We start from the raw sequence: 81539 nt of genomic DNA on the forward strand, positions 1-81539 counted from the left end.
TATGGGGTGGATGCGCTGGAGGTGGCGGAGCGGCATGTGGCTTCGATACTGGCGCTGGGGGAAGGGGCTGGCGTTGGGTGACGTTGGCCGCGAGCGTGGCGTCCGATGGTGTGCGGGATGCTTGCCGATAGTGCGTTGCAGCTGGGCCCCGGCCTTCGCCGGGGAACTTTGGTGGGGATTCAGGTTGGGGCTTGCTCCCGATCCCCACCCATGCATTTAGCGCGGCCATGAATGCGCCGGTGGGGGATGTGGAAGTCGTGCAGGGCGGGCGCCGCAGTCCCGGGCTATTGAACCTGTTGGCGCCGGTGTTCGAGCGGCAGCTGGACACCATCGACCGAGGTATTGCCGAGGGCAGTCTGCAAGTCACGCTGCCGACCGGAGAGGCGCGGCTGCTCGGCGGGCGAGCCGAAGGACCTGCCGCCATTGTTGATCTGCGCAGCTGGCGGGCGCTGATCCGATTGGGGCTGAGCGGATCGGGCGGATGGTATGAAGCCTGGGCTGCGGGGGAATGGGCCAGCCCCGATCCGGTGCAGCTGTTCGCCTTGTTCACGCGCAATCGCACTTCGCTGGCGCGGCCGGCGCGGGCGACGGGGCCGTCGCTGCTGGTGCGGCGGTTTTTGCACTGGGTGCGGCGCAACCATCAGCGCGGATCGCGGCGGAACATTCAGTTCCACTACGATCTGGGCAACGACTTCTACTTGCCCTGGCTCGATGCGAGCATGACCTATTCGAGCGCGCTGTTCGAGGCGCCCGACCAGCCGCTGGAGGCGGCGCAGGCGGCCAAGCTGCGCGCGATCCTGGAGCGGACCGAGACGAAGCCTGGCGATCGCATCCTGGAGATCGGTTGCGGCTGGGGGTCCTTTGCCGAACTGGCGTTGCGCGAGGGCCGGCGCGTGCATGGCATCACGCTGTCCACCGAGCAGCGCGCGTTTGCAGAGGCGCGCAACGCCGCCTTGTCGGGGGGCGAGTTCACGCTGACCGACTATCGCGCAGTGACCGGGCAGTTCGATGCGGTGGCGAGCATCGAGATGGCCGAGGCCGTAGGGCGGGAATATTGGCCAGCCTATCTGTCGGCGATTGCGCGGGCGCTGAAGCCCGGCGGGCGCGCGGCGTTGCAGGTCATCACCTTCGACGACGCGTTCTTCGAAGATTATGCGAACAATGTCGACTTCATCCAGACCTATGTCTTCCCCGGGGGACTGCTGATTTCCGAGCGGGAGTTTGCGCGGGTGGCCGCTGAGCATGGGCTGCGGTGGAGCGGGCCGTTCCGGTTCGGGCTGGATTATGCCGAGACGCTGCGGCTGTGGCTGGAGCGGTTCGACCGCGCGGTGGCCGAAGGGCGGCTGCCGGGGCAATTTGACCGCAAGTTCATCGACTTGTGGCGCTATTATCTGATGTATTGTGAGGGTGGCTTCCGTGGGGGGAGCATCGATGTGGTGCAGGTTACGTTGGTGAAGGACGCGTGCGTTTAGATCCTCCCCTGCGAGGGGGAGGATTGATCTGGGAATTCCCCGGCGGAGGCCGGGGCCCAGCTGCCGAGGTTCATGGATGGCGCGGGACGTTAACGGCTACTGCATTGCAGCTAGGCCCCGGCCTTCGCCGGGGAACTGATGAGGAGCGGCGTCAGCCGACCCGTTCGAAGTGGCCGTGGTCGAAGCCCGAGGTGAGTAGCGCAGCGATGCGGTCGGCGACGGCTTCGGGGGCCTTTACCGTCTGGGGATCCTCACCGGGGAAGGCGCGCGCGCGCATCTTGGTGCGGGTGGCGCCGGGGTCGAGGATCGCAGCGCGGATCGCCGAGATGTGGCGCACTTCCTCGCCATAGCTGAGCAGCAGGTTCTCGAACGCGGCCTTTGAGGCCCCGTACATGCCCCAATAAGCGCGCGGAGTGCGGCCGACGCTGGAGGTGACGCCGATCACGCGGGCGTTCGGCGCTTTCTTGAGCAGCGGGTCGAACGCGGCCAGCATCGCGGCCTGGGCCGTGACGTTGAGCGTCAGGACCTTGGCGAATTCCTTGAAGTCGAAAGCGGGCACGGCGCTGAGCGTGCCGAGCGACGCGGCGTTGAGCACCAGCATGTCGAGTGCTGGCCAGCGCTCCGCAATCGCGACCGCCAGCCGCGAGACGCTTTCATTCTCGGCCAGGTCCATCGGCGCGATGGTGGCCGAGCCCCCGGCGGCGAAGATCGCCTCCTCGACTTCCTCAAGCCCCCCGGCTGTGCGGGCGGTGAGGACCACATGCGCGCCGGCCCGGCCGAGCGCGAGCGCGGTGGCGGCGCCGATACCGCGGCTGGCGCCAGTGACGAGCGCGGTCTGGCCGGCGAGGAGCGTGTCGTTCATGTACGTTCTTCCGTGTGCGAACAGGTCAGCCGACCCGTTCCTCCAGAAGCGCGAACTGGTCAACCGGGGCGAACTCGTCCTGGTCGGTCAGCGTGGTGGGATAATCGCCGGTGAAGCACGCATCGCAATATTTGGGATGGATGTCGGCACGGCGCGCTTCGCCCAGCGCCTTGTACAGCCCATCGATGGTGACAAAGGCCAGGCTGTCGGCATGGATGAAGTCGGTCATGCCCGCGACATCATGCTTGGCGGCGAGCAGGTTTGCGCGCTCGGGCGTGTCGACGCCGTAGAAGCAGCTGTGCCGCGTGGGCGGCGAGGCGATGCGCATATGGACCTCGGCAGCGCCGGCGTCGCGCATCATCTGGACGATCTTGAGGCTGGTGGTGCCGCGCACGATCGAATCGTCGATCAGCACCACGCGCTTGCCCTTGATCAGCTCGCGATTGGCGTTGTGCTTGAGCTTGACGCCCAGGTGGCGGACCTTGTCGCCGGGCTGGATGAAGGTGCGGCCGACATAGTGCGAGCGGATGATGCCGAGTTCGAACGGGATGCCGCTTTCCTGGGCATAGCCGATCGCTGCGGGGACGCCCGAATCCGGGACCGGGACGACGAGGTCTGCCTCTACCGGCGCCTCTATCGCCAGCTGCCCGCCGATCGCCTTGCGCACCGAATAGACCGAGCGGTCTTCGCTGATCGAATCGGGGCGCGAGAAATAGACATATTCGAAGATGCACGGGCGCGGCGCGAGCGGGGCGAAGGGCTTGTGCGAGGTGATCTCGCCGCCCTTGACGATGACCAGCTCGCCGGGTTCGACATCGCGGACATAGTCGGCGCCGACCACGTCGAGCGCGACGGTTTCGGACGCGAAGACGATCGTGTCGTCGAGCTTGCCCATCACCAGCGGACGGATGCCGAGCGGATCGCGGCAGGCGATCATGCCCTCCGGCGTCATGACGATCAGCGAATAGGCGCCCTCGACCTGCTTGAGCGCGTCGATGAAGCGGTCGATCAGCGTGCGGTATTGCGACGTGGCGACGAGGTGGATGATCACCTCAGTGTCCGAGGTCGACTGGAAGATCGCGCCGCGGCGGACCAGGTCGCGCCGCAGCCGCATCGCGTTGGATATGTTGCCGTTATGCGCGACTGCGAAGCCGCCGCTCGCCAGCTCGGCATAGAGCGGCTGGACGTTGCGGATCGCCGAGCCGCCGGTGGTGGCATAGCGGACATGGCCGCAGGCGACATTGCCAGCCAAGCTGCGGATCACTTCGTCGCGGTCGAAATTGCCCGCAACATGGCCCATCGCGCGATGGGTGTGGAACTGATGCCCGTCCCAGCTGGTTATGCCCGCCGCCTCCTGGCCGCGGTGCTGGAGGGCGTGGAGCCCCAGCGCGACGGCCGCCGCAGCGCCCTCCATGCCGGAAACGCCGAAGATGCCGCACTCTTCGCGCAGCTTGTCGTCATCATATGGGTGCGTGGTAAGCATCAGCCCTCAGTGGGGTTTGCGACTCTTGGAGGCCATATAGGGAGGCAAGTGCGGTTTGTCGCCACTTTGTCACGATTGTTTTCTTCCCCCCGCCGCAAGCCTGGGGATAAGGAGTGCGCCGTGAGCAACGAACGCGAAATCGGGCTGCGGCTCGACCCGAAATATGATGCTGCCGGGCTGGTGACGGCGGTGGCGACGGATGCGGCCAGCGGCGACGTGCTGATGGTGGCCCATATGAACGCCGATGCGCTGAAGCTGACCATGGAGACGGGGGAGGCGACCTTCTGGTCGCGTAGCCGCGGGCGGTTGTGGAAGAAGGGCGAGACTTCGGGGCATGTGCTGAAGGTTGTCGAGGCGCGGATCGACTGCGACCAGGACGCGGTGTGGCTGAAGGTCGAGCCGCAGGGGCCGGCCTGCCACACCGGCGCGCGGTCGTGTTTCTATCGGATCATCGAGGATGGCGGGCTCGTGTCCGAGGCATGAGGGCGCTGCTCGGCCTGTTGCTGGTGCTGGCCGGATGCTCCGATGGAGGGGGCGGCGGCAATGCAGTGCAGGCGAGCGCGGACCTGGAGCGCGCGGCGATATCGCGCGGGCTGGTGCGCGATCCGGACGAAATGCGGCTGGCTGGGCTGTATGCGCGGGACACCGACCGGGTGTGCGTGCGTCCGCGCAAGGGCGACACCGCGCAGATCGGGGTGTTTGTCGACTATGGCGACGGGATTACCTGTAGCGCAGCCGGAACGGTGCGGCAGGAAGGCGAGGCGCTGCACCTGAAGCTGGGCCGCTCGGAAAGCTGCGCGTTCGAGGCGCGGTTTGACGGGACGGCGATCCGCTTTCCCGGAACTGTCCCTGCCGAATGCGCGGCGTTGTGCGCGAAGCGCGCGTCGCTTTCGGGGGTGGAGGTGTCGCTGCTCAGCGAGTCGGACGCCGAAGCCGCGGCGCTGCGCGATGCGGCGGGACGGCGGCTTTGCGGGACGTGAGCTGCTTGACGTTCACGTAAGGGGAAACTAAATTGGGGGCATGTCCGCTGCCGCTCCCATCGAGGCCCTGGCGCCGATCGATAATCGTCCGGATCAGGACGCGTTCTCCATTTCTGACCTGTGCGCCGAGTTCGCGGTCACGCCGCGGGCGCTGCGCTTCTATGAGGATGAAGGGCTGATCTCGCCCGAGCGGCGGGGCACGGTGCGGATCTATTCGCATCGCGACCGCGCGCGGCTCGCGTGGATCCTGCGCGGCAAGCGGGTGGGCTTCAGCCTGGCCGAGATCCGCGAGATGATCGACCTGTACGATATCGGAGACGGGCGCCGGGTTCAGCGTCAGGTGACGCTGGAACGCTGCCAGGACCGCATCGCCCTGCTCGAGAACCAGAAGCGCGATATCGACGCCCATATCACCGAGCTCCAGCACTTCGTCGAACTGCTGCAAAGCAGCGACACCATCTGAGGAACCTGAAATGCCGCAATATACGCCGCCCGTGCGCGACACGCGCTTCATCCTGGACTCGGTGATCGGCCTGGACCGCCACGCCAATCTGCCCGGCTTCGAGAATGCCACGCCCGATACGGTGGAAGCCGTGCTGGAGCAGGGCGGCCAGTTCGTTGCCGAAGTGCTGTTCCCGCTCAATCAGGTCGGCGACCAGCATGGCTGCACCCGCCACGAGGATGGCAGCGTCACCACGCCACCGGGGTTCAAGGAAGGATATCAGCAGTTCGTCGAGAGCGGCTGGGGTACGCTGAGCGCGCCCGAGCAGTTTGGCGGGCAGGCGATGCCGCACGTCATCTCCACGGCATTCCAGGAATATATGATCTCGGCCAACATGGCGTTCGCCATGTATCCAGGCCTCACGCACGGCGCGATCGCCGCGCTGCTCGCCAAGGGTTCGGACGAGCAGAAGGCGATGTACGTCCCCAAGATGGTGTCGGGCGAATGGGGCGGCACCATGAACCTGACCGAGCCGCATTGCGGCACCGATCTTGGCCTGATCCGCACGCGCGCCGAGCCGAACGCCGATGGCAGCTGGTCGATCACCGGCACCAAGATCTTCATTTCGTCGGGCGAGCATGACCTGACCAGCAACATCATCCACCTGGTGCTCGCCAAGACGCCGGGCGCGCCGGAGAGCAGCAAGGGCATTTCTCTGTTCGTGGTGCCCAAGTTCATCGTCAATGAGGACGGGTCGCCGGGCGAACGCAACGCGGTGAGCTGCGGATCGATCGAGCACAAGATGGGCATCCACGGGAACTCGACCTGCGTCATGAACTATGACGGTGCCACCGGCTGGCTGGTCGGCGACGAGATGAAGGGCCTGGCCGCGATGTTCATCATGATGAACGCGGCTCGCCTGGGCGTTGGTCTGCAAGGGCTGGGTGTCGCCGAGACCGCCTACCAGAACGCGGTGCAATATGCCGAGGACCGTCGCCAGGGCCGTGCGCTGACCGGCGCCGCTGAACCGAACGAGAAGGCCGATACGCTGTTCGTCCATCCGGACGTGCGCCGCATGCTGATGGAGAGCAAGGCGCTGACCGAGGGGCTGCGGGCGCTGTGCCTGTGGGGTGCGCTCCAGGTCGACCTGGAGCATGCCGCCGAGAGCGAGGAAGCGCGCCAGCTGGCCGGCGACCTGGTCGGGCTGCTGACTCCGGTCATCAAGGGCGTGGGCACCGACATCGGCTACCGCGTCGCGACCGATGCGCAGCAGGTCTATGGCGGCCATGGCTACATCGCCGAATGGGGCATGGAGCAATATGTCCGCGATGCCCGCATCTCGATGATCTATGAAGGCACCAATGGCGTGCAGGCGATGGATCTGGTCGGCCGCAAGCTCGCCCAGAATGGCGGCCGCGCGGTGCAGGCGCTGTTCCGCGTCGTCACTGAGGAAGTGGCTGCTGCAAAGCAGGACGAGAAGCTGAAGAGCTTTGCCGAGGCGCTGGAAAAGGCGCTGGGGCACCTGCAGGGCGCGACCATGTGGCTGGCGGCGAATGGCTTCAAGAACCCCAACGATGTCGGCGCGGGTGCGTATCCGTACATGCAGCTGACCGGCACCGTGGCGCTCGGCCTGATGTGGCTGCGCATGGCCAAAGCGGCTGCCGACGGGCTTGCTTCGGGTGCGGACAATGCCAAGTTCCTGGAAGCCAAGCTGGTGACGGCGCGCTTCTTTGCCGAGCGGTTCCTGCCGGATGCCGGTGGTCTGCGCCGCAAGGTCGAGGCTGGGAGCGAGACGGTGATGGCGCTGGATCCGGAGATGTTCCGGGCGGCGTAAGCGGCTGGCGTCGAAGCAGTGACTGTTCCCCGGCGAGGGCCGGGGTCAGTTGCAATACCGTCGCGGCAGTGTTCCTGCTCCGCCGATAGTGCGTCGAAACTGGGCCCCGGCCTTCGCCTGGGGACTGATGGGTGGTATGTTTTTCGTCACCCCGGCTTTGAGCCGGGGTGACGCTGCCTTGGTCGGTAGAAGAAGAAGCGGGATCCCGGCTCGAGGCCGGGATGACGGTGATTTGAAGACCGGCTTGTGCGCTCACGCTTTGGAGGTACTTGGCGGTTAGCCCAGCGCTTGGATGTCGTGCTTCTTCAGTACGCGTGTGGCGAGCATCCCAACCGCTGTTGTGAGGCTGTTCCCCGGCGAAGGCTGGGGTTCAGTTGCAATGCTGTCGCGGCAGCGTTCCTGCGCCGCCGATAGTGCGCCGAAACTGGGCCCCGGCCTTCGCCGGGGAACTGGTGCGTGTGTTCTTCGTCGCTCCGGCCTTGAGCCGGGTCCCCGCTGTTTTGGGCCGGTGAAGAAGAAGCGGGATTCCGGCTCAGGGCCGGGATGACGGTGGTGGAGAAGGCTGGCTCGCGTTTTTGAGCCGCGGGGTTCAGCGCGGGGTGGGGCTCGGCTGAGGCTTGTCGGTTGTGGGACCAGCAGCGGCAGGGTCGGCTGCGGCGCTCTTTTTGCGGATGCCGGTGAGCAGAACCGGACCGGCTGGTTTTGCCTCACCGGCTGCCGCTGGCGTCGGCGCAGGGGCAGGGGCAGGGGCGGGAGCTGCCGCTGCCGGGACTTGTGCGCGCATGCATTGTACCGGGCTGGGGCGCTTGAACTGCTGGCAGTTCCATAGTGCCTTGGCGAAGCCGACATTCTGGTCGCGCAGGTAGCTGAACGACATGGCTGCGCTTTGTGCCGGGCTTGCCGGCAGTTGCTTGGGGGTTTGCTTGGCGTCGGTCCAGGCCATGAACTTGCAGAAGGCACGTTCGCCGCAGGTCTTGATCGCCAGCGCGGCGAACGATTCCGGGTTCATCGAACGGTCGAGCGTCACCGCGAAGCTGTTATTGTCCAGCCCGGCGGCGCCGAGCGGGGCGGGGACTGCGCTGTCGGGAATGGCTTCGGGATCGAGCGGCTTTTCGGCTTCGGCGAGTTCGAGCGCGAGGAGGTCGCCGGTGCCGCCCTGGTGGACAGGCGAGAGCCGCGCCATTTGCGGTACGTTGGGCTCGGCGCCGGCATAGCCGCGGTTGAAGGCGGGCGGGGTGCCCCACCAGCCGGCCCAGCGGAAGAACAGGTGGGTGTGCACCTCGGTGATCTTTTCCAGGCTGGCGCTCCAATAAGGCACGACCCAGTCGGTGTGGTAGTGGGTGGCGTGGCCCACCGCCTTGTAGACCGTGCCGTTCAGCGCGAGCTCGGCGACTTCGCGGGCGCGCTTCCATGCAGCAGCGGTCGGGGTGTAGCGCAGCATCGCGCCGTCGCAGGTGAAGGTGAACTGGCAGCCGGTGCCGCGCTCGGCGCCCTGGAACACGACGCCGCACACCGTCTTGGGGAAGGCCGGGTGGCGCAGGCGATTGATGATGACCTGTGCCACGGCCCGCTGGCCGACCGTGTCGTCGCCGGCTTCGTAATAGACGCCAGCCGCTAGGCAATCGATTCCGCGGGCGCGGCTGTCTTCGGCACCGGGGAGGCGGAAGGGGCGGGCTGCCGGGTTGGGCAGCGTGGAGAAGGGGACCGAGGCGTTGATCGCGCGAGCGTCATCCGGGTCGACGGCTTGGAGCTGCACGGGCTCGACCGGGGGAAGCTCGGCCTTGGGCACGACGCGGTGGGAGATGACCACCGGGGGCCGCTTGTGCACCACCACGCGCGGGCTGTTGGCGACGAGGAGGGCCGGGATCGCGATGGCGAGCAGCGCGACGAGCGCGAGGATCGCGATCAGCAGCGGGGATATGGTGGCAGCACTGGCGGAGCGCTGATCTTGGAGAGGGAGCATGGTCCGGCCGGTCAGTTCGGGCGCAGGGCTGATGAAACGGCGGTAGGGATCAAGTGGCAGGCTCCTTGCGCAGGCTTGCGCGGGATAACGCGGGTGTCGTCAACAAGGAACCGCGGATGAGGATCCGAATGGAAGCGAAGCGAGACAGCGTGGCCGGCGATCAGATCGCAGGCCACGCCGATCGTGCTTTGCGCGCTACCTCCCCCACCGAAAGCGTGGAGGTGGTGAGCCTCAGCTTTCCGGCAGGAAGTCCGGAACGCTGAGGTAGCGCTCGCCGGTGTCGTAGTTGAAGCCGAGCACGCGCACATTGTCGGGCAGGTCGGGGAGCTTCTGGAGGATGGCGGCAAGCGTCGCGCCCGAGCTGATGCCGACCAGCATGCCTTCTTCACAAGCCGAGCGCCGGGCCATGTCCTTGGCGACATTGGCGTCGACCTTGATCACGCCGTCGATCGCGTCGGTGTGGAGGTTGCGCGGTACGAAGCCGGCGCCGATGCCCTGGATCGGGTGCGGGCCCGGGGTGCCGCCCGAGATGACTGGCGACAGCTCGGGCTCGACCGCGAACACCTTGAGGTTCGGCCATTCCTTCTTGAGCGTCTCGGCAACGCCGGTGATGTGGCCGCCGGTGCCCACGCCGGTGATGATCACGTCTATGGGGGTGTCGCGGAAGTCGTTCAGGATCTCCTGCGCGGTGGTGCGGACATGAACCTCGACATTGGCCGGGTTCTCGAACTGCTGGGCGAGCCAGGCGCCCGGAGTTGCCTCGACGATCTCCATGGCGCGCTCGATCGCGCCCTTCATGCCCTTTTCACGCGGGGTCAGGTCGAAGCTGGCGCCATAGGCCAGCATCAGGCGGCGGCGCTCGATGCTCATGCTTTCGGGCATGACCAGGATCAGCTTGTAGCCCTTGACCGCGGCGACCATCGCGAGGCCAACGCCGGTGTTGCCGCTGGTCGGCTCGACGATGGTGCCGCCGGGCTTGAGGTCGCCCGAGGCTTCGGCCGCTTCGATCATGGCGAGCGCGATGCGGTCCTTGATTGAGCCGGCGGGGTTGGAGCGTTCCGATTTGATCCAGACCTCGGCGCCCGGAAACAGCTTGTTGATGCGCACGTGCGGCGTGTTGCCGATCGTGTCGAGGATGGTGTTCGCCTTCATGTCGTCATCTCCTTGGGAGGCACTTCGAGATCGGCCGGAGGATCAAAGGTGCGAGCCCGCCTTAGTTCCGGGAATAGCTTGGCCCATAGGATCGTGACAAGGATGGCGCCGATGCCGCCGCCGATCACTGCGGCGACCGGCCCGATCGCTGCGGCGAGGAAGCCGGATTCGGCCTCGCCCAGTTCGTTGGAGCCGGACACGAACAGCGTGGAAACCGCGCCGACGCGGCCGCGCATCTCGTCGGGCGTGTAGAGCTGGATGAGGGACTGGCGGACATAGACCGAGACCATGTCGGCGGCGCCGAGCACGAAGAGGGCAACCAGCGAGAGCAGCACGGCGGGGGCGAGGTCATGGCCGATCGCCGCGGGGCCAAGGGCTGGAAGCAGCAACGGGGCGGACGCGCCGAACACCACGGTGGCGAGACCGAATACGCCGACCGCGAGCAGCATCTTCTTGCCGACTTCGGTCTTCAGCGGGCGCCACGCGAACAGGGCGGCAGTCAGCACCGCACCGACGGCAGGCGCGGCGCGGAGATGGCCCAGCCCCTCGGCACCGACCTGAAGCACGTCGCGGGCATAGACCGGCAGCATCGCCGTCGCGCCGCCGAGTAGTACCGCGAACAGGTCGAGCGAGATCGCGCCGAGCACCAGGCGGTTGCGGCGGACATAGCGCAAACCGTCTACCATTTGAGCGAAGGGGCTGCCGGTGAACTTCTTGTTGCTGCGCGGGACCGGGCCGATTAGCATCAGCATGGTGAAGGACAGCAGGAACAGCCCGCCCGACACGGTGTAGGGCAGCCAGGCCGAGGCGGCGTAGAGGTAGCCGCCCATGGCCGGGCCGATCACGGTGCCGGCCTGCCACGCCAGCGAACTGAGCGCGATTGCCGTCGGCAGGATCGCCTTGGGCACCAGATTGGGGGCAAGCGCGCCGAGCGCCGGCCCGGCAAAGGCGCGGGCGACGCCGAGCAGCGCGGCGATGCCGAACAAGGCCGGCAGACTGATATTGCCGCTATAGGTCAGCCAGGCGAGCGACAGGGCGCAGCCGGCCTCCAGAGCGACGGCGGCGCGGGCGATCCAGCGGCGGTCGATCTGGTCGGCGAGCCAGCCGGCGAACAGCGACAGCAGCAACAAGGGCACGAATTGCGCGACGCCGATCAGGCCAAGCTGAAAGGCGGCTTCCTGGATGCTCATCGTCTCGCGGGCGATGTCATACACCTGCCAGCCGATGACGATGACCATCGCCATCTGCCCCAGCGTCGCACACAGGCGCGCCACCCAATAAGCGCGAAAATTGGGCACGGCGAAGGGATGGCTGGGCATGGCGGGCTCTTGGCGCTTCGCCGGCGGCTCTGCAATCGCGGATTGCGGCACGGGCTTAGCGGACCTGCGCGGGCTGGGCGTCGGCGGTTTCGTCCTGGCGCGGGTTGCGGAGCGCCGGGTTGAGGCGGGCTACGCTGCACAGCCCGGCGATCAGCGCGAGCGCGGCGGCGGTGAGCGGTGGGATGGTGCCGCCGCCCAGACCCATCGCCAGCAGCGCAGCGACCAAAGTCGCGCCGGTGGTCTGGCCTACCATGCGGGTAGTGGAGATAAGCCCGCCGGCTGCCGCGGCACGCTGTTCCGGGGCCGAGCCGATGATAAGGCGGGCATTGGGCGAAAGGAACAGGCCGAAGCCGGCGCCGCTCAGCGACATGCGCCATGCAATGTCGAACCAGCTGGGGTCCGCAGGCAGGAAGGCGAGCGATAGAAGCCCGGCGATCGCCACGGCCATGCCGATGCCGCCCAGCGCGCCAGCGGGGTAGCGATCGGACAGCACGCCGGCGAGCGGGGCGACGATCATGGTCGTGAGCGGCCAGGGTGCCAGAACGGCGCCGACCTCCGAGGGGCTGAAGCCATAGGCGTGCTGCAGGCGGAAGGGCAGCGACAGCAAGGTCGTCATCGTGGCGATGAACGCCGTGAACGCACCGATCGTGGACAGGGCGAGCACGGGTCGGCCGAGCAAGTCGATCGGGAGGATCGGCCGGGGCTCGTCACGCTCGCGGCGGACGAACAGGATGCCGATCACCACGCCAGCCAAAACCACCCCCGCGGACACCACGGGGCTATCTCCGTGCACTGCACTTTCCAGCCCGCCAATGATCAGCCCGAACATGGCGGCGCACAGCAGCGCGCCGAGCACATCGAACGGCTCGGTGCTGCGCTCGGACTCGGGCAGCGCGCGACCTAGAAGCAGGCTGAGAACCGCAAAGGGTACTGCCGATGCGAACACCCAGGGCCAGGGACCGACCGCCAGCACCAGCCCGCCGAGCGTCGGAGCAAGCGCCGCGGAACTGGAGACCACGACCGAGTTGATGCCCAGACCACGACCAAGCTGTTCGGGCGGATAGATGCGGCGGATCAGCGCCGAGGCGACGCTGAGGGTCGCCGCAGCGCCCATCGCCTGCGCGGCGCGCACGATCAGCAGGAAGGGCAGGCTCTTGGCGAAGAAGCACAGGATGGTGGCGGCGGTGAAAACCAGCTGGCCGATCTGGTAGAGCCGCTTCAGGCCGATGCGGTCGCCTAGCCCGGAAAAAGGCAGGAGCAGCATCACCAGCACGAGCTGGTACACGGTCACCACCGCTACTGCCGAGGACGGATCGACATGGAGGTCGCGGGCAATGGTGGGCAGCGCCACCGTCGCGATCGCGCCGTCGATCACCACCAGCGCAGTGCCGCAGGAGATCGCGGCGACTGCCTGAACGCGGCGGCGCAGCGCGGGAGCTTCGGTCATCGGCTGCTCAAGCCATGAGCGGGGCAGCGGTTCCGCTTCACGAACATGCAGGTCAGGAAGCGCCGGGCGGCGCTTCCTGAATCAAGGTTTAGCGGCAGCGGACCTGCTGCTGGTTGCGCTGCACCTGGTTGCCGAGCGCACCGCCGGCAATCGCGCCTAGCAGCGTACCGACCGTGCTGGAGCGGCGGCCGGCGATGACGTTGCCGAACAGGCCGCCAGCAGCCGCGCCGACGATCAGGCCGGTGGTGCCGTCGGGACGCTCGCAATAATAGCGGCCGTCATTGCCGCGATAGACGCGGTCGTCCGAGGCAAGCACGCGCTCCTGGTAATTTCCGGCGCGATAGTCACGGGCGGGATCATAGTTCGGATCGTCGTAGCGATCGTCATTGTAGCCCGGACGGGCGGGCGGGGGATTGTTGTTCCAGTTGGGCTGCGAGCCCTGAGACCCGCGGAAGCGACGATAGCGGTCGAGCGCCGCCTGAAACTGTTCATATTCATCGTCGAAGCGGCGCTGCGCGGCGTCGAAGCGGGCTTCCTCGTCCTGCGAGTAGCGCGCGCTGTTGTTGGTCTGCGCAGCGGCGGGGCTGGCCACCGCGATGGTCGCAGCGGCGATGGCGGCAAAGCCGAACACGTGTTTCATGATGCTCTTCTCCTTCCCTGAAGGGCCAGCATGGCCTTGGACGGGCAAATCGGCCAGCGCGGGTGAAGCACGGCTGAACGCGTGAACGTCGGAAGCACGCGGCGGCTCCAGGTTAGAGGTGGGAACCGAGGCACGCGCTGGCGCTTGAACCACTTGCTGACAATCTCGCCCGGTTTTCGTGGCGCTGGAAGTCGGATAAGGAAGTTAACCGGCGCGCTGCGGACTTGTTGCAGCGCAGCATCCGACGCATAGCACAGGCATGAAGTTGACGACCCAAGCCGATACCCCGACCCCGCCCGCCGCCGCCACGCCGCTTGTACTGGAGGCGATCGTCCGCCTGCGCTGCCTGTCGGCCGAGTATAACCGCACGCGCATGATCCTGGCGCCGCACATCCTCTACACCCGCGACGACAAGCTGTATGTCGATGGCGTGGTGATCGTGCGCGAAGGCATGATCCCGCGCGAGGAGAAGATGGGTACCTTCAAGCTCGACGGGCTGAAGGAACTGAACCTGCTGGAGCGCGACTTCGCGATCAGCGCGCTGTTCGACGCGGCCCTCGACAAATATCAGGGCGTGACGCTGATGGCGGTGGAGCCGCAGGCGGGCTGAGCGCGCGGAAGTTTAGGAAAGTTTAGACCAAAAGCGCGGCTTCGAGCCTGCTTCCAATAGTTCACAGAGCGGCCCGGCATGCGCCAAGTGCCGCCAGTGAAGCAAACGAAATCCTACAAGGTAAGCCCGTCAGGCGCGGGCCGCGGCGCGCTCCGCGATCGCGTTTTCAACTGCGCGCAGCCCCTCAGTGCTGGCGACGGCCAAGTCGAGCGGACGGCCGCCCAGCGTTTCATCGAAGCTGTTGAGGAATTCGCGCGCGGCATCGGTGCCGCCCAGCTTTTCCCAGGCCAGCATGGTGATGCGGCCCTGGCGCTCGGCGCTCTCAGGCGAGAGGCGGTTTTCGGTGAAGCGCTTGCGGAAGGGTTTGCGCGCCGGGCGCTGGTCCTCGGCGGACTCGTGCACCTCGGGCTCTTCGCCTGCGTCCATGATGGGCCGGTCCTCGGCCGTGTCCTTCAGCTCGATCGGCTGGGCGTCTTCGTCCTCGCGCTCCATCAACGACGGTTCCCGCGGCGCGCGCCGCCAAAGCCGGTGCCCTGCACGCGCTCACGATAGACCAGGCGACCCTTGTCGAGGTCATAGGGCGACATCTCGACCATCACGCGGTCGCCGACGATCGAGCGGATGCGGAACTTGCGCATCTTGCCCGCGGTGTAGACGACGATGCGGTGATCGTTTTCCAGCTTCACGCGGAAGCGGCCGTCCGGCAGGATTTCCTCGATCATGCCGTCGAGGGTCATGAGTTCTTCTTTGGCCATTAAGCAGTTGCCTCTGTTGTTGCGAATGCGCGCTGAAGTTCGGTGATGCGACGGCCATATGCATTGGCCAGGCCGAGATGGGCAACACGTGCTTCGCAGCACGCGGCGGCATCGGAGCGCATCAGCGAAACCTGCTGGCGGTATAGGAGCTGGTTGAGGTCCATGTTCGCGGACTCCCGGACTGTAGACGGGAGCGCGGATGGTCTCTCAGTCACAGGCGCCTACGTGCGGTGTTGCCGGTGATGATCGAGATATAGGGTGTTGGGGGCGGAATGTCGAGGTATGGTTCGTTGTTCGGCTCCCGCTTGGGTCTATATCGTGCAAGCGCAGGGCTTGCAGCTTACGCCGTGAAACCCCCTGCATCATGGTAATACGCCTCGGGCTTGTATCGTCTTAGTCCGCTCATAGTCCGCGACGATGTTGAATAATTCGCATCCGCAGATTCGAAAACGCGTAGAATCGTCCTCATTTAAGTAGGTCAGTGGGTGATATGGAGGCGTTAACGCTGAAGCGACTGAGAAGCTTGCTAATGAAGCTTTCCCTTGGTTTGAAGCGGACCACGCTACGTACCGTTCTTCCTGAGCTTGATATTTCTAGCCCATGTTCGCCATCTGCTACGTACCCGATGTCTTTCAACTGTTCTAACGTTTCAATGAGGCTTGTCTTGTCTGAGATCAGCTCTGCATCTCCGAACGGATGTCCGAGCAAGGGTGCCGTGTTCGACATAGACAAAACCTGGCTCTGATTAGATATGCCTTGATCTAGGAGTGCCAACGCCAGCTGATCTGCCGGTGGAAAAAAGTACTGATAGATATCGAGCCGTTTCAGAACCTCGCGTGCATCATCTACACGATTGGCTGCAGTGAAAACCGCAAGGTCATTGGTGTCAAAGCTGTAAAATGGTACCGGACATACACCTACTTGTAAGTCGCCGGATAGCGTATCTGCTGATAAAATTGATCTAAAGTCAACAACGCCTGAGCTAATAGATTCGTCGAATAGTTTCCAAATGTCGCTCCACGGCAGCAGTGAAGCTTGTGACGCAATGTCCATCAACGAGGGCATTGCCGGTAAATCAATGAAGCTAGAGGCGATAACCGCCTTCTCTATAAAGTCGGCGTCGTCCTCCAGGCGGAGGATGGAGGCGATTTTATCCTCAGGAGTTTTCTTAATATCTTCTATAAACTGCTTGCCCTTTGCAATATCTATCTGCGTTATTCCAAGCGGCTCAAGAAGGCGGCGCATAGTTCCGCTAACATCGACGGAGATGGGTCGCGCTACAAGAACTTTGGCTTTAGGCAAGGTAGCTTGAACATCTACCTGCATCATCGCAGCAACACGCGGGTTCGCCTCCGCCGAAACCACGATCACCCGGTTCGTTTTATCGTCAACCGCTACAGCTTGGACCTCATGGTCCAAGCCTGACGCCCCTTTTATTTGTGTAGCCTCTCGTAGCTCCGCGCCAATAGCTTCTGAAAAGGTTTTCCAAATCCGTCGCTGATCAATCTCCGCCTCAGGCATTTTGAAACTCCCATCACCCCAAGCTCACGAAACTATCCATCACGCGCTTCCTGCCGGCAGCCTCGAAGTCGATCTCCAGCTTGTTGCCTTCGATCTCGGCGATGACGCCGTAGCCGAACTTCTGGTGGAAGACGCGCTGGCCGAGCGACAGGTCGGCGCGGGGTTTGGCGCCGAAACTGACCGCGGACGCGCGGCTTTCCAGGACGCGGGGCGCTTCGCGGGTGAAGGTTCGGCTCTGGAAGGTGCCGCCTGGGTTCTTCGTGTCGACGCCCGCCGCGCGCTGCCAGCCTGGACCGCGGCCGGTGCCGCGCCCGACATCGGCGAAGGGGTCGGCGCGTTCGGACCAGTTGGCGCGCCACAGGCTCTCGCCGCCCGACATGCTGGTCTCGCTCTCGACATGCTCGGGCGGGAGTTCGGCGACGAAGCGGCTGGGCAGGCTGCTGGTCCACTGGCCATAGATGCGGCGGTTGGCGGCGTGGAGGATGATGGCCTTTCGCCGGGCGCGGGTGATCGCAACATAGGCCAGGCGGCGTTCCTCCTCAAGGCTGGCGAGCCCGCCTTCGTCGAGCGCGCGTTGCGAGGGGAAGATGCCTTCCTCCCAGCCCACCAGGAACGCGGTGTCGAACTCGAGCCCCTTGGCGGCGTGGATGGTCATGATGGTGACCTTGGGCTCCTCGGCATCGCCTTCATTGTCCATCACCAGGCTGACATGTTCGAGGAAGGCGCCGAGCGATTCATACTCCTCCATCGCGCGGACGAGCTCGTTCAAATTCTCCAGCCGACCGGCAGCCTCGGCAGTGCGGTCGGCCTGCCACATGGCAGTGTAGCCGCTTTCGTCGAGGATGATGCGGGCGAGTTCGGGATGGGTGAGCTGGTCGCCCATGGAGCGCCAGCGGGCGATGTCGCCGACCAGATTGCCCAGCGCACGGCGCGCCTGCGGCGTGAGTTCGTCGGTGTCGAGAATACGGGCCGACGCAGTGGTGAGGGCGAGCCCGGCCGAACGGGCGAACTGGTGGACCTTGGCCAGCGCCTTGTCGCCGAGACCCCGCTTGGGCGTGTTGACGATGCGTTCGAAGGCCAGGTCGTCAGCGGGCTGGGCGACCACGCGCAGATAGGCCAGTGCATCGCGAATTTCCTGGCGCTCATAGAAGCGGAAGCCGCCAATGATCTTGTACGGCATGCCGATCGCGATGAAGCGGTCTTCGAACTCACGGGTCTGGTGCTGGGCGCGCACGAGGATTGCGATTTCGTCGAGCGACTTGCCAGCGCGCTGACAGCTTTCGATCTCCTCGCCGACGCGGCGCGCTTCCTCCGGGCCGTCCCAGATGCCGAGCACCTTGACCTTCTCGCCCACATCGAACTCGGTCCACAGCGTCTTGCCCAAACGCCCGGAATTGTTGGCGATCACGCCCGAGGCCGCCCCAAGGATATGGGGGGTGGAGCGGTAATTCTGTTCGAGGCGGATGACCTTGGCGCCGGGAAAGTCGCGCTCGAACTTCAGGATGTTCTCCACCTGGGCGCCGCGCCAGGAATAGATCGACTGGTCGTCGTCGCCGACGCAGCAGATGTTCTTGCGCTCCTGCGCGAGCAGGCGCAGCCAGAGATACTGGACGCTATTGGTGTCCTGATACTCGTCCACCATGATGTAGCGGAAGCGCTGCTGATATTGCTGAAGCACCTCGCGGTGCGTCTTCAGGATGGTCAGCATGTGAAGCAGCAGATCGCCGAAGTCGCAGGCGTTGAGCGTCTTCAGCCGGTCCTGATAGGCGGCGTACATCGCCTGGCCGCGGCCGTTCGCGTAGAGCTCGCTCTCGCCGGCATCGAGATCGGCGGGGACCAGGCCCTTGTTCTTCCACCCGTCGATTAGACCGGCGAGGCTGCGCGCGGGCCAGCGCTTCTCGTCGAGATCGGCGGCGGTGATAAGCTGCTTGAGCAGCCGCAGCTGGTCGTCGGTGTCGAGGATGGTGAAGTTGCTCTGCAAGCCGACCAGCTCGGCATGGCGGCGCAGCATCTTCGCGCCAATCGCGTGAAAGGTGCCGAGCCAGGGCATGCCCTCGACTGCGTCGCCGACCAGCCGGCCGACGCGCTCGCGCATCTCGCGGGCGGCCTTGTTGGTGAAGGTGACCGACAGGATCTCCGAAGGGTATGCCTTGCGGGTGTAAAGCAGGTGGGCAAGCCGGGCGGTGAGCGCAGCGGTCTTGCCCGTGCCGGCGCCGGCCAGCACCAGCACCGGGCCCTCGGTCGTGAGCACCGCGTCGCGCTGCGGATCGTTCAGGCTCGCGATATAGGGAGCGTCGGCGGGGGAAGGCGCGGGAAGACTCATGGCGAACAGTTAGGGAACGGCGGGCGAGGGGGCAAGTTGCTTGGCGCGCGCGAGCGTGGTTATGGGGCGCAACGGAGGACGCGATGCGCAGGGTGAACAGGAAGACGCGGCTGGCGATCATATTGGCCATTGCCGTGGTAGCGGCGGTGGTCGCGTGGCGCACCAACGAGCGCGCCGGGCGTCCGGTCTGCACCGAAGATCGCGTGGTCGAAAAGGACGGCAGCGGCAAAGTGACGAAGATTACGCGGACCCACTGCCTGTCGGAATAATTGCGCGCTAAAAGGAAGGCATGCGCTTCATCCTCCTCGCGCCGCTGCTGCTCGCAGCGGTGCCCGCCGCCGCTCAAGTAGAGCTGCTCGACCAAATCGCTCCGGAGGCTGGCAAGGGCCAGATCCAGCTGACCACCGCGCCGGGTGGCGAGAGCATCCAGCTGATGAGCGGCGTGTCCGATCTGCTGGCACTGGGCGGGACACTCGCGTTCGAGGATGGCGTGCTGGAAGAAGCAAGCGCGTCGGCGATGTTCCGCTTCTCCAAGCCGGACCAGGGCCCGTTGGGAGTCGCCGTGGAGTTGACCGGCTCGCTGGCGCGCGGCGGATCACTGAGCGATTTGGAAGCACGCCTGATCCTGGAGCGCCAGAGCGACCGCTGGTGGGTGCAGGCGACCGGCATCGTCCGCCACAGCCGCGAAGAGGGCGAGCGCGGCACCGGCCTCGCCTATGTCGGGTCGCTCCAGCACAAGCTTGCCGGCGCGTGGCTGGGGGTCGAGACGTCCGGCCGCTTCGCGACGCTTTCCGGATCGGGTGAGGTGTTCGGCGTGGGGCAATATTATGCCGGGCCCAGCCTGACGCTGGAGCAGGAGCTGGGCGAGAAGGACCTGGAAGTCGGGCTGTCCTGGCAGCAGCGGGTGAAGGGCGATGGCGCGCGGTCGGGTCCCCGCGTTTATGCACAGTTTACCTTCTAATCGCGTCGGAACGGCACACGGCCCGGCGCAATTGTAACGTCGCTGTCATCACTTTGTCACGAACCGCGCTCAGGGGCGCTGCACTATGGCCACGCTCGCACTGGACCAGGCCCCCGCAGCAACGCTGCCGAGGGGTCCTCGACTCGATTATCAAACCCACCCCCTAGCCAAGCTGTTGTTCGCTGCGATCATCGTGGGCGGGCTGGTCTTTGCCGGGTTCAGCGTGTTCACCGACACGCGCGGGGTCGGCGAAGAGCTGGCGCTGGGGGCGTTCGCGTTCCTGGGGCTCGCGCTGCTGATCGCGCTCGGCTTCGAATTCGTGAACGGCTTCCACGACACCGCCAATGCGGTGGCAACGGTGATCTACACCAACTCCATGCCTGCGCATCTGGCAGTGGTATGGTCGGGCTTCTTCAACTTCCTGGGCGTCATGTTCTCGTCGGGCGCGGTCGCCTACACGATCATCACGCTGCTGCCCGTCGACCTGCTGCTCAATGTGGGCTCGTCGGCCGGGTTCGCGATGATCTTCGCGCTGCTGCTGGCAGCCGTGCTGTGGAACCTGGGCACCTGGTATGTCGGGCTTCCCAACTCGTCGTCGCACACGCTGATCGGCTCGGTGCTGGGTGTCGGCCTTGCCAACCAGCTGATCCAGGCTGGCTCGCGCGGCGGCACCGCCGGCGTCGACTGGGCGCAGGTGCAGAAGGTGCTGACCGGCCTATGGATGGCGCCGCTGATCGGCTTCGGCGCGGCACTGCTGCTGCTGCTCGTGATGCGCATGCTGGTCCGCAAGCCGGAGCTGTACAGCGCGCCCGAAGGGCACAGGCCGCCCCCCAAGGGCATTCGCGCGCTGCTGATCTTCACCTGCACCGCCGTCTCGTTCAGCCATGGCTCGAACGACGGGCAGAAGGGCATGGGGCTGATCATGCTGATCCTGATCGGCTGCGCGCCCACCGCCTATGCACTCAACCGCACGCTGCCGGAGAGCGCGACGCCGGCCTATGTCCAGACCGCGAACATTGCCGCCGCCACCTTCGACGCGCGCAGCGGCGGGATCGTCCTGCCGGCGGACCAGGCACGCGGCGTGCTGACCGCGGCGCTTCAGCAGCGCAAGGCCGAAGGGCAGCAGGTGTTCGCCGCGCTGGAAAGCCTGTCGCACGACCTGACCACCCGCGTCGCCGGCTATGGCTCGCTGAGCAAGGTGCCGGCCGAGGCGACGTCCAACGTGCGCAACGACATGTATCTGGTGCTCGACACCACCAAGCTGGCGACCAAGAAGCCCGAGGGCTTCAGCGAAGCCGAGCTCAAGGCGCTGAAGGACTATTCGGCGAGCCTGGAGGCCGGCACGCGCTTCATCCCGCTTTGGGTGAAGATCGTGGTCGCACTGGCGCTTGGCCTGGGCACCATGATTGGCTGGAAGCGGATCGTCGTCACGGTGGGCGAGAAGATCGGCAAGCAGCACATGACCTATGGCATGGGCGCATCGGCCGAGCTGGTTGCGGCCGGTACGATCCTGGCCGCCGACCGCTTCGGTCTGCCGGTATCGACCACGCACATCCTGTCCTCGGGCGTGGCTGGCGCTTCGGTCGCCAGTGGTTCGGGGCTCCAGGCGCGCACCGTGCGCAACCTGGCGCTGGCATGGCTGCTGACGCTGCCCGCGGCGATGCTGCTCTCGGGCGGGCTCTACTGGCTGTTGCTGAACGCCGTGCGGGTGTTCGGCCTCTGACGCTCCTACGGCGGGTTGGCTTGGGTGACCCGCCGTCGCGGCGCGCTTCAGAAGCGGATGTTCAACCAGCCGGCGAGGAAATCGGAGTCGCGATATCCCGCTCCGGTAAGTGCCGACCCGGCCTTCACATGCTCATAGCGGCCGGTGAGGCTGACGCGGGGTGAGATCGTCCACACGATCTGCGCGCGCGCCGTTTCCGCGATCTTGCGCCCATCGACATTCTGAGTTCCGGCAAAGGGAGTGCCGTTGGCGCGATACACCGCGTCATCCAGGCTGTCGCGCCAGGAGAACTGATATTCTAACGTCGCGCGGACCTTGGGCAAGGGCTGGAAGCTGACATTGGGTGCCAGCGCGACGAAGTTGGTCGTCGTCGCAATCAGTTGGTAACTGTAGTAGATGCTGTTGCCGAAGGGGGCGAGGGCGGAGCGAAGCTTGCCAGTGCTGCCATAGGCGCCGCCGCCCATGGCATAGTCGAAGTGGAAGCCGACCCGCGGTGCGCTTCGATCGTCGCCCAGGCGGTAGGTCTGGGCGAGCAGCACCAGCCACGCGTCGATGGCCCGGTCGTCGAAGCTGCCGCCCTGCTTGTTGAGCGTCCAGTCGATGGTGACCGGACCGGCGTCGCCCCAGAAGTGCACGCCATACAGCTTCCGCAGTTCGCGCGCGTTCACGCCGCCCCACGCCGCGTCGCTGTCGCGCAGCCGCCAGACGAACGGGTCCAGGTACAGCTTGGAGCCGCCGAGCATCGTCTCGGGCAGCGCAAAGCCCGTCGTTAGCCCGGAGAGCCGGCGTCCTTGCTCCGCGCGGTCGTCGCCAGGACCTCCGGTGCCATATTCGGTGGGCTTGAAGTCAAAGATGTCGGCGCGCACCCGCGTGCCCTTGGCCCAGGCGCGCACGCCGTTGAAGGTGACGTAGAGGGTGTTGTTGTCGCGCACGCCGACGAGCAGCACCGACCCGTCGGTGAAGGTCTGCCGCCCATAGCGGAGCCCCAGGTCGACCCCGGCGACATCGCCCGTGACGTCGACGAACGCCTGCTGCACCGCCAGGTCGTTCGAGAGGTTGGCTGCCTTGGTGCCCAGGTTCAGGCCCGAAAGCCCGCCATGCGCAAGCTCGCCATAGAAGCGGACATGCTCGCCCAGATGCAGGTCGCCGACCAGGAAGACACGGTTGATGTCCTGCCGCTGCGCCTCGCTTTGGCGCAGATTGGGGTTGGTGGTCTGATTGACGCGCAGCCGGAGCTCGCCTGACAGCGTCAGGTAGACGTCGCCATCGGCTGCCAGCGGAATGAACTTCAGCCGGTCGATGGGATCGTCGATCTTGGTCGGATCGCGGAAGCGGGTCCAATCCTCGGCCCAGCGCGACTGGTTGTACCCGCCGGTCGTGACGCCGTCCCCGGCGCCAGCGGCAGGGTAGGAGTCGGACGCTGGCGCGGCGGTCTTGCGCGCGCCGACGCGCTGCTTCAGCCCTCCGCCCCCATCCTTGCCGATGCCGAGGCTTGGCGCGCTTGCAGGAGACACTGTGGGCCGGGCTTCGGCCGTGCGGTCGACCAGCGCCTGGACCTGTTCTTCCGCGGCAGGAGCGGATGCCCGGGCAGGAAGTGTGGTGGCTGCAAGCGCGGCGCCGGTGCCGAGCAGCAGCCGGCGACGGGAGGTGTGCATGGAAGATTCTCAGGCGGTAAGGGTGAGTACGGGTTCGACGGTCAGGCTGCCACCGCTCGCCCCGGTGATGCGGACGCGGGCGCCTGCCGGCTGGTCGGGTCCGTGGGCGATCCATTCGCCATCGCCCACGCGCACGCGGCCCTGACCGTCTTCGATCGCCTGGACGACCGTTACGGTCTCGCCGATCAGGCGGGCGACGCGATCATTGAGCAGGGGATCGCTCGTGGCGACGGGGAAATCGCGATACCAGCGCTTGCCGATCAGGACGACGGCAAGCGACCAGGCGGCGAACCCCGCGAGTTGTCCGCCCAGTGATAGCTCGGGGAATAACAGCGCGATCGCACCTGTGATTGCGGCGGCAAGCGCGAAGAACACCAGATACACGCCCGGGATCAACAGTTCGGCCGTGGCGAGCAGCACCCCGGCGATGAGCCACAGCACGGCCGGGCTTTCGATCCAGTCCATCAGCCCTGCTGCTCGAACGGACCGATACGCGGGCGCGGCGGGGTCGCCGGCGTCTGAGGCGGCGTGGGCTCGTTCTTGCCGATCACTTCCTTGGCCAGTTCACCGATCCCGCCCAGCGTGCCGATTAGTTGCGTGGCCTCGACCGGGAACAGGATGGTCTTGGCGTTGGGCGACGTGGCGAACTTGCCGACCGCCTCGACATATTTTTGCGCGATGAAATAGTTCAGCGACTGCGACGAGCCCTTCTCGATCGCGTCGGACACCAGCCGCGTCGCCTCTGCCTCCGCCTGCGCCGCGCGTTCGCGGGCTTCGGAGTCGCGGAAGGCGGATTCCTTGCGTCCCTCAGCCTCTAGAATGCGGGCCTGCTTTTGCCCCTCGGCGCGCAGGATCTCGGAAGCACGGCTGCCCTCGGCCTCCAGGATGTTGGCGCGCTTTTCGCGTTCGGCCTTCATCTGGCGGCCCATGGCGTTGACGATGTCCGCGGGCGGGCGGATGTCCTTGATCTCGACACGGGTGATCTTGACGCCCCAGGGCGTGGTCGCGTGATCCACCACCGAGAGCAGGCGCGCATTGATTTCGTCGCGCTTGGACAGGGTTTCGTCGAGGTCCATCGAGCCCATCACGGTGCGCAGGTTCGTGGTGGTCAGCTGGAGCAGTGCGACATACAGGTCGGAGACTTCATAGGCCGCCTTCGCCGCGTCGAGCACCTGGAAGAACACCACGCCATCGGTGGAGATCATCGCATTGTCTTTGGTGATGATTTCCTGACCAGGGATATCGATCACCTGCTCCATCATGTTCACCTTGCGGCCGACGCGATAGAAGAACGCAGGGTAGAAATTGAAGCCCGGCGCCGCGACCGTGGTGAAACGCCCGAAATGCTCGATGGTGTATTGATAGCCCTGGGTGACGATCTTCACGCTGGACATCACATAGATGAATACCAGAACCGCCAGCGCGATCAGAAATGCGGAAATCACGTCCATCTCCCCCGAGTCCCCCTCGACTAACTCTGCCACTTGCTAGCATAGAGAGCGCGATGACCACAGCCCGCTTGGCGCCGCGCACGGCGCTGTTCCTGCCAGCATCCAATCCCCGCGCCATTGCCAAGGCACGCGGGCTTGCTGCCGACCTGGTGATCCTGGACCTTGAGGATGCCGTACGCGACGACGCCAAGGCGCAAGCGCGGGCCGCAGCAGTGGAGGCGGTGGCCGAGGGCTTCGGACCGCGGCTGTGCGCAATCCGCATCAATGGCAGCGACTCCGCCGAGCATGTCGACGATCTTGCCGCCGTTGCGCGTTCGGTGGCCGACTTCGTGGTGGTCCCCAAGGTTGAGACTGCTGAGGACGCGGCGGATGTACACGCGGCGTGTGGCAAGCCAGTGCTGGCGATGATCGAAACGCCGCTGGGGGTGCTCGCGGCAGCCGAGATCGGCGCGGTTCAGGGGGTGTCGGGCTTGATCGCCGGCACCAACGACCTGGCTGCGAGCCTGAAGCTACCGCCGCAAAGTGGGAGGGGTGCGCTGTCGGTCGCGCTGCAAACCATCATTCTGGCGGCGCGCGCCAATGCCATCTGGGCGATCGACGGCGTGTTCAACGGATTGGACGATCCAGAGGGGCTCGCGGTGGAGTGCCGCGAAGGGCGGATGCTGGGCTTCGACGGCAAGACGCTGATCCACCCCGCTCAGATCGATGTCGCGGCCCATGCTTTTTGTCCGTCGCCCGAAGAGATCGCGGATGCGCGGGCATTGGTCGCTGCGGCAGGCGGGGGTGCCGAGCGCTTTCGCGGGCGGATGATCGAGGCCATGCACGTCACACAGGCGCGTGCCCTGCTGGAGCGTTGCTGATCATGTCCGACTTGCGCCAACTGCATTGCGATTTGATCGAGGCGATCGACGCGCTTGCCGAACTCACGTCGCGAACCAACCCGGATGAAGCCGCACTGGCGACGGTGCGCTACCGGTTATCCCGGCTGAGTGGTGAGCGGCGTCGCCTGGTGGAGGCGCTGTGCGCCGAGCTTGCGCCGCAAATGAGCCCGGCCGATGCGGCGACGCTTCGCACCTTGCGCGAAGACACGGCAGCGAACCGCTTCGAATCTTCCGCTCATGTGAGCGGCTGGAGTTTGCGCGACGTGGTCAAGGACTGGCCCGGCTATTGCGCGGCGTCGGCAAAGGTGCGGCAATCGATGCTTCAGCAGATCGAGCGCGAAAAGCAGCTGCTGTATCCGCATCTCTGAGCCGGGAGCCAATCGCGCGGCAAACGGTTGAGGAGGCACCATGCTTCCGCAAATCCTGTTCGGCTACCATTCCACGCAGATGCCGGCGATTGCCCGCTTCATCGATCATCACCGCTTCCAGGCGAGCTTCGCGCCGTTCGATGCCGTCGACTCTGATCGCTTCGACCTGATCGTCCCGTTGCGGCTCGACCAGATGCCCTCCGCCCGGGCGGCCGTGGCGCGAAGCTCCGGCAAGCGGCGGGCGGTGCTGCCTTCGGCCGAGATGGTGGCGCTGATCGACGACAAGCTGCGGTTCAACCTGTGGCTGGCCGAGCAGGGCTTTGGCGAGTTCGTCCCCGAGCTGCTGCCGGACCCGCCGGCCACCTATCCCTATATCCGCAAGGCCCGCCACGGCACCTTCGGGCAGGGGATCAAGATCGTCCGCGGACCCGAGGAAGGCGACACGCCCGACCCCGAAACCTTTGTTCAGCGGATTGCGGAAGGGCGGTACGAATATGTGCTCCACCTGTTGCGGGTGGACGGGCAGGTCCGGTTCCAGCTCTGCTACCGTTACGACATGGTCGAGGGGATGAGCGTGCGTGGGCAGGGCCAGGAGGCCGCGGCGACCGAGCCGGCGGAACCCGGTCCTGCATTGGAGCCGTGCCTGGCCATCCTCAATGCGCTCGATTTCGAAGGCACCTGCTGCTTCAACTACAAGATCGTCGATGGCACGATGCAGCTGATCGAACTCAATCCGCGCTTTGGCGGATCGCTGGTGGGCGAGGTGACCAACTATGTCGCCGCGCATCTCGACGCGCTGTGATCGGGGCGGCGTGACCCCCTAGCGCATTTACCCCCTCGCGGTTACATGGGCCGCCAACTCCCGACTCAAGGACTTGGCGCTTTCCATGGATATCCCCCTCGGTCTCACATTCGACGACGTCCTTCTGTACCCGGGGGAGTCCGAGGTGCTGCCGAGCATGGCCGACACCCGCACTCAGGTGACCAAGGGTCTGGCGCTCAACATCCCCATCCTGTCCTCCGCAATGGACACGGTCACCGAAGCCGACATGGCGATCGTGATGGCGCAGCTGGGCGGCATTGGCGTGCTCCACCGCAATCTCGACGTCGATCAGCAGGTCGACGCGGTGCGTGCGGTGAAGCGCTTCGAGAGCGGCATGGTGGTCAATCCGATCACGATGAGCCCGTCCGGGACGCTGGGCGACGCACAGGCACTGATGGCGCGGCACAAGATCAGCGGCGTGCCGGTGGTCGAGGAAAGCGGCAAGCTGGTCGGCATCCTGACCAATCGCGACGTGCGCTTTGCGGGCAATCCCAACCAGCCGGTTTCCGAGCTGATGACGCACCAGAATCTGGTGACGGTGCAGGCCGGCGTCAGCTCCGAGGAAGCGCGCAGGCTGCTGCACCAGCGCCGGATCGAGAAGCTGCTGGTGGTGGACGACGCGTATCGCTGTGTCGGGCTGATCACCGTCAAGGACATCGAGAAGGCCGTCAATTATCCGAGCGCGACCAAGGACGCGACCGGGCGGCTATGCGTCGCCGCGGCGACGACGGTCGGCGACAAGGGGTTCGAGCGCACCGCGGCACTGGTCGATGCTGAAGTCGATCTGATCGTGATCGACACCGCGCATGGCCATAACAAGGAAGTGAGCCGCGCGGTCGAGCGGGTGAAAAAGCTTTCCAACCGCGTGCAGGTGATCGCCGGCAACATCGCCACAGCGGAGGCGGCACGGGCGCTGATCGGTGCGGGCGCGGACGGGATCAAGGTTGGCATCGGGCCGGGATCGATCTGCACCACGCGCGTGGTCGCCGGCGTTGGCGTGCCGCAGCTTACGGCTGTCATGGAAGCAGCGAACGAGGGCGCGAAGTCGGGCGTGCCGGTGGTCGCCGATGGCGGCATCCGTACCTCGGGCGATGTGGCCAAGGCGCTGGCTGCCGGTGCATCGACGGCGATGATCGGTTCGCTGCTGGCGGGCACCGAGGAAGCGCCGGGCGAGACCTTCCTGTACCAGGGCCGCGCGTACAAGTCGTATCGCGGCATGGGATCGGTCGGCGCAATGGCGCGCGGGTCGGCCGACCGCTATTTCCAGCAGGACGTGAAGGACCAGCTCAAGCTGGTGCCCGAGGGTATCGAAGGCCAGGTGCCGTACAAGGGCCCGGCGCGCGATGTCATCCACCAGCTGGTCGGCGGTGTGAAGGCAGCAATGGGCTATGTCGGCGCGCCGACTATTCCCGAGTTGCAGAAGAAGGCACGCTTCGTCCGCATCACCAATGCTGGACTGAAGGAAAGCCATGTCCACGACGTGACCATCACCCGGGAAGCTCCCAATTACCCGACGCGCTGAGCCATGACGCCTGCTGCGCGAAGCCAGGCCGCGATCGATCTGCTCGACCGGATCATCGTTGCCGCGCGCGAAGGCGGGGCCGCGGCCGATACGCTGATCGCGCGCTGGTTCGCCGAGCGGCGCTATGCCGGGTCGAAGGACCGGCGGGCGATCCGCGGGCTGGTATATGACGCGATCCGGCTGTGCGGCGAGCGCCCGGAGAGTGGGCGGGCGGCGCTGGTAGCACTGGCACGGGCCCGGCCTGAGCTTGGCGCGACCTTTGACGGATCTTCCTATGGTCCGGCGGTGCTTGGCGAGGAGGAGGTGGCGGCTGCGGCGGGGGTTTTGCCTGGCTGGCTGCGCAAGCGGTTCGCGGACTCGGGGCTGGGGGATAACGAGCAAGCGGCGCTGCTGGAGCGGGCGCCGCTCGACATTCGGTTGAACCGGTTGAAGCCCGCCTCCGCCGATCTCACGACCCAATTTGAAGGAGCAGTGCCGGTCGCCCATGCGCCCGACGCGCTGCGCCTGCCGAGCGACACGCCGCTCGAGCGGCTGCCGGCCTATGCCGAGGGGCTGTTCGAAATCCAGGACGCCGGAAGCCAGATGGTCACCACCGCTGCAGAGGCGCGCCCGGGCATGAAGGTGGTCGATCTGTGCGCCGGCGGCGGCGGCAAGACGCTGGCGCTGGCAGCGGCGATGGCGAACCAGGGCAGCATCCTGGCATGCGACGTCGACCGGCCGCGGCTCTCCCGGCTGGCACCGCGCGCAGAGAGGGCTGGGGTGACCATCGCCGAAACGCGGTTGCTCGATCCCGGCCGCGAGGCCGAGCGGCTGAGCGACTGGCAGGGCGCGGCCGACCTGGTGCTGATCGATGCGCCATGCTCAGGCACTGGCACCTGGCGGCGCAATCCCGAAGCACGCTGGCGGCTGACCGACGCGCGGCTCAAGCGGCTGGCCGATACCCAGGCGAGCCTGCTCGACGTGGCGGTCGACCTGGTCGCGCCAGGTGGCTCGGTGCTCTATATCGTCTGCTCGCTGCTGGACGCCGAAGGGGCAGACCAGATCGCGGGGTTCCTGCGGCGGCATCCCGGCTGGGCTGCGGAGCCGCCGGTTCTCGGGGTCGGGCGTCCGCGTGGCGATGGCGCACGCCTGACGCCGCTGCGTGATGGCACCGACGGCTTTTTTGTCGCGAAGCTGGTCCGCGCATGATAGCCCTAAGCCGTTCAGTTTCGGAGATTTGGATGCGGGTTTCTGTGATTTCGGCTGCGGTTGCGCTGATGGTCCTCTCGCTGTCCTCTTCGCTGATGGCGCAGCGTCCGGGTGACGAGATCAACCCGCGCTCGATGGCGCTGTTGCAGCAGGGCCGCGCCGCGCAGGCCGCCGGCAATATCGACGGTGCGCAGGACGCGCTGGAAAGCGCGCTTGCCGTCGATCCGCGCAACCGCGACGCGTTCATCATCCTGGCTGAGATCTCGCGCGGGCGCGGGCTGCCGGGGAAGGCGATCCGCCTGTATCGCGAGGCGCTGACGCTTCAGGCGAACGATCTTGCCGCGCTGCGTGGGCAGGGCGAGGCGATGGTCGCAAAAGGCGCGATCGAAAAGGCGAAGGAAAACCTCACCAAGATTCAGGCGATCTGCAAGGGGCAGTGCAACGACGCGAACATGCTCGCCGCCGCCATCGCCAAGGGCCCGCCGGCAACCACCACCGCGCAGGCCGGTGCCGCGGCACCGGCACCCGCCCAACCTTAACTGAGCGCCCGCGCTAGGCCGACAAACTCTTCGACGGACAAGGTCTCGGCACGGCGGCTGGAGTCGATGCCGAGCCGGTCCATCGCCTCGATCGCTCCGGCAACGGGCTTGAGGCTCTGGCGCAGCATCTTGCGGCGTTGGCCGAAGGCTGCGGCGGTGAGCCCTTCCAGAACCTTGAAGCGGACCCCCTCGGGCGCTTCCCCGGGCACGATGTGCACGACAGCCGACATCACCTTGGGCGGCGGGGTAAAGGCCGAACGGTGCACCGTCATTGCGATGCGCGCGTGTGATCGCCACTGGCTGAGCACCGCCAGCCGGCCATAGGCGTCGGTGCCCGGCGCCGCGACGATGCGCTCCGCCACTTCCTTCTGGAACATCAGCGTCAGGCTCGCCCACCAGGGCTCCCATTCCGCCGACAGCCAGCCGACGAGCAGCGCCGTGCCGACATTGTACGGCAGGTTGGCGACGACGTGCGGCTTCTGCTCGAACAGCGACGGCGCATCGACTTCGAGTGCGTCACCTTCGATCACGCGAAGCTTGCCGGGAAACGCCTCGCCAAGTTCCCCGAGTGCGGGAATGCAGCGGCGGTCACGCTCGACGGCGATCACGCTGGCACCCTCGCCCAGCAGCGCGCGCGTGAGCCCGCCAGGACCGGGGCCTACTTCGAACACGTCCGCGCCGGTCAGGTCGCCGGGCACGCGGGCGATCCGGCTGAGCAATTGCGAGTCGAACAGGAAGTTCTGACCCAGCGCCTTGCTGGCGCTCAGCCCGTGACGTTGGATGACTTCACGAAGCGGGGGGAGGGCCGCGGTCATGGCAGCCCCACCGCTGCGGTCGCCTCACGCCGTTCGGCCGCCATCTGCGCCATGCGAATGGCAGCGATCATCGCGCCTGGATCGGCCTGGTCGGTACCGGCGATGTTGAACGCAGTGCCGTGATCCGGCGAGGTGCGGACGATCGGCAAACCCAGGGTAATGTTCACCCCATCGTCGAAGTGCAGCGTCTTGATCGGGATCAGCGCCTGATCATGGTACAGGCACAGGGCCGCATCATAGCCGGCGCGGGCGCGGGCATGGAACATGGTGTCGGCGGAAAAGGGGCCGACCGCGTCGATGCCTTCCTCGCGCAGCTGAGCGATTGCTGGGGCGAGGATGTCGACCTCCTCCCGCCCGATCGCGCCGCTTTCGCCAGCATGCGGGTTGAGGCCGGCAAAGGCCAGCCGCGGCCGTTCAATGCCGAAGTTCCGCAACAACCCGCGGGCGGTCACCCGTGCCTTCGAAAGGATCAGGTCCTGCGAGACCAGAGCCGGCACCTGGGCAAGTGCCACATGCACGGTCATCGGCACGACGCGCAGGGTAGGCCCCGCCAGCATCATGACGGCGTGGTCCGCCGATATGCCGCAGCGTTCGGCAACGAATTCGGTTTGCCCCGGGTGGGTGAAGCCGACGTCATAGAGTTGCGCCTTGGACACCGGGCCCGTCACAAGCGCGCCTGCGGCCGACGAGCGCGCCAAGCCGACGCCGATCTCCAGGGCCTGAAGCGCCACGCGGGCGCTGTCACCGTTCGGCCGGCCGGGTACGACATCCCCGACTTCGCCGACAGGTAGAATGGGCAGCGCGGTTTCGAATGCCGCAGCGGCTTCGTCAGGCGACCCGATCTTGGCGAGCGGTCCGTCCCAGACGGCGGTGATCGCATGTGGATTGCCGATCACGAAAAAGGGCGCGAGCGAATGCAGCTCGCGCGCCTTCCACGATTTGGCAATGATCTCCGGTCCGATCCCGGCCGGGTCGCCCATGGAGATGGCGAGCGGCCGGATGGGCGTCCGCCCGCTCATGCGCTCAGCGATATTCTACCAGCGCGTCGCGGCGCAGGTCGCGCAGCATCCGCTGGGCACGAATGTTCACGCGCTGCTCGGCGATCTGGTCCTGCAACTGCTCGACCGACGGAGCGCCTGGGCTGGCAGGATCGTCACGGCCGCAGATCACCAGCACGCGCACGCCTTCTTCGACCGAACCGAACGGACGGCTGACCTGGCCGATTTGCAGCGGCAGGATCATGGTCTGAAGCGCGGCAGGCAGGTCGCGGATCACGACGCCGTCGCGGTCGACCATTTCCGCATTCTCGGCAGCAGCAACCTTGGCCGCGTCGCCGCAGCCCTGCATCTTCTGCGTGGCGCTTGCAAAGGCACTGGCCCGCGCGCTTGCCTGCGCCTGCGTGATGCCCTTGGGGAAGTTGATCGCCAGCTGGCGGAGGCTGAGCTTGGCGTCCCGCGGATCGGCCATGCCCACCTGGCGCTTTTCAGCCAGGTACAGGATGGAGAAGCCGGTCGGCAGCTCGATCGGCCCGGCGACCTGACCCGCCTGCATCTCCTGCGCCGCCTTGGCGAGCGGATCCGGCAGCATGGCGGGACGGACCCAGCCAAGATCGCCTCCCACCGACTTCGTCGACGCTTCCGAATAGGTGCGGGCGAGATAGTCGAACGGCGCGCCTTCGCGCATCTGCTGGATCATGCGCTGCATGCCGGCATGCACTTCCTGAGCGCGGTCCGGCGTGGCGTTCTGATAGATTTCGTAGACGTGGTACTCGTCGCTGCCCTTTTGCTTGGTCCAGCGGTCGATCCAGTCCTTCACCTCGGCTTCGCTGACGTTCACGTCGACGCGGCGGCGCAGCAGCCGGCTCCAGGCCACTTCGCCTTCGATCTGGCGTCGGATCGAGCGCTCGGACGACCCGTTTTCCTTCAGCCAGGCACGGAACTGCTCGGGCGTCTTATCCAGCCGCTTGGCGACGCTGTTGAAGCTGGAATTGATTTCCTTGGGATCGACGGTGATCTCGTTGGCCTTGGCCTCCTGGATCTGCAGCGTCTCGTCGATGATCTGGCGCAGCACGGTCAGGCGCAGCTGCTCAAGCTCCTGCGCCTTCAGCGTCAGCTTGTTGAGGCCCACGATCAGGGCGACGCGCTGATCCACATCGGTGCCGGTGATAACCACGTCGTTGACGATCGCAGTCGGCTTGCGGACGTTGGGATCCGCCTTTCCGAAGATCTGCAGATTTGCCGGCAGGTTCAGGCCGGTATCCGGTACGCCCTGCTGATCAGGGACCGTCTGTGCCAGCGCCACCGACGCAAGCCCTGCAACTCCGAGCGCCAAAACCGTCTTGCGACCCAAACGGATCGCTTTCGCAACACCAGTGTTCACGTGAGCCTGAACCCTCATCATACGGATAGGTGGCGCTTACTCGCCAATTGTGCCTGAACCAAGGCTTAGCGGATTGCGGCTAGGCCGCCGATCCGAGCCTTTAGCTTAGCGCCCGAGATTCTTGAATGCCAGCGCCAACAGGAAGGTATTGCCTCGCCGCGCGTCGCCGGTGGTCTGATAGTCGCGGCGCCAGGTGAGCCCCAGCCGCAGACAATCGTCCTCGTACGCGAAGCCAAGTCGATGGCGGACGGGATCATAACCGTCCGATTGCGACAGCACGTCTTCGTGACGATCGGTCAGGTCGATCAGGATCGATCCGGAAGCCGACCAGAAGCGGGCGAGCTGAACGCGCGCACCAAGCCGGGCTTCCTCACGGTCCTGAAGGTCCTCCAGCGTCGAGCCGATGTCGCGGTTCAGACGGAGATAGCCAACCTGTACATAGGTGCTGCGCGATCCGACCGTCGCATCGAGTTCGTTGCGGCGAACGGTCAAATTGTCCTTGTCCAGGCGGTACCGGTGCGTGAGGCTGACAAAGTCGCGGAAACGCACCACCGTGCGGCCGACGATGTCGGATGTCCGATCGCTCAGACCAGTGCCGTTGGGGAAGATGCTGTCTTGCGCGGTGAGGCGGTAGCTTTGTCCGATATTGGCGTCGATGCTGATGCCGGGCAGGTAGAGCGCGTAGTCCAGGCCTATCGTCACGCGGCTGGAGTCGTCGAAGCGATCATAGCCGGAGAAGCGGTTGAGCGCGAAAAGGTTGGAATCCTCTAGATCCACGGCGCGCGCGTCTTCGTTGGGCACGTCCATGTTGTTGGTCCGCGGCGACGCGACGATCTGGACCCGCGGGGTGATCCGCTGCGTCCCGCCGAACGCTTCTCCGATCAGCGGCCATTTCACGTCCAGCGCCAGGGCGCCGATGCCGCGAAACTGGAACCCCTCCAGCCCGCGATAGCTTTCCACCGTCTCCAGCGTGTCGTGCGTGTTGTAAGCGTCCGCACGGCCATAGGCGGTGAGGGTCACTTCCTGCCCCCAGGGCGTCAGCCGGCGAACGTCCCACTGCGCACTGGCAAAGGCGCGCTGCGAGTCCTGGCCGTCGGTGCGGGCGATGGCGAGGGTATTGACCTGGAATTGTAGCCGGCCGCCCAAGATGCCGTCGTCCAGGCGGCGGCGATAATCGAGTTCGGGAAGCGCGATCGGCTGTGCACCCTGCTGCTCGCCGACCCGTAGCGTCTGCACTGCCCAGGCATTGATCGAGAAGTAGGAGTCCTCATCGATGCGCTCCACTCGCACATTGTTGCGCAATCGATCGTCGCGCGAAATGTCGTAGCGGCGCAGGAAGGTGCGGTCGGTGGTGGCGCGGATGGAGGCGCTGGCGCTCCAGTTCGGGTTGAGCTGGAAGCGGCCGACGGCGTCGAGATAGCCGCGGAAATCGTTGCGGGACGTTTCCTCGGTGACCGGCACGGTAAGATCGTCCGCGCGGCGGCTATACGTCCCGTACCCGGTGATGCGGTACGAGCCGATGTCGTTCAATGCGCGATATTCGCCCTGGAGCATCGGCAGCGCGCCGGTGAAGACGCGCGGCGTGAGCGTCAGGTCGCGATTGGGCGCGAGGCTGAAATAATAAGGCAGGGCGACCTGGAAGCCGTTGGTCCGGCTGATGCGGATGTCGGGCGCCAGGAATCCGTCATCGCTGCTTCCGCCAACCGGGTGCGAGAAGGAGGGCAGCGGGAGCGATACCAGGCCGAAGATGGAGACGCGAGCGCCTGTGTAGCGGATGCGGCCGATCGCGGGATTATAGACGACGCGGGCCGCGGTTATCTTCCACGAAGGCTCCTTGGGGCAGCCTTCGCTGTTGGTGACTGCGCAGGGGGTGTACGCTGCGTTCTCCACCGTGATGATGCCATTGTCGCGGCGCCCGCGCTCCGCGGCGACACGGCCGCCGGCATCCAGCACCACCAGCATGTTTTCGACCACGCCGTCCTTCAGCGTGTCGGTAAGCTCGATACGGTCGCCATAGGCTGCGTCACCCTCGGGATTGAGGATGACGACATTGCCCTCTGCGGTGACCTGCCCGGTCTTGCGGTTCCACACCACCGTATCCGCGCGCAAACGGTCGCTGCGGCGGTACAGGCGTACCTCGCCGCTCGCGGTGACCACATCCTCTTCATAGGCATAGTCGATGCGGTCGGCGGTGAACTGTACTTCGTCGGGATCCTCGGATGCCATGGGCGAGGGGGGCAGCGACGTGCTGGCAGGTGTCTGGAACGATGGCGAGCCGCTATCTGTACCCGCTGTGCTCGACGAACTCGGCGCGTCGGGCGAGGGTTGCGGCAGGTCCGGCTGCTGTGCTGGCGACTCCTGCACGTCCACCGTCTCTTGCGCACGGGCTTCCGCCGCCAAGCACATCCCGAGGGCGCCCGACAGCAACAAGGCCTTGCGCGTCACGTTGATTCCCACCTTTTTCTTCACTCCCGGCACGCGGCGCCCTTTGCCCTATCGCAGCGTTTCCTACACCGCAACGCCGTGCGCGTTGGCCGTGGCGCCTGCGCGCGCTAAAGATGCGCGATGCAGGTCGACTTCTATCATCTGAGCAGCACGCCGCTGGAACGTGCATTGCCACGTATAGCAGAACGTATCCTTGCCGGAGGCGAGCGCCTGCTGGTCGTCGCGTCGGACGCCGACGCGCGTGCACGACTGGACCAGCTGCTATGGAGCTATGCGCCCGACAGCTTCCTGCCCCATGGGCTCGCGGGCAGCGAGGATGATGCACGCCAGCCCGTGCTGATCGGGGAAACCGCTGAAGCAGCCAATGGCGCGCGGCACATTGCGCTGGCTGATGGCGTGTGGCGGGATGAGGCGCTGGCTTTCACTCGCGTCTTCCACTTTTTCACCGAAGAGCGGATCCGGGAGGCGCGGCTTGCCTGGAAGAACCTGGCGGGGAAGGATGGCGTCGAGCGCCGTTATTGGAAACAGGACGAAGCGGGTCGTTGGGCGCAGGCTGCCTGATACTCAGTGCGGCCGATTGAGCGCCACGATCCGCTCAAGGACCAGCGGATGCAGCGGGGTCGCGAATCGCAGGCCAAGTCCACCATGGCGGCTCCACCGAACCTGTGCGCCGATGGGCGACAGGGTGGGAATGGTGAGCACGATATGCGTACCCACCGGTACGTCCAGCGAACATGCCACCCGGCAGCCCAGGTTCGAGATGTCCAGCAGCTCGACCTTGCGCTTGCCCAGCATGGAACTGCCAAGCACGCTTTCGATGCAGACATCCGCTCGCATCTCGCGGCGAAGGTCGGCATGACTCGGCGGGATTTCAGTGGCCGGGCTTTGATAGGTCATTTCCGTTTCCTTCCGTCTTGGAGCAAGTGCCCCAGCACGGTTTTTGGCAGATCAGAGCTGCCGCGATGGTCATGGATAAAGCAGACCTGATACCAATGCGTTAAGGCGATCCGCGCCCCTTAGGGCTCAGAGATCGTCGCTAGTGACCAAGTGCAGCGTTGACCGGCCAGCGCCGGGTTTTTAGGGCAGGGACATGCTTCAGACACCAACGACTGCGACGGCGCCAACGATCGTCCTGGTCGAGGACGATCCGCCACTTCGCACCCTGACCTCCCGCGCGCTGCAGGAACATGGCTACAAGGTTCGGCCCGCCGCGACCGGCGCAGAGATGTGGGTCGCGCTGGATGCGGGTCCCGCGGACCTCGTCATCCTGGACGTGATGCTGCCCGGCACCAGCGGCATCGACCTGTGCCGCATGCTGCGTGAGAAGAGCCAAGTCCCCGTCATCTTCATCTCCGCCAAGGGGAGCGAGACCGATCGGGTGGTCGGGCTTGAACTCGGCGCCGACGACTATCTCGCCAAGCCGTTCGGCACGCGGGAACTGATTGCCCGGGTCCGCGCGGTCCTCCGCCGGGGGAGCGGACGGCCGGACGGCGATGCGCAGGCAAGCCAGGGCATTTTGCGGTTCGATGGCTGGACGATCAATCTGCCGCGGCGCGAGTTGATCTCGCCCACCGGGGCCGTGGTCGACCTGACGGGTGCGGAGTTCGACCTGCTCGTCAGCCTGTGCGACCATGCCGGACGGGTCATCGCGCGCGAACGGCTGATCGAGCTGTCGCGCACCCGGTTGGGGGACAGTTCGGACCGAAGCGTCGATGTGCTGGTCAGCCGGCTGCGGCGCAAGCTGTCGACCACGGGGGCGAAGGCGCCGATCATCACCGTGCGCGGTGTAGGCTATATGCTGAACGCACCCGTGTCGCGCAATTGAAGCGGTTTCTTCGACCTCCGCTCGGCCTGATCGGGCAGATTTTTGCGATTCTGCTGCTGGCGATCCTGATTGAATCGGGTGCCAGTGCCTTTTTCTACGAAAGAGCCAGCCAGCTTTCCGTCCGTGACGATGAGGCGCGCCGGCTAGCCGAGCATCTGATCATCGCGCGCAAGCTGCTGGACGAGGCGCCGCAAGGTACGCGTGATGCCTTGGCGCAGGACCTGACGACGTCACGCTACAGCATCGACTGGCTGCCCAGGCTACCGGCTTCGTTAGCCGGCGCGCCGACGCTCGACCGGGTGTATCAACAGGTGGTGGTATGGGAGCCTGGGCTCGCGGCTTCCAACCTTCGGCTGCGGCTAGACGGACCTGCGCGCGAGGCGGTTATTGTTGGCGGGCTGACGCTGCAAGACGGTAGTTGGATGGCATTCGGCACGCGGGAGCCCGTGCGGCACCTGGGTTTCTCTCTGGAACGGATGCTGCTCGCTCTCGGCCCCGCAGTAGCCATCATCCTGGTGGGAGGCGTGTTGGTCCGCCAGACCTTGCTGCCGATGCGCCGCCTGGCGCACGCCGCCGAGCATGTTGGGAGCGACGGCGCTGAGGAAGTTCCTGAAGGGGGCGCGCGGGAGGTGCGGCGCGTTATCCGCGCGTTTAATCGCATGCAGGCGCGCATCCATCGTTTGATCGCGGACCGTACTCAAGCACTGGCGGCGGTCGGGCATGACCTGCGGACGCCGCTTGCCCGCCTGCGGCTGCGCGCCGACGCGATCAACGACCCACACCTGCTAGATGCGATCCAGAGCGATATCGGCGAGATGGAAGCGATGATCGGCTCGCTGCTGGCTTATCTGGGCGGCGAAGTGGACATCGAGCCGCGCGTCTCGACCGATCTCGCGGTGATGTGTGCCACAATCGCCGACGATGCCGCCGATCATGGTCATGCGGTCACCTATGAGGGGCCAGAGCATCTGGAACTGACGATCCGGCCAACGACGCTCAAGCGGGCGATGGTCAATCTGGTGGAAAACGGCGTGCATTACGCCGGCCGTGTGTGGCTGAAGCTGGAGGTGGCGGACGATCATGTCGTGATCTGCGTTGAGGATGATGGACCGGGCATCCCCCAGGAAGCGTTGAACAAGGTGCTGGAGCCCTTTGTCCGGCTGGACCGCGCCCGTGCGCGAGACACGTTGGGTCTTGGCCTCGGCCTGTCGATCGTGGCGAAGGCCGTCGAAGGAGAGGGCGGAGCACTTAAGCTCGAAAACCTTCGCGAAGGCGGGCTGCGCGCGCAAATTGTGTTGAGGCGCGTTTCTTCCGCGTAGCAACGTTTCGTTACAGGTGCGCTGCTACGCAGCAAAATAAGCTGACTATCTACTTCCTCAATATCGCGCGTCCCCCGCGCGGCTATGAAGGAGTGGAAAGCGTGAACGAAGTCATTGGACGCGTGGTTGGTTTCGAGAAGCAGGTGTTTCCGAACCAGAGTGCCCTGTACTCGACGCTGGCAACACATGGGCAGAGCCCCAAGGCGCTCATGATCTCCTGTGCGGATTCGCGCGTGGTCCCCGAACACATCATCCAGGCACAGCCAGGTGACCTGTTCGTGTGCCGAAACGCAGGCAACATCGTGCCGCCTTTCTCCACCCAGAATGGCGGTGTCTCCTCCACGGTGGAATACGCCGTTGCGGCATTGGGTGTGCGCGACATCATCGTGTGCGGTCACTCCGATTGCGGCGCGATGAAGGCGCTGATGAACCCAGAGATGCTGGAAGGCATGCCGAATGTCGCTGCCTGGCTGCGTCACAGCCACGCCGCAGAGTCGGTGGTGAAGGGCGGGTATCCGGAGATGGAGAATGGCGACGCAGTGCGCGCTGCCAGCCTGGAGAACGTCGTCGCCCAGCTCGCCCATCTGCGCACGCACCCGTCGGTCGCAGCGGCGATCTCGCGCGGTGACGTTGCGCTGCACGGCTGGTTCGTGGACATCAAGGCAGGTGTCGTGCTTGGCCTCGACGGCGTAAGCGGCCGCTTCGTGCCGATGCGCGATGATCGCCCGCTGCCGGTGGCGCTGCCTGCCGCCAAGCGGATCGCATCTGAAAACCATGCTTTGGAAGCTGCAGAATGAATCCTGCCGCTTCGGGGAAGTCCGGCACCAAGGTGCGGGACTTCACGGCGTCCATCGTCGTGTTCCTGGTGGCGATGCCGCTCTGCATGGGCATCGCGATCGCGTCAGGCGTTCCGCCTGAAAAAGGACTGATCACCGGCATCATCGGCGGTATCGTCGTGGGTGCGCTGGCCGGCTCTCCGCTTCAGGTCAGCGGCCCCGCCGCGGGTCTGGCGGTGATCGTGTTCGAACTGGTGCGTGACCAAGGTCTATCGGCGCTCGGTCCCATCCTGGTGCTGGCTGGTGCGATCCAGGTGGTAGCCGGCGTGCTCCGCCTCGGCGGCTGGTTCCGTGCCATTTCCCCGGCGGTTGTTCACGGCATGCTTGCAGGGATCGGTGTTCTGATCGTTGTTGGTCAGTATCATGTGCTGTTCGATGCCAAGCCGCTCTCCAACGGTCTTGAGAATCTGGCTGCCATGCCCGGCCGTTTGCTGGGCTTGTCGATGAACGACATCCAAGCGACTGAAATCGCCTTGCTGCTGGGGCTTCTGACCATCGGCATTATGCTCGCTTGGGAGAAGCTGCGCCCTGCTTCACTGAAACTGCTGCCAGCGGCACTGCTCGGCGTTGGTACCAGCACCCTCGTCGCCTGGAGTATGGGTCTCGATGTGACTCGCGTCGACGTTCCTGAGAACATCGTCGCGGCGATCGCGCTTCCAGATGCCGGCTTCTTTGGCCGGTGGGTGGATCCTGCCATTCTGACCGCCGCGATTGCGATTGCCTTCATCGCTAGTGCCGAAACGCTGCTGTCGGCGGCTGCCGTCGACCGCATGCATGATGGCGTCCGCACCAACTACAACAAGGAGTTGCGCGCCCAGGGCGTCGGCAATCTGCTTTGCGGCCTTGCGGGCGCACTGCCGATGACTGGTGTGATCGTCCGCAGCTCGGCCAACGTCCAGGCAGGCGCACAGACGCGGCTTTCCGCGATCCTGCATGGCGTCTGGATCCTCGGCTTCGTTGCGCTGCTTCCATGGCTGCTGCGTGAAATTCCGATGGCCGCGCTGGGTGCAGTTCTTGTGGTCACGGGCGCGCGGCTGGTGAACTTCAGCCATGCCAAGCATCTGTTCCGCGATTACGGGCTTCTGCCGGTTGCGATCTGGGCGGTAACTCTGATCCTAGTCGTGGCAGAGGATCTGCTGACCGGCGTGCTCGTTGGCATCGCGCTGTCGCTTCTCGAACTGGTGCCGAACTTGCGTCGTCTCCGGCTCAAGGTGGACCGGCAGCAGGACGAGGGAATGCAAACCGTAGCCCTTTCGGGCGCCGCGACTTTCGTTGCGCTGCCCAAGCTGTCTGACGCTCTCGAGTCTGTTCCTGGCGGGGCGCCCGTGCGGCTCGACCTGACGCAGTGCTCGGCGGTTGACCATACCTGTTCGGAGCTGTTGAAGGAGTGGCTGCAGCGTCGCCGCGCTGGTGGTGGGCTGGTCGAATTGTCGGGGGCGACCGGCAAGATGGCTGCCTTTGCCTGAGCGCAGGCAACACTTCGTAACGGACCGGCAATTCGTTTGACACGTTCGAAACGGTAAGCAACAAGAAGTCCGGACTGATCGCACCTCCCTGTTTTAAGCGCAGCGGGAGAAGGTGCGGCGGTCCGGGCGCAGGGGGAACTTCACGAAGTCTACCGAAAAAGGGGTTGGCTGATGAAGTTCCTTGTTACCTCCACCGCAGCCGCGGTGTGTTTTCTCTTGGCCGCGCCGGGGGCGTTGGCACAGGAAACTGACCCGCCGGGTCCTGTCACTGTTTCTGGAAGTGCGGCACTTGTGTCGGATTATCGGTTTCGCGGCGTATCGCAGACCGATGAAGAGATGGCGGTCCAGGCCGGCTTTACCGTCACACATGAAAGCGGCGCCTATGTGGGCACCTGGGCATCGAACCTTTCCGGTTGGGGCACCTTCGGCGGCGCGAACATGGAGCTCGACCTTTACGGTGGCTACAAGTTCGACCTGGGCACCGGCACGTTGGATGTGGGCCTGACCTGGTACATGTATCCAGGTGGCGCATCCGACACTGATTTCGCCGAGGGATACGCCAAGCTCGGCGGGACCTTGGGGCCGGTATCGCTGACTGCCGGCGCGGCTTATGCTCCGAAGCAGGAAGCGCTCGGCAACTACTCCGCAACGCCCTATAGTCGTGGTCAGAAGGAAGATAATCTCTACCTTTGGGGCGACGGTTCGACGGGGCTGCCCGGCACGCCGGTCACGCTAAAAGCCCATATCGGCTATTCGGACGGCAACCCCGGCCTGGGTCCGAACGGCACCAGTGTCGCGCCGACCGGGAAATATTGGGACTGGTCGCTCGGGGCCGATGTCGCGGTAGGCCCGCTCACGCTGGGCGTCGCCTATGTCGATACCGACATCAGCCGCAGCGAATCCGCCTATCTGCTACCGAACTTCTCTTCGACCAAGGATGGTGGTTCGATCGCGGACGGGCAGGCGGTCTTCTCGGTCTCGGCCGCCTTCTGACGTATTGCCGGTGGTGCGGAGCAGGCGGGATCGCCTGTTTCGCAACCTCCGTGCAGGCGCTAAGACACGCGCCATGAAGGACGCTGAACGCGCCAAAGCACTATCGCCGAGCGAGCGCCGTGCGGCTGCATTTCGCCGGACGCGTGAGGCGCACAAGAGCGAAGTCGCCGAGGACTATGTCGAACTGATCGGCGACTTGATCGCCGAGCAGGGGGAGGCGCGCCTAACCGACGTCGCCGAGAACATGGCGGTGACCCAAGCCACTGCGGCGAAGATCGTCGCGCGGCTGAAGCGGGAAGGGCTGGTCGAGAACAAGCCGTACCGATCGCTGTTCCTGACCGAGGCAGGGACGCAGATGGCCGACCGGTCTCGCTCGCGGCATCGGGTGGTCTATGACTTTCTGCGCGCGCTGGGGGTCGAGGATGCCGTGGCCGAGGCGGATTCGGAGGGCATCGAGCATCATGTCAGCGACGTCACGCTGGAGGCGATGGCCACGTTCATGTCGACGCGGAAAACGCACGGCGACTAATGAAATTAGCCTAGGCTAAACTTGAACGAAGGGGCTATCTGTTGGTTGTGCCGTCCACAGGCGGGCACTGGCGGGGAAGGCCGTGAGATGAGCAGCAGGGGCGACATCACCGACAAAGGTGCCAGTGGCTGGCGCTCCAGTGGCGGGCCTTCGCTTCCAGAGGTGTTCCGCTCCGTGCCGGTACCCGCGTCCAGCGTAGGGTTACGGCGCCTTGCGGCATTTGCAGGCCCCGGGTTCCTGGTAGCGGTCGGTTACATGGACCCGGGCAACTGGGCGACCGACCTCGCCGGCGGATCGGCGTTCGGCTATACGCTGCTTTCCGTCATCCTGCTGTCCAACCTGATGGCGATCCTTCTTCAGTCGCTTGCCGCCAGGCTGGGGATCGCCACGGGACGCGACCTCGCCTCCGCATGCCGCGACGCGTACAGCAAACCCGTAGCGATCCTGTTGTGGGTGCTGTGCGAGATCGCCATCGTCGCATGCGATCTTGCCGAAGTGATCGGCACCGCCATCGGCCTGAACCTGTTGTTCGGGCTGCCGCTGGTCTGGGGCGTAGTGCTCACCGCCCTCGACGTCTTCGTGATCCTGGCGCTCCAGAAGCGCGGCTTCCGCCGGCTGGAAGCGTTCGTAATCGGCCTGCTGGCGATCATTGCTGCATGCTTCGCCTATGAACTGTTCGTGTCGCGACCAGAGCTTGCCGGCATCGCCCGGGGACTGGTGCCCACGACCGAGATCTTGACCAATCCGGCGATGCTCTACCTCGCCATAGGGATCCTTGGCGCGACGGTGATGCCACACAACCTGTACCTTCATTCCGCGGTCGTCCAGACACGCGACTTCGTTCCCACGCCCGAAGGCAAGCGCGATGCGGCCAAATGGGCGACGATCGACACCGTCGTCGCGCTGATGCTGGCCTTGTTCGTCAACGCCGCGATCCTGATCCTGGCAGCCGCCGCGTTCCACACCGCCGGGAACACCGAGGTCGCCGAGATACAGGACGCCTATAACCTGCTCACCCCCACGCTGGGCGCGGCAATGGCCAGCACCCTGTTCGCGGTGGCGCTGCTCGCCTCGGGGCAGAACTCCACGGTTACCGCTACGCTGGCGGGCCAGGTGGTCATGGAGGGGTTTCTTCGCCTGCGCCTGGCGCCCTGGTTCCGCCGGCTGATCACCCGCGGGCTGGCGATCATCCCGGCAGGCATTGTCGCGGCGCTCTATGGCGAGTCCGGCACCGCCAAGCTGCTGGTGCTAAGCCAGGTGATCCTGTCGTTGCAATTGCCCTTTGCGGTCGTTCCGCTGGTTCAATTCACGTCCGACCGCACGAAGATGGGCAACCTGACGAGCCCGTATTGGTTGAAGTTGATTGCGTGGCTGGTGACGGCGCTGATCATAGGCTTGAACGTCAAGCTTCTGCTCGACACGGCAGGCATGACCGGTTCCTGACGAACGCAGGCTGGAGTATGGGTGATGCGGGACGACGCAGACGAGACGGTGCATTATGACAAGCCGTCAGGTGGGTGGGGCTCGGTTCGTGGCATCTCGCTGATCGCAGGCAAGGAGAAGGTATCTCCTGGCGCGCTCGACACGCTGCGCCGACAGAACAAGCCCGGCGGCTTCATGTGCGTGTCCTGCGCCTGGGCAAAGCCCGCCAGCCCGCATCCTTTCGAGTTTTGCGAGAACGGCGCCAAGGCAACGCTCTGGGAGCTTACCAGCCGCCGCTGCACGCCTGAGTTCTTCGCCGAACACAACGTGGCCGAGCTCAAGACCTGGCGCGACTATGATCTGGAGCAGCAAGGGCGCCTGACGCACCCGATGCGCTATGACCATGCCAGCGATAAATATGTGCCGGTAAGCTGGGAAGAGGCGTTCCGCGCGATCGGCGACGAGCTTCGCGCGCTCGAGCCAAAGTCGACGGTGTTCTACACGTCCGGGCGGGCGAGCCTTGAGACGTCCTATCTATGGGCATTGTTCGCTCGCTTGTATGGGCACAACAACCTGCCCGACAGTTCGAACATGTGCCACGAAACCACGTCGGTGGGCCTGAAGAAGGTGATCGGATCGCCGGTCGGCACCTGTGTGCTCGACGATTTCGAGAAATGCGACGCGATCTTCTTCTTTGGCCAGAACACCGGTTCGAACAGCCCGCGCTTCCTTCACCCGTTGCAGGAAGCGAAGCGCCGCGGCTGCCGGATCGTGACGTTCAATCCGGTGCAGGAGCGCGGGCTGATCGCCTTCACCAACCCGCAAAGCCCGGTGGAGATGGTGACGGGCAAGGAGACGGAGATCTCCGACCTGTATTTCCAGGTGCGGCCGAGCGGCGACATCGCGGCGATCCTGGGCATGTGCAAGCATGTGCTTGCGCGCGAGGAACGGCAGTGGGCCGAGCGGCAGCACCATCTGATCGACGTCGATTTCATCGCGCAGCACACTCACGACTTCGACGCGTTCGCCGCGATGGTGAAGGCCACGCCATGGGAGGAGATCGAGCGCGAGTCCGGCCTCGCGCGGGCCGACCTGGAAGCGGCGGCTGACATCTATTGCGAGGCGAAGAACGTCATCGGCATCTATGGCATGGGCGTCACGCAGCATGTTCATGGTTCGCAGACGATCGGGACCCTGATCAATCTGCTGCTGCTGCGCGGTAACATAGGCCGCGAGGGGGCCGGGATTTCGCCGGTGCGCGGCCATTCCAACGTGCAGGGCCAGCGCACGGTCGGCATTTCCGAGAAGCCCGAACTCGTGCCGCTGGACGCGCTCAAGAAGCTGTATGGCTTCGACCCGCCCACCGAAAAGGGCATGAACACGGTCGAGGCGTGCGAAGGCATATTGGCGGGCAGGGTGAAGGCGTTCCTCGGCCTGGGTGGCAACTTCGTTCGGGCAATTCCCGAGCGCGAGAAGATGGAGGCGGCCTGGACCGACATGCGCCTGACCGTGCAGATCGCGACCAAGCTGAACCGCAGTCACCTGATCAACGGGCAGGTCGCCTATCTGCTGCCATGCCTTGGCAGGTCCGAGGAGGACATGCAGGCGAGCGGCGCGCAGATCGTGACCATGGAGGACACCATGTCGTGTATCCACGGCTCGATCAGCCGGCGGACGCCCGCGAGCGAGCATCTGCTTTCCGAACTGGAGATCGTGGCGGGGATCGCGAAGCAGACGCTTCCTGCTAATCCCAAGGTGCAATGGGACGAGTGGGTCGGCGATTATGCCAAGGTCCGCGACCTGATCGAAGCGACCTATCCGGATGAATTCGCCGACTTCAATGCGCGGGTGTTCACGCCCGGCGGCTTCTACCGCGGCAATGCGGCGCGAGAGCGGGTGTGGAAGACCGAGAGTGGCAAGGCGGAATTTACCCTGCCCGAGACGCTGAACGCCTCCGGGTTCGATGATGCGCCGGGCCGCTATCGGCTGATCACGCTGCGATCGAACGATCAGTTCAACACCACGATCTATGGCTATTCCGACCGGCTGCGCGGGATTGAGGGCACGCGCGACGTGCTGCTGATGAACCGCGAGGAGATGGCGAAAGCCGGGGTGGCCGAGGGCCAGGTGGTCGCGCTGGTCAGCGATGCCGAGGATGGTGTGCACCGCGAAGTGGGCGGGCTGGTGGTGACGCCCTTCTCGCTGCCGAACGGCTGCGTCGCTGCTTATTATCCGGAAATGAACCCGCTGATGCCGCTGTCGCATCACGACCGCCTGTCGAAAACTCCGGCCGCCAAGTCAGTGCCGGTGCGGATCAAGGCGGACGCACGCTGAACATGGCGAACAGCATGGGCGGCGATCCGGCGGCACCATTTCCGCTGGTCGCCGAGTTTCAGACCAACATGGGCACTGCCGAGGCGGGTATGCGCACGGTCCCGCTCGAGACGCCGGTCGCCATCGAATATAACGGGATCGGTTATGGGGTGATGATGGCCACCCCGGCGGATCTGGAGGACTTTGCGCTGGGGTTCACGCTGACCGAGGGGTTGGCCACGCCCGACGAAGTGCTCGACATCGACGTGCATGCCGCCGGCGGCGGGGTGGTGGTGCGGGTGACGCTGGCGCAGTCGCGGCTGGAACCGGTGCTGGGACGCGCACGGCTGCGGGTGTCCGAAAGCTCCTGTGGGTTGTGCGGGATGGACAATATCGCCCAGGTGCTGCGACCGCTGCCCAGTGTCGTCGCGCGAATCGCGACGTCGCGGGCGGCAATCCACCGCTCGCTTGCGGCGCTTTCCGATCACCAGCCGCTCAGCGCCGCGACGGGTGCCGTGCACGCTGCGGCCTTCTGCCTGCCCGACGGGACGATATGCGAGGTTCGCGAGGATGTCGGCCGGCATACCGCGCTGGACAAGCTGATCGGGGCCGTTGCGCGGAGTGGCCGAGAGATTGCCAAGGGGTTCTTCCTGTTGACCTCGCGGTGCAGCTACGAACTGGTCGAGAAGACGGTTCAGGTCGGCTGCCCACTGCTGGTTACGATCTCGGCGCCTACCAGCCTGGCGGTGGAGCGCGCGAAGGCGGCGGGGCTTACGCTGGTGGCGCTGGCGCGGCGCGATTCGATGCTGGTGATGAACGACCCGCATCAGGCGGTGGCATGAGGACCCTCGGCGTGGTGCTTGCCGGGGGCAAGTCGTCGCGCTTCGGGTCGGACAAGGCGCTGGCGATGCTCGGCGGACGGCGGCTGATGGACCATGCGCTGGACAATCTGCGCCGTCATACAGACGAGGTGGCGGTTGCGGGGCGGACGCTGGATGGCGTGATCAGCATTCCGGACCAGCCCACAGCGGGACTGGGCCCGCTGGGCGGCCTTTGTGGCGCGCTGGACTATGCCGCTGCGCAGGGGTTCGACCGCGTGCTGACGTGCAGCGTCGATTGTCCGGATCTGCCGGCGGAGATCCTGAAGCACGCGCCAAGCTACCTGAAGGGGCAGCCGGTGATCGGCCTGTGGCCGGCGAGCGCGGCTTCTGCGCTGCGGGAGTTCATCACGACGGATGATCGCCGATCGGTGCGGGGCTTTGGCGCGCATATCGGCGCGCTTGCCGTGGATACGGATTATACGGCGCTGAACATCAACACGCCGGACGACCTCCGCGCCGCGGCAACGCGGCTGGAGCGGGAGACCGGTTCCGCATGAGGAGTTTGGGGGAGCAGCTGCGTTGGCGAAACCGGCGACACCCGCGATGCGGATGGTGAAACCGCTCTGACGTTCCGGTAGGCGGATGATGGTTGGCTCCTCGACGATGGCGGTGAGCAGCGGCCTGACGTTCAGCACGCGGATCGGCGCCGCGGCGTCCCTGGCAAATCCCAGGACCTCATCGATCATTGCCTGCATGCGCTCGACGTCGGCGATCATGCGGGCGCGCTGCGGCTCGGGTGCGGCCTCGATCTGTAGCGAAGGCCGGTCAGCGGCGTACGCAGGTCGTGAGCGATCGCGGTCAGCATCCGCGCGCGTTCGGCCGCCTCGATCGCGAGCCGATCGCGCAGAGCGGCGATCGCCGCAGCCGCTTCACGCAGTTCGCGCAGTCCCCTTGAGGGGAAGCGGGGCCGCGCTATCCTCGTCCAGCGCTCCAGCGAATGCACGAAACGCCGCGTCAGACGCCTCGCGAAGATCCACGCAAGAGGCGAGCAGCATCAGGCTGACGGCCGGCGCGCTGGCCGCCATGTATTAAAGCTAGGAGTCCAACAGACGCGGAGCGCCGCGCTTGACAGCGGGCATCCCCACTGTTCTATTCGCACTATAACAGTAGGGATGCCTTATGCCTCGTACTGCGCTCCTAGCGATCGTCATCGTTCCCGGTGATCGCCGCTCCATAGCCGGGCAGATCGTTGACGCGATCCGCCGCAAGATTTCCGCGACCGAGCTGGCGGTTGGCGATCAGTTGCCCAGCGTCCGGGGGCTTGCGCAGCAGCTTGCGGTTAACCCCAACACGGTCTCCAAGGCCTATGCCGAGCTCGTCTCCGGCAGCTGGCTGGTGTCGCGCGCCGGCATGGGGCTGTACGTCGCTGCGCAGCGCGATCCGCTGAGCGACGGCGAGCGTAACCGCCGGCTCGACGCAGCGGTCGATCGCTTCGTCAACGAGGTGGTTGCGATCCGCGCCAATCCGGATGAGGCGGTGGAGCGCGTCGGCGAGGCGCTGGGCGAACTCGGGCTCCGGCAGTCGGCGTGACCAGCAGCCTCGCGGTCGAGACGCGCGGCCTGACCCGCGTTCACGGGCGTAAGCGCGCGCTCGACAAACTCAACATGGCGCTGCCGTGTGGCGCGGTCCACGCGATCGTCGGCGCGAACGGCGCGGGCAAGTCGACGCTGTTCCGCCTGCTGCTCGGTTTTCAGGAACCGGACGCGGGCGATTGCTGGGTGCTGGGGGAGCGGAGCGGGGCGCTATCGCCCGCGACGCGCGGCCGGATCGGCTTCGTCAACGAAGAGCATACATTGCCGCCCTGGGCGCGCGTGGAGACGGTGTTAGCGGTGCAGCGTGCTCACTATGCGGACCGCTGGGACGATGACGCGTTCAACAATGTGCTCGCCAGCTTCGATCTGCTGCCGCGCCAGAAGGTCGGCCAGCTTTCCCGCGGGGAGCGCGCCGGGCTCAACCTCGCGCTCGCGCTCGGCCAGTCGCCCGAGCTGCTGATCCTCGATGAGCCGACCCTCGGCCTGGACGTAGTCGCGCGGCGGCGCCTGCTCGACGCGCTGGTTTCGACTGCCGGCGACGAGCGGCGCACCGTGATCTACTGCTCGCATCAGATGGACGAGGTGGAGCGGCTGGCGGACACGCTGCTGGTGCTTGAACGCGGGCGGCTGGCGAGCTTTTCTAGTCCCGAAGCGTTCTGCGACCGGATTACCCAATGGATCGCCGACGTGCCGTTTCAGGCGCCGCCCGCGGACGCGGTGCCTGGCCTACTCCAGCACCGGCGCATTGACGACGTTCACCACTTCACCGTGATCGACCAGGGCGAGGCGTTCGGGGGCTATCTGCGGAGCCTAGGCGCGCGCAGCGTGGAAGCGATGCCCGTGCCGCTTGATCGCGCGGTCGATGCTTTTCTCACCCGCAACCACGCCGGTCCGGCGCACTGAAAGCGGCGACATGAACGAACTCTACAAAGCGGAAGTCGGGCGCTTCGGCCGCTGGGCGGCGGGTGCCGCGCTGCTTCACATACTCGGGCTGCTGATGCTCGATGATTTCTTCCCCGATGTCGCCGATGAGGAGCTCTGCTTCCTGGCGGGCGCGGTCTACCTGATCGGCGGCCTGATCTTTGGCGTCTACCAGGCGGCGACCTATGCGCGCGCCAATCACTGGGTCGCGCTGCTCCACCGCCCGCTTGCGCCGGCGCGGATCATGGCGGCTGTCAGCGGAGCGGGTGCCACCGTGACTCTGGGCGTAGTGCTGCTGCCGCTCCTCGCCATGTTTGCGGTCCATTCGATCAGCGTCGACCGGCTGGTAGAAACGCGGCACTGGCTGCTGGCGATCGGGGGTGCGTTGTTCGCGCTGATCGGCTTCTTCGCGGGCAGCTTTCTCGCGCTCGCCCCGCGTCGCTATGGCTGGATCGGATTGGTTACCGCCGGAATCCTGCTGGTCGGCAATCTGGTGGGTGGGCCAGCGGCGTTGCTGCTGCCGTGCCTCTTGGTTGCGGTGCTCGCACTGCTGACGCTTGGCGCCTTTCACCACAACCGGACGTTGGCGCCCACCACCCCCGCGCTGCGAGCGCTGACCGCCGGTGTCGCATCTTTCGCGCTCTACTTCGCCGTGATGCTAGGGGTCGGGTTCACGTCGCACATGATGCTTGCCGCACTCGGCCGCAATCCGCTGATAAATCCGAAAGCGTCGGTGCCCCGCGGGCTCATCCAGTCGTCTCGAATGACGGGGGACGAGCTGCTTGGGACGACACTGGCCGAAGCGGGTGGAGCAGGGGCGGAAGCGGTACGCACGCAACTTCGCGGGGTGCCGGTCACGCGGCTACCGATCGCGCTCGAATGGGTGCCAGCAGGCCCCATGCTTACCACCAGCGAGAGGTCCGATCTGGTCGACCCAAGGCGCGGAACCGTCTGGACCTATAGCCAGGATGCGGGCGCCTACCGCGGCGTGCGTATGCGCGACCAGTATCCGGTCGGCTGGATGCGGCCGGCCGCAGGCTTCGCTGTGCCACCGGTCGGGGTGGGTGGCGGCAGGGTCGCATCCGGCGGCGCGATGTTCCGGCTTGACCCGGCGCGGGGCACGCTGGCCAGAGTGGTGCAGCTGGCACCCGGTGAGGTGATTGCTGCGTCTCCAACTCCGCTCGGGCGACAGGTCGCAGTGCTCGGGACCCGCGCGCTCCATCTGTTCGACCGTCGCGTGTTCGACGGCACTGCCGTGACACCGCCGCTGTCGGTGCCGCTGCCTGGACTGATCGGTGACCTTCGCCGCCTGGATGTGGCGCAGCTCCCCGACCAGACGATCGTTTCCTTCTTTCTTGGCCAAAACAGTATCGAGGGACCGTCACGCGCGTGGCAGCGCATCGTATCGGTAACGCCCGACGGAGCGGTGCGGACGATCGCAGAGCGCCAGTTCGCGCCGGAACTGAGCGATCTGATCCGCTTTCGGAATAGCTGGCTATCACCCGCCATGCTCGGACTTGCCAATGCAGTCGAGGAGATCGGTGGCGCTCAAGCCCCAACGCAGCTGCGGGCGGCTATCGTGCTGCCGCAACGAATTTGGCTGGTGGCCGGGGTGCTGGCCGTGCTGAGTGCCGCCGCGACTGTGCTGCTTGCGCGGCGGCGGCGACTGGGCGGCGTGCTGAGCGGCGCGTGGGCGATCGCGGCGCTAGTCCTTAGTTTGCCGGCCTTTCTCGCGTTCTGCTTGATCGAGCGCCAATCACCCGCTTGACCAACACGAGTATTGGTGTACTACTACACGCAGTACACACTTCAGGGGTGTGCGACGGAATAGCAGCCATACCCTGAGCGACGCCTCGAGCGTTCGCTCATCCAAGTGGTCATGCCGATCACCCCGTCCGCGCGCCGTCTGAAAGCGACGAGTTGCAAGGGGATAAGACATGGCTGCCACATCATTGCTCGCCGCCGCTTCGGTGCTGGCGCTTGCTGCTCAGGCAGCACCCACGACGACTCAGCAGCAGCCGGCGGCACCGCCCGCCGCACCACCGCGCGACGACGTGGTCGTAACCGGCGCACGATCGGACGTGGTCGGCTCGACCGATCGGCTGAGCTTTAACGTCGCGAACGATTTGAACGTGCAGAACGGCACGCTCGCCGACGCCCTGCGCGCAGTGCCGGGCGTCGATGTCGACCTGGACGGGCGGGTCAGCTTGCGTGGTGATCCGGGCGTGACGATCATGATCGATGGCCGCCCTTCCGCGCTGCTTCGCGGCGAAAGCCGTGGCGACGCGCTTCAGTCGATGCCGGCCGGACAGATCGAGCGCGTGGAAATCATCACCAATCCTTCCGCCGCGATGAGTCCCGAAGGGGCAGGGGGCGTCATCAACCTTGTCACCAAGCAGGTCCGCAAGGGCGCACGCTACGCGACCATTCGCGCAGCCGCCGGGCCGCTCGGTCGCGGCAATGTCAGTGCGAACGGCGCACTTTCGGGCAAGAAGCTGACGCTCACCGGGGACGTCGCTTATCGGCGGTTCCGCAGCGAGACCGAAGCTACCCTGGACCGCGAGCGCACCGATCCTGCGACCGGCATCACCGTGCGTACGCGCCAGGTGTCAGAGGTTGAGCCGGTCATGGCAATGCACAGCGCGCGGGTTGGTGCGGAGTACAACATGAGCGCCAATAGCAAGCTCACCGGCGATCTCAGCTACCGCGCCGGCACACAGGATATCAGCCGCATCGACCGATCGGTGAGCGACCTGCCGGCTGCGACCTTCGATCGCACGGCGGACATGGACATGCGCTTGCGCAGCCTGGGCGCGCGCACCTCCTGGCGGCGAACGCTGCCTGGGCGCGGGCACGAACTGGTAGTGGATTTGGAAGTCGAGCAGCTACAACAGCGCCGTCGCATCGACGGTGCGACCGACTTCGCCTCCGCTCCATGGAGCTTCGAGCAGATCGCGACTGACATCGACCGCACCGACATCGATAGCCGCATCGATTACAAACGGCCGATCGGCACCGGCTCGCTGAACCTTGGCTATGAGGGCGACTACAACATGGCGGCCTTCGACTTTCGAGGCGTTCGGGGAGGGAGCCTCGACGCACTCGCGCCGGTCCCGTCGCTCACCAATCGCTTCGACTTCGACCAGGCGGTGCACGCCTTCTATGGCACCTATCAAATAGACCTGGGAAAGTGGGAGATGCAGCTGGGGCTGCGTGGCGAGCAGGCGGTGCTCGACATCGACCAGCGCACGGATGCAGTGCGGATCCAGCGCGATTACTTCCGCCTCTATCCGACCGCGCACGTTGGCTATGAACTGAGCGCCACCGAGCAGCTTCGTGCGAGCTATAGCCGGCGGATCCAACGCCCGAGCGGGCAGGACTTGAGCCCCTACACCATCTACCTGGACCCCCTGAACCTGCGGCGCGGCAATCCATTTCTGCGGCCGGAACTCACCGATTCTTTTGAGGCGTCGTGGCAGCGCCGCAAGGGCGGCACCTTCTACTCGCTCACCGCCTTCTTCCGCACGTCGCGTGACGGAGTGACGGACGTGGTGGAGGACATCGGCAACAACGTGTTCCTGAACACTCGCGCGAACCTTGCGACCGGCGAGCGTATCGGGATGGAGGCGGTGCTGAGCGGGCGTTTGTCGAAGAAGCTGACCTACAATGCCTCAGGCGGTTTCTTGTGGAACGAGATCGACCCGCGGCAAGCTGGTGTGTCGCGCCGGCGATCGGGGACGACCGGCACCGCCCGCGCCAGCCTGACCTGGCAACCATCGGCGCGGGACTTCGTCCAGCTGAGCGGCAACTATTCCGGCCCGCAGCTGATCGCGCAGGGCTACCGCAAGCCGGGCGGGATCGTGAATGTCGGCTACCGCCGCAAGATCGACGACCGCTTCAGCCTGACCTTCACCGGGCAGAATATCCTGGATACCGCGCAGCAGGAAACGGTGATCGACACCCCGCAACTGCGCGACCGCATTCGCCAGAAGGGGCCCGGTCCGATCCTGCTGTTCGGGCTGACGTGGAACCTAGGTGCCCAGACCGCGCGCAAACGGCCGGAGCCGGGATTTGATTTCGACCAGAGCGCAACGGCACCAGTTGGCTGATCATGCCGGCGTTGCCATCGAGTGCTATGATTTGCCGCCGTTGAGAAGAGTTCCACCGCCTGCGGACAGGAATAGCGGAATACGAGCGTGATCGCGTTACAGCTTGCCGTCGGCGAGCAGTTCGCGTGTCCGCATGAGGGTCGAGAGCAGCGCGGCGTGGTAGCCGCTGTCGAACTGCGCCTGCTCTGCCTGTTCCTCCGGACCGCCCGGCGCCTTGTCCCGCAAACCCAGAAAGCAGTAGAAGCGCAGGTGCAACTCTCCCTCGGCATCCTCCAGCACTTCGTTGATGATCACCCCCTCGCGTGGGCCGGTGGCTTGGAAGAAGGTCACCTTGCGCTCGGGCTCGAGCGTGATGATCTCGCGGATGTCGTCGCCTGCGATGGTCGCTTCGCGGACGAAGTGCGTGTTGCTCTCCTCCAAGATCTCGCAACGGGTGCACACGCCCGGCGGCAGGAACAGCCGCGCGTCGCGTGCCTTCTGGATCAAGCCCGCCCATAGCTGGGCGCGGGTCAACCTCGTGTCGCCAGCAGGGTTCACCGGCACGGTGGCGGTCGAATAGATCATCGGAATCTCCGTGTTTCTCGAAAAGGCGGGCGTCATCCCGCCTGCGCGAGGCTCGCGGCAAAGTCGCGATAGCTGTGGAGCGGACGGCCGAGGATGGCGGTCAGCCGCGCAACATCGCCGGTTTGCGGTACCATGCCGTCGCTTACCCACCGTCGCGCCATCAGGCGCATCTCGTAGGCGGTCCACTTGGGCATGAAGCTCGCTGCGTTCTGTTCGAAGCCGCTGGGATCGTCTCCCCCGTAGACGACCGGGCGACCGAGCAGCCCGCTCCAGATCTCGGCGACGCCGCCGCCGGTGAGCGTGTCGGGACCAACAAGGTTGATGGTCTCGATGAGCAGCTTCTCGGGGCTCTGATCGCGACGGATCAACTCGATTGCGGCCACCTCTGCGATGTCGCGGGCGTCAACCATGGCAAGGCCTTTGCTGCCGATCGGCATCGGATACACGCCGTGACTGAGGATGACGTCCTTGATCATCAGGTCATTGTCGATAAAGTAGGCCGGACGCAGGATCGTGGCTCCGAAAGCCATGTGCTCCAGCATGCGCTCGGCACCGTATTTGACCGCGAAATGCGGGACGTTGACCGCCCGGTCGGCATCGAAGACGGACAGGTAGACGATCCGGTCGACACCGGCCTCTCGGGCGAGATTCAGGGTGATGATCGCCTGGGTGAATTCGTCGCCGGTAACTGCATTGAGGAGGAAAAGCGTGCGCACGCCAGCGAAGGCGCTGCGCGTAGCGTCGATGTCGAGCAGGTCGCCCTGAGCCACCTCCACGCCCGTCGGAAACTCTGTCTTGGCGGGATCACGGGTCAGCACGCGCACCTGCGCGCCGCGCGTGACGAGTTGGTCGACGAGATGGCGACCGATCCGGCCGGTTGCGCCTGTCACGAGAATGGTCATCGAGGAACTCCTTGTTTGGGACAGCCGTCCGACACCCCGCTACTTAGTGACCCGCAGTAATGCTGATAGATCGACAATCGGGACACACCGTCTCATTGGTGGAACGACATGGATCTGCTCGCGCTTGCCGACTTCAACTTGGTTGCCCGCCACGGCGGCTTCGGCCGTGCGTCGAGGGCAGCCGGACGGCCCAAGGCAACCCTGTCGCGTAGGGTCGCCGAACTGGAGAGCCATCTTGACCTGCGATTGTTCGAACGCGGGGGGCGGAAGCTGAAGCTGACGGAGGAAGGTCGGGCTTTGCACGAGCGAACCCGCGTCTTGCTGAGCGAGTTGGACGAAACGGCGGCCGCGATTGCGTCGGGTAGCCAGCGTCCGCGCGGGCGCTTGCGCATCAGCGCTCCACTGCTCTTTTCTCAGATCGGGATGGGCAAGCTGGCCGCGCGCTTTTCGCTGCGCCATCCTGACGTTCGCCTGGAGGTCACCACCGAGGACCGATCGGTGGACATGGTCGATGAAGGCTATGACCTCGTCATCCGCGTTAATCCGCCCACGGACGCTAATCTGGTGGGACGCGTTTTCCTGCGCGATCGCCTCGTCATGGTCGCCGCCGCAGCCCTGGAAATGCCAAGCGATGGTGCGCCACTTGCAGCTATCGTGCGCGGCGCGGCGGAGCCACCTTCACCGTGGACCGGGATCACTCCAGCGGGAAGGATCGAAATTCCGGTCGAGCCGGTCGTGAACCTTTCCTCGATGATCATGGTGCGCGATGCAGCCCTTGCCGGTGCAGGCGTGGCCCGTCTGCCGATTTCGCTTGTCAGCCGCGATCTTGCGGCAGGCCGCTTGCGGTCGTTGGGCGAGATCGAGGGCCCGGACATCACCTTGTGGGCGCTCTATCCAACGCGGCGACTGCTCAACGCCCGAGTTTCGGCTTTTTTGGATTTCCTCAAGGAAGCTTTTCCGACGGGCACGCCGGATGAACTGGCGGCCTTTCTAACCGACTGATGAAACTGCACCTTCAGCGATAGGAGCAAGCCTCAGGTCGGCAGCGCAGCTTCGGTGACGAGCCTGCTGAGGATCGCGGCCAGTTGCTCGGACGCCCAGACATGCGCAAGGTGCCCCTGATCCGGAACCATGATCTCCTCCACGCCCGGCCGAGGCGCGAGGAACCGGCATGCCGCCGTTCCGTAGGTTCGCGGCCTGCATTCCCGAACGGGGGTCTTCGCCGCTCCCTCAGTCCTCGGGCGCCTGAAGACCGCACGCCAGCAGCGCCGCAAAGGTGCTAACCGCCTCGGGCTGCGTACAGACGCCACGGATCAGAGCCGCCGACAGCGCCTCTCCCGCGCCGACAAACGCGACGCAGCGGCGCTCGAGCTCCCTAGTCGTCAGACTACTGTGCGGCGCCAGCACCGCCACAAACATGCTGACGCTATGGTCCAGCAGTTCCTGGAAGACTGCTGCTTTCTCTTCGCTGCCGGCGAGCGCTGCACCGACCGCCTGGAACTCGCCCGTCGTGTCCGCCGCGCAATCGATATAGGCGTCGGCCAGTGCCTGCGCGGTCTCTTCCAAGGTGCGATCGCCCTCCTGCATCGACTTGCGAAAGGCATCGACGCGTTCGGTGTCTATCCATCGATAGAGCTCGATCAGCAGGCCGGACCGCGTTTCGAAATGGTCGTAGGCAATCGGCTTCGACACGCCGGCGCGGGTGGCGAGATGGCCAAGGGTCAGGCGATCGGCGCCTTCTTCCCGCACGATCGCCAGCGCGGTTTCCAGCAGCTGTCGACGCCGCTCGTCCTTTGTCAGGCGTCGCCCCCGCGCTTCTTTTTCTTCGGTCAAGTCAGCCCGCCTCTTGATAAGCTACTACTGGTAGCTTAGCTCATACTAGCTACCGAAAGTAGGTAGTATGGCAAAAGAGGTATAGCAATGCCATCTGATCCCATTCTGCTCGTCGGCGGCGCGGGCACCGTTGGACGTCACGCGGCGCGGCAATTGCGGGCGGCGCATCCGGACCTGCCGCTTTTGCTCGGCAGCCGCGATTTGGCCAAGGCGGGCGAGTTCGCCGACGCGCTTGGACAGGCGGAGGCGGTGGCGCTTGACCTGAGGGGCGACGATCTCGGTATCGGCCGCCGCAGCGTTGGCGCCGTCGCCGTTCTGTTTACCGACCGGCGCCTCGCCACGCTCCGCTTCGCCCAGGCGCGCGGAGTTCCGCATCTCAGCATCTCGCCGCTGCTCCACGAGATCGGCCCCGAAGTCGGCAGCTACATGCATCGCCCCAATGCCGCGCCGGTCGTACTTGGCACCGAATGGCTGGTCGGCGCCACGACTGTTCCCGCGCTCGATTTTGCGCGTGAGTTCCGGCGCGTGGACGCCATCCGGATCGGCGCCCTGCTCGACGATCTGGATGTCGGGGGGCCAGCTCAGAGGGCGGACCTGGAACATGTCACCCGGACGACGCCTGCCGCTCTTGCGCGGCGCGATGGCGCCTATGTCTGGCGCACGGGCGAGGATGCGACAGCGAACTTCCGCGCCGTGGACGGCACAGACATGGCGGCGACCGCGCTGTCGCCGAACGATGTTCTTGGTCTCGCGCTCGCGACCGGTGCACCCGATGTCACCTTCGATCTGGCAACCGGCGTCAGCTCCAGCCGCCGCCGTGGCGAGCCGATGTCGACGGAGATCGTCATCGACCTGAGCGGGACGGACCACGCGGGGCAGCCGTTGCGCACACGACACGCGATCGTCCATCCGGCAGGCCAATTCCCCCTCACGGGCCTTGGCGTCGCCATGCTGCTCGAGCGGCTGGTCGGTCTGGACGGCGGAGATGCGCCGCCGGCGGGGTTGTACTTCCCGTATCAGCTGCTGGAGCCCGCCGCCTATCTCGCCCGCCTGCGACAAATCGGCGGACGCGTACTGGCGCTCGATCGAAGGACAAGATCCGGTGGCTCCTCGAAGATCTCGGAGTCGATGTAGTCATCAACTATCGCGAGACGCCCGATCTCGCCGCCGCGCTGGACGCAGCGAGCGATTTCGCGCGCTTCCCCCTGTGCGGCATGATCGCGCAATATAATGACGCGCCCACAGGCCCGCGCAACATCTACCGGGCCGTTGAGAAGCGCATCACCCTCCGCGGCCTGATCGTCACCGATCATGTGGACCTGTGGCCCGAGTTCCAGCGCGATGGCGGAAAGTGGATCTCTGAGGGCAGGCTGACGTGGCGAGACACCGTCGTCGACGGGCTGGAGAATACGCCGCGCGCGTTCATCGATCTCTTCTCCGGTGGCAACACCGGCAAGATGCTCGTCCGGCTGGAGGGGGAGGAGGGCCGCTGACGGCAGGCCCCGCCTGACTTTCCCGGTGCCAGCACATCTTGATCAGGGCGCTTTCACCGACCAGCAAACGCTGGTCGCCGGCCACACAGCGCTGATGGACGCCGTCATCTACAAGCACGCGGACGTTGTCCGGCTGCTCCTGCGCCGAGCCGCGCGGACCACGATCAGGAGCGACTGGCAGGAAACCGCACCCGACATCGCGCGGCGGGATGGCCACGCGGCAATTGCCGATGCGATCGCGGCGCAACCCCTCGTGCTCGCGATCAAGCCGAGGTGAAACGGATGAGAAACCTCCGGACAGCGCGCGCTGCTGGAGTCACAGGGATGTGATCAGGATCAGGGATTTCTGTTTGGCCAAACCCTGAATGCTTCCGAAGCGTTGAACATGCTTCACATAGGAGCATTGTCTAGATCTGAGACCGGGGATCGAGACGTAGCATAGCTCCACGCACTGAGCTGCCCCTCCCGCTTGGCTGACCATGCGCACGCCGATCGTATGGCGGGGACGTTGCCAAGCATCCAAGGCCCGAGGTGCGCATTTATCGCCGCGGCGTCGGTGCCCGGCCGCAGCTTTACGTATTTCTAACCGCTGTACCAGCCTCACTGCCTGATCTCGTCGGGTGCATCAGGCTTTCATCTAGTAGCTCCACCACGCCGAACCGTTGTGCGAGGTACGCGGTAGGTCCTTGTAGACCGCGGTGAGGCGCCTTTTCCCGATTGGCATTGTCGTTCACCACCGATCGACTTTGCGCGGCCCGCGCGTGCGCGCGAGAGAGTGCTGCACGGGTGGATTGAACCAACGCGTTCAAAAGCGGTTCATGCTGCGACTGGCATTGCGCGATGCAATCGCGTCGCTTGTACGGGCTCGAACGGTTAACTAGAGGATCGTCCGAACCCGTCCGCGTTCCCACGAGGAGAGTAGTACATGACGTTCGTTTCGAAGCTCGCGATGGCCGCTGCGCTGACGCTGGGCACTTCCGCATTGGGCGTGTCGCCGGCCCTTGCGCAGAAGAAGAACGAGAAGGCGCCCGAGGTCAAGGTGAGCGACGAGTTCCGTACGCCTGCCGCTGCCGCACAGGCCGCAGTGGAGGCCAAGAACTGGGCCGCTGCCGAGCCGAACATCGTTGCCGCCGAAGCCGTCGCCAAAAGCGACACCGAGAAGTATTTCGCCGCGGTGCTGCGCCTCCAGCTCGAGACGTCGCGCAACAACGTCAACGGTCAGGCCACGGCGCTCCAGATCCTGGCGAACAATCCCACCACCCCGCCGCAGAACGCCAAGGTGTATCAGCAGCGCTTCTATTATCTTCAGGGTGTCGCTGCGGCGAACGGCAAGAAGAATGCCGAGGCGATCCAGTTTCTGACCAAGGCGCGCGAGGCAGGTTCGACCGCCGACGATATCTCGATCCTGCTCGCCAATGCCTATGGCGCGACCGGCAAGAATGCCGAAGCCGTCGCGGAAGTCGAGAAGGCAATGGCGGCGAGCAAGGCCGCCGGCCGCAAGCCGCCGGTGGAATGGTACCGCTTTGCAATCCCCAAAGTCGCCGCGCTTGGCGATCGTACCGCGACCGCGCAGTGGATGACGCGCTACATCCAGGAATATCCCACCGTGCAGAACTGGCGCTGGGTGATCCAGGTGACGCGCCAGGGTGCGCCCACCGCTAACGACAAGGTCGAGAAGCTCGACCTGTATCGTCTGATGCGCTCCACCAATGCGCTGGCCGACCGCGGCGACTATGCCGACTACGCCTATCAGGCGCAGACCAGCGGCCTGCCGTGGGAAGCCGTGGCGGCTATCGAAGAGGGGCGCAAGAACGGCAAGATTCCGGCCGGTGACTCCGATACTGGCCGGATCTACACCGCGTCGCAGGCTGCCGCGAAGGCGGAGGGCTCGCTCGACCGTCAGATCGCGACGGCCAAGACCGGTACGCAGACTGCCAACCTGGCCGACGCGTTCCTGGCGTCGGGCAACAATGCCAAGGCGCTGGAACTGTACGACCAGGCGCTGCAGCGCGGTGGCGCCAAGGCCGATGAGGTGAACCTGCACCGCGGCATCGCGCTGCAGCGGCTGGGCCGCAAGGACGAGGCGCGCACTGCCTTCCAGGCGGTCCCGGCAACCGGGCCCTTCGGGAACCTGGCGCTGCTCTGGGCTACTTCGATCGACTTCCCGCCGCTCGGCGCGTGAGGCTGAAGGTCGAATGCAGAAAAGGGGGCGGCGTCGAAAGGCGCCGCCCCCTTTTCTTACATCTCAGGGACGGGGACGCCGGGCAGCGATTTCGCGGTGCGGATCGTCAGTGACGTCTTCACGTGCTCGACGTTGGGTGCGGTGGTCAGCTGAGTGGTGAGGATCTGCTGAAAGCTCTGGAGGTCGGGCGCAACGATCTTCAGGATGAAGTCGATCTCGCCATTAAGCATATGGCATTCACGCACTTCAGGGATCTCGCCCACGCGCTGCTCGAACGCGCGAAGATCGGCGTCGGCCTGGCTCTTCAGGCTCACCATCGCGAAAACCGTCAGGTTGTATCCCAGCGCCGCTGGGTCTAAGGCGGCATGATATCCGCTGATCGCGCCCTGCTGTTCCAGCGCGCGCACGCGCCGCAGGCAGGGGGGAGCCGTCAGGCCGACCCGCTCGGCCAGTTCGACGTTCGTCATCCGACCATTCTCTTGCAGAAGGGCCAGAATTCGCACATCGATGTCGTCAAACCGCATTATTCTGCAACTCCGGATCAAATATTTGCTTTCGCCACCCCTTAGCTATACGAATATTACAAATCAACGCAATTGTCCCACAATGCTACGTCTCATTTTAGGCTGTTTGTGACGGGAGCGGCGGGCGTTAAGGAATCGTTAGGACATTGTTTCCGACGTCAGCGAGGATCAAGCTAAGCGTGCGTTTCGACGATACTCTGGAAACGGTTCTCGCCTCCGATTTGCGGACGCCCGTTGGCGCGCAATCGGCATGGCGGCAACTTGTCGATCTGGTGGGGCGCCGCCGGATCGCTCCGGACACGCGCGTGATGTCGGCGCTGCGCAGCCTTCAGGCGGGCGTGCCGTCGGGTGTTCGGGCCGCCAGTGCCCGCGCACTGGAATTCGCCAATCCGCCGGCACCGCTGGTCCGTCTCTTTGCCTTGGATGACGCGCAGGTCGCGGCGCCGACGCTGCGTTCCGCGCGCCTCGCCGCAGCCGAGTGGATCCAGCTTCTGCCCGAGCTGACCCCCGCGGGCCGGTCGATCCTGCGCAACCGCCGCGATCTCAGTCCGGTGGTGCAGCGTGCACTTGAAAGTTTCGGACCGATCGATTTCGTCCTTCCGGACAATAGCTTGCCGGTGGAAGCTTCCACGGCTGCTGAACCATCGGCCGAGCCTTCGGTCGAGCCCGCTGTCGCAGAAGCGCCTTCTGATCCGGATGCCGGGACGTTCGAGATCGCGGAGGTGGTTGCGCGTATCGACGCCTTTTGGCGCAATCGGGAGGCGGAACCGCCAGCCCCCATGCCGCTGTACGTGGCCGAGGAGTTCCGGTTCGAAACCGATGCGAAGGGCGTCATCCGCTGGGTGGATGGCGTGAGCCGCGGCGCGGTGATCGGCATTGGCCTTGATTCCGGTGCGGGCAGCGCCGGCCTGCGCGTGGATGGTGTCGCCAGTGGCGCGTTTCGCCATCGCACGGTTTTCTCCCATGCACGGCTGAAGGTGGAGGGTGAGTCTGACGCTTCCGGCGACTGGCTGATTTCGGGCGTGCCGGTGTTCGATTCCGTCAGTGGGCGCTTTACCGGCTATCGCGGCACGGCCCGCCGCCCGCGTGCAGATGAGCGCGCCGAACTGCCCGCGTCCGGATCTTCGAACGCATCAGCGGATTCGCTGCGTCAGCTCGTCCATGAACTGCGCACACCCACCAACGCCATCGCCGGCTTTGCCGAGATGATTGAGTCGCAGATGCTGGGCCCGGTCGCCGCGGTCTATCGCGAGCGCGCGCACACCATCCGGGCCCAGGCGCGCGAGTTGCTTGGGGCGATCGATGATCTCGATTTGGCTGCGCGAATCGACAGCGCGGCGCTGGCGCTGGTTCCGGGGCGCGTCGGATTGCGGCCGTTGCTGGAATCCATCGCGGACGATCTTGGCCCTTTAGCTGAACTGCGGGGGGCGATGATCGCCCTGCCGATTGACGATGCATCGGTGGTGGGCGACCGGCGCGCGGTCGAGCGGCTGTTGTCGCGCCTGCTCGCGACGCTGGTGTCTGCCAGCGCCAAGGGCGAGCGGATCGGCGTTTACGTCGCGCGTGAGCGGGAGGACACCGTGTCGATCGCCATGGATCGTCCGCGCGCGCTTGCCGATTACTCCGGGGAGTCCGTGCTCGGCATCGACGACGAGCAGGACGACGCCACATTGCTCGGCACCGGCTTTGCGCTGCGGCTCGCCCGCAACCTTGCGCGCGAGCTTGGCGGATCGCTTGCGATCGGCAGCGAGCGCTTGACTTTGCGGCTCCCGGCCTCCGTAACCAGCCAAGTGGGCCAGGCGCATTTGAACTGAGCGTGAAGGGGCGGGGGCTCCCCTGTTACCGGGTGCCGGCGCCGGCAGCAGACGCGTTGCTGCAATGGCCGGAGGCGTTCGGCAAGCGCTTCGGGGTGTTTGTCGACACGGAGGAAGAGTTCGATTGGGGCAAACCCCTCAGCCGCGATGCGCGGGGGACCAGCCATGTTCGAGCAGTTCCCGGTACGCACGCCTGGTTTGCTGCACGCGGCGTGCCGCTGACTTATCTGATCGACCACCCTATTGCCACTTGTCCTTACGCAGCCGAAATCCTTCGAAGGCTTCTGGAGGACGGCCGTTCGGCGGTGGGTACGCAGCTTCATCCATGGGTGAACCCGCCCTTTGATGAGCCGGTCGGCAGCGTGAACAGTTTCGCCGGCAACCTTCCTCCGGCTCTGGAGGAGGCCAAGCTTACGACGCTTACCCATGCCATCACGTCAGCGGTGGGCGTCCGGCCGCGTATCTACCGCGCGGGACGTTATGGCATCGGCCCGAACACCGCAGGGGTGTTGTCCCGGCTCGGATATCGAATCGATAGCTCGATGCGCGCCGGTTATGATTACAGCGCGGAGGGTGGTCCTGACTTTAGTAGGATCGGCAACCAACCCTTTCGTTTCGCTAATGGGCTCGTCGAGCTGCCGCTCTCCACGATCTTTACCGGGCATGCCAGGCGGGCAGGTGGGCGGTTGCACGCCGCGCTTGGCAAGCTGCCGCGGGGGCGTGGCATCGCTTCGCGCCTGGGGCTGCTCTCGCGCGTCGCTTTGACGCCTGAAGACATGCCGCTGGTCGATGTTCTGGAGGCGATCCGGTTCGCGGCGGGGGAGGGGGTGCGCTTGCTCAACTTCAGCTTCCACTCGCCTTCGCTGGAGCCCGGGCATACGCCCTATGTGCGAACCGCAGCGGATCTGGCGAAGTTTTACGCGTGGTGGGAGGGAGTGTTGAGCGAACTAGATCGGCTCGGCTTCAGCGCGGCGCCGCTCGCTGAAATCATTGATGCACTCGACACGGCTTGCGATCCGCCCAGCACCTCCGCTATCGCCGGTGCCGCTGGGGGCCTGTAGCTCAATGGTTAGAGCTGGCCGCTCATAACGGCTAGGTTGCGGGTTCGAGTCCTGCCGGGCCCACCAGCAGCCTGTTTCGTGACTTGTGCACCGACGCAGGAGCGCCTAAGCGCGCATGGCGTCGGGGAGTGGCGCAGTCCGGTAGCGCGCCTGCTTTGGGAGCAGGATGTCGCAGGTTCGAATCCTGTCTCCCCGACCACCACCTCAAAAGCATCTATCAAGACCGCCGATTGGTCCCCTGGCGGGACGCTGCTCGCCAGCGTCGGTGGGCCCTCACGAGCACTTCGCGTGTGGCGCAACGAAAAAGGGCGCCCCATGAGGGACGCCCTTTCGCGATCATCATCCCGATCCGAAGACCGGAAGGAGATTACTGCGCGTTGGCTTCGAGCGCGTCAGCCGCGTTCTCTTCGACGTCGGCAGCGTTCTCGAGGACGTTCTCGACAGTCGCATTCGCGGTGTTGTCGGCGGCCTCTTCGTAGATCGCAGCGTTCGCCTCGTGGTTTTCGATGGCCGCTTCGGTCGCGGTGTTCTCGGTGCCGCCGTTGCAGGCAGCGAGCGACATCAGGCCGGCGGTGGCGGCGACGATCAGGATCTTCTTCATAGGGTGCGTCCCTTCAGCTAAGACGTTTCGCCTCCGGCTCAAACGCCGCTGCGAAGCACGTCAAATAGCGTGTGGTTCCTCTCCGTCAATCGCAAAGGAGACACACTCAGCCTCAACTCGCCGCATTTTCGCCGTGATTGCGGCGAAAACAAGGCTATCGATGATCGGTGGCAACAGGTCCGATGTCCTCGGGCGCGTTGGCTACGATCGCGAGCATGGCAGTCCATGCCGCCACGTTTTGCCGCAATTCGCCCGCATCCACCTTGTCGAGCGTATCGTCGGGCGTGTGGTGATAGTCGAAATAGCGCAGGCCGGATTGTTCCAGGTCAACTCCAGGCACGCCGAGCGCCAGCACAGGGCCTACATCAGTGCCGCCATGTGCCTTTTCGCTGCTCCGGGAAATGCCCAGCGGCGCAAGGGCTGTGGCGAGACGGGTGGCGATCGACTCTGCTCCAGAAGGAAGGTTGGTGGTGAACTTCCACACCCGGTCAGCGCCGAAGTCGGATTCGGTGGCCAGCACGTGGCGCTCGCGGCCGTGCGCCTTGGCGTATGCCTCGCCGCCAAAACCGCCGACTTCCTCCGCACCGAACCAGACGACGCGGATGGTCCGCCGGGGTTGGCCGGCATCCATGATACGCTTCGCCGCGGCGGTAGTGATGCCAAGGCCCGAGGCGTCGTCAATGGCACCGGTGCCGAGGTCCCAGCTGTCGAGATGGCCGCCGATCAGAACCACGCCTGCTGAGGGTTCGCTGCCGGGGACTTCGGCGATCACATTGCCGGACTCTGCCTCACCCTTGAACTGCGGGGTCACCAGCAGGCGCAGCTTCACCGGGCCGCGCTTCAGCAGCCGCTCGAGCTGCTCGGCATCGGGAACCGAGAGCGCCGCAGCGGCGATCGGCTTGGTGCCCGTGGGCCAGCTGGTCACGCCGGTATGCGGATTGCGGTGATGGTCGGTCCCGACCGAGCGGATCAACACTGCCACTGCGCCCTTGCTAGCCGCAAGCGCTGGGCCTTGGCGCCGAACCGCGCCGAAATAGCCATATTGCGAACCGTCCTGCGTAGCGGTCATGGAATGGCTGATAAAGGCGATCTTGCCCTTCAGGCTTCCCGCTGGGGCGGCCTGGAGATCGGCTAAGGTCGGGAAATAGGCAATTTCGGCTTCCACGCCGCGCGAACCGGTGGAGCCGGAATTGCCGAGCGCGGCAATCGTCAGCTTCTGCGCGGAGGCGCCGATCACGTCGGCGGTTTCTTCGCCGCGAACCCATACCGGCATGCGGTAGGTTTCGATGCGGACATTCTTGAAGCCCAGCGCCGTCAGCCGCTTGACCGACCAGTCGCGCGCCCGCGCCTCTGCCTCGGTGGCGGCGAGGCGCTGGCCCACTTCGGTCGTCAGCCCTTCGGTCAGGTCCCAGGCAAGGGTGTCGTTCTTTAGTGCATCGTCTCGCAACGCGGCGACCTGCTCCGCGGTCTGCGCAAGCGCGGGGAGGGGAAGGGCGAGGGCGGCTGCGGCCGCAAGCAGGATGCGCTTGGTCATGGCGGGATTGCTAACCAGCTCCGAAACAATTGCAATGCTCGGCGACGCCCCGGCGCCTCGCGTTGCCAAAAGCGGCCGGCATCGCTACATGCCTGTGCGAATTTCCCGCATCCAGAATATCGCAACGGAGACCGTCGAGTGGCCGCGCAATACGCCTTCGTCATGAAGGACATGACCAAGACTTTCCCTGGCGCCCCCAAGCCGGTGCTGAGCAACATCAACCTGCAATTCTATCAAGGCGCCAAGATCGGCATCGTTGGTCCGAACGGCGCGGGCAAGTCGACGCTGATGAAGATCATGGCAGGCGTCGACACCGATTTCACCGGTGAGGCATGGCCGGGCGAGAACATCACCGTCGGCTATCTTGAGCAGGAGCCCCAGCTCGATCCGAGCAAGACGGTGCTGGAAAACGTGAAGGACGGCGCTCGAGAGACCGCCGACCTGGTGGAGCGTTTCAATGCGATCTCGGCCGAAATGGGCGATCCCAAGGAGGACACCGACTTCGACGCGCTGATGGAGGAAATGGGCGAGCTTCAGGGCAAGATCGACGCGGTCGATGGCTGGACGCTCGACAATCAGCTGGAAGTGGCGATGGAAGCACTGCGCTGCCCGCCGAGCGACTGGCCCGTCGAGAACTTGTCCGGTGGTGAGAAGCGCCGCGTGGCGCTGACCCGGCTGCTGATCCAGAAGCCGTCGATCCTGCTGCTCGACGAGCCCACCAACCACTTGGACGCCGAGAGCGTCAAGTGGCTGGAAAACCATCTGAAGGAATATGCCGGCGCGGTGCTGATGATCACCCACGACCGCTACTTCCTCGACAATGTGGTTGGCTGGATCCTGGAAATCGATCGCGGCAAGTACTTCCCGTACGAGGGCAATTACTCGACCTATCTCGAGAAGAAGTCCAAGCGTCTCGAACAGGAGGAGCGCGAGGAATCCGGCCGTAAAGCCGCGATCCGCAATGAGCTGGAATGGATCCGGCAGGGCGCCAAGGCGCGCCAGACCAAGTCCAAGGCGCGTATCGCCAAGTTCGAGCAACTGGTGGAGGCGCAGAAGAACCGGACGCCGGGCAAGGCCCAGATCGTCATTCAGGTGCCGGAGCGCCTGGGCGGCAAGGTGATCGAAGTCGAGAATGTCAGCAAAGCCTATGGCGACAAGCTGTTGTTCGAGAACCTGTCCTTCACGCTGCCCGCCGGCGGCATCGTCGGCGTGATCGGTCCGAACGGCGCGGGCAAGTCGACGCTGTTCAAGCTGATCACCGGCCAGGAGACTCCGGACACCGGCACGATCGAAATGGGTTCGACGGTGCGACTGGGCTATGTGGATCAGAGCCGCGATCATCTGGACGACAAGAAGAACGTCTGGGAGGAAATCTCCGACGGGCTCGACTACATGAAGATCAACGGGCACGACCAGTCGACCCGTGCTTATGTCGGTGCGTTCAATTTCAAGGGCCAGGACCAGCAGAAGAACGTCGGCAAGCTGTCGGGTGGTGAGCGCAACCGCGTCAACATCGCCAAGATGCTGAAGCGCGGCGGCAACGTGCTGCTGCTCGACGAGCCGACCAACGATCTCGACGTGGAAACGCTAGGCGCGCTGGAGGAGGCGATCGAGAATTTTGCGGGCTGCGCCGTGGTCATCAGCCACGACCGCTTCTTCCTCGACCGTCTGGCGACTCACATCCTGGCGTTCGAAGGCAACAGCCATGTCGAATGGTTCGAGGGGAATTTCGACGCCTATGAAGAGGACAAGCGCCGCCGCCTGGGCGACGCTGCTGATCGTCCCACGGCTCTGGCGTACAAGAAGCTGACCCGGTGAGCTTTGACTGTTCGGGTGCGCTAACACACCCTTGACCTTGTCAGCATGTGCCGATTAGCTTCGGTGCATGCTGACCTTTCTTCTGCTCGCCGCCGTTCAGGCTGTTCCGCTTCCGGCCGTCGATGGCAACCGGCTGCGAGCCGGAACGCGGTGCTTCGCGCTGTCGCGTGAGGGGCAGGTGCTTGGTGCCGTGCGACAGACTGTCGCGGCTGCCACGGTGAATGGCACGCCAGTTTGGGACATCGTGATTCATCAGCGGCTGAACGACGGCAAGTTCGACATGCGCGATCATTTCGTGCTGCGTCGGGCCGACCTTTCTCCCGTTTCGATGGAAAATCAGCGATTCGGCGAAGAGCATGTTCGCGTCAGCTATGCTCCCGGCAAGATCACGACGATCCGTAAAGGCGCAGCCCCCGTTGAGACGGCGGTCAGCGGACCGATCTGGGACGGCAATCTCTGGGGCCTGACCTTTGCGGCGCTGCCGCTTGCCGGTGGCGGTCATTACGAGTTGCCCTTTTACCAGTACGACAAGGGCCTCGGCCGCTTTGTGGCCGACGTGGTCGGCAATGAGACCGTGCAGACGCCGGAAGGGCCGGTGGAAGCCTGGGTCGTGGAGTTGGACCTCGGCCGGCGTGGCAAGGTGCGGTACCAGATCGGCAAAGCCGACCACGCCGAACTCGGCAATGTCGCCGGGCCGTTCGCTCAGACGCTGGGCGGTGATTGCAGCGCCATCGGAGGCTCCGGCGAGCACTAGAGTGTGTGCTAGAGGCTCAGCTATCTGCGTTCCGTGCTCTATCGGGGCGGACTTCAGTTCCATGTTCGAGGGTGTGGCCCTTGCGAACTCGCGTGCTTGCGTCGGGCTCGGTCACTTCGGCCAACTCATCTTCGGTGGCGATGTCGCGTGCCAGGTTTCCGCCTGAAGTGCTGCCCTGGCTCACGCCGGTTTCGAGGTTCTCGATCATCGCACTGTCGTCGGTGTCACGCGCGGTTTCGGTACGGGGATTTTCCACTTTCCGTCTCCTTTCAAGCGGTTCAATCGCTAGAGGAGTGCGGCTGTTCCGCCTCAAGCGGTGAAGCGTTTGGTAAACCCCTTGTGCCCCCGCTCATCGTCGGCCGGGAAGCTCTCAACATGCTCCACGCGCGCCATCGGCGGTCCTCCGCGGCATGCCTCTACCAGCGTCTGGAGTGGTTCTTCCTCTCCGGAGGCGACGACTTCGACGCGACCGTCTTTCAAGTTGCGGACATAGCCGGTCAGGCCGTTCCGCTGCGCCGTGCGCACTACCCAGTCGCGATAACCGACGCCCTGGACGCGGCCCGACACGAAAATTCGTTGTGTCGCCATATTCCCCACGCTTAACCCGAGGCCCCACCCGGCCCCATGACCATCTCTAGCACCCGGCGAATAAACGCCAGCATCCAGAGGCGCGGTTTACCGCATCTGCGGCACGCATCAGGGGTAGGAGACCTCGATCACTTCATATTCGCGCTCGCCGCCCGGCAGCATCACCCGGCGCAGGTCGCCGACCGCAGCGCCGCGAAGCGCCCGCGCGATCGGCGCATTCCAGCCGACCAGCCCCTGGCTGGCATCCGCCTCGTCGTCGCCGACCAGCGTTACGGTGCGGTGATTGTCGTCCTCGTCCGCGATCCGCACCGTTGCCCCGAAGAAGATGCGTGCGCGATCCTCCTGCTGGGTAGGATCAACGACTTTCGCCGCCTTCATCCGCTTGGAAAGCCAGCCCAGCCGGCGGTCGATCTCGCGCAGCCGCTTTCGGCCGTACAGATAGTCGCCATTTTCCGAGCGGTCGCCATTGCCGGCAGCCCAGGAGACGACGTCGACGATCTTGGGCCTCTCGGTCCCGAACAGCGCGTCATATTCGGCCTTCAGCGCGGCATAGCCGGCCGGCGTGATGTAATTGGGTCGATCCATCGTGCCTGCGCCGGATCAGCCCGGCCGGTTCTTGCCAAGATACCAGCTGAGGTTCGCTGGTCCCAGGCTGCGTGCCCGCTGCGGGTTCAACAGGTCGTACACGACGGCATTCTCCAGCACCCGCTGCACATAGTTCTTGGTTTCGAAATAAGGGATGTTCTCCACCCACCGCACCATGTCGCCGCCCGGCGAGCGCGGATCGCCATTGGCCCGGATCCACTTGTTCACATTGCCCGGACCGGCATTGTAGGCGGCGACGGCAAGCGGATAGCTGCCATAGAGTGCGAACATGCGCTGGAAGTAGCTTGATCCCAGCTGGATATTGTAATTGGTGTCCGCGTTCAGCGCGTCGCGCCGATAGCCCAGACCCAGACGGTTCGCGACTTCGGCAGCCGTGCCGGGCATCAGCTGCATCAACCCCCGCGCGCCGGCATGGCTGACGGCGTTGCGGTCGAACTGGCTCTCCTGCCGCGCAATGGCGTGGATGATCGTCCAGTAATCATTCTGGCTCTCCGGCACCGGAACGGACGGGTATCCAGCCACGGTGTAATCGGACAAGCCGTTCTCCAGTGCGCTGCGCCCGACCATCACGCCCAGATCGGGCCGGCCGATCGTGCGCGATAGTTCGGCGGCCAAAACATGGTCGGTGTCGGTGGTCGCATCGCGCGCGATCTGTCGAATGAACAGCCCCTGATCCTCGCGGCGGCCAAGCTGCCCAAGCAGCTGCGCGGCCCGCACTGTCTCGCGTCGGAAAAACGCGTCGCGGGTCGGCGCATCGACGATACGGTTGCTGATGCTGGCGGGCGCGCGCAATGGGCGGCTCATCCGTTCCAGTGCAAGCTGCCCGTAGTACAGGTCGGGGAAGCCGCCGGCTCGGGCATAGAAACCCTGCGCCGCCGCGGTGTCGCCCGCCGCCTCTGCCGCGCGGCCTGCCCAATAGAGACCCTTCGACTGCGTCTGCGGCGTCTTCGACCCGCGCGAGTAGCGTTCGAACATGCCGGCCGCGTCGCCGGGACGTTGCAGGTTGTACAAAGCCACCGTGCCGGCGAGCCAGGTGAGGCTGGTATAGTCGTCGCGTTCGCCGAGCGGCATGTCGGCGACCAATGCGCCGGGCGGCACGGCATCGTCGACGCGGCTGGCAATCCGATATGCGAGGCTGAACTGCCCATCCGCGGCTGCGCCGCGCGCGGCGGTCAGGAGAACTTCATACCATTCCTCAAGATCGCCGGGAGCCGCCGCAAGAGCCGGGCGGTTCGCCAGCGACTCCCGTGAGGCCGGGCTCTGCCCCGTGTCGCGCAGCCAGGTGGCGCGGTCCGCCAGGAAGCCGGCATCGTTGCGGGCGACGTCCATCGCCGCCGCGCCGCGCGCATCGGCGTCCTGAGCGCGCGTGCGATAAGCCAGCCTCGCGTCGAAGAGGGCGCGCCGCCCGGGGGATACAAACGCGATCTGCCGCCGTGCCGCGTCGGTGGCGCCGCGCCACAACAGCATGTCCATGCGGGTGTCATGATCCGCAGGCGTAAGTGCGTTGAGAAAAGAGCCGGTCAGGCGGGCTTCATCATTGGGGCGCAACACGCCCATGCGCCAGGCCCTGCGTGCGTGGTCGTCCGCCTCGGCACGGCGACCCGACACGGCCAGGGCTTCGGCATAGCGCAGGTGACCCGCGGCAGTGCGCGGGGCGAAGCGTTCAAAGAAGCGCACCACCAGCCCGGGCATCGAGGCGCCATTATCCAGCACCGTCTCCGCCGCCGTCTGGCGGCTGGTCTCGCCGGGCCAGCCGGGATGCGCGAGCAGGAAGTTCGCGTAATCGGAAAACGGCCAGTTATCCGACTGTTGCAGCCGTTTCCATGCATCGATCGTGAGGTTTAGCGGGTCGTTGTACCCCGCGCCGGGCACTGGCTGCACGGTTTGGCCGGCGCCAGGACTGATCGCCTGACGCACCCATTGGATATGCGCCTGGGTAAGGTCGGAAGTTGCCGCCAGCCCGGATACGCCGGCCAGCAGAAATACGCTTTTGATCACACGCGCCACCATACTGGACATGATACGAGATCGCCGCCTATCTGCCAGACCCGAATTGCGGGTTTGAGGAAGTATTTTCCATGTTTGCAGGCTCCATCCCGGCGCTGGTCACGCCATTCCGCAACGGCGTCTTCGCTGAAGACGAATACCGCGCCTTTGTTGAATGGCAGATTGCCGAAGGGTCGACGGGGCTGGTTCCGTGCGGCACGACCGGTGAAGCCGCGACCATGCCCACTGAGGAGCATTTCCGCGTCGTTCGCGCCTGTGTCGAGCAGGCTGCGGGCAGGGTGCCGGTGCTTGCCGGCGCGGGCTCCAACGACACTCGCGTCGCGATCGCCAATGTTCATGCGGCCAAGCAGGCCGGTGCCGACGCCGTGTTGATGGTGCCGCCTTATTACAACCGGCCGAGCCAGGAAGGCATCTTCCGCCACTTCGAGGCGATTGCCCGCGATGCAGCGCTGCCGGTGGTTCTCTATAATGTGCCCGGCCGCACCGTGACTGACATCCAGCCGACGACCATGGCACGGATCGTCCAGGCGTTTCCCGACATCTATCTCGGTGTGAAGGATGCCACTGGCCAGCTTGGCCGCGTGTCCGAGCAGCGGGCCGGGTGCGGCGCCGTTTTCATCCAGTTGTCCGGCAATGACGAAACGGCGCTGGCGTTCAATGCGATGGGCGGGGTTGGGTGCATCTCGGTCACCGCCAACGTTGCGCCGCGCTTGTGCGCGGACTTCCAGGCTGCCTGGGGTGCCGGCGATACCGCGCGCGCCCTGGAACTGCACGACCGGCTATATCCGCTGCACATCGCGATGTTCACCGACGCTTCGCCAGGGCCGGTGAAGTACGCGCTGGGGAAGGTTCGCCCGAGCTTCCCGACCGAGCTGCGATTGCCGATGACGGAGGCGGGGGAAGCGAGCCGGCGCGCAGTCGACGCGGCAATGGTGCATGCCGGCCTGATCTGACCGACAATCGCTGGCTTTTAGCGCATCGCGCTCCTACATCCCGCCCTCCTATGGCCCGTCCGCGTCCCGCTACCTTCGAGAAAGTGAAAACCGTCGCCGAGAACCGGCGCGCGCGTTTCGAGTATTTCATCGAGACCGTGTACGAGGCGGGGCTTGCGCTCACCGGTACCGAGGTCAAGTCGCTGCGTTTTGGCGAAGGCTCGATCGCGGAGGCCTATGCCGAGGTGAAGGACGACGGCGTGTGGCTGGTCAACGCCAACATTCCCGAATTCAGCCACGGCAACCGCTTCAATCACGAGCCCAAGCGGCCGCGTAAATTGCTCCTTCATGAGCGCGAGATAAACAAGCTTCATGGCGCGGTGGCGCGCGAAGGCATGACGCTGGTGCCCTTGTCCGTTTATTTTAACGGCAGGGGACGCGCCAAGGTCGAGCTCGCGCTCGCAAAGGGCAAGAAGACGCATGACAAGCGGGACTCGATCAAGGAGCGCGACTGGAAGCGGGAGCAGGGCCGGTTGCTCCGCGACCGTGGCTGAGCGAGGCTTGATCACGCGATTTCGGGCTTGGGTGAACCGCAACCTGCCCACGCGCGAAAGCTTTGAGTCCAATCGCTGGCTGAAGCCGCTTGGCCATCGCATCTTGCATCCCGCGCTGTGGCGGATGACGCGCCGATCGATCCCTCGGGGCGTGGCGCTGGGCATGTTCACCGGCATCCTGATCCCGATGGGGCAGATCCCGGCTTCGGCCGTGCTGGCGCTTCCCCTGCGCGCAAATGTGCCGGCGGCGGCGCTCACCACGTTTTTCACGAATCCGATCACCACACCGTTCCTCTTCCTGCTCTATTACCAGGTCGGGGCGTGGAGCCTGGGGCTGGGCGGTCCCACCGCTGCCGTCGCCCAGACTGCGGCGCAGGACGGAGGGTGGCTGCACTGGCTTGCCGCCGACGTCGGACTGCCAACTGCGCTGGGTATGGTTATCTGCGCGGTGCTGGGGGCGGTGCTGGGCTATCTGGTCAGCGCGCTCGGCTGGCGGTGGTGGATCGTGCACAAGTGGAACAAGCGCGAGCGTGCGCATGAGGCACACGCGGCATCCGACGAAGCGAGCCGTCAGCACGTCGATTGACGCGCCATGGCAAGTAGTTAAGACGGCGGCTCCACCTTCTGGGGACCGTCTGAATGCGCATTTCGCTGCTCGCCACTTCCTTCCTTGCCGCGCCGGTGCTGCTCGCGGGCTGTACGCAGGGCGACACCCCGCCGCCGGCTTCGGTCGCTGAACAGACTGCGACGGTTTCCCAGGTTGCCGTCGGCCCTGTAGCGCCGGCAGATACGCCGCGGCCGCAGCTGGGCACCTATGGCTTCGATACGGCGGGCATGGACCGCTCCATCGCGCCGGGTGACGATTTCTACGGGCATGCCAATGGCGCTTGGGCGCGTTCGACCACGATCCCTGCGGACAAGTCGAACTATGGCGCGTTTAACGTGCTTGCCGACCTCTCGCAGGCGCGTACCCGCGAGATCCTGGAAGCTGCCAAGGCGGATCCCAGCTCGCAGATCGGCACCACTTATGCAACCTATCTAGACACCGCCGCGATCGACGCGAAGGGGCTGACGCCGATTCAGCCGTGGCTGAACCAGATCAAGGCCGTGAATACCAAGCAGGGGCTGACGGCGCTCTACGCACAGGCCGATCGCAACGGCGTGCGCGGGCTGTTCGGTTCCTATGTGGGACAGGACGACAAGAACCCCGAGGTCTACGCGCTGAGCGTGAGCCAGGGTGGCCTGGGCATGCCAGACCGCGATTATTACCTGTCCAAGGACGCCAAGCTGGTCGAAACCAAGGCGGCGTATGAAAAGCACCTGGCGAACGTACTGACGCTGGCTGGTGAGCTCAACGCCGCCGCGCGCGCCAAGGCGATCGTGGCGTTTGAGACTCGGATCGCCCAGGCGCACTGGACCCGCATCGACAGCCGCGACGCGAACAAGACCTACAACAAGATGACCGTCGCGCAGCTTGCCCGGACGGCGCCGGGCTTCGACTTCCGCGGCTATTTCAACGGTATCGGCGCGCCGGTGGACAGCGTGATCGTCGCGCAACCCACGGCGGTTAGCGGCATTGCCCGGCTGGTCCGCACCACGCCGATCGCGGTGCTGAAGGACCAGCTGCTGGTGCGCAGCCTCGACAATTTCGCCGATGTGCTGCCCAGCGCGTTCGATAAGGAACAGTTCGCTTTCTACGGCACCGTGCTGTCGGGCACGCCGGAGCAGGAAGCCCGCTGGAAGCGGGCGGTGGACTTCACCACCGGCGCGGTCTCGGACGAGGTCAGCAAGGCCTATGTCGCCAAATACTTCCCGCCGGAGACCAAGGCTGCGGCCGACGCGCTGGTGAAGAACGTTCTGGCCGCCATGGACCGCCGCATCGACCAGCTGGACTGGATGGCGCCAGAGACCAAGGTGAAGGCGCATGCTAAGCTGGCGGCGTTCACGCCCAAGATCGGTTATCCCGACCGCTGGCGCGACTATTCCAACCTTCAGATCGTCGCCGGCGATGCGTTCGGCAACAATGTGCGCGCCAACAACTGGTCGCATGACGAGAATGTCGGCCATCTCGGCAAGCCGCTCCAGCGCTGGGAATGGGGCATGACCCCAATGGAAGTGAACGCCTATGCCAATTTCGGCATGGTCGAGATCGTCTTCCCCGCCGCCATCCTGCAGCCGCCCTTCTTTGATCCGAATGCCGACCCCGCGGTCAACTATGGCGGTATCGGCGCGGTGATCGGGCATGAGCTCAGCCACCATTTCGATGACCAGGGCGCCAAGTACAATGCCGAGGGCCGCCTGACCGACTGGTGGACGCCGGGCGACGTTGCGGCGTTCAAGAAGCGCACCGACGCACTGATCGCGCAATATGATCAGTATGAGCCGCTGCCGGGTCTGAACGTGAAGGGTGCGCTGACGCTGGGCGAGAACGTAGCCGATCTGGCGGGGCTGACCGTTGCCTATGACGCGTACAAGACGTCGCTCAACGGCCAGGGCGCGCCGGTGCTGGAGGGGACCACCGGCGACCAGCGATTCTATCTGGGCTGGGCGCAGGTGTGGCGGCGCAATTACCGTGAGGCGAACCTGCGCCAGCGGCTGCTGACCGATCCGCACTCGCCCTCCGAGCAGCGGGCATGGGTCGTGCGCAACCTGGACCCGTGGTACGCGGCCTTTGCGCCGGCTCCGACCGCGCGCCTGTTCCTCACCCCCGAACAGCGCGTCCGCATCTGGTAAGCGCTTCCACGCATTCCCCCTCCGCTCGTGGAGGGGGAATGGCTTGACCGCGGCTTCTTGACCGAACAACGCTGAGGGCCATGGCTACGCTGCCCCAGACTTCCAGCACAAGGACGCTCCTGCTGCCGCTCGCCGCGGCGCTCGTGGCGGGCTTTGCGGCGGCGGCGCTGGTGCTGTTCACGCTGAATGACCTGGCGATCGCGGTCGGCTTCGCCGGGGCTGGCTTGCTCTTCGTCGGGCTGCTCCTGTCCGCCCGTCACCTGTTCCGCAGCGAGGCGGTGGCCGAGCCGCGTGCCGACTGGACGGTTGCGCACGCACTCGCCGCGGCCAGCTCGGACGCGCTTGCAGTGACGGACCGCTCGGGCAAGCTGGTATGCGCCAATGATCGCTACGAAGCGCTGTTCGGGGGATGGCCGACCCCGCCCAACCTGCCGATCAGCGACACTGCCGCCGATGCGCTTGGCCAGGCCGCCCGCGCCGCGTGGCGCGATGGCGAGGGAAGGGCGGAGAACATCCAGGTCTTCGGCGCGCCCATCGCTGCTCATGTAGCCCGTTCGGGCGATGAGTCGCTGGTGTGGCGGTTCGTGGGTATTCAGGCGCTTGACCTCGCCAATCAGCTGCAGGATCTGATCGACGGAGCGACGGGTGACCGGCTGGGAGCTGCCGGCATCATGACGGTGCTGGTTACGCCTAATGGCCGGATCCGGGCTGCCAATCCGGTATTCCGCGCACGCGCCATGGGCGCGGTAGAGGCTGCGATAGAGGGCCGCGACTTCGCGCGCTTCCTCATTACGGACTCGGTCGGGCTTGTTCGGTTCGAACGCGAGGGGATGACCGGCACGCCGTTGCGCGTCCTCCAGATCCCATTCCTGGAGGGGGAGGATTCGCCCATGCTGGTGGCGCTTCTCGACGAGGAGGACATCAACCTTCCCACGCCTGCCATCGGGCCCAGCGCCGCCGCGCATGTGCGTTCGCTGATCGCACTGCTGCCATCGGGCATTGCCCTGATCGATCGCGACGGGCGCTTCGTGCACATGAACGACCCGTTCGTGCGCGCCGCGCGGATTAACGCCGCGGCCCCGCCACTCTACCCGATTGACTTGGTGGTGCGCGAGGACAAGGCCGCGCTTGCCGACGCCGTCCGTCGTTTCGCCGGGGGGGCGGCTCAATCGGCGGAGATGACGGTCCGCTTCAACGATGCACCCGAAGAACCCGTGGCGCTTACCATCGCCGGCGCGCGCGGGCTCGGCGATGCTGCGGTACTCATCAGCCTCAAGGATTCGGGCGAGGAGGGCAAGCTCAAGCGTCAGGTGGCCCAAGCCACCAAGATGCAGGCGGTCGGCCAGCTCGCCGGCGGCGTTGCCCATGACTTCAACAACATCCTGACTGCGATCATCGGGCATTGCGACCTGATGCTGATGCGCCATTCGCCCGGCGACAGCGATTATGACGACATCCAGCAGATCCGCGCTAATTCCAATCGCGCCGCCAGCCTGACACGCCAGCTGCTCGCCTTTTCGCGCCAGCAGACGCTGCGGCCGCAAATCCTGCAGATCCCCGACGTGATCTCGGAAGTGTCCAACCTCCTCAAGCGGTTGCTGGGTGAAACCGTGCGCCTGGAGGTCAAGCATGGCCGCAATCTCGGGCCCGTCCGTGCCGATCCCGGCCAGCTCGAACAGGTGGTCGTCAATCTGGCCGTCAATGCCCGCGACGCCATGCTGTCGGCCAATCCCAATGGCGGCGGGACACTGACGATCGAGACGCTGGCGGTATCCGCCTCGGAAGTCCGCCGAATGGACGACGACGTGCTGCCGCTGGGCGACTATACCGCGCTGCGCATCGCCGATACGGGCACTGGCATTCCGGCCGAGATCCTGCCCAAGATTTTTGAACCCTTTTTCACTACCAAGGAAGTGGGGAAGGGCACCGGTTTGGGTCTGTCCACCGTGTACGGCATCATCAAGCAGTCCGGCGGCTTCATCTTCGCGGACAATCTTCCGAGTGGCGGCGCCGAGTTCACGGTCTATCTACCCGTTCACGCCGCGCCCGAGGCGCAGGTTGCCAAGGCGCCGGTGTCGAAGGAAAAGCCCGCGGACCTTTGGGGCAGCGGCACCGTGCTGGTGGTAGAGGACGAGGACATGGTCCGCGCCATTGCCGAGCGTGCGCTCAGCCGCCAGGGCTATACGGTCGTGACGGCGGAAAATGGCGAGGTCGCGCTGGAGATGCTGGAAGGCATGGACCGGCCCGACCTGCTTATCAGCGATGTCGTCATGCCGCTGATGGACGGGCCCAGCATGGCGCGGCAGGTGCGGCGTAAACATCCGGACCTGCCTATCCTTTTCATGTCGGGTTATGCCGAAGAGCAACTACGCCGGTCGATCGATCTCGACAATGTGGCGTTCCTGCCCAAGCCCTTTTCCGTGCAGCAGCTTGCGGAGGCGGCCAGGGACATTCTTAACAGCAAATAAAGCTTGGCCACCCCACATATCTCTGTAAGGCTGCCCTTTATGTCCTCTACGCGCCGCATCCTGATCGTCGAAGATGAACCGTTGATCTCGATGATGCTCGAGGATTTTATTGACGCGCTCGACCGCGAAGTCGCTGGCGCCGCCGACAACGTCGCGGGCGCGATCGCCTTGATCGAACAGGGCGGGATCGATGCGGCGATCCTCGACGTCAATCTGCGCGCCGGCGAACAGAGCTGGCCGGTGGCCGAGCGGCTGGCGAAGGAAGGTATCCCCTTCATCCTGGCGACCGGCGGGGCAGGCGACATGATCGCCGAACCGTTCCGCAGCCGCCCGATCCTGTCCAAGCCATTCACCATGGATGGTGTCGAGAGGGCGCTGGACGGGCTCGCCTGACGTCTGCCGCGTCGAGGTAGGTTGGCCTCAGTCCGCCATCCGGACCGCGTCGCCTAGCCGGATAAGTCCCGGCCTCGCTGGACCGGCATAGATGCCGTAGGCGTTGCCGAAATGCTGCGCGACGGTCCGCAGGATTTTGGGCTCCTTGGCGCCGGTAGCGGGATCGATCGTGACCAGAACGCAGCGCGGGATCGGACCGGCGCAGTGCACCACCGCACCGTCCTCCTCGCTCCCGAACGTCAGCCGCAAGCCTTGCCAGTCGTCCACTTGCAGCGCGCTGTCGATCACGATGTTGGTGCGGAACCGGCGCGGATCGATGGCGCTGCCATGCGCGGCCTCGACACGCTTGTGGGCGGCGGTGGTCTGGATCGAGACCGGCATGGAATCGTACACGCCGCGCGCGACCTGAATGAGGTGTGCCGGCTCGCCTGCCGCGGTTTCGAGATGCGCGCGTAGCAGCGGGTCGTGCAGGGACTGCACGGTGCCGTCGGGGGCCTCGACCAGCACCGGACTGCGTTTGGGGGACTCCGGTTCGGCGAAGCGGGCCTTGTGCTGCAACATCGCTGGGACCTCGCGGGCGGTGAGCCATGGAAAACGGGACGCATTGTTGGTGCGCACCCAGGCATATTGCCGGTCACCCTCGATGCCCTGCCAGTCGAGTTCGGCACATGTCAGGGATTCGCCGCCCATGGACTTGACGGGGTAGCGGTGAAGTTCGGCGACATGGCCCAGGATGCGCGACATTGCCGGGCGCTATCGTGCCTGCCGGGCCAGGCAATGCGGCCAGCATCTGGTAGACGCGGAAAACAGGTTGGCTGGGGATTAACTATCGGAATTCGAGTGTAAGTTCCCCTCTTGTTCTGTAAGAACAAATGCGGTACACACTCGATCACAGATTGAACGAACTGCGCAAACGCTCTAGCGACGGGGACATCCGATGGCAGCATCCCTCAAGGTAATCGACGGCAACATGGCGGCATCCACAGACAAGCAAAAGGCGCTCGACGCCGCCCTCGCGCAGATCGACCGCGCGTTCGGCAAGGGCTCGGCCATGAAGCTGGGCTCGAAGGAGGCGATGCAGGTCGAGGCGATCTCGACGGGGTCGCTGGGGCTCGACATTGCTCTCGGCGTCGGCGGCCTGCCGCGCGGCCGCGTGATCGAAGTCTATGGTCCGGAAAGCTCGGGCAAGACCACGCTCGCGCTCCATGTCATTGCCGAGGCGCAGAAGAATGGCGGCACCGCTGCGTTCGTCGACGCCGAGCACGCGCTTGATCCCGTCTATGCCAAGAAGCTGGGCGTCAACATCGACGAGCTGATCGTGTCGCAGCCGGACACCGGCGAGCAGGCGCTGGAGATCGTCGACACGCTGGTACGCTCCAACGCGATCGACGTGCTGGTGGTGGACTCGGTCGCCGCGCTGGTGCCCCGTGCCGAGATCGAAGGCGAAATGGGCGACAGCCATGTCGGCCTCCAGGCGCGCCTGATGTCGCAGTCGCTGCGCAAGCTGACCGGCTCGATCAGCCGCTCGCGCTGCATGGTGATCTTCATCAACCAGCTGCGCATGAAGATCGGCGTGATGTACGGCAATCCGGAAACCACGACCGGCGGCAACGCGCTGAAATTCTACGCCTCGGTCCGCCTCGACATCCGCCGCACCGGGCAGATCAAGGATCGCGACGACATCATCGGCAACTCCACGCGTGTGAAGGTGGTGAAGAACAAGGTCGCCCCGCCGTTCAAGCAGGTCGAGTTCGACATCATGTATGGCGAAGGCATCTCCAAGATCGGCGAGATCTTGGACATCGGCGTCAAGGCCGGGCTGGTGGAAAAGGCTGGTGCCTGGTTCAGCTATGACAGCGTCCGCATCGGCCAGGGCCGGGAGAACGCCAAGAACTTCCTGCGGGACAATGTTGAGCTGTGCAGCCGCCTGGAAGCCGCGATCCGCGGGCGTACCGAGCAGGTGGCCGAAGGGCTGATGACCGGTCCGGAGCCTGACGACGACCTTTGATTTTGAGCCGGCCGTTCCTCGCCTGGGCGAGGGGTGGTGTTGGATGTGGGTTTGGGCCCGGCGTAGTTTTCTGCGCCGGGTCTTTTTGTTTGGGCGTGGGAGGGGCGCGTCTGGGGCGGTGACCTTCCCGTTACGGGCCGTGGTGTTGCGGTTTGCAGGTGGGCGGGGTCCAACTGCTATGGTCTTTGAGGTGTGCCCTGTCGCCTCAAGGGTGCGGGGGACTGCACTTGGCCTCGCCGGAGGACGGGGCGGGCCCCATCTGCGGACGGGCAGCCTGTCGCCTCATAGTGCGTCGAGACTGGGCCCCGGCCTTTGCCGGGGAACCAGGTACTCCTTCTTCGTCACCCCGGCCTTGAGCCGGGGTCCCGCTGCCTTGTGACCGAGAAGAAGAAGCGGGATCCCGGCTCAAGGCCGGGATGACGTGGGGGGAGTTTGACGGCTTGTTTGGGTTCTTGCCTGGACCGTGGGCGC

General features: G+C 65.3%; 77 protein-coding genes and 2 tRNA genes. 48 read left to right on the forward strand and 31 right to left on the reverse strand.

What is annotated here, in order from left to right; all coding sequences use genetic code 11:
* Positions 1-227 precede the first annotated feature (227 nt).
* Positions 228-1472 (forward strand): SAM-dependent methyltransferase, encoded by a 1245-nt coding sequence (locus LQ953_RS14980; RefSeq protein ID WP_231031796.1) that lies wholly within the window; start codon positions 228-230, stop codon positions 1470-1472.
* 151 nt (positions 1473-1623) lie between these two features.
* Here LQ953_RS14980 and LQ953_RS14985 read toward each other — a convergent pair whose 3' ends face one another.
* Both LQ953_RS14985 and purF read right to left on the reverse strand, forming a co-directional pair.
* Positions 1624-2334: an SDR family NAD(P)-dependent oxidoreductase gene (locus LQ953_RS14985; RefSeq protein WP_231031797.1), complete on the reverse strand. Its 711-nt coding sequence runs from the start codon at positions 2332-2334 to the stop codon at positions 1624-1626.
* Between the two features lie 25 nt (positions 2335-2359).
* On the reverse strand, positions 2360-3817 hold the full coding sequence (gene purF, locus LQ953_RS14990; protein ID WP_231031798.1) for an amidophosphoribosyltransferase: 1458 nt from the start codon (positions 3815-3817) through the stop codon (positions 2360-2362).
* 120 nt (positions 3818-3937) lie between these two features.
* On the opposite strand from purF, the gene hisI reads away from it, so the two are divergent.
* Genes hisI through LQ953_RS15010 form a run of 4 tightly spaced genes read left to right on the forward strand, consistent with a single transcriptional unit; the run spans position 3938 to position 7073 of the window.
* Complete coding sequence (hisI, locus tag LQ953_RS14995) at positions 3938-4300, forward strand: phosphoribosyl-AMP cyclohydrolase (RefSeq protein WP_231031799.1); 363 nt, start codon at positions 3938-3940, stop codon at positions 4298-4300.
* A complete protein-coding gene (locus LQ953_RS15000; protein ID WP_231031800.1) occupies positions 4297-4797 on the forward strand; it encodes a hypothetical protein in 501 nt (166 codons plus the stop codon). Before hisI ends, LQ953_RS15000 begins: the two co-directional genes overlap by 4 nt.
* Before the next feature lie 40 nt (positions 4798-4837).
* Positions 4838-5260 carry a MerR family transcriptional regulator gene (locus tag LQ953_RS15005; protein ID WP_231031801.1) on the forward strand — a complete coding sequence of 141 codons (423 nt, stop codon included), beginning with the start codon at positions 4838-4840 and terminating at the stop codon, positions 5258-5260.
* Between the two features lie 10 nt (positions 5261-5270).
* Entirely contained in the window at positions 5271-7073 is a 1803-nt protein-coding gene (locus tag LQ953_RS15010; protein WP_231031802.1) for an acyl-CoA dehydrogenase C-terminal domain-containing protein, read from the forward strand.
* A 589-nt stretch (positions 7074-7662) separates the two neighbouring features.
* Here the strand turns inward: LQ953_RS15010 and LQ953_RS15015 are convergent.
* From LQ953_RS15015 to LQ953_RS15035, 5 genes are all read right to left on the reverse strand, one after another.
* Positions 7663-9036, reverse strand: coding sequence for a cell wall hydrolase (locus LQ953_RS15015; RefSeq protein WP_231031803.1), 1374 nt, complete (start codon positions 9034-9036; stop codon positions 7663-7665).
* Positions 9037-9267: 231 nt separating this feature from the next.
* The gene (cysK, locus tag LQ953_RS15020) at positions 9268-10188 is read right to left on the reverse strand and encodes a cysteine synthase A (RefSeq protein ID WP_231031804.1); all 921 of its coding nucleotides are present in this window, start codon (positions 10186-10188) and stop codon (positions 9268-9270) included.
* On the reverse strand, positions 10185-11507 hold the full coding sequence (locus tag LQ953_RS15025; protein ID WP_231031805.1) for an MFS transporter: 1323 nt from the start codon (positions 11505-11507) through the stop codon (positions 10185-10187). Before LQ953_RS15025 ends, cysK begins: the two co-directional genes overlap by 4 nt.
* 55 nt (positions 11508-11562) lie before the next feature.
* A complete protein-coding gene (locus LQ953_RS15030; RefSeq protein ID WP_231031806.1) occupies positions 11563-12954 on the reverse strand; it encodes an MFS transporter in 1392 nt (463 codons plus the stop codon).
* Between the two features lie 88 nt (positions 12955-13042).
* Entirely contained in the window at positions 13043-13594 is a 552-nt protein-coding gene (locus LQ953_RS15035; protein WP_231031807.1) for a glycine zipper 2TM domain-containing protein, read from the reverse strand.
* A gap of 259 nt (positions 13595-13853) precedes the next feature.
* Here LQ953_RS15035 and LQ953_RS15040 point away from each other — a divergent pair, with 259 nt between their 5' ends.
* Positions 13854-14204, forward strand: a complete 351-nt coding sequence (locus LQ953_RS15040) for a hypothetical protein (protein ID WP_231031808.1) — start codon at positions 13854-13856, stop codon at positions 14202-14204.
* A 129-nt stretch (positions 14205-14333) separates the two neighbouring features.
* Here LQ953_RS15040 and LQ953_RS15045 read toward each other — a convergent pair whose 3' ends face one another.
* From LQ953_RS15045 to LQ953_RS15065, 5 genes are all read right to left on the reverse strand, one after another.
* Positions 14334-14696 (reverse strand): antitoxin Xre/MbcA/ParS toxin-binding domain-containing protein, encoded by a 363-nt coding sequence (locus LQ953_RS15045; RefSeq protein WP_231031809.1) that lies wholly within the window; start codon positions 14694-14696, stop codon positions 14334-14336.
* Positions 14696-14959 (reverse strand): translation initiation factor IF-1, encoded by a 264-nt coding sequence (gene infA / locus LQ953_RS15050; RefSeq protein ID WP_184083609.1) that lies wholly within the window; start codon positions 14957-14959, stop codon positions 14696-14698. The genes LQ953_RS15045 and infA overlap by 1 nt, the downstream gene beginning before the upstream one ends.
* Positions 14959-15123, reverse strand: coding sequence for a hypothetical protein (locus LQ953_RS15055; RefSeq protein WP_231031810.1), 165 nt, complete (start codon positions 15121-15123; stop codon positions 14959-14961). The genes infA and LQ953_RS15055 overlap by 1 nt, the downstream gene beginning before the upstream one ends.
* 301 nt (positions 15124-15424) lie before the next feature.
* Complete coding sequence (locus tag LQ953_RS15060) at positions 15425-16480, reverse strand: hypothetical protein (RefSeq protein ID WP_231031811.1); 1056 nt, start codon at positions 16478-16480, stop codon at positions 15425-15427.
* 13 nt (positions 16481-16493) lie between these two features.
* On the reverse strand, positions 16494-18803 hold the full coding sequence (locus tag LQ953_RS15065) for an ATP-dependent helicase (protein ID WP_231031812.1): 2310 nt from the start codon (positions 18801-18803) through the stop codon (positions 16494-16496).
* Between the two features lie 83 nt (positions 18804-18886).
* On the opposite strand from LQ953_RS15065, the gene LQ953_RS15070 reads away from it, so the two are divergent.
* The 3 genes from LQ953_RS15070 (at position 18887) to LQ953_RS15080 (ending at position 21487) form a co-directional block, all read left to right on the forward strand.
* Complete coding sequence (locus LQ953_RS15070; RefSeq protein WP_231031813.1) at positions 18887-19072, forward strand: hypothetical protein; 186 nt, start codon at positions 18887-18889, stop codon at positions 19070-19072.
* Between the two features lie 20 nt (positions 19073-19092).
* Positions 19093-19764 carry a hypothetical protein gene (locus LQ953_RS15075; RefSeq protein WP_231031814.1) on the forward strand — a complete coding sequence of 224 codons (672 nt, stop codon included), beginning with the start codon at positions 19093-19095 and terminating at the stop codon, positions 19762-19764.
* Positions 19765-19849: 85 nt separating this feature from the next.
* Positions 19850-21487 (forward strand): inorganic phosphate transporter, encoded by a 1638-nt coding sequence (locus tag LQ953_RS15080; RefSeq protein ID WP_231031815.1) that lies wholly within the window; start codon positions 19850-19852, stop codon positions 21485-21487.
* 47 nt (positions 21488-21534) lie between these two features.
* Here LQ953_RS15080 and LQ953_RS15085 read toward each other — a convergent pair whose 3' ends face one another.
* The 3 genes from LQ953_RS15085 to LQ953_RS15095 are packed head-to-tail and all read right to left on the reverse strand — an operon-like array spanning position 21535 to position 24536.
* Positions 21535-23142, reverse strand: coding sequence for an alginate export family protein (locus LQ953_RS15085; protein WP_231031816.1), 1608 nt, complete (start codon positions 23140-23142; stop codon positions 21535-21537).
* Positions 23143-23151: 9 nt separating this feature from the next.
* A complete protein-coding gene (locus LQ953_RS15090) occupies positions 23152-23607 on the reverse strand; it encodes an NfeD family protein (RefSeq protein WP_231031817.1) in 456 nt (151 codons plus the stop codon).
* Positions 23607-24536 (reverse strand): SPFH domain-containing protein, encoded by a 930-nt coding sequence (locus LQ953_RS15095; protein ID WP_443026587.1) that lies wholly within the window; start codon positions 24534-24536, stop codon positions 23607-23609. Before LQ953_RS15095 ends, LQ953_RS15090 begins: the two co-directional genes overlap by 1 nt.
* A gap of 110 nt (positions 24537-24646) precedes the next feature.
* Here LQ953_RS15095 and LQ953_RS15100 point away from each other — a divergent pair, with 110 nt between their 5' ends.
* The 6 genes from LQ953_RS15100 (at position 24647) to LQ953_RS15125 (ending at position 29914) form a co-directional block, all read left to right on the forward strand.
* On the forward strand, positions 24647-25453 hold the full coding sequence (locus LQ953_RS15100) for an HpcH/HpaI aldolase/citrate lyase family protein (RefSeq protein ID WP_231031819.1): 807 nt from the start codon (positions 24647-24649) through the stop codon (positions 25451-25453).
* Positions 25454-25485: 32 nt separating this feature from the next.
* Complete coding sequence (locus tag LQ953_RS15105) at positions 25486-25842, forward strand: hypothetical protein (protein ID WP_231031820.1); 357 nt, start codon at positions 25486-25488, stop codon at positions 25840-25842.
* A 40-nt stretch (positions 25843-25882) separates the two neighbouring features.
* On the forward strand, positions 25883-26644 hold the full coding sequence (locus LQ953_RS15110; protein ID WP_231031821.1) for a hypothetical protein: 762 nt from the start codon (positions 25883-25885) through the stop codon (positions 26642-26644).
* Positions 26645-26729: 85 nt separating this feature from the next.
* Positions 26730-28187: an IMP dehydrogenase gene (gene guaB / locus LQ953_RS15115; RefSeq protein WP_231031822.1), complete on the forward strand. Its 1458-nt coding sequence runs from the start codon at positions 26730-26732 to the stop codon at positions 28185-28187.
* A gap of 3 nt (positions 28188-28190) precedes the next feature.
* Positions 28191-29375, forward strand: coding sequence for an RsmB/NOP family class I SAM-dependent RNA methyltransferase (locus LQ953_RS15120; RefSeq protein WP_231031823.1), 1185 nt, complete (start codon positions 28191-28193; stop codon positions 29373-29375).
* A gap of 32 nt (positions 29376-29407) precedes the next feature.
* Positions 29408-29914 carry a tetratricopeptide repeat protein gene (locus tag LQ953_RS15125; protein ID WP_231031824.1) on the forward strand — a complete coding sequence of 169 codons (507 nt, stop codon included), beginning with the start codon at positions 29408-29410 and terminating at the stop codon, positions 29912-29914.
* Here LQ953_RS15125 and rsmA read toward each other — a convergent pair.
* The 4 genes from rsmA to LQ953_RS15145 all read right to left on the reverse strand — a co-directional run bounded on the left by rsmA (position 29911) and on the right by LQ953_RS15145 (position 35514).
* Positions 29911-30729, reverse strand: coding sequence for a 16S rRNA (adenine(1518)-N(6)/adenine(1519)-N(6))-dimethyltransferase RsmA (gene rsmA / locus LQ953_RS15130; RefSeq protein ID WP_231031825.1), 819 nt, complete (start codon positions 30727-30729; stop codon positions 29911-29913). The two genes, LQ953_RS15125 and rsmA, sit on opposite strands and share 4 nt — an antisense overlap.
* Positions 30726-31748 carry a 4-hydroxythreonine-4-phosphate dehydrogenase PdxA gene (pdxA, locus tag LQ953_RS15135; protein ID WP_231031826.1) on the reverse strand — a complete coding sequence of 341 codons (1023 nt, stop codon included), beginning with the start codon at positions 31746-31748 and terminating at the stop codon, positions 30726-30728. Before pdxA ends, rsmA begins: the two co-directional genes overlap by 4 nt.
* 4 nt (positions 31749-31752) lie before the next feature.
* Positions 31753-33126, reverse strand: coding sequence for a peptidylprolyl isomerase (locus LQ953_RS15140; RefSeq protein WP_443026586.1), 1374 nt, complete (start codon positions 33124-33126; stop codon positions 31753-31755).
* Positions 33127-33213: 87 nt separating this feature from the next.
* On the reverse strand, positions 33214-35514 hold the full coding sequence (locus tag LQ953_RS15145) for an LPS-assembly protein LptD (RefSeq protein WP_231031867.1): 2301 nt from the start codon (positions 35512-35514) through the stop codon (positions 33214-33216).
* A gap of 159 nt (positions 35515-35673) precedes the next feature.
* Here LQ953_RS15145 and LQ953_RS15150 point away from each other — a divergent pair, with 159 nt between their 5' ends.
* Positions 35674-36114 carry a DNA polymerase III subunit chi gene (locus LQ953_RS15150; protein ID WP_231031828.1) on the forward strand — a complete coding sequence of 147 codons (441 nt, stop codon included), beginning with the start codon at positions 35674-35676 and terminating at the stop codon, positions 36112-36114.
* Between the two features lie 3 nt (positions 36115-36117).
* On the opposite strand, the gene LQ953_RS15155 is transcribed toward LQ953_RS15150, so the two are convergent.
* On the reverse strand, positions 36118-36450 hold the full coding sequence (locus tag LQ953_RS15155; protein WP_231031829.1) for a PilZ domain-containing protein: 333 nt from the start codon (positions 36448-36450) through the stop codon (positions 36118-36120).
* Between the two features lie 193 nt (positions 36451-36643).
* Here LQ953_RS15155 and LQ953_RS15160 point away from each other — a divergent pair, with 193 nt between their 5' ends.
* The 14 genes from LQ953_RS15160 to LQ953_RS15225 all read left to right on the forward strand — a co-directional run bounded on the left by LQ953_RS15160 (position 36644) and on the right by LQ953_RS15225 (position 53699).
* Entirely contained in the window at positions 36644-37378 is a 735-nt protein-coding gene (locus tag LQ953_RS15160; RefSeq protein WP_231031830.1) for a response regulator transcription factor, read from the forward strand.
* Entirely contained in the window at positions 37375-38697 is a 1323-nt protein-coding gene (locus tag LQ953_RS15165; RefSeq protein WP_231031831.1) for an ATP-binding protein, read from the forward strand. The genes LQ953_RS15160 and LQ953_RS15165 overlap by 4 nt, the downstream gene beginning before the upstream one ends.
* 101 nt (positions 38698-38798) lie before the next feature.
* Positions 38799-39494: a carbonic anhydrase gene (locus LQ953_RS15170; RefSeq protein WP_231031832.1), complete on the forward strand. Its 696-nt coding sequence runs from the start codon at positions 38799-38801 to the stop codon at positions 39492-39494.
* Positions 39491-40999, forward strand: coding sequence for a SulP family inorganic anion transporter (locus LQ953_RS15175; RefSeq protein ID WP_231031833.1), 1509 nt, complete (start codon positions 39491-39493; stop codon positions 40997-40999). Before LQ953_RS15170 ends, LQ953_RS15175 begins: the two co-directional genes overlap by 4 nt.
* Positions 41000-41170: 171 nt before the next feature.
* Positions 41171-41992: a TorF family putative porin gene (locus LQ953_RS15180; protein WP_231031834.1), complete on the forward strand. Its 822-nt coding sequence runs from the start codon at positions 41171-41173 to the stop codon at positions 41990-41992.
* 73 nt (positions 41993-42065) lie between these two features.
* Positions 42066-42521 carry a manganese-binding transcriptional regulator MntR gene (gene mntR, locus LQ953_RS15185; RefSeq protein ID WP_231031835.1) on the forward strand — a complete coding sequence of 152 codons (456 nt, stop codon included), beginning with the start codon at positions 42066-42068 and terminating at the stop codon, positions 42519-42521.
* An 87-nt stretch (positions 42522-42608) separates the two neighbouring features.
* Positions 42609-43964 carry an Nramp family divalent metal transporter gene (locus LQ953_RS15190; RefSeq protein ID WP_231031836.1) on the forward strand — a complete coding sequence of 452 codons (1356 nt, stop codon included), beginning with the start codon at positions 42609-42611 and terminating at the stop codon, positions 43962-43964.
* 24 nt (positions 43965-43988) lie between these two features.
* Complete coding sequence (locus tag LQ953_RS15195; protein WP_231031837.1) at positions 43989-46277, forward strand: FdhF/YdeP family oxidoreductase; 2289 nt, start codon at positions 43989-43991, stop codon at positions 46275-46277.
* Between the two features lie 2 nt (positions 46278-46279).
* On the forward strand, positions 46280-47098 hold the full coding sequence (gene fdhD / locus LQ953_RS15200; RefSeq protein ID WP_231031838.1) for a formate dehydrogenase accessory sulfurtransferase FdhD: 819 nt from the start codon (positions 46280-46282) through the stop codon (positions 47096-47098).
* A complete protein-coding gene (gene mobA / locus LQ953_RS15205) occupies positions 47095-47634 on the forward strand; it encodes a molybdenum cofactor guanylyltransferase (protein WP_231031839.1) in 540 nt (179 codons plus the stop codon). Before fdhD ends, mobA begins: the two co-directional genes overlap by 4 nt.
* Before the next feature lie 622 nt (positions 47635-48256).
* Positions 48257-48667 carry a GntR family transcriptional regulator gene (locus LQ953_RS16275; protein ID WP_269141534.1) on the forward strand — a complete coding sequence of 137 codons (411 nt, stop codon included), beginning with the start codon at positions 48257-48259 and terminating at the stop codon, positions 48665-48667.
* On the forward strand, positions 48664-49572 hold the full coding sequence (locus tag LQ953_RS15215) for an ABC transporter ATP-binding protein (protein WP_231031840.1): 909 nt from the start codon (positions 48664-48666) through the stop codon (positions 49570-49572). Before LQ953_RS16275 ends, LQ953_RS15215 begins: the two co-directional genes overlap by 4 nt.
* Before the next feature lie 10 nt (positions 49573-49582).
* Entirely contained in the window at positions 49583-51358 is a 1776-nt protein-coding gene (locus tag LQ953_RS15220) for a hypothetical protein (protein ID WP_231031841.1), read from the forward strand.
* A gap of 169 nt (positions 51359-51527) precedes the next feature.
* Positions 51528-53699 (forward strand): outer membrane beta-barrel family protein, encoded by a 2172-nt coding sequence (locus LQ953_RS15225; RefSeq protein WP_231031842.1) that lies wholly within the window; start codon positions 51528-51530, stop codon positions 53697-53699.
* A 96-nt stretch (positions 53700-53795) separates the two neighbouring features.
* On the opposite strand, the gene LQ953_RS15230 is transcribed toward LQ953_RS15225, so the two are convergent.
* Positions 53796-54263 carry an AtaL-like protein gene (locus LQ953_RS15230; RefSeq protein WP_231031843.1) on the reverse strand — a complete coding sequence of 156 codons (468 nt, stop codon included), beginning with the start codon at positions 54261-54263 and terminating at the stop codon, positions 53796-53798.
* 32 nt (positions 54264-54295) lie between these two features.
* Positions 54296-55165, reverse strand: coding sequence for an SDR family oxidoreductase (locus tag LQ953_RS15235; protein WP_231031844.1), 870 nt, complete (start codon positions 55163-55165; stop codon positions 54296-54298).
* 108 nt (positions 55166-55273) lie between these two features.
* Here LQ953_RS15235 and LQ953_RS15240 point away from each other — a divergent pair, with 108 nt between their 5' ends.
* Positions 55274-56167: a LysR family transcriptional regulator gene (locus LQ953_RS15240; RefSeq protein ID WP_231031845.1), complete on the forward strand. Its 894-nt coding sequence runs from the start codon at positions 55274-55276 to the stop codon at positions 56165-56167.
* A 228-nt stretch (positions 56168-56395) separates the two neighbouring features.
* Here LQ953_RS15240 and LQ953_RS15245 read toward each other — a convergent pair whose 3' ends face one another.
* On the reverse strand, positions 56396-56998 hold the full coding sequence (locus LQ953_RS15245) for a TetR/AcrR family transcriptional regulator (RefSeq protein WP_231031846.1): 603 nt from the start codon (positions 56996-56998) through the stop codon (positions 56396-56398).
* Between the two features lie 87 nt (positions 56999-57085).
* Here LQ953_RS15245 and LQ953_RS15250 point away from each other — a divergent pair, with 87 nt between their 5' ends.
* The 4 genes from LQ953_RS15250 (at position 57086) to LQ953_RS15265 (ending at position 60673) form a co-directional block, all read left to right on the forward strand.
* A complete protein-coding gene (locus tag LQ953_RS15250) occupies positions 57086-58132 on the forward strand; it encodes an NAD(P)-dependent oxidoreductase (RefSeq protein ID WP_231031847.1) in 1047 nt (348 codons plus the stop codon).
* A gap of 80 nt (positions 58133-58212) precedes the next feature.
* A complete protein-coding gene (locus tag LQ953_RS15255; protein WP_231031848.1) occupies positions 58213-58491 on the forward strand; it encodes a hypothetical protein in 279 nt (92 codons plus the stop codon).
* A gap of 25 nt (positions 58492-58516) precedes the next feature.
* Complete coding sequence (locus LQ953_RS15260) at positions 58517-58768, forward strand: ankyrin repeat domain-containing protein (RefSeq protein ID WP_231031849.1); 252 nt, start codon at positions 58517-58519, stop codon at positions 58766-58768.
* 648 nt (positions 58769-59416) lie between these two features.
* Positions 59417-60673: a tetratricopeptide repeat protein gene (locus tag LQ953_RS15265; RefSeq protein WP_231031850.1), complete on the forward strand. Its 1257-nt coding sequence runs from the start codon at positions 59417-59419 to the stop codon at positions 60671-60673.
* A 56-nt stretch (positions 60674-60729) separates the two neighbouring features.
* Here LQ953_RS15265 and LQ953_RS15270 read toward each other — a convergent pair whose 3' ends face one another.
* Complete coding sequence (locus LQ953_RS15270) at positions 60730-61197, reverse strand: Lrp/AsnC family transcriptional regulator (protein WP_231031851.1); 468 nt, start codon at positions 61195-61197, stop codon at positions 60730-60732.
* Positions 61198-61505: 308 nt separating this feature from the next.
* Here LQ953_RS15270 and LQ953_RS15275 point away from each other — a divergent pair, with 308 nt between their 5' ends.
* The 4 genes from LQ953_RS15275 (at position 61506) to LQ953_RS15290 (ending at position 64271) form a co-directional block, all read left to right on the forward strand.
* Positions 61506-63011, forward strand: a complete 1506-nt coding sequence (locus LQ953_RS15275) for a sensor histidine kinase (protein ID WP_231031852.1) — start codon at positions 61506-61508, stop codon at positions 63009-63011.
* Positions 63012-63067: 56 nt separating this feature from the next.
* The gene (locus LQ953_RS15280; RefSeq protein ID WP_330999447.1) at positions 63068-64072 is read left to right on the forward strand and encodes a polysaccharide deacetylase family protein; all 1005 of its coding nucleotides are present in this window, start codon (positions 63068-63070) and stop codon (positions 64070-64072) included.
* Positions 64063-64138 (forward strand) — tRNA-Ile (locus LQ953_RS15285). Before LQ953_RS15280 ends, LQ953_RS15285 begins: the two co-directional genes overlap by 10 nt.
* Before the next feature lie 56 nt (positions 64139-64194).
* Positions 64195-64271 (forward strand) — tRNA-Pro (locus tag LQ953_RS15290).
* 168 nt (positions 64272-64439) lie between these two features.
* Here the strand turns inward: LQ953_RS15290 and LQ953_RS15295 are convergent.
* On the reverse strand, positions 64440-64673 hold the full coding sequence (locus tag LQ953_RS15295; protein ID WP_231031853.1) for a hypothetical protein: 234 nt from the start codon (positions 64671-64673) through the stop codon (positions 64440-64442).
* Positions 64674-64827: 154 nt separating this feature from the next.
* Positions 64828-66207, reverse strand: a complete 1380-nt coding sequence (locus LQ953_RS15300) for a M28 family peptidase (protein ID WP_231031854.1) — start codon at positions 66205-66207, stop codon at positions 64828-64830.
* A 138-nt stretch (positions 66208-66345) separates the two neighbouring features.
* On the opposite strand from LQ953_RS15300, the gene ettA reads away from it, so the two are divergent.
* Both ettA and LQ953_RS15310 read left to right on the forward strand, forming a co-directional pair.
* A complete protein-coding gene (gene ettA / locus LQ953_RS15305; RefSeq protein WP_231031855.1) occupies positions 66346-68025 on the forward strand; it encodes an energy-dependent translational throttle protein EttA in 1680 nt (559 codons plus the stop codon).
* 67 nt (positions 68026-68092) lie between these two features.
* Positions 68093-68779 (forward strand): DUF3108 domain-containing protein, encoded by a 687-nt coding sequence (locus tag LQ953_RS15310; protein ID WP_231031856.1) that lies wholly within the window; start codon positions 68093-68095, stop codon positions 68777-68779.
* A 16-nt stretch (positions 68780-68795) separates the two neighbouring features.
* Here LQ953_RS15310 and LQ953_RS15315 read toward each other — a convergent pair whose 3' ends face one another.
* From LQ953_RS15315 to LQ953_RS15330, 4 genes are all read right to left on the reverse strand, one after another.
* Positions 68796-69035, reverse strand: a complete 240-nt coding sequence (locus tag LQ953_RS15315) for a hypothetical protein (RefSeq protein ID WP_231031857.1) — start codon at positions 69033-69035, stop codon at positions 68796-68798.
* Positions 69036-69088: 53 nt separating this feature from the next.
* Positions 69089-69367: an acylphosphatase gene (locus tag LQ953_RS15320; RefSeq protein ID WP_231031858.1), complete on the reverse strand. Its 279-nt coding sequence runs from the start codon at positions 69365-69367 to the stop codon at positions 69089-69091.
* A gap of 108 nt (positions 69368-69475) precedes the next feature.
* A complete protein-coding gene (greB, locus tag LQ953_RS15325; protein ID WP_231031859.1) occupies positions 69476-69952 on the reverse strand; it encodes a transcription elongation factor GreB in 477 nt (158 codons plus the stop codon).
* Positions 69953-69967: 15 nt separating this feature from the next.
* Positions 69968-71983, reverse strand: a complete 2016-nt coding sequence (locus LQ953_RS15330) for a lytic transglycosylase domain-containing protein (protein WP_231031869.1) — start codon at positions 71981-71983, stop codon at positions 69968-69970.
* A gap of 68 nt (positions 71984-72051) precedes the next feature.
* Here LQ953_RS15330 and dapA point away from each other — a divergent pair, with 68 nt between their 5' ends.
* The 6 genes from dapA (at position 72052) to LQ953_RS15360 (ending at position 79060) form a co-directional block, all read left to right on the forward strand.
* Entirely contained in the window at positions 72052-72933 is an 882-nt protein-coding gene (gene dapA / locus LQ953_RS15335; protein WP_231031860.1) for a 4-hydroxy-tetrahydrodipicolinate synthase, read from the forward strand.
* Positions 72934-72983: 50 nt separating this feature from the next.
* Positions 72984-73466, forward strand: coding sequence for an SsrA-binding protein SmpB (gene smpB, locus LQ953_RS15340; RefSeq protein ID WP_231031861.1), 483 nt, complete (start codon positions 72984-72986; stop codon positions 73464-73466).
* A gap of 31 nt (positions 73467-73497) precedes the next feature.
* The gene (locus LQ953_RS15345; RefSeq protein WP_231031862.1) at positions 73498-74052 is read left to right on the forward strand and encodes a DUF2062 domain-containing protein; all 555 of its coding nucleotides are present in this window, start codon (positions 73498-73500) and stop codon (positions 74050-74052) included.
* A gap of 53 nt (positions 74053-74105) precedes the next feature.
* On the forward strand, positions 74106-76199 hold the full coding sequence (locus LQ953_RS15350; RefSeq protein WP_231031863.1) for a M13 family metallopeptidase: 2094 nt from the start codon (positions 74106-74108) through the stop codon (positions 76197-76199).
* Between the two features lie 80 nt (positions 76200-76279).
* Positions 76280-78667, forward strand: a complete 2388-nt coding sequence (locus LQ953_RS15355) for a hybrid sensor histidine kinase/response regulator (protein WP_231031864.1) — start codon at positions 76280-76282, stop codon at positions 78665-78667.
* Positions 78668-78706: 39 nt separating this feature from the next.
* A complete protein-coding gene (locus LQ953_RS15360; RefSeq protein WP_231031865.1) occupies positions 78707-79060 on the forward strand; it encodes a response regulator in 354 nt (117 codons plus the stop codon).
* A gap of 27 nt (positions 79061-79087) precedes the next feature.
* On the opposite strand, the gene LQ953_RS15365 is transcribed toward LQ953_RS15360, so the two are convergent.
* Positions 79088-79804 (reverse strand): MOSC domain-containing protein, encoded by a 717-nt coding sequence (locus LQ953_RS15365; RefSeq protein WP_231031866.1) that lies wholly within the window; start codon positions 79802-79804, stop codon positions 79088-79090.
* A gap of 193 nt (positions 79805-79997) precedes the next feature.
* Between LQ953_RS15365 and recA the strand changes: the two genes are divergently transcribed.
* Positions 79998-81068 (forward strand): recombinase RecA, encoded by a 1071-nt coding sequence (gene recA, locus LQ953_RS15370; RefSeq protein WP_330999448.1) that lies wholly within the window; start codon positions 79998-80000, stop codon positions 81066-81068.
* Positions 81069-81539: the final 471 nt, after the last annotated feature.

This window comes from Sphingomonas sp. IC-56 (assembly GCF_021043375.1).
In the GTDB taxonomy this organism is placed as follows: Bacteria; Pseudomonadota; Alphaproteobacteria; order Sphingomonadales; family Sphingomonadaceae; genus Sphingomonas.

Excerpts from the sequence above, each read along its gene's own strand:
- LQ953_RS14980 (WP_231031796.1), top strand. The coding sequence starts at position 228 with ATGAATGCGCCGGTGGGGGATGTGGAAGTCGTGCAGGGCGGGCGCCGC.
- LQ953_RS14985 (WP_231031797.1), bottom strand. The coding sequence starts at position 2,334 with ATGAACGACACGCTCCTCGCCGGCCAGACCGCGCTCGTCACTGGCGCC.
- purF (WP_231031798.1), bottom strand. The coding sequence starts at position 3,817 with ATGCTTACCACGCACCCATATGATGACGACAAGCTGCGCGAAGAGTGC.
- LQ953_RS15000 (WP_231031800.1), top strand. The coding sequence starts at position 4,297 with ATGAGGGCGCTGCTCGGCCTGTTGCTGGTGCTGGCCGGATGCTCCGAT.
- LQ953_RS15005 (WP_231031801.1), top strand. The coding sequence starts at position 4,838 with ATGTCCGCTGCCGCTCCCATCGAGGCCCTGGCGCCGATCGATAATCGT.
- LQ953_RS15010 (WP_231031802.1), top strand. The coding sequence starts at position 5,271 with ATGCCGCAATATACGCCGCCCGTGCGCGACACGCGCTTCATCCTGGAC.
- LQ953_RS15015 (WP_231031803.1), bottom strand. The coding sequence starts at position 9,036 with ATGCTCCCTCTCCAAGATCAGCGCTCCGCCAGTGCTGCCACCATATCC.
- cysK (WP_231031804.1), bottom strand. The coding sequence starts at position 10,188 with ATGAAGGCGAACACCATCCTCGACACGATCGGCAACACGCCGCACGTG.
- LQ953_RS15025 (WP_231031805.1), bottom strand. The coding sequence starts at position 11,507 with ATGCCCAGCCATCCCTTCGCCGTGCCCAATTTTCGCGCTTATTGGGTG.
- LQ953_RS15030 (WP_231031806.1), bottom strand. The coding sequence starts at position 12,954 with ATGACCGAAGCTCCCGCGCTGCGCCGCCGCGTTCAGGCAGTCGCCGCG.
- LQ953_RS15035 (WP_231031807.1), bottom strand. The coding sequence starts at position 13,594 with ATGAAACACGTGTTCGGCTTTGCCGCCATCGCCGCTGCGACCATCGCG.
- LQ953_RS15040 (WP_231031808.1), top strand. The coding sequence starts at position 13,854 with ATGAAGTTGACGACCCAAGCCGATACCCCGACCCCGCCCGCCGCCGCC.
- LQ953_RS15045 (WP_231031809.1), bottom strand. The coding sequence starts at position 14,696 with ATGGAGCGCGAGGACGAAGACGCCCAGCCGATCGAGCTGAAGGACACG.
- infA (WP_184083609.1), bottom strand. The coding sequence starts at position 14,959 with ATGGCCAAAGAAGAACTCATGACCCTCGACGGCATGATCGAGGAAATC.
- LQ953_RS15055 (WP_231031810.1), bottom strand. The coding sequence starts at position 15,123 with ATGGACCTCAACCAGCTCCTATACCGCCAGCAGGTTTCGCTGATGCGC.
- LQ953_RS15060 (WP_231031811.1), bottom strand. The coding sequence starts at position 16,480 with ATGCCTGAGGCGGAGATTGATCAGCGACGGATTTGGAAAACCTTTTCA.
- LQ953_RS15065 (WP_231031812.1), bottom strand. The coding sequence starts at position 18,803 with ATGAGTCTTCCCGCGCCTTCCCCCGCCGACGCTCCCTATATCGCGAGC.
- LQ953_RS15070 (WP_231031813.1), top strand. The coding sequence starts at position 18,887 with ATGCGCAGGGTGAACAGGAAGACGCGGCTGGCGATCATATTGGCCATT.
- LQ953_RS15075 (WP_231031814.1), top strand. The coding sequence starts at position 19,093 with ATGCGCTTCATCCTCCTCGCGCCGCTGCTGCTCGCAGCGGTGCCCGCC.
- LQ953_RS15080 (WP_231031815.1), top strand. The coding sequence starts at position 19,850 with ATGGCCACGCTCGCACTGGACCAGGCCCCCGCAGCAACGCTGCCGAGG.
- LQ953_RS15085 (WP_231031816.1), bottom strand. The coding sequence starts at position 23,142 with ATGCACACCTCCCGTCGCCGGCTGCTGCTCGGCACCGGCGCCGCGCTT.
- LQ953_RS15090 (WP_231031817.1), bottom strand. The coding sequence starts at position 23,607 with ATGGACTGGATCGAAAGCCCGGCCGTGCTGTGGCTCATCGCCGGGGTG.
- LQ953_RS15095 (WP_443026587.1), bottom strand. The coding sequence starts at position 24,536 with ATGTCCAGCGTGAAGATCGTCACCCAGGGCTATCAATACACCATCGAG.
- LQ953_RS15100 (WP_231031819.1), top strand. The coding sequence starts at position 24,647 with ATGACCACAGCCCGCTTGGCGCCGCGCACGGCGCTGTTCCTGCCAGCA.
- LQ953_RS15110 (WP_231031821.1), top strand. The coding sequence starts at position 25,883 with ATGCTTCCGCAAATCCTGTTCGGCTACCATTCCACGCAGATGCCGGCG.
- guaB (WP_231031822.1), top strand. The coding sequence starts at position 26,730 with ATGGATATCCCCCTCGGTCTCACATTCGACGACGTCCTTCTGTACCCG.
- LQ953_RS15120 (WP_231031823.1), top strand. The coding sequence starts at position 28,191 with ATGACGCCTGCTGCGCGAAGCCAGGCCGCGATCGATCTGCTCGACCGG.
- LQ953_RS15125 (WP_231031824.1), top strand. The coding sequence starts at position 29,408 with ATGCGGGTTTCTGTGATTTCGGCTGCGGTTGCGCTGATGGTCCTCTCG.
- rsmA (WP_231031825.1), bottom strand. The coding sequence starts at position 30,729 with ATGACCGCGGCCCTCCCCCCGCTTCGTGAAGTCATCCAACGTCACGGG.
- pdxA (WP_231031826.1), bottom strand. The coding sequence starts at position 31,748 with ATGAGCGGGCGGACGCCCATCCGGCCGCTCGCCATCTCCATGGGCGAC.
- LQ953_RS15140 (WP_443026586.1), bottom strand. The coding sequence starts at position 33,126 with ATGAGGGTTCAGGCTCACGTGAACACTGGTGTTGCGAAAGCGATCCGT.
- LQ953_RS15145 (WP_231031867.1), bottom strand. The coding sequence starts at position 35,514 with ATGTGCTTGGCGGCGGAAGCCCGTGCGCAAGAGACGGTGGACGTGCAG.
- LQ953_RS15150 (WP_231031828.1), top strand. The coding sequence starts at position 35,674 with ATGCAGGTCGACTTCTATCATCTGAGCAGCACGCCGCTGGAACGTGCA.
- LQ953_RS15155 (WP_231031829.1), bottom strand. The coding sequence starts at position 36,450 with ATGACCTATCAAAGCCCGGCCACTGAAATCCCGCCGAGTCATGCCGAC.
- LQ953_RS15160 (WP_231031830.1), top strand. The coding sequence starts at position 36,644 with ATGCTTCAGACACCAACGACTGCGACGGCGCCAACGATCGTCCTGGTC.
- LQ953_RS15175 (WP_231031833.1), top strand. The coding sequence starts at position 39,491 with ATGAATCCTGCCGCTTCGGGGAAGTCCGGCACCAAGGTGCGGGACTTC.
- LQ953_RS15180 (WP_231031834.1), top strand. The coding sequence starts at position 41,171 with ATGAAGTTCCTTGTTACCTCCACCGCAGCCGCGGTGTGTTTTCTCTTG.
- mntR (WP_231031835.1), top strand. The coding sequence starts at position 42,066 with ATGAAGGACGCTGAACGCGCCAAAGCACTATCGCCGAGCGAGCGCCGT.
- LQ953_RS15190 (WP_231031836.1), top strand. The coding sequence starts at position 42,609 with ATGAGCAGCAGGGGCGACATCACCGACAAAGGTGCCAGTGGCTGGCGC.
- LQ953_RS15195 (WP_231031837.1), top strand. The coding sequence starts at position 43,989 with ATGCGGGACGACGCAGACGAGACGGTGCATTATGACAAGCCGTCAGGT.
- fdhD (WP_231031838.1), top strand. The coding sequence starts at position 46,280 with ATGGCGAACAGCATGGGCGGCGATCCGGCGGCACCATTTCCGCTGGTC.
- mobA (WP_231031839.1), top strand. The coding sequence starts at position 47,095 with ATGAGGACCCTCGGCGTGGTGCTTGCCGGGGGCAAGTCGTCGCGCTTC.
- LQ953_RS16275 (WP_269141534.1), top strand. The coding sequence starts at position 48,257 with ATGCCTCGTACTGCGCTCCTAGCGATCGTCATCGTTCCCGGTGATCGC.
- LQ953_RS15220 (WP_231031841.1), top strand. The coding sequence starts at position 49,583 with ATGAACGAACTCTACAAAGCGGAAGTCGGGCGCTTCGGCCGCTGGGCG.
- LQ953_RS15225 (WP_231031842.1), top strand. The coding sequence starts at position 51,528 with ATGGCTGCCACATCATTGCTCGCCGCCGCTTCGGTGCTGGCGCTTGCT.
- LQ953_RS15230 (WP_231031843.1), bottom strand. The coding sequence starts at position 54,263 with ATGATCTATTCGACCGCCACCGTGCCGGTGAACCCTGCTGGCGACACG.
- LQ953_RS15235 (WP_231031844.1), bottom strand. The coding sequence starts at position 55,165 with ATGACCATTCTCGTGACAGGCGCAACCGGCCGGATCGGTCGCCATCTC.
- LQ953_RS15240 (WP_231031845.1), top strand. The coding sequence starts at position 55,274 with ATGGATCTGCTCGCGCTTGCCGACTTCAACTTGGTTGCCCGCCACGGC.
- LQ953_RS15250 (WP_231031847.1), top strand. The coding sequence starts at position 57,086 with ATGCCATCTGATCCCATTCTGCTCGTCGGCGGCGCGGGCACCGTTGGA.
- LQ953_RS15255 (WP_231031848.1), top strand. The coding sequence starts at position 58,213 with ATGATCGCGCAATATAATGACGCGCCCACAGGCCCGCGCAACATCTAC.
- LQ953_RS15265 (WP_231031850.1), top strand. The coding sequence starts at position 59,417 with ATGACGTTCGTTTCGAAGCTCGCGATGGCCGCTGCGCTGACGCTGGGC.
- LQ953_RS15270 (WP_231031851.1), bottom strand. The coding sequence starts at position 61,197 with ATGCGGTTTGACGACATCGATGTGCGAATTCTGGCCCTTCTGCAAGAG.
- LQ953_RS15275 (WP_231031852.1), top strand. The coding sequence starts at position 61,506 with ATGTCGGCGCTGCGCAGCCTTCAGGCGGGCGTGCCGTCGGGTGTTCGG.
- LQ953_RS15295 (WP_231031853.1), bottom strand. The coding sequence starts at position 64,673 with ATGAAGAAGATCCTGATCGTCGCCGCCACCGCCGGCCTGATGTCGCTC.
- LQ953_RS15300 (WP_231031854.1), bottom strand. The coding sequence starts at position 66,207 with ATGACCAAGCGCATCCTGCTTGCGGCCGCAGCCGCCCTCGCCCTTCCC.
- LQ953_RS15310 (WP_231031856.1), top strand. The coding sequence starts at position 68,093 with ATGCTGACCTTTCTTCTGCTCGCCGCCGTTCAGGCTGTTCCGCTTCCG.
- LQ953_RS15320 (WP_231031858.1), bottom strand. The coding sequence starts at position 69,367 with ATGGCGACACAACGAATTTTCGTGTCGGGCCGCGTCCAGGGCGTCGGT.
- greB (WP_231031859.1), bottom strand. The coding sequence starts at position 69,952 with ATGGATCGACCCAATTACATCACGCCGGCCGGCTATGCCGCGCTGAAG.
- LQ953_RS15330 (WP_231031869.1), bottom strand. The coding sequence starts at position 71,983 with ATGGTGGCGCGTGTGATCAAAAGCGTATTTCTGCTGGCCGGCGTATCC.
- dapA (WP_231031860.1), top strand. The coding sequence starts at position 72,052 with ATGTTTGCAGGCTCCATCCCGGCGCTGGTCACGCCATTCCGCAACGGC.
- smpB (WP_231031861.1), top strand. The coding sequence starts at position 72,984 with ATGGCCCGTCCGCGTCCCGCTACCTTCGAGAAAGTGAAAACCGTCGCC.
- LQ953_RS15350 (WP_231031863.1), top strand. The coding sequence starts at position 74,106 with ATGCGCATTTCGCTGCTCGCCACTTCCTTCCTTGCCGCGCCGGTGCTG.
- LQ953_RS15355 (WP_231031864.1), top strand. The coding sequence starts at position 76,280 with ATGGCTACGCTGCCCCAGACTTCCAGCACAAGGACGCTCCTGCTGCCG.
- LQ953_RS15360 (WP_231031865.1), top strand. The coding sequence starts at position 78,707 with ATGTCCTCTACGCGCCGCATCCTGATCGTCGAAGATGAACCGTTGATC.
- LQ953_RS15365 (WP_231031866.1), bottom strand. The coding sequence starts at position 79,804 with ATGTCGCGCATCCTGGGCCATGTCGCCGAACTTCACCGCTACCCCGTC.
- recA (WP_330999448.1), top strand. The coding sequence starts at position 79,998 with ATGGCAGCATCCCTCAAGGTAATCGACGGCAACATGGCGGCATCCACA.